87 protein-coding genes and 4 tRNA genes (1 of these 91 running past the window's edge) are annotated in these 115,343 nt (G+C 36.8%); 47 read left to right on the forward strand and 44 right to left on the reverse strand.

The window, feature by feature from the left end; translation table 11 throughout:
* The 3 genes from EO244_RS17035 to EO244_RS13100 form a co-directional block, all read right to left on the reverse strand.
* The coding region (locus EO244_RS17035; RefSeq protein ID WP_206734565.1) for a hypothetical protein at nt 1–200 on the reverse strand (200 nt) is incomplete at its 3' end.
* An 817-nt stretch (nt 201–1,017) separates the two neighbouring features.
* Complete coding sequence (locus tag EO244_RS13095) at nt 1,018–2,580, reverse strand: beta-N-acetylhexosaminidase (RefSeq protein ID WP_129255140.1); 1,563 nt, start codon at nt 2,578–2,580, stop codon at nt 1,018–1,020.
* Between the two features lie 189 nt (nt 2,581–2,769).
* A complete protein-coding gene (locus tag EO244_RS13100; RefSeq protein ID WP_129255141.1) occupies nt 2,770–4,233 on the reverse strand; it encodes a hypothetical protein in 1,464 nt (487 codons plus the stop codon).
* Nucleotides 4,234–4,731: 498 nt separating this feature from the next.
* Here EO244_RS13100 and EO244_RS13105 point away from each other — a divergent pair, with 498 nt between their 5' ends.
* Together EO244_RS13105 and EO244_RS13110 are read left to right on the forward strand one after the other, a co-directional pair.
* Nucleotides 4,732–5,175 (forward strand): Hsp20/alpha crystallin family protein, encoded by a 444-nt coding sequence (locus tag EO244_RS13105; protein ID WP_129255142.1) that lies wholly within the window; start codon nt 4,732–4,734, stop codon nt 5,173–5,175.
* Nucleotides 5,176–5,343: 168 nt separating this feature from the next.
* Entirely contained in the window at nt 5,344–6,858 is a 1,515-nt protein-coding gene (locus EO244_RS13110; protein ID WP_129255143.1) for a Do family serine endopeptidase, read from the forward strand.
* 94 nt (nt 6,859–6,952) lie between these two features.
* Here EO244_RS13110 and EO244_RS13115 read toward each other — a convergent pair whose 3' ends face one another.
* From EO244_RS13115 to EO244_RS13135, 5 genes are all read right to left on the reverse strand, one after another.
* Entirely contained in the window at nt 6,953–8,434 is a 1,482-nt protein-coding gene (locus tag EO244_RS13115) for a rhomboid family intramembrane serine protease (RefSeq protein ID WP_129255144.1), read from the reverse strand.
* A 291-nt stretch (nt 8,435–8,725) separates the two neighbouring features.
* On the reverse strand, nt 8,726–9,799 hold the full coding sequence (locus EO244_RS13120; protein WP_129255145.1) for an alkene reductase: 1,074 nt from the start codon (nt 9,797–9,799) through the stop codon (nt 8,726–8,728).
* Nucleotides 9,800–9,948: 149 nt separating this feature from the next.
* On the reverse strand, nt 9,949–10,587 hold the full coding sequence (locus tag EO244_RS13125; protein WP_129255146.1) for a class I SAM-dependent methyltransferase: 639 nt from the start codon (nt 10,585–10,587) through the stop codon (nt 9,949–9,951).
* 99 nt (nt 10,588–10,686) lie between these two features.
* On the reverse strand, nt 10,687–12,747 hold the full coding sequence (locus EO244_RS13130) for a hypothetical protein (RefSeq protein WP_206734566.1): 2,061 nt from the start codon (nt 12,745–12,747) through the stop codon (nt 10,687–10,689).
* A gap of 242 nt (nt 12,748–12,989) precedes the next feature.
* Complete coding sequence (locus tag EO244_RS13135; RefSeq protein ID WP_241687985.1) at nt 12,990–13,589, reverse strand: HD domain-containing protein; 600 nt, start codon at nt 13,587–13,589, stop codon at nt 12,990–12,992.
* Between the two features lie 160 nt (nt 13,590–13,749).
* Here EO244_RS13135 and EO244_RS13140 point away from each other — a divergent pair, with 160 nt between their 5' ends.
* Nucleotides 13,750–14,112, forward strand: a complete 363-nt coding sequence (locus EO244_RS13140) for a hypothetical protein (protein ID WP_129255147.1) — start codon at nt 13,750–13,752, stop codon at nt 14,110–14,112.
* Nucleotides 14,113–14,221: 109 nt separating this feature from the next.
* On the opposite strand, the gene EO244_RS13145 is transcribed toward EO244_RS13140, so the two are convergent.
* From EO244_RS13145 to EO244_RS13155, 3 genes are all read right to left on the reverse strand, one after another.
* The gene (locus EO244_RS13145) at nt 14,222–14,680 is read right to left on the reverse strand and encodes a ferritin family protein (protein ID WP_129255148.1); all 459 of its coding nucleotides are present in this window, start codon (nt 14,678–14,680) and stop codon (nt 14,222–14,224) included.
* 66 nt (nt 14,681–14,746) lie between these two features.
* Nucleotides 14,747–16,237, reverse strand: coding sequence for an NADPH-dependent glutamate synthase (gene gltA, locus EO244_RS13150; protein ID WP_129255149.1), 1,491 nt, complete (start codon nt 16,235–16,237; stop codon nt 14,747–14,749).
* A gap of 41 nt (nt 16,238–16,278) precedes the next feature.
* A complete protein-coding gene (locus tag EO244_RS13155; RefSeq protein ID WP_129255150.1) occupies nt 16,279–17,097 on the reverse strand; it encodes a sulfide/dihydroorotate dehydrogenase-like FAD/NAD-binding protein in 819 nt (272 codons plus the stop codon).
* Nucleotides 17,098–17,752: 655 nt separating this feature from the next.
* Here EO244_RS13155 and EO244_RS13160 point away from each other — a divergent pair.
* The 3 genes from EO244_RS13160 to EO244_RS13170 all read left to right on the forward strand — a co-directional run bounded on the left by EO244_RS13160 (nt 17,753) and on the right by EO244_RS13170 (nt 20,330).
* Nucleotides 17,753–18,091: a translation initiation factor gene (locus EO244_RS13160; protein ID WP_129255151.1), complete on the forward strand. Its 339-nt coding sequence runs from the start codon at nt 17,753–17,755 to the stop codon at nt 18,089–18,091.
* 590 nt (nt 18,092–18,681) lie between these two features.
* A complete protein-coding gene (locus tag EO244_RS13165; RefSeq protein WP_129255152.1) occupies nt 18,682–19,764 on the forward strand; it encodes a glycosyltransferase family 4 protein in 1,083 nt (360 codons plus the stop codon).
* 143 nt (nt 19,765–19,907) lie between these two features.
* On the forward strand, nt 19,908–20,330 hold the full coding sequence (locus tag EO244_RS13170; RefSeq protein ID WP_129255153.1) for a hypothetical protein: 423 nt from the start codon (nt 19,908–19,910) through the stop codon (nt 20,328–20,330).
* Between the two features lie 92 nt (nt 20,331–20,422).
* Here EO244_RS13170 and EO244_RS13175 read toward each other — a convergent pair whose 3' ends face one another.
* Together EO244_RS13175 and EO244_RS13180 are read right to left on the reverse strand one after the other, a co-directional pair.
* On the reverse strand, nt 20,423–21,007 hold the full coding sequence (locus EO244_RS13175) for an indolepyruvate oxidoreductase subunit beta (RefSeq protein ID WP_129255154.1): 585 nt from the start codon (nt 21,005–21,007) through the stop codon (nt 20,423–20,425).
* Between the two features lie 174 nt (nt 21,008–21,181).
* Nucleotides 21,182–22,807, reverse strand: coding sequence for a thiamine pyrophosphate-dependent enzyme (locus EO244_RS13180; RefSeq protein ID WP_129255155.1), 1,626 nt, complete (start codon nt 22,805–22,807; stop codon nt 21,182–21,184).
* A 567-nt stretch (nt 22,808–23,374) separates the two neighbouring features.
* Here EO244_RS13180 and prmA point away from each other — a divergent pair.
* The 4 genes from prmA (at nt 23,375) to EO244_RS13200 (ending at nt 31,467) form a co-directional block, all read left to right on the forward strand.
* Entirely contained in the window at nt 23,375–24,217 is an 843-nt protein-coding gene (gene prmA, locus EO244_RS13185) for a 50S ribosomal protein L11 methyltransferase (protein ID WP_129255156.1), read from the forward strand.
* A gap of 40 nt (nt 24,218–24,257) precedes the next feature.
* Entirely contained in the window at nt 24,258–28,742 is a 4,485-nt protein-coding gene (locus EO244_RS13190) for a hypothetical protein (protein ID WP_129255157.1), read from the forward strand.
* Nucleotides 28,743–28,851: 109 nt separating this feature from the next.
* A complete protein-coding gene (gene ppk1 / locus EO244_RS13195) occupies nt 28,852–30,933 on the forward strand; it encodes a polyphosphate kinase 1 (protein WP_129255158.1) in 2,082 nt (693 codons plus the stop codon).
* A gap of 33 nt (nt 30,934–30,966) precedes the next feature.
* Complete coding sequence (locus EO244_RS13200; protein WP_129255159.1) at nt 30,967–31,467, forward strand: SixA phosphatase family protein; 501 nt, start codon at nt 30,967–30,969, stop codon at nt 31,465–31,467.
* Nucleotides 31,468–31,505: 38 nt separating this feature from the next.
* On the opposite strand, the gene EO244_RS13205 is transcribed toward EO244_RS13200, so the two are convergent.
* From EO244_RS13205 to EO244_RS13220, 4 genes are all read right to left on the reverse strand, one after another.
* On the reverse strand, nt 31,506–33,860 hold the full coding sequence (locus EO244_RS13205; protein WP_129255160.1) for a type IA DNA topoisomerase: 2,355 nt from the start codon (nt 33,858–33,860) through the stop codon (nt 31,506–31,508).
* A 59-nt stretch (nt 33,861–33,919) separates the two neighbouring features.
* Complete coding sequence (locus EO244_RS13210; RefSeq protein ID WP_129255161.1) at nt 33,920–34,294, reverse strand: response regulator; 375 nt, start codon at nt 34,292–34,294, stop codon at nt 33,920–33,922.
* Between the two features lie 54 nt (nt 34,295–34,348).
* A complete protein-coding gene (locus EO244_RS13215; protein ID WP_129255162.1) occupies nt 34,349–37,960 on the reverse strand; it encodes a BamA/TamA family outer membrane protein in 3,612 nt (1,203 codons plus the stop codon).
* Nucleotides 37,961–38,021: 61 nt separating this feature from the next.
* Nucleotides 38,022–38,870 (reverse strand): SdiA-regulated domain-containing protein, encoded by an 849-nt coding sequence (locus tag EO244_RS13220; protein ID WP_164977501.1) that lies wholly within the window; start codon nt 38,868–38,870, stop codon nt 38,022–38,024.
* A gap of 322 nt (nt 38,871–39,192) precedes the next feature.
* On the opposite strand from EO244_RS13220, the gene EO244_RS13225 reads away from it, so the two are divergent.
* The 5 genes from EO244_RS13225 to EO244_RS13245 all read left to right on the forward strand — a co-directional run bounded on the left by EO244_RS13225 (nt 39,193) and on the right by EO244_RS13245 (nt 44,009).
* The gene (locus tag EO244_RS13225; RefSeq protein ID WP_129255164.1) at nt 39,193–40,386 is read left to right on the forward strand and encodes a Pycsar system effector family protein; all 1,194 of its coding nucleotides are present in this window, start codon (nt 39,193–39,195) and stop codon (nt 40,384–40,386) included.
* A gap of 83 nt (nt 40,387–40,469) precedes the next feature.
* Nucleotides 40,470–41,171, forward strand: coding sequence for a 16S rRNA (uracil(1498)-N(3))-methyltransferase (locus EO244_RS13230; protein WP_129255165.1), 702 nt, complete (start codon nt 40,470–40,472; stop codon nt 41,169–41,171).
* 54 nt (nt 41,172–41,225) lie between these two features.
* Nucleotides 41,226–41,882 carry a DUF4159 domain-containing protein gene (locus EO244_RS13235; RefSeq protein ID WP_129255166.1) on the forward strand — a complete coding sequence of 219 codons (657 nt, stop codon included), beginning with the start codon at nt 41,226–41,228 and terminating at the stop codon, nt 41,880–41,882.
* A gap of 96 nt (nt 41,883–41,978) precedes the next feature.
* On the forward strand, nt 41,979–43,181 hold the full coding sequence (locus EO244_RS13240) for a 6-phosphofructokinase (protein ID WP_129255167.1): 1,203 nt from the start codon (nt 41,979–41,981) through the stop codon (nt 43,179–43,181).
* A 195-nt stretch (nt 43,182–43,376) separates the two neighbouring features.
* Nucleotides 43,377–44,009 (forward strand): YgjV family protein, encoded by a 633-nt coding sequence (locus tag EO244_RS13245; protein WP_164977502.1) that lies wholly within the window; start codon nt 43,377–43,379, stop codon nt 44,007–44,009.
* A gap of 173 nt (nt 44,010–44,182) precedes the next feature.
* Here the strand turns inward: EO244_RS13245 and EO244_RS13250 are convergent, their stop codons facing one another.
* The 5 genes from EO244_RS13250 to EO244_RS13270 all read right to left on the reverse strand — a co-directional run bounded on the left by EO244_RS13250 (nt 44,183) and on the right by EO244_RS13270 (nt 50,119).
* Entirely contained in the window at nt 44,183–45,754 is a 1,572-nt protein-coding gene (locus tag EO244_RS13250; RefSeq protein WP_129255169.1) for an ArnT family glycosyltransferase, read from the reverse strand.
* Nucleotides 45,755–45,985: 231 nt separating this feature from the next.
* Nucleotides 45,986–46,939, reverse strand: coding sequence for an SDR family NAD(P)-dependent oxidoreductase (locus EO244_RS13255; RefSeq protein ID WP_129255170.1), 954 nt, complete (start codon nt 46,937–46,939; stop codon nt 45,986–45,988).
* A 135-nt stretch (nt 46,940–47,074) separates the two neighbouring features.
* A complete protein-coding gene (locus EO244_RS13260; RefSeq protein WP_129255171.1) occupies nt 47,075–48,715 on the reverse strand; it encodes an ArnT family glycosyltransferase in 1,641 nt (546 codons plus the stop codon).
* Between the two features lie 49 nt (nt 48,716–48,764).
* Nucleotides 48,765–49,403: a lipid-A-disaccharide synthase N-terminal domain-containing protein gene (locus tag EO244_RS13265; protein WP_129255172.1), complete on the reverse strand. Its 639-nt coding sequence runs from the start codon at nt 49,401–49,403 to the stop codon at nt 48,765–48,767.
* Entirely contained in the window at nt 49,403–50,119 is a 717-nt protein-coding gene (locus EO244_RS13270; protein ID WP_129255173.1) for a glycosyltransferase, read from the reverse strand. The genes EO244_RS13265 and EO244_RS13270 overlap by 1 nt, the downstream gene beginning before the upstream one ends.
* A 467-nt stretch (nt 50,120–50,586) precedes the next feature.
* Between EO244_RS13270 and EO244_RS13275 the strand changes: the two genes are divergently transcribed.
* Entirely contained in the window at nt 50,587–51,813 is a 1,227-nt protein-coding gene (locus EO244_RS13275) for a serpin family protein (RefSeq protein WP_129255174.1), read from the forward strand.
* A gap of 94 nt (nt 51,814–51,907) precedes the next feature.
* On the opposite strand, the gene EO244_RS13280 is transcribed toward EO244_RS13275, so the two are convergent.
* Complete coding sequence (locus EO244_RS13280; RefSeq protein ID WP_129255175.1) at nt 51,908–52,906, reverse strand: TIM barrel protein; 999 nt, start codon at nt 52,904–52,906, stop codon at nt 51,908–51,910.
* Nucleotides 52,907–53,176: 270 nt separating this feature from the next.
* On the opposite strand from EO244_RS13280, the gene EO244_RS13285 reads away from it, so the two are divergent.
* The 7 genes from EO244_RS13285 (at nt 53,177) to murB (ending at nt 61,613) form a co-directional block, all read left to right on the forward strand.
* Complete coding sequence (locus tag EO244_RS13285; protein ID WP_129255176.1) at nt 53,177–54,022, forward strand: CvfB family protein; 846 nt, start codon at nt 53,177–53,179, stop codon at nt 54,020–54,022.
* Nucleotides 54,023–54,101: 79 nt separating this feature from the next.
* Nucleotides 54,102–55,694 carry a dipeptidase gene (locus tag EO244_RS13290; protein WP_129255177.1) on the forward strand — a complete coding sequence of 531 codons (1,593 nt, stop codon included), beginning with the start codon at nt 54,102–54,104 and terminating at the stop codon, nt 55,692–55,694.
* Nucleotides 55,695–55,864: 170 nt separating this feature from the next.
* Nucleotides 55,865–56,341, forward strand: a complete 477-nt coding sequence (locus tag EO244_RS13295) for a nuclear transport factor 2 family protein (protein WP_129255178.1) — start codon at nt 55,865–55,867, stop codon at nt 56,339–56,341.
* Nucleotides 56,342–56,497: 156 nt separating this feature from the next.
* Entirely contained in the window at nt 56,498–56,881 is a 384-nt protein-coding gene (locus EO244_RS13300; protein ID WP_129255179.1) for a hypothetical protein, read from the forward strand.
* A gap of 117 nt (nt 56,882–56,998) precedes the next feature.
* Nucleotides 56,999–59,356 carry a TonB-dependent receptor gene (locus tag EO244_RS13305; protein WP_129255180.1) on the forward strand — a complete coding sequence of 786 codons (2,358 nt, stop codon included), beginning with the start codon at nt 56,999–57,001 and terminating at the stop codon, nt 59,354–59,356.
* Between the two features lie 187 nt (nt 59,357–59,543).
* On the forward strand, nt 59,544–60,572 hold the full coding sequence (locus EO244_RS13310) for a threonine aldolase family protein (RefSeq protein ID WP_129255181.1): 1,029 nt from the start codon (nt 59,544–59,546) through the stop codon (nt 60,570–60,572).
* 27 nt (nt 60,573–60,599) lie between these two features.
* Complete coding sequence (gene murB / locus EO244_RS13315; protein ID WP_129255182.1) at nt 60,600–61,613, forward strand: UDP-N-acetylmuramate dehydrogenase; 1,014 nt, start codon at nt 60,600–60,602, stop codon at nt 61,611–61,613.
* A 91-nt stretch (nt 61,614–61,704) separates the two neighbouring features.
* On the opposite strand, the gene mltG is transcribed toward murB, so the two are convergent.
* A complete protein-coding gene (gene mltG / locus EO244_RS13320) occupies nt 61,705–62,775 on the reverse strand; it encodes an endolytic transglycosylase MltG (protein ID WP_129255183.1) in 1,071 nt (356 codons plus the stop codon).
* Between the two features lie 183 nt (nt 62,776–62,958).
* On the opposite strand from mltG, the gene EO244_RS13325 reads away from it, so the two are divergent.
* Complete coding sequence (locus EO244_RS13325; RefSeq protein WP_129255184.1) at nt 62,959–64,086, forward strand: M14 family metallopeptidase; 1,128 nt, start codon at nt 62,959–62,961, stop codon at nt 64,084–64,086.
* A 129-nt stretch (nt 64,087–64,215) separates the two neighbouring features.
* Here EO244_RS13325 and EO244_RS13330 read toward each other — a convergent pair whose 3' ends face one another.
* Both EO244_RS13330 and EO244_RS13335 read right to left on the reverse strand, forming a co-directional pair.
* Nucleotides 64,216–65,565 (reverse strand): sensor histidine kinase, encoded by a 1,350-nt coding sequence (locus EO244_RS13330; protein WP_129255185.1) that lies wholly within the window; start codon nt 65,563–65,565, stop codon nt 64,216–64,218.
* Nucleotides 65,555–66,925, reverse strand: coding sequence for a sigma-54-dependent transcriptional regulator (locus tag EO244_RS13335; protein ID WP_129255186.1), 1,371 nt, complete (start codon nt 66,923–66,925; stop codon nt 65,555–65,557). Before EO244_RS13335 ends, EO244_RS13330 begins: the two co-directional genes overlap by 11 nt.
* A 175-nt stretch (nt 66,926–67,100) precedes the next feature.
* On the opposite strand from EO244_RS13335, the gene EO244_RS13340 reads away from it, so the two are divergent.
* The 5 genes from EO244_RS13340 (at nt 67,101) to EO244_RS13360 (ending at nt 73,718) form a co-directional block, all read left to right on the forward strand.
* Nucleotides 67,101–67,808 carry an ABC transporter ATP-binding protein gene (locus EO244_RS13340; protein ID WP_129255187.1) on the forward strand — a complete coding sequence of 236 codons (708 nt, stop codon included), beginning with the start codon at nt 67,101–67,103 and terminating at the stop codon, nt 67,806–67,808.
* Nucleotides 67,809–67,884: 76 nt separating this feature from the next.
* A complete protein-coding gene (locus tag EO244_RS13345; protein ID WP_129255188.1) occupies nt 67,885–69,117 on the forward strand; it encodes a Type 1 glutamine amidotransferase-like domain-containing protein in 1,233 nt (410 codons plus the stop codon).
* An 87-nt stretch (nt 69,118–69,204) separates the two neighbouring features.
* Nucleotides 69,205–71,574, forward strand: a complete 2,370-nt coding sequence (locus EO244_RS13350; protein ID WP_129255189.1) for an ABC transporter permease — start codon at nt 69,205–69,207, stop codon at nt 71,572–71,574.
* 200 nt (nt 71,575–71,774) lie between these two features.
* On the forward strand, nt 71,775–72,368 hold the full coding sequence (locus EO244_RS13355) for an SHOCT domain-containing protein (RefSeq protein WP_129255190.1): 594 nt from the start codon (nt 71,775–71,777) through the stop codon (nt 72,366–72,368).
* A 267-nt stretch (nt 72,369–72,635) separates the two neighbouring features.
* Nucleotides 72,636–73,718 carry a 3-oxoacyl-ACP synthase III family protein gene (locus EO244_RS13360; protein WP_129255191.1) on the forward strand — a complete coding sequence of 361 codons (1,083 nt, stop codon included), beginning with the start codon at nt 72,636–72,638 and terminating at the stop codon, nt 73,716–73,718.
* Nucleotides 73,719–73,809: 91 nt separating this feature from the next.
* Here the strand turns inward: EO244_RS13360 and EO244_RS13365 are convergent, their stop codons facing one another.
* On the reverse strand, nt 73,810–74,505 hold the full coding sequence (locus tag EO244_RS13365) for a Crp/Fnr family transcriptional regulator (protein WP_129255192.1): 696 nt from the start codon (nt 74,503–74,505) through the stop codon (nt 73,810–73,812).
* Nucleotides 74,506–74,806: 301 nt separating this feature from the next.
* Between EO244_RS13365 and EO244_RS13370 the strand changes: the two genes are divergently transcribed.
* The 7 genes from EO244_RS13370 (at nt 74,807) to nrfD (ending at nt 82,315) form a co-directional block, all read left to right on the forward strand.
* Entirely contained in the window at nt 74,807–75,343 is a 537-nt protein-coding gene (locus EO244_RS13370; RefSeq protein WP_129255193.1) for a rhodanese-like domain-containing protein, read from the forward strand.
* A 49-nt stretch (nt 75,344–75,392) separates the two neighbouring features.
* On the forward strand, nt 75,393–76,346 hold the full coding sequence (locus EO244_RS13375) for a rhodanese-like domain-containing protein (RefSeq protein WP_129255194.1): 954 nt from the start codon (nt 75,393–75,395) through the stop codon (nt 76,344–76,346).
* A gap of 154 nt (nt 76,347–76,500) precedes the next feature.
* Nucleotides 76,501–77,532, forward strand: coding sequence for a porin (locus tag EO244_RS13380; protein WP_129255195.1), 1,032 nt, complete (start codon nt 76,501–76,503; stop codon nt 77,530–77,532).
* Nucleotides 77,533–77,604: 72 nt separating this feature from the next.
* Nucleotides 77,605–78,447, forward strand: a complete 843-nt coding sequence (locus EO244_RS13385; protein WP_129255196.1) for a sulfurtransferase — start codon at nt 77,605–77,607, stop codon at nt 78,445–78,447.
* Nucleotides 78,448–78,525: 78 nt separating this feature from the next.
* Nucleotides 78,526–80,763 carry a molybdopterin-containing oxidoreductase family protein gene (locus EO244_RS13390; RefSeq protein ID WP_129255197.1) on the forward strand — a complete coding sequence of 746 codons (2,238 nt, stop codon included), beginning with the start codon at nt 78,526–78,528 and terminating at the stop codon, nt 80,761–80,763.
* A complete protein-coding gene (locus EO244_RS13395; protein ID WP_129255198.1) occupies nt 80,760–81,293 on the forward strand; it encodes a 4Fe-4S dicluster domain-containing protein in 534 nt (177 codons plus the stop codon). Before EO244_RS13390 ends, EO244_RS13395 begins: the two co-directional genes overlap by 4 nt.
* Nucleotides 81,294–81,373: 80 nt before the next feature.
* Nucleotides 81,374–82,315, forward strand: coding sequence for an NrfD/PsrC family molybdoenzyme membrane anchor subunit (nrfD, locus tag EO244_RS13400; RefSeq protein WP_129255199.1), 942 nt, complete (start codon nt 81,374–81,376; stop codon nt 82,313–82,315).
* 115 nt (nt 82,316–82,430) lie between these two features.
* On the opposite strand, the gene EO244_RS13405 is transcribed toward nrfD, so the two are convergent.
* The 6 genes from EO244_RS13405 to EO244_RS13430 all read right to left on the reverse strand — a co-directional run bounded on the left by EO244_RS13405 (nt 82,431) and on the right by EO244_RS13430 (nt 91,132).
* A complete protein-coding gene (locus tag EO244_RS13405; protein WP_129255200.1) occupies nt 82,431–83,393 on the reverse strand; it encodes a TRM11 family SAM-dependent methyltransferase in 963 nt (320 codons plus the stop codon).
* Nucleotides 83,394–83,540: 147 nt separating this feature from the next.
* Entirely contained in the window at nt 83,541–83,957 is a 417-nt protein-coding gene (locus EO244_RS13410; protein ID WP_129255201.1) for a hypothetical protein, read from the reverse strand.
* An 843-nt stretch (nt 83,958–84,800) separates the two neighbouring features.
* The gene (locus EO244_RS13415) at nt 84,801–85,847 is read right to left on the reverse strand and encodes a nucleoid-associated protein (RefSeq protein WP_129255202.1); all 1,047 of its coding nucleotides are present in this window, start codon (nt 85,845–85,847) and stop codon (nt 84,801–84,803) included.
* A 131-nt stretch (nt 85,848–85,978) separates the two neighbouring features.
* The gene (locus EO244_RS13420; protein ID WP_129255203.1) at nt 85,979–86,770 is read right to left on the reverse strand and encodes a toxin-antitoxin system YwqK family antitoxin; all 792 of its coding nucleotides are present in this window, start codon (nt 86,768–86,770) and stop codon (nt 85,979–85,981) included.
* Nucleotides 86,771–86,792: 22 nt separating this feature from the next.
* Complete coding sequence (locus EO244_RS13425) at nt 86,793–90,062, reverse strand: UvrD-helicase domain-containing protein (RefSeq protein WP_129255204.1); 3,270 nt, start codon at nt 90,060–90,062, stop codon at nt 86,793–86,795.
* 185 nt (nt 90,063–90,247) lie between these two features.
* Nucleotides 90,248–91,132: a DUF3078 domain-containing protein gene (locus EO244_RS13430; protein ID WP_129255205.1), complete on the reverse strand. Its 885-nt coding sequence runs from the start codon at nt 91,130–91,132 to the stop codon at nt 90,248–90,250.
* Between the two features lie 125 nt (nt 91,133–91,257).
* On the opposite strand from EO244_RS13430, the gene mnmA reads away from it, so the two are divergent.
* Nucleotides 91,258–92,466 (forward strand): tRNA 2-thiouridine(34) synthase MnmA, encoded by a 1,209-nt coding sequence (gene mnmA / locus EO244_RS13435; RefSeq protein ID WP_241687986.1) that lies wholly within the window; start codon nt 91,258–91,260, stop codon nt 92,464–92,466.
* A 69-nt stretch (nt 92,467–92,535) separates the two neighbouring features.
* Here mnmA and EO244_RS13440 read toward each other — a convergent pair whose 3' ends face one another.
* The 10 genes from EO244_RS13440 to rpsA form a co-directional block, all read right to left on the reverse strand.
* Nucleotides 92,536–92,919, reverse strand: a complete 384-nt coding sequence (locus tag EO244_RS13440) for a DUF1987 domain-containing protein (protein WP_129255206.1) — start codon at nt 92,917–92,919, stop codon at nt 92,536–92,538.
* Between the two features lie 23 nt (nt 92,920–92,942).
* Complete coding sequence (locus EO244_RS13445) at nt 92,943–93,479, reverse strand: SiaB family protein kinase (RefSeq protein ID WP_129255207.1); 537 nt, start codon at nt 93,477–93,479, stop codon at nt 92,943–92,945.
* 75 nt (nt 93,480–93,554) lie between these two features.
* Complete coding sequence (locus EO244_RS13450) at nt 93,555–94,733, reverse strand: THUMP domain-containing class I SAM-dependent RNA methyltransferase (protein ID WP_206734567.1); 1,179 nt, start codon at nt 94,731–94,733, stop codon at nt 93,555–93,557.
* Nucleotides 94,734–94,915: 182 nt separating this feature from the next.
* Complete coding sequence (locus tag EO244_RS13455) at nt 94,916–96,523, reverse strand: S41 family peptidase (RefSeq protein WP_129255208.1); 1,608 nt, start codon at nt 96,521–96,523, stop codon at nt 94,916–94,918.
* Nucleotides 96,524–96,704: 181 nt separating this feature from the next.
* Nucleotides 96,705–98,237: a glutamine-hydrolyzing GMP synthase gene (gene guaA / locus EO244_RS13460; protein ID WP_129255209.1), complete on the reverse strand. Its 1,533-nt coding sequence runs from the start codon at nt 98,235–98,237 to the stop codon at nt 96,705–96,707.
* Between the two features lie 201 nt (nt 98,238–98,438).
* Nucleotides 98,439–99,686: a C1 family peptidase gene (locus EO244_RS13465; RefSeq protein ID WP_206734568.1), complete on the reverse strand. Its 1,248-nt coding sequence runs from the start codon at nt 99,684–99,686 to the stop codon at nt 98,439–98,441.
* A gap of 226 nt (nt 99,687–99,912) precedes the next feature.
* Nucleotides 99,913–102,840, reverse strand: a complete 2,928-nt coding sequence (locus tag EO244_RS13470) for an endonuclease (protein WP_129255210.1) — start codon at nt 102,838–102,840, stop codon at nt 99,913–99,915.
* A gap of 566 nt (nt 102,841–103,406) precedes the next feature.
* Nucleotides 103,407–104,330, reverse strand: a complete 924-nt coding sequence (locus tag EO244_RS13475) for a ribonuclease Z (RefSeq protein WP_129255211.1) — start codon at nt 104,328–104,330, stop codon at nt 103,407–103,409.
* A 12-nt stretch (nt 104,331–104,342) separates the two neighbouring features.
* On the reverse strand, nt 104,343–104,699 hold the full coding sequence (locus EO244_RS13480) for an STAS domain-containing protein (RefSeq protein WP_129255212.1): 357 nt from the start codon (nt 104,697–104,699) through the stop codon (nt 104,343–104,345).
* 29 nt (nt 104,700–104,728) lie between these two features.
* On the reverse strand, nt 104,729–106,549 hold the full coding sequence (gene rpsA, locus EO244_RS13485; RefSeq protein WP_241687987.1) for a 30S ribosomal protein S1: 1,821 nt from the start codon (nt 106,547–106,549) through the stop codon (nt 104,729–104,731).
* A 318-nt stretch (nt 106,550–106,867) separates the two neighbouring features.
* Here rpsA and EO244_RS13490 point away from each other — a divergent pair, with 318 nt between their 5' ends.
* Together EO244_RS13490 and EO244_RS13495 are read left to right on the forward strand one after the other, a co-directional pair.
* Complete coding sequence (locus tag EO244_RS13490; protein ID WP_129255213.1) at nt 106,868–108,610, forward strand: phospho-sugar mutase; 1,743 nt, start codon at nt 106,868–106,870, stop codon at nt 108,608–108,610.
* 45 nt (nt 108,611–108,655) lie between these two features.
* Nucleotides 108,656–109,876: a response regulator gene (locus EO244_RS13495; protein WP_129255214.1), complete on the forward strand. Its 1,221-nt coding sequence runs from the start codon at nt 108,656–108,658 to the stop codon at nt 109,874–109,876.
* Here the strand turns inward: EO244_RS13495 and EO244_RS13500 are convergent.
* A complete protein-coding gene (locus tag EO244_RS13500) occupies nt 109,871–111,307 on the reverse strand; it encodes an ATP-dependent DNA helicase (protein WP_129255215.1) in 1,437 nt (478 codons plus the stop codon). The two genes, EO244_RS13495 and EO244_RS13500, sit on opposite strands and share 6 nt — an antisense overlap.
* A gap of 174 nt (nt 111,308–111,481) precedes the next feature.
* Here EO244_RS13500 and EO244_RS13505 point away from each other — a divergent pair, with 174 nt between their 5' ends.
* From EO244_RS13505 to EO244_RS13540, 8 genes are all read left to right on the forward strand, one after another.
* Nucleotides 111,482–112,129 carry a hypothetical protein gene (locus EO244_RS13505; protein WP_129255216.1) on the forward strand — a complete coding sequence of 216 codons (648 nt, stop codon included), beginning with the start codon at nt 111,482–111,484 and terminating at the stop codon, nt 112,127–112,129.
* A 15-nt stretch (nt 112,130–112,144) separates the two neighbouring features.
* Entirely contained in the window at nt 112,145–112,993 is an 849-nt protein-coding gene (locus EO244_RS13510; protein ID WP_129255217.1) for a DUF3822 family protein, read from the forward strand.
* Nucleotides 112,984–113,523: a 16S rRNA (guanine(966)-N(2))-methyltransferase RsmD gene (gene rsmD / locus EO244_RS13515; RefSeq protein ID WP_129255218.1), complete on the forward strand. Its 540-nt coding sequence runs from the start codon at nt 112,984–112,986 to the stop codon at nt 113,521–113,523. The genes EO244_RS13510 and rsmD overlap by 10 nt, the downstream gene beginning before the upstream one ends.
* Nucleotides 113,524–113,718: 195 nt before the next feature.
* Nucleotides 113,719–113,795 (forward strand) — tRNA-Asp (locus EO244_RS13520).
* Nucleotides 113,796–113,845: 50 nt separating this feature from the next.
* A tRNA-Asp gene (locus EO244_RS13525) sits at nt 113,846–113,922 on the forward strand.
* A gap of 49 nt (nt 113,923–113,971) precedes the next feature.
* Nucleotides 113,972–114,048 (forward strand) — tRNA-Asp (locus tag EO244_RS13530).
* Nucleotides 114,049–114,097: 49 nt separating this feature from the next.
* Nucleotides 114,098–114,174: transfer RNA gene (locus EO244_RS13535), tRNA-Asp, on the forward strand.
* 780 nt (nt 114,175–114,954) lie between these two features.
* On the forward strand, nt 114,955–115,343 hold the beginning of the coding sequence (locus EO244_RS13540) for an aminotransferase class I/II-fold pyridoxal phosphate-dependent enzyme (protein ID WP_129255219.1). The gene runs 832 nt beyond the window's last position; the window shows 389 of its 1,221 coding nt (coding positions 1–389); the start codon lies at nt 114,955–114,957; its stop codon lies off the right edge, out of view.

The raw sequence follows: 115,343 nt of genomic DNA on the forward strand, positions 1-115,343 counted from the left end.
ACCTGCGATGGATTTACCTGATGCCAATAACCCGAAGTGGCAGTCACTCCGTGACTTGACTTCGGGCTAATGGGATTCGAGCCCTTTGGGCTCATTGCTGTGCAATCTTCAAACCGTAATGGGACAAATGGAGCCGGTTCCGAATGACTGTGATAAATTTTGGATCCTTTTCTTTCAGGAAACGAGCTAAGCGAGTTCATGAACACCCGTTTTTTATAATAAGTGAATAAAAAAGGACAAGCTCAGCAGCTTGAGCGAAATAAAAGATTTTTAATCAATCGCATCCTAAGAGATGGCATACTCGCAAGTCCAATTTGATTACAGATTCCAATAGAAATATAAAACCACCAAATAGTTACTCTACAGAGTTGCTACATTTACATAGACAGTGAATTAAGGTTTAATTATTTTAATAATCTTCGCATTTTGATTCACACAAGCTCTTTCAAGAATACACTTTATCAAAGACTTCTTTCTAAAAGACAAAACGATATTCATTCCATCGCTAATGAACACAGCGCCCTGATTAACTGCTGTACCTGCGATGGATTTACCTGATGCCAATAGCCCGAAGTGGCAGTCACTCCGTGACTTGACTTCGGGCTAATGGGATTCGAGCCCTTTGGGCTCATTGCTGTGCAATCTTCAAACCGTAATGGGACAACTGGAGCCGGTTCCGAATGACTGTGATAAATTTTGGATCCTTTTCTTTCAGGAAACGAGCTAAGCAAATTCATGAACACCCGTTTTTTATAATAAGTGAATAAAAAAGGACAAGCTCAGCAGCTTGAGCGAAATAAAAGATTTTTAATCAATCGCGTCTTAAGAGATGGCATACTCGCAAATCCAATTTGATTACAGATTCCAATAGAAATATAAAACCACCAAATAGTTACGCTGTAGAGTTGCTACTTTTACATAGACAGTGAATCAAATTATTAATAATTAACAATTTACAATTCATCATTATCAATTAATTCATCATTTATAATTCATAACTCATCATCATCAATTAACTCAATCTTCCCAGGGGACTAAGGCTGAAGGGTAATAATTAATTCCCATAAACTCAAAACGAGACTTCTGTTTCCCCAATCGAATCTTATACTCCTCCCACGATTTATCCGGATGATTCGACCAGCCCAATTCGGCATAACCCGGCAGACGTGGAAAAACCATATATTCAATATCATCAATCGTTTCAACCGTTTCAGTCCAAAGCGGCGCTTCAATTCCCAATATCGATTCTTTACCAATCCCATCAACATTCGTTTCCAAAGTCCAGTCGTAAGCATCATCGACTTCGGTATAACCCGCCCAATGCAGACCTAGAGGGCAAAGCGAATCGTACTGAATATCCATATAGGCTCTCCTGGCTGGCGACATAATAATCTTCACATTCTGATTCACGGCATCCAAAGCCGTTTGCGTTTTGGTGTGCCAAAATTGTGCGATGGTATTTTCTTTGAGATTGGCTGCAGAAATATCCGCCCAGCCCATCATCTTTTTACCATGAGCATTCACAATTTCCTGAACCCGGTTTACAAACTTGATGTAATCATTTTTCTTGGTTGCATCCGATTCGTCCCCTCCAATATGAATGTATTCACCCGGCGTTATAGCCGCCAACTCACCAATCACATCATCAATAAATTTATAGGTAATCGCCTTGTTGGCATCCAATGTACTAAAACCCACATCGGTTCCCGTATACAGTTCTCTGGCTTTATTATCCGCATTCAGTTCGGCATAAGAGGCCAAAGCCGCATTGGTGTGTCCCGGCATATCAATTTCAGGAATCACAGTAATGTATCTCGCCCCGGCATACTTCACAATTTCGGCATAGTCAGATTGCGTATAGAATCCGCCTTTACCGCCATCTACCTGAGTGCTGCCACCATGTGCAGTTAAATTGGGCCACGATTTAATCTCAATTCGCCATCCCTGATCATCAGTCAGATGCAAATGCAAAACATTCATCTTATAGGCCGCTATCAAATCGATAAAACGTTTTACATCATCTACATCGAAGAAATGACGCACCACATCGAGCATAGCCCCACGGTAACCATATTCGGGTTTGTCTTCAATCCGACCACTTGCCAATTCCCAGGGACCTTCCTGCAGATCTTTTGATTCAATTCTGGCTGGTAACAGTTGGCGAATGGTTTGCACCCCTCTAAACAAACCTGCTAATTGATAAGCCTCCAATACCACACGTTTTTCAGTAATCTCCAGTTGATAGCCCTCATCACCCAAAGCCTTATTCGTTTCCGAAGTCAGCAAGATGATGCCTCGCTTCGAAAGCGGATCTTTAACAGCTTTCACTTCGGTTTGAAAACCTGTAGCCGGTGCAATCAAATCAGCCAAATATTGCGCAATATCCTGACTTTCCTGATAATCTGCCTGTACATAAATTTTTGTTTTATGTGTCCAGTCAAAAGAACTGCCCGTAGCAACAAGCTGACTGGGTTTGGGGATCAGATTTTCCTTTGAAAGATCCTTGGGACTTGGTGTTTTGCATGAAACAAGCATCGTCGCAATAAACAACACCTGTGCTAAATGGAATAATTTATTCATCCTTACGTCTAATTATATGTTTGTCAGTTTAAGTTTAAATTAAAAATAAAAACCTCGTGAAAGATAAGCATAATTATACTTTAAACTGAAAACAGATACTGAATACTATCCCTATTTTAATCCACCCCAAAACGAAAAAACGATTTCCCAATTAAGGGAAACCGTTTTCAAATATATATCAGTTTCAAATTAAACCTTCTCCACCTTTTTAATTCCACGGCGATTGAAGATAATTCGGTAACGGCGATAAGCCGTTTCATCGTCCAGTTTGAATCGGAGCACCATATTCATAAAATAAACCTTTTCACCGGATAGTTTCTCAAACTCATCATCATTCAAATAATAAAGAGGAATCTCAGGATTGTCCATTTTCTGAATAAAGCGAGACACATTAAAACGAATAATATCGACCACACCCGTAATATTGTAACTGCCGTAAGAATTATCCAAAGCCTTTTGATCCAATCGCAACAGCTTGCGATAAAAAATAATCTTTTCGCCCACACCCCGACTCTCAATATCGATAATCCGGGAGCGATTGCGATGCTTCATGACTCGAAGAGGAACCGAATCTTCGCTCACAAAGTCGAAACTCTCCTTACACCAACCAATTTTCTCATCCCCTTTTACACGAATGATTGTCTTATGATCGAAAAAACGCTTATTAATCTTCCCAACCAGATAATGACGACTCAAATCCTTAATTCTATCCTTAAGCATGTAAATAATAACCAAAGCAACATACAAGGGTATTGTGAAACCTCCCAGACTTTTTTGAAAAATAAAGGTCAGTGCAGCACCAATAATCATAGCCATTCCGGCTGCAATGCTATAGAGCAACTGCATCATAAAAAGACCTTCCTTTTTCTTACGGGAGGAGAGTAATAGCTGCCCTTCGAAATATTTATTGAACACCCCTTTGCGATGAACCAACCAGCGATTACGATCTGCAGAATCCTTCTCAACCACCAGATACCCCTTGGCACGTTTGTAAGCAATTTCGTCTTTTATTAAGTTCAGAATCTCGTCTTTACTTCGATCAAAATCGGCAGGATATCTCTTCCGCAATCCTCGGTATAAATAAGCACTATTCTGTTCGAACTGATTACTCATGAACTCGTCGCCAAACAAAAAATAATCGAACATTTCTTTCTGAATGGTAGGTACATTGACAATAGGACGCAAATCGCGATAATGCTGAGCAATCGTTCTCACATTTTCGATATAAGCATCAATCAAATAACGCCTGTCATCAGACATATCATTATTTAAAATATGCTGAATCTCTCTTCGAAGTGCCGACTTGAGAATAGAATGAAACATACGAATATGATACTCGTAATTCGCCTCATTCTTTGGGCCGGGATAGTTCGCCACCTTTTCAAAGGCTTCCTTCAAATAAGAAAAAACAGACTGATCGCCGTGAGCAATTTCCCTTAACAAATAAGGGGGCGTAATTAAACGAATGTTGGAATTAAAATCGTTGTAAAAGTCCTCTTTCTTATAAGTCGACGAATTAATATCCAGCTTACTTGGGATAAATAACCAGGTCTTAACCGAAAATTCATTCACCTTTCGATCTTTACGAGCTTCGTAGCCCATTTTAATCTCCACTGAAAACTTATCATGTACTTTTACAACTTCTTCTATCATTCGCTATTATTTTTAATTTGACTTAAGATTCTTTCGAAAATTAAAGATACTCAAATCCTTTTAATATGAATCATTGCAGACCACTTGATTTTAAAGGGATGAACACGTTAACGATTGCAGTTTTAAAAAAAACGAAAACAACGCATCCATTTTATTATTATCCTATAGAATTAAGCTTTATATGATTGAATGTGACATAAAATCCAATCCATTTTCAATGGCGCCACGAGAATAATGTCATTTTTACTGTTAGCCCCATCACAAGCCGTCAATCTGACAATATAAATGTCATTTTTTCATTTTAATTCCCATTAATTGCAACTACCCCATACCCCTTACAAAATACTGACAATCAGACATAGAACACCATCAATCTCATTCAAAAAAAACAGTTTGGCATTCAATTTGATCAAAAGGAAACGGATCGCGATTCCGATATTTTTAAATAGAACTGATGATTATTTAATGATCACAAAATTTAATTAAGGAGGATTTATCATGACACTAGTAAAGAGAAATTCAGACAATTTATTTCCATCCTTATTTGACAATCTCTTCTCACGAGACTGGATGGATTGGAGTAATTCAAACTTTTCGAACACAAACACAACTTTACCCGCTGTGAATGTTCTTGAAAACGATCATGAATTCACGATTGAGGTAGCTGCTCCGGGAATGAAAAAAAATGATTTCGATATTAATTTGGATAATAACCAATTAACCATTTCCTCTGAAATCAAAAATGAAACCGAAAGCAAAGAAGGTAAATATACCCGCAGAGAGTTCTCTTATCAATCGTTTAGCAGATCGTTTCGACTCCCCGTTGATTTGATTGATGGCGATAAAATTAAAGCCAAATACAATGAAGGTATTCTTTGCATTCATCTTCCAAAAAAAGAAGAAGCAAAACCCAAACCTTCACGGATGATATCAATTACATAAACTATAAGGGGGCAGGTCAAGAGCCTGCCCTAAACTCATTTTTATATCTAAAAAAAACAATTTAGGCATTGCTTTAGATTTTTGCACGTCAGTTTTTAGTCAGTAATTCGGTTCTACAATGAATTCGTTTACTGACCATTTAATATAAATCATTAAAAGTAAATAAAAATGAAAAAATTCAGTTTACTCCTTTTAGCTGCAATTATGGGAGGCGTCATAACATTAGGTGGCTATCTCTTTTTGAGCGAAAAGAAACAATCAATCAGAATTGAACACATTACCGAAACACCTGTGCACGGAGCAAGCTATAGTGTTTTAAAAAATGGTGAAAATACGCCACTGCAATTTACAGATGTCTCAAAAAAAGTTATGGATGCCGTTGTTCACATTAAATCAACACAAATCCAATCAGAACCGAATTCACGATCAGTTCCCTCTCCTTTTAGAGAATTCTTTAATGATGATCTTTTTAAAGACTTTTTTGGGCCATATTCACGTATACAACCACAGAATCCTGAACAACGAGGACCACAATCAAGAATAGCAAGCGGATCGGGTGTTATCATTAATGCCGATGGTTATATTGTAACCAATAACCATGTGATTGAAGGCGCCGATGATATCGAAATCAATCTGCACGACAACCGGGTTTACAAAGCCAAAGTGATTGGCACAGACCCAACAACCGACTTGGCTTTGCTTCAAATTAAAGAAAAAAACCTGGTTCATATTCCCTTTACCAATTCCGATGAAATTGAAGTGGGCGAATGGGTACTTGCCGTAGGAAATCCTTTCAATCTCAATTCAACTGTTACAGCAGGTATTGTCAGTGCCAAGAGTCGCAATATCAACATCCTGCGAAATCGAAGTGCAATTGAATCCTTCATTCAAACCGATGCCGCTATTAATCCCGGCAACAGTGGTGGAGCGCTGGTCGATTTAAAAGGAGGCCTGGTTGGAATTAACACAGCCATTGCCAGCCCAACAGGGGCCTATTCGGGTTATGGCTTTGCAATCCCATCAAATATTGTCAGTAAGGTGGTTGAAGATTTACTGAAATACGGCTTTGTACAACGTGGGTATTTGGGTATTCTAATACGTAATATTGATGGAAACTTTGCCAAGGAAAAAGACCTAAAAGTGACCGAAGGGGTTTATGTCGATAGTTTACCTGAAAACAGTGCAGCTTCAGATGTCGGCATTCAAAAAGGTGATGTGATTTTAAAAGTTAATGGTTCCAAAACAAAATCAACCTCCGAACTCATGGAGATTATAGCCAGACACCGACCAGGTGATAAATTAAACCTGGAAGTTGATCGCTTTGGAAAAAACAAAATCTTCAACATTACCTTAAGAAATGAAAAAGGAGACACTGGCCTGAACAAAAAAGAGAATGAACAAATCTTAACAAGACTGGGTATTGAACTAAAAGAGCTTGATAAAGATAAGCTTAGTAAACTTGAAATTTCAAATGGTTTACGTGTAGACAAAATCCACTCGGGACTAATCAAACACCAAACCAATATGAAAGAGGGGTTTATTATCACACGGGTTGATGGCAAAAAAATTAAATCTGTTGAAGAATTTAAAACCTATGTCGACAATAAAGAGGGCGGCATTATGCTCTCCGGCTTTTATGAAAATTACCCGGGCAATTATTATTACGCTTTTGGTCTTGATTAATATTTCTTGAATATTTACACAACAAGCCCTCATCAGAATAAACTGATGAGGGCTTATAAAATTGACTTATCATCCACAAATAAAATCAACAGCATTACTTTGTTGTGATAATAACAACGCCATTTTTCCCCTTAGAACCATACACAGCTTCCGCAGCCGCACCTTTCATCACATTCATTTCTTTAATATTCTTAGGATCGATATGCATCATATCTTCTGAAATTTCGCCATCAATAATATACAATGGAGATTGCGCGTTCACTGTGCTTTTAAAAAACTCTCTTCTTACAGGCTTATACTCTTCCGGGGCCTTATATCGCATTAGATTATCAGCAACAACCTCGCCTTTCAACTTTCTTATAATAAAACCAATAGCCTGATTATATGCTTCAACTTGACGAAAAAATATTGGATTTCGATCTTCTGAAGCTTTTGCAATCAATTTATAACTCTCAATCCGGTAATCACAATATCGTTTCAATAAAGCATTTCGTTGATACATCTCTTCAGAGAAACCTGACATCTCATCAAGCTTTAAAATAATGTCTTTACATTTTTGCCAGTTAGGAATACCATCTTTATTGATCGCATCCAGATTTACCTCAGTTATGTACTGAGGATAAACACTTAAAGCCCTTTGCTCAACCTCAACAAATTCAGACATATGCCTTTCGTATATAACGGATATTTTCGGTGATCTTAAAATGATCACACCACAACACAAAATGAAGATAAAAGTCAGCCCCGGAATAAGTAAGCCTTTCAATTTCGCTTCCTGATTTGAGAGACTGGGATAAAACGAAAAGCCCAAAAGTATACCCGAAAACAAACCACCAATATGTGCCGCATTATCGATACCGCCTTTTAAACCAAAAAGCAGATTGTATCCCACAAAAATGAGAATACTTACCAGAATTCCTTTCTTACTTTCCTTGTCAATCAAATTGGTTGTTAGCAAAGCAAGATACACCCCATACAAACCAAAGATAGCGCCCGATGCACCAGCACTCACAATCATATCGTGCCAGGCCAAACTAAGCAAACTACCCCCTATACCAGTTAGGATAAAAGCAAACCCCAGTTTCCATTTTCCAATAATGGGCTCCAACAACAAACCAATGTAAAGGAGCGCATACATATTAAACAAGAGGTGAATCAACCCAATGTGCAGAAAACAATTACTCAGCAAACGCCAATATTGTCCCTGAAAAGTTAAAGTGGTAAAGTTGGCACCCCAAGCCACCAGATTCTCGACACTTGGATCGATTAAATGCACTCCGGAAAGCACCATTGAAACAAATACCAAAACACAAAAGATGATGATAATGGGACTCATAAAAAAGCCTGGTTTGGGCGTCAGTAATTCGAAGAATTCAATAGTCTTCTCAACCAATAGTCCTTTCTTTTCTTTGGGTGCTTGATAAACGTACACCTCCTCATTATCACCTGTAAAATCAGGGCATTCTTCTTCAAAATCAGCCTTGGCATTTGTTAGTCCACACACAATACCTTGTTTCGTATCGAATTTAGACTTGTCACAAACCCTACAAAATTTAACACGTTCTTCTCTTGTCATTTAGTTTTGGGATTTTTGATTTAGGTTATTCAATGCTTAATAAAGGTCTTTCTATACTGATGGCGATCTCAAAAGGCATAGCTTTCCATACCACTTTAAAGTCAGGCAAGCAAAGACTCCTGTTTAATAACTCCCGAATTTAAACATTATCATACAAATTATCTTTATCCAAATTCAGCAATTATGATATTAATTTTAATTCCGGATTAATCACAATCTGAATAGCATCTACTAAAAAAGCGACTTGAATAAACATCCAAGTCGCTTTCAACGATTTAATTAAGTCTAAATTTAAAGGTAATCGGTATAACCTTTTTCACCCGGAGTATAAAAGGTCTCCATATCAGGAGCTACCAATTCCGCTTTGTTTTGTATTTTTTCAACAAAACTTGGATTCGAAATAAAAGATCGTCCTACGTAAACCAAATCTAAACCACTGTCTAAAATAGCCTGCGCTTTCTCTTCAGAATCGATATCACCACCTGAAATAACAGTTCCCTTAAAGTTTTTCTTAATTGTATTTTTAATGTCTGTTGCAAAATCAGGTGCACCAAAAGCAAGCCTATGATCGACAATATGAATATAAGTCAAATCCATTTTCGCTAACTCTTGTGATAAATAGATATAGGTTTGCTCCAAATCTGCATAATCGGATAACATATCGTTATACTCCCCATAAGGAGAAAAACGAATTCCAAGCTTATCAGCCCCAATGGCATCAACAAGCTTTTGTGCTGTTTCCAATACAAATCGAACCCTATTTTCAATCGATCCTCCATACCGATCATCTCTCAGATTCGATCTTGGATTGATAAACTGATCCAGTAAATAACCATTAGCTGCATGTAATTCAACACCATCGATACCAGCCTCATTAATCAGTCGCTTAGCAGAAAAAACAAACTCATTTTGAGTGCCTTCAATTTCATCCAGACTCATAGCCTTAGGCGTTTCATGAGGAAACATACCCGTCTCAGTAAACATCTCACCTGCCGCCTGAATACTTGATGGTGCAAGGGTTGTGCTACCTTCGGGCATATTTAGCTTAGCCGTTATACGTCCACAGTGCATCAGCTGCACAAAAATTTTACCACCCCTGGCATGAACTGCCTCGGCAATCTTTTTCCACCCTTCAATTTGGGCATCAGAGTAGGCTCCCGGAATTCTGGGGTACCCCAAACCATTAGGCGATGGTGAAGTACCTTCACTGATAATCAATCCTGCCCCTGCTCTTTGCTGATAATATTTTACCATCAACTCGTTGGGAATATTGTCTATCGCTCTGCATCGCGTTAAGGGTGCCATTACAAATCGGTTCTTTAATTCTGTGGTTGAACCTAAGTTAAAGCTTTCAAATAAACTCATATGATTCATTTTTTTGGTTAATCGTTTCTTATTTATAATAGACCAATTATCAACAAACCTAATCCTTTTTTATTTAAGACCCAAAGGTCCTTTATACAAAAAAGTAAGAAGCCAATTTTATATTTCTGACACAACACTGAATAATGAAACTACTTAAAAGCAATTCCTCTAATCTGCGGAATAATGGGGACGATAACAGAATACAAATTATAAGATTCGATTTCCAACCGATTGAAGCCAGCTGATTCGATAAATGGCTGAATATCCCGATTGGTATGGCAGCCCTCGAAACAATAGTGCCACGGCCTGTGAAGCAAATTTTGAATCATTGCCAGAACAGAATTATCTCTGGCTTTAACATGCTCAATAAAAACAAATTTACCCGAAGGTTTCAATATTCGTTTCACTTGTTTTAAGCATTGTTCCAAATCCTCAACCGTACAAAGAACAAGGGTACTCACCACAAATTCACAGGATTCATCATCCAAATCAATAGCCTCTCCGGTTAAGGAACGAATCTCCAGATTGATGCCATACTTTTGAGCTGTTTTTGTTAAGCCCGCATGCATATGCACATTGGGTTCGATAGCAATCAGATGCGTTCCTTTTCTCAGATATCGCATATTCTCACCTCTTCCCGGTCCAATCTCAACAACAGTACCTGGATGATCCTTAAACAAGACTCTTTTCATCTCACCAAACTTATAATGCATATAAGCCGATATGATTCTCAGTAACCAGGAGTTGATTGGTCCGCGTATGGCATTGTTCTTAAATTGATTCTCCATATAAAACGAGCTACTTTATTTTCCACTTCGATTCACTAAAAGTAAACAAAAAGGGCACCCCTTACGGAATGCCCTTAAAAAAACATTATATCAAACTGATTAGTTTGCTAATTTCTTTAACGATTCACTTGCGGCCTGAATCAAAGGTTGGGTTGACAATTTACTGCCAGTAGCCTCAAGCATCCACTGGTTAGGTGTTAAACGACCTTGCTTAAAAATACGATCAACCTCATTAGGGAAACTTTTTCCTTTAAGCTGTTGCTCAAGCTGGAACTCAATAACATTACCAAATGCATAATTCGATAAATATAATGGACTGTTTAGCATGTGCGAATATACAGCCAATATAGTCTGATCTTTCATTCCATAAACAGGTGCATAAAACTCATTCCAAATTTCTTTAGCAATACGCATGGTTGCGTCGCGAAGCTGAGCGGCACTTGCATCCGGATTAGCATACAACCATTTCCAAACACGAATATCCAATACTGAAACACCCATGATTTCGTAAGCACTCCAGAATAAATCCAGTTTCTTCAAAGCATCCTTTTCCGAAGATTCATCATTGATATCCAACAACATCATATCTCTCTTCTGGAAGATAAAAGCCAAAGCCTCAGTGAAAGCGGTATTAGGTACGCCATTCAGCATAAAATGATCAACATCATACAAGGAAATTGTTTGCTCAACATTGTGCCCAAATTCGTGAATGGCAATATTATAGCCTTTATAATCCATACCTTTTGCTCCAATTCGGGTACGCAGATGAGCTTTTTGCCCTTTCTTAGCTCCACCCCAGGCATGTCCCGAACCTCTTGCCGGATCAACAGCAATATGATCTGCTAAGAATTTCGCACGCTCCTTATCATAGCCTAATTTCATCAATAGGTTTCCAAGATCTGCTTCTAAAGCAGGAGCATTAGGATACAATTTTCGAGTCTGAGCATCAAGCTTTGACTCATCCATCCCGCTACGAGCTTTAAATCCATCGTACCAAATATCGAATGGCTGCAAATCACGTCCCAATCTCTTCTTAATAAGTTCACCAACTTTTTTAGTTTCTTCTGATCTTAAGAAATCAGTAAAGATTTTCTCGGTGTTTTCATGTGAAATTTCCTTGGCACCTGCATACTGTCTTTTAATAAAGGTATTCTGATCTGGATAGTATGGATCAATCGCCTTATTGGCATGGAAGTTATTTAAAATTTGCTGATATCTTTCATTTGGCTCAGGAGTTGCCTCAACGGTATTGCCATTCTGATAAACCACATTGGTATATGGATCCCACTCGTACTCTCCGCTATTAATCACCTTTTCTGGGATTTCCTGAGAAATAATGCGTTGCATCACCTGATAGATAATCTTTTGTTTCTCAAGTCCATCAACCGAATTTGCATAATTGGCTTTAATTTCGTCACGTAAATTCCAATGAGACAGAAGCACCTTATCCTCTGGGAAGAAACGCTTGTTATTAGCGTCAGTCAAATGCCCTACATAAATATTGTAATCGGCAATATAAACATCCGATTCAGCAGCAGCTTTACCCGCATTTTGCAACAACTCAGCAGGAACTCTCGCCGTAAAATAATCACCTAAACGCGCATAAGCCCATTCCAAACGTGACCATTTTCCAGCCATCGCTTCTTTTTCTTCCAAACTAAAAGGAGGAAAATTTAAAGCAATTGTAAATGCAATTTTATTTTTATAAAAATCATCTTGCCAGTGCGCATCAACGCTATATGCACCAAACTGGTTATCAATAGGATGTTGTTCAAACGTATTTAAATGAACAGGTTCCAGCAAGTCAAGCGTAATTTTATTAAAGTAACCGGTAATGATTTCGATATTTCGTGAAATCTTATTGAAAACCAGCTCACGTTCTTCTTTATCTGAAACATAATTTTCTTCACAGAAAGCTTTAAAAACTTCAGAAGAACCATCAGCTTCAGTCCAAAGGTTAGCAACATGCTTCACCCCTCTTATCAATAAACTTTCATCAGCCTTAGGAAATTTAGCTTTCAATGCACTAATTGTAGCATCAACTGTCGTTTTATCGATATTCGATTTTTCGACACTTACCGTTTTTTTCGTCGTTGTTTCGTTTGGTTGACAAGCTGTAAAAAACAGAGCTGTACACACAAACAGAAGTAGTTTTTTCATTGTATTTAGATTAGTCGCTCTCGTGAGCTGGTTGTTTCGATTATCCGCTAAAGATATATTTTTCCCTTGAGAAGAAATATGATAGAAAACAGAGATTTTTGAATTAAGAATTATAATTTATGAATGATGATTTATATGTATTGTAGTATGATTTCCACCTTGATCAAATATGATTTATTTTGATTCTTTAAAGTCTTTTCAAATCTGGATTTCATTTATAATTCATAACTCTTAATTTATCATTAATCAACTCCTTTCAGGCCTAATTCTTCAGCTATTCCCTGCATTGCTGTTAGTGTACCTTCAATCAGTTCCCCGCGTTCCAAACCTAACATCTCAGCTCCCTTTTCAATGGTTTCACGATGACAACCCGCAGCAAAATTCTTGGTTTTCCATGTGCGTTTAACAGATTTCACTTTCACGTCCATAATCGATTTTGACGGTCGCACCAAAGCGGTTGCTGTAATCAGACCAGTCAGTTCATCTATAGCATAAAGTGTTTTTTCTAAAAGAGACAGAGGTACAACTTCGGTACACGAACCGAAAGCATGGGATTCAACAGCCCGGATATAATCTTCCGGCCAATTGGCAGCTTCCAAAATCTCCCTTGTTTTTAGAGTATGCCTTTCCGGTTCGACTTCCCAATCTAAATCGTGAACCAAACCAATAACACCCCACTTCTCAACATCTTGCCCATGCAATTGGGCATAATAGCGCATCACCGCCTCTACAGCAAGAGCATGGTTGATTAAACTTTCTGTTTTAATATACTGTTTGACGAGCTCAAAAGCTTCAGATCGGGTTGGAATATGGTTCTGCATACACTTGATTATTATACTCATTTAACGAATGAATAAAAATATCAAAAGTTTTATTTATTCACCTATACCTCTAAATAAAACTGAGTTAAACCCCATTTTTAACAATCTATTTACATTAGGGATTTTCATAAATAAGTTCTTTTAGGTATATTCGGATCTTCAACTCTTATTAATGTCATTTATGAAAAAAGATAACAGACGAAATTTTATACAAAAACTAGGCGTAACTGTTGGTGCCACGGCACTACTCGACACTGAAAGTATTGCCTCAGTGGCTCGCATGCATTCGGGAAAAGATCTTGAAAGATCTGAATTCTTAAACAATTATGAAAATTGGATTAATCAATACATCGAAGTGGTTGAAAAAGAAAAATCTGATCAAAATAATCTGGCCAACAAACATCGCATTATGGAGTTATCAGATCAAGCCAAGAATTGGCAAGAAAAAATTGCGCTCTACCTAAATGACGATGCATTTAAAAAGCGTTACATTCAATTATCTATGCGTTTATCGGATAGTATTAATCGCGAACTGGAAGCCTAACCAGCACTTGTTCACACAATAAGGAGATAATCTTTTTAAAGATAATCAACCGACTAACTACAAAAAAAGCCCCGACACAATCGGGGCTTTTATCTAATCAATAGAAGATCTAGTTTTCTGTCAAAATATTCTCGTCGTATTCAACTTCGAATCTTAGTTTATGCTTTGCTTCTTCCTGAGCCAAGTTCAAAAATAATTTCTTTTCAGCTTCATCAGTAGTTGCAGCAGCCAAATCGCTATATAATCTAAAGGCAGCTTTCTCCTTTTTCATCGCAATTGTTAATGCTTCCTGATAGGTAATATTGGTTTTCTCTTCGTCAACATCAACCAAGTAGTCTGCAATTTTCATATCAGCAATCTTCACATCAGAAAACTTCTGCCCTTTACCATTTTTAATGGCTTCAAGCTTGGCGCGATGCCCCATTTCCTCGATAGCATATTGCTCAAATGTTTCTTTAATCTCCTTGTGCTTCATTTTTGCAGCAAGAGCTGTATAAAATTCAGCAGCCATTGCTTCCTCGTTAATGGCAAAATCAAGGATGTCATTTAATGATTTGAACTCTTTCATATTAAGAATTTTTAAAATCAATATTATTATAAGTGCTTGTATTTAAACTTACACTTTTTTTTCGAATTAGTTTGATAGGTATTTCTCTGTCAAATAGATGTCCATGTTCTTAGCCGCTTTTCTACCATCACCCATAGCAAGGATAACAGTTGCACCACCACGAACAATATCACCACCAGCAAACATTTCCGGAATAGATGATTGCATCTTATCTTTCACGACTTCAATAGTTCCCCATTTCGACACCTCTAACCCTTCAACTGAATTAGGAATCAATGGATTTGGTGATACACCAACAGCCACAACCACAACCTCACAGTCAAGAATGTATTCAGAACCTTCAACCGGAACTGGTCGTCTACGTCCTGAAGCATCAGGCTCGCCCAATTCCATTTTCTGAACTTTCATCTGGCACACACGACCGTTTTCGTCAGCAATGTATTCAATAGGATTAGTCAATGTCAAGAACTCAACACCTTCTTGTTTCGCATGGTGAACTTCTTCAACACGAGCAGGCATCTCTTCTTCCGAACGACGGTAAACGATCATAGCACGCTCTGCACCCAAACGCTTAGCTGTACGAACAGAGTCCATAGCGGTATTACCACCACCAACAACAACAACATTTTTACCTCTCAATACTGGCGTATCAGATTCTTCGCTGTCAGCACCCATCAGGTTCACACGAGTCAAGTATTCGTTTGAAGATAAAATACCATTGGCATTCTCACCTGGAATATTCATGAATCGAGGTAAACCAGCACCAGATCCTACATAGAATGCCTTGTAACCATCCGCTTTCAAATCGTCAAGGCTAGCAGTCTGTCCTACAATATAGTTCGTGATGAATTTCACACCCATGCGGCGTAAACTTTCAATCTCAACATCAACTACAGCATTTGGCAAACGGAATTCAGGAATACCATACTTTAATACTCCTCCAATTTCGTGAAGGGCTTCGAATACGGTCACATCGTAACCCAATTTAGCCATATCGCCAGCAAATGAAAGTCCGGAAGGACCTGAGCCAATCACAGCAACCTTAATACCATTTGAAGGACGTAATTCTGGTGTAGCAAGATGACCTGACTCTCTTTCGAAATCAGCAGCAAAACGTTCCAAATAACCAATTGCTACAGCAGGTTGATTTAATTTCTCAACATAGAAACATTTTTGCTCACACTGCAATTCTTGTGGACAAACACGACCACAAACTGCTGGCAAAGCCGATGTTTCTTTCAATACTGAAGCCGCTTCAAGAATTTCGCCGCGTTCGATATTCTTAATAAACTTAGGAATATTAATGCTAACCGGGCAACCTTCCATACAAGTTGGATTCACACAATCCATACAACGAGTTGCTTCAAGAATGGCTTGTTCCTGAGTTAAACCTGTATTTACTTCGATACGTTGCGATTTGATACGAAGCTCTGGCTCAGTTTCAGCCATAAGTGCTCGCTCAATCGACATACGATCTTTAGCTTTTGTCTTTTTCTGAAGAGCTACTCTCCAGTCTTGTTTTCTTTCGTTCTTGATATATTCTTCAGACCTTTCCATTGTCCTGTTATTTTTGTGTTGCTATTCGTATTTTGAATCCCTTATTTCTGAAATTGATCAAATTTATCAACTTCCTCTTTCTTATAACCACCAAGTCGAGACATCATCTCTTCAAAATCAATTTGGTGAGCATCGAACTCAGGACCATCTACACAAGTAAATTTGGTTTTTCCACCAACTGTAACACGACAAGCGCCACACATACCTGTACCATCAACCATGATACTATTTAAACTAGCAACAGTTGGAATTTCATACTTCTTAGTTAATAAAGAACAGAATTTCATCATGATTGCAGGACCTATAGTCACACACTCATTGATTTTTTCTCTCTTAATAACTTCTTCCATTCCTTCGGTTACTAAACCTTTTTTACCATAAGAACCATCATCTGTCATGATAATCAACTCGTCAGAATGCTTACGCATTTCATCCTCAAGAATGATTAGATCCTTGCTACGAGCCGCCAAAATAGTTACCACTCTGTTTCCTGCCTTTTTATAAGCTTCAACAATTGGTAATAGAGGCGCAACACCTACACCACCACCACAACAAAGGATTGTTCCTAAATTATGAATCTCAGTTGGCTTACCTAATGGACCTACTAAATCAGTGATATAATCACCAACTTCAAGATCACATACTTTGGTTGATGAGACACCCATTTTCTGCACAACTAAGGTTATAGTTCCTTTAGCAATATCAGCTCCAGCTATGGTTAATGGAATACGTTCTCCTTTTTCACCTACGCGTAGAATAACGAAATTTCCCGGCTTACGAGATTTTGCAATTAAAGGCGCTTCTACAACGATTTTTACGATTTTCTCTGAAAAATATTCTTTTTCAACTATCTTGTTCATCACTTTCTATGATAAAATAAATAAATTCTTAATCCGAAACTACATCAAAAAAGCTGGAATTCAAAACAATAACCTCCGCTCAACCAATGTTAATTCACTTTTCAAAAGTAAAGAGTTAGTGTTAATCACTCTACATTATACTGGTTTTTTTTTTCTGCCATAAAACATTTTAGTTTGAATCTAAATTATACCCTAATAAGGTTATATTTCTTTAATAAATATGACTTCTAAACAGAATTAAGTATCAAGTCAAAAAACAAATCGTCAAGAATATAACAGATATAAGCCCAATCAAAAAAAACGATGTTAAGCTTCATATTGAAGAAAAAATTATCAATTTAAATGAAAAGATTTCTTAACTGATTGATCTCACAAAACCAATTTTCATCAAATTCTTCAATTGAACGCATTAGCAAAATGTAGGCAATCAATTATAACAGGATTTATGAAACTCTCTTAAAACAGAAAAAGCTTACTTATTATACTAGAAACAGTCACTAAATCATATTGATACAGCAGCCTTTGAGAAATGGATTAAGTATGATCAAGAGATTCCATTGGGCAGAATCATATTACTCCCTTGGTGTAAAAAACACATGACATGTCCCAGTCACTAATTTTAGTACTTATATTTGTATGATCAAATATCGAAATCATGGCAAAAAACAACAAAAAAAATATCGTGTATTCTACAAACCCCAATTATGAATACGAATACGAGCAAGACGAAACAATAGAAACGCTCCCTCCTCAACAACAAAACTTAAAAGTAATGATTGATAAAAAACAGCGTAAAGGGAAAGCGGTTACACTCGTTACTGGTTTTGTGGGAAGTGAAGACGATTTAAAAGATCTTGGAAAGCTCCTAAAATCAAAATGTGGTGTTGGAGGCTCTGTCAAGGATGGTGAAATTCTGATACAAGGCGATCACAGAGAAAAAATCATTGACATTTTAAATAATGCGAATTACAAAACAAAAAGAGTTGGAGGTTAATCTCCAACTCTCTCTATTTAGAAAAAAAACTGAATTTGCCTTCATTATTATTTCCTCACATATAATCATCAAAAGCAGAACTTCCTCTAAAAGTAAATTCTTCGGATAATTCAGGGATAAAGAGTCCAATCCAATTCTACCCACAAAAGAATCAGTACAAAAGAACCTGATTTTCAAAATGTAAACATCAGCGTAAAATCTCAATTACAACAAAATATTACAATAAATATTAAAAAAAACATCATAAACAATATATTCATACGTATATTAAATTATAAATATCACCAGCATTTTCATCATTAATTATTATGATTTATTAACGGCATTAATTAGGATGATTTCCCAGATACTTATATTCTAAGGTATATTCTTTTCACATCAAAAAAATGGGTGATTATCTAAAAAAATCGTAAATTCATACACAATTCCTGTCAAGAAAATAAAAGTATGTATTGAATAAATCAACTATTATTTTCAATCATTAATGTGTCATTTTCATACTATTAAACAAACTTGACAGATTTGACAACTTGATTTACGGCATATAATTCATACATTTGTCAGTGAATTTTGAAATTGAAACTAAACTTATGTATCCTTTCACACACCACTTCTACATTATTGCTAGTTTTCTTTTCTCATTAATAGTATGTTACAAGATTATACCATCTGTAATACACCTAGCTAAAGAGAAAAAATTATATGATGAACCCAATCATCGTTCATCGCATACAACAATTGTTCCCTCATTGGGAGGTATAGCCATTTTCACGGGTTTTGCTTTATCTATTCTAATATTTAGCAATGGATTTTTAATTCATGAGTTGAAATATATTATTGCTGCAACACTAATTGTATTTGGCTTAGGTGTAAAAGATGATATCATGGTTATTTCCCCAAGAAAAAAATTATTGGGACAAATATTTGCAGCATTAGTTGTTATTATTCTTGGAGATATCCGTTTCACTAATTTCCATGGTATATTAGGTATTCACGAACTTAATTATTTTGTAAGTATTCTTTTCACCATTTTTGTTATTATAGTTGTAACTAATGGCTTCAACTTAATCGATGGAATTGATGGTTTAGCCTCGGGTATCAGTGGTATTTGCACTCTCACATTTGGGGTTTGGTTCTATATTACGGGACATTACGAATATGTTGTATTAGCTGGGAGCTTACTCGGAGCATTAATAGCCTTCTTTCGTTTCAATGTATTTGGTAAACAGAATAAGATATTCATGGGAGATACAGGTTCTCTTATTCTAGGCCTGTTAATCTCAATTCTAATGATTCACTTCAATGAATTAAATATTTACCCTGAATTTAAATATGCAGTAAAAGCTGCACCAGCTGTTTCTATTGGGATTCTTGCTGTGCCATTATTTGATACCCTTAGAGTGATGTTTATTCGTATCAAAAATAAAAGGTCACCTTTTGAACCTGATAAAAACCATGTACATCATCGCATGATCAGCCTTGGATACAAACATGTCCATGCTTCAATACGAATTATGGGAGTAAACATCTTATTTATCGCTATTGTATTTGCTTTAAGTGATATTGGAAACCCAAGCTTATTGGTAATTGTAGCATTACTCGGTGCATTCTTCTCATGGCTACCTTCTTATTTGCTTCACAGAAAAAAAGCCAGGGAACTCCAAACAGCCTAAAAAACAATATTAAATAACTAAGCGTCTCATACGAGGCGCTTTTTTTATACCCAAAAATCTATCATTAAATTTAATCTAAATAAACCCGATTATTAAAAAGAATAATCCTAAATTAGCTTTCCAAATTAAAAATAGCATTACATATGGATCCCATTTTACTTAAAGAATCTCTAAAAACAGAAGATATTGACTTGCTTATCAAACAAGGTTTAAACGATATGGAAATAAGCCTTAAGCAAAAAGAAAGCATCTACTCTGAAGCTGAAAAACTGGCTTTACCATTTGTGCAAGCTATAAACTACCACATCAAAAACCAAGAAGCTAAAGACGCTTCTTACACCTTCAACATTGCAATACTCTTTAATAACTTCACGGAAAAATTTCGTGAGATATTCGTTCCTAATTATAAAAAAGATGTGCTTGTTGGTTTTGGTATAAGTGCCATTTGGATGGGTATATTAAATGGTCTTGATGCTGAAAGTGGTATCATGCCCAATCATCCATTTAAAAGAGAAATTGCAACTTGCCTTAGAACTATTAGTGAGATATTAGACAACAAAGCATAGATAAATAAAGTGCAATAGAAAGCCCCGATGAATATACACCGAGGCTTTCTGTTCATCAACCATCGAAAAATGGTCAGTATTTTTTGATATATCTATTTGTTTTCTTCAGAGAATTTACGTCCTGCATGCAGAGCATCAATATTCATCTGGACTACATCCTCACCTTTTTTACCAAAAATCTTACGAATACCTTCCTCAAGATATTCAAAAGGCACATCGATAAACGGAGACGCAGCTCCTAACATCACAAAATTGAAAGCTCTTGTAGAACCTGTTACTTCCATAGCAATCTTGTCAGCATCAATCAATACATAGTTTGGTAAAGCTTCAATTGTCTTAACTAACTCATCCTCGTTAGGATAATCAGGAATGTTGATAAATGGAGATGAATTCGCAACCACATACCCCCCTTTTTTAAGGTAAGGCAGGTAACGCAAAGCCTCCATTGGCTCTACTGATAAAATAATATCAGCACCACCTTTAGGAATTAAATCCGAGTAAATTGGCTTATCAGAAATTCTCATGAATGACTGAACATCACCACCACGCTGACTCATACCATGAGTTTCAGCTTGTTTCATGTGTAAATTATTATCTAAAGCAGCAGATCCTAAAGCAGCAGCAATGGAAAGAATTCCTTGTCCGCCAACACCTGCAATAACCATATCTGTTTTCATCTGTTTATAATTTAAAATTTTGGTCAGATGGAAGTCGCCAATATGAATCCTTTTCCATTCTTGAAAAGTTCATCTTTGGCTCGTTTCATATGTATGCTATTTTATTCTCAAAAAGCAACCAAGATCACTTTCTGATACATTGAATTATTGATTTATTTTAGGCAAAAATTAAAATTAAGCTTTTGCAGCAGCTTTAGCTTTCATAGCTTTTTTAATCTTCTGATCACGAACATTCTTCTGAACGCAAATACGACGAGGAATAATTACTGATACACCCTGATAATCACATTCTTTACGAATAATATCTTTCACTTCTTCATGCTTCTTAGGAAGAGATGTGAAAACTTTAATATGCTCCGGATCAACCCCCAAACCTTCACAAATAGCTTCAAGTTTTCCTTTAGCAGAAGACTTCTGACCACCAGTCATCGAAATAGACTCATTATCAGAAATAATAACAGTGATCGGTGAATTCTCATTGATAGCATCCAATAAACCTGTCATTCCTGAGTGAGTGAAAGTAGAATCACCAATCATTGCAACAGCAGGAATAAGACCTGCATCTGCAGCACCTTTAGCCATAGTAATAGAAGCACCCATATCAACACACGTGTTAATAGCACGGTATGGAGGCAATGCACCTAAAGTATAACATCCGATATCAGAAAATACGCGACCTTCACCATATTCAGCAATGACTTCATTCAATGCTTTATAAACATCATGATGGCTACAACCAACACACAATGCTGGTGGACGGGCAGCAACCAAATCAGGAATAGCCATTCCTTCTTCAACTTCCATTCCTAAAGCTTTTGCAACCATATCAGGAGTCAACTCACCATCACGTGATAAAGTGCCATCCAAACGACCGATTACAGCTTCTTTTCCTAAATAACCTTTCAATAATTCTTCAACTACCGGATAACCTTCTTCAAGAACCATCACTTTATCACATTCCGAAGTGATCTTTTCCATCATCTTACGAGGAAGTGGGTATTGGCTAACTTTTAACACAGGGAATGGACAATCGCCATTAGGATAATTCTCCATCAAATAATTGTATCCCAAACCACAAGCGATTACACCAAGAGATTTATCTGAACCTTCGGTATATTGATTGAATTGAGAATCTTCAGAAGCCGCTTCGAATTTCTCTTGATTAGACAACAACAATTTATAGCGACGACGAGCAATACCTGGCAATAATACAAACTGTTGCTTATCTTCAGGCAAATGCATTTCATTCTCAGCTGCAATCTCAGCAACTGGCTCAACCCCAGCACGAGAGTGTGCCAAACGTGTTGTAATACGCATCATTACCGGCGTTCCAAAAGCCTCAGACAATTCAAAACCAAAGCGAGTCATATCGTAAGCTTCTTGCTGATTTGAAGGCTCAAGAATAGGAATCATTGCAAACTTACCATACACACGTGAATCTTGCTCATTCTGAGAAGAGTGCATTGATGGATCATCAGCAATTGTAACGATCATACCACCGTTAGCTCCGGTAATGGCAGCATTCATAAAACAGTCAGCAGCTACATTCAAGCCAACATGTTTCATACAAACCATGGTTCTTTTACCAGCATATGACATACCAAGAGCAGTTTCCATAGCTGTTTTTTCATTCGCTGACCATTCGCTATGAATCTTACGCTCATTAGCAATTTTTGAATGCTGAATGTACTCTGTAATTTCAGTAGAAGGTGTTCCTGGATAAGCGTAAACACCTGACATTCCAGCGTCAATCGCCCCTTGAGCAATAGCTTCAACACCTAACAATAGTGACTTTTGCATACTATTAGTATTTGTTTATTATTTAAATATTTTCAAGATATATTTTGGGTATCTATTTCTAGACTTATAGAAATACGGATTAACAATCGGTCAATCATGTCCAAAAAAAATGTACTCAGAGAGAAAATCAGATTTTAAAATCTGAAAAAAGGGAATATGGATTATAGGCCTCCGAAAATTTCAAAAAAGCTTACCAAATATGCAACAACGTAGAAATAAATTGCAAGAAAATCCATTTGTTTACTTGTAGATTGTAATTAAAACAAGATTTTATCCTATTAATTGATGCAATTATACCAATATTTGATTTAATGTCAATAAGAATAGAACTCCAAACAAGAAGTTTAGAACAATTTCAAATAACGAAAACGGTTGCACAAATACTATAACACTAACAGCCAGACTGTTATCGACTGGAGATTTAAAACTCAGATCTTATTATTTGCCAACACAAAAAATAGATATTGCTTTATTCTTAAATAAATGGAGACTTTTAAGCGAAGAAGATTATTTTTGTAAGTTACAACATAAAATCTGTAAAAAACTTTCAACTAAATATTACAACAAATGGATTACATTGAACTAAAATGTGAGATTACCCCTTATAACGAAGCCATTGCTCAGATTCTGATTTCAGAACTTGGAGAGCTTGGCTACGACAGCTTTACTGAAAATGAAGATTCTGTAGACGCCTATATCACTGAAGATCTTTTTGATATCGAAGCGGTTAAAGCAATTAGCCTGGATTACCTTCCTGAATCGAATTTCAAATTAAATTACACCTTTAAAACAGTTGTATCTCAAGATTGGAATGCCGTTTGGGAATCAAACTTCCAACCTGTTATCATCTCCGATAAAGTTGTTATTCGTGCCTCGTTTCATACCAATACACCAGAGGTTCCTTATGATATAGTTATCGACCCTAAAATGTCTTTTGGAACAGGGCATCACTCAACCACTTCGCTTATGGTTCAGAGTATTTTGGATAGCGACATCGAAAACAAAAGAGTACTTGATATGGGTTGTGGAACCAGTCTGCTTGCCATATTAGCCTCAAAACGAGGAGCAAGAATGGTTGACGCCATCGATATTGATGAATGGCCATATAAAAACTCGCTTGAAAACATTAAAAACAATAAGGCAGATAATGTTTCTGTTTACTTGGGTGATGCCAAGCTTCTTGAGGGAAAAGAATACGATATTGTTCTTGCGAATATCAATCGTAATATTCTTTTAAACGATATGAAATCATACATAGCTTGTTTACCTCAACATGGAAACCTAATTATGAGTGGTTTTTACACCGAAGATTTAAAGGCTATTCAGGAAGAAGCTGAAAAAAACGGTTTGACTTATATAAACCATAAAGTTGATAACAATTGGGTTGCCGTGCGTTTTGAAAAAAAATAAAAAGCAAGCATTTAATTTTAAGAATATAAAATAACCAACAATGTCAAAGTACCTATTCTCACTTATTTTTTTAGGATTTCTTATAGCCAATTTATCAACTAAGGCGAATACCTTCAATCAGGATTCTTTAACTAAAATAAGTGAGGTAGACGTGCTTATGAATCACCCCTCCTTAGATAATAAAGACAAAAAAATCTTTCAGGAAAAATTTCAAAATTTCTGGACCCAAGCACAGCTAAACACTGCACAAAGAGATTCTGTTCTTTCAATATGTGAACAATTCAGAAAAAAAAGAGCTCGTGTTGTCCCCGACTTCTACGACTATTTCAACAGTCTTATCCTGTTTAACGAAAAAGGGTTAAGTGAAACCGATTACACAAATTGGCAAAAGGGACTGCTTCACGAATTAAATACACCCAAAGCTAAACTTAAAAACATCAACGAGTTTATAAAACAAACGAATAATTTACTCCAAGACAGTCTGCTCTATAAATCGTTTTCAACAAAATGGAAAACAAAATCGGCAAATTATCATTTTGTCTATGACGATAAACTCAAAATTGTTTTTGATAAAACCGAGCTTGTTTGTTATTCACAAAAAGACAGCTGCACAATATACAATGCAAGTGGTATTTACTACCCTTTCGAAAAAGAATGGATTGGCTCAGAAGGAAAAATTGCATGGACAAGAGCTGGTAAATTATCCTCAGATGAATATGCCGAGTTTAAAAATTACCAGATTGATATTACCAAACCCAAAATTGAAGTAGATACAGTACAATACAGAAATAAACAGCTTTTTAAAAGCTGGATATCCGGCTCACTAACAGAACGAGTAAACGTGGTTAAAAACCCAAGCTTAGCCACGTATCCCCGTTTTAATTCCTTTGATCAAAACATCGCAATTGACAGCTTATTCGAAAACATCAGCTATAAAGGAGGAATCGCGATTCAAGGGGCAAAATTTATCGGGAAAGGAAATTCTGAGCTACCTGCAAGCATAAAACTAACACGAAACGACAGCTTATTTATTGAAGCCTCATCGGAATATTTTAGTTTTTCAAACAATAAAATTATAGGGAAAGATGCCGAAATCACCATTCATCTTGATACGTTTAAAATATATCATCCCAATCTTCATTTAAAAATCTTAATCAACGATAAGGAACTCATCTTAACGCGAGACGGAACCGGCATGTCCCAAAGCCCCTATTTCAACAACTATCACAATCTGCTAATGGATTTTGGAATTCTTCATTGGAAAATGGACGAAGACATCATTCATTTTCAAAAGATGAAAGGAGCTTCTCATCGTTTGGCAAAATTTGAATCCATAAATTATTTTACAAATAATCATTACTTAAAGCTTCAGGGGATGGATGATAAACATCCATTGGTTCTTCTAAATGCCTTTGCCGAGCATATGTATTCCAACAGCTTTACTACAGAAGAATATGCCAATTATATCAAAAAACCAATTAGTCAGGTTCGTCAACAGGTGATTGGCTTATCCTTTCAGGGTTTTGTAAATTACGATGCATCAAATGATGAAATCACAATCGAAAAACGCAGTGCCAATTACATCGCAGCTGCTATGGGCCAACAAGATTACGATGTTATCCATTTTACATCCAAAACTGAAAAACTTCAGGATGATGCGACACTTAATCTGAAAAATTTTCATCTCGAAATAAACGGCGTAGATCAGGTATCAGTCAGTAACTCTCAAAATGTAACATTTGTTCCCCGAGGCGGAAAATTATTGGTAAAACAAAATCGGGATTTTGAATTTAGTGGTTTGGTAAAAGCGGGACCTCTAAATATGTATGGTAAAAACTTCAATTTCTCCTACAATCACTTTAAAGTTGACATGGGACTTATCGATTCTTTAAAAGCCTATATTCCTTCGGATGATAAAGGTCAGTTTGCCAAACGAAACGCGATATTCCTTGAAAATATTGTGAAAAATGCTACGGCCAATCTTCTGATTGACGACCCTTCCAATAAATCAGGAAACAAATATCTGGAACAATATCCCATCTTCAATTCATATGACTCATCCTATCTGTACTACGATAAGACTTTTATACAGAATGGCGTTTACAAAAAGGATAAATTCTATGTAAAAGTAGACCCGTTTAGCATCGACAACATCAATAAACTATCTGATCAGGATTTACAATTTCAGGGCGAATTTAAATCCGGTGGAATCGTTCCTGGCTTCCGTGAAAATTTAATTGTCAACAACGACAACTCAATTGGTTTTGCGCATGCTATAGACAAGAATGGGGTTTTAGTTTATAATAAAGCGACTTTTACAGATTCACTTTTCCTAAACAATGATGGATTATGGGGTAAAGGGACTTTCACTGAACGAAATACTAAAATTGTCTCCGATCATTTTGTTTTCTTACCAGACAGAGCAAAGGGACAAGCTGAATCGTATACACTTATGGCTCAAACGACTCCTTACTCACATCCTGATATCAGTGGTAAAAACATTTGGGTTGAATGGCAGACAGCTAAAGATCAGTTCAGAATTCAAAGTCAAGGCAAAGGTTCTCCTCTGGGGATGTACGAAGGCTATGCATCATTAACGGGAATTATAAATATTACCAAGGATAAAATGGATGGTTCCGGAGAAATGATTTATGCCAATGGTTCATTTACCTCAGATCATTTCAATTATTCAGGACGTCGAATTACTGCTGATACCAGTAAATTTAAACTTCTGAGTCATAATGAAGCAGGTTACTCCTTTAAGGCAGCATCGTGTAATGCAGTGATCGATTTAAAAACTCAACGAACTGATTTCAAAAGCACTATAGATGGCAACTACAGTAGTTTTCCATCAAATAATTATATCTGTCAACTCAATAGTTTTAAGTGGAATATGACCAATGATCAAATTGAATTTGGAAGTGAAGAGTTGGCGAATTTGAATCAGCTGTGGGAAACCGGACAAATCAACAGTTTACCCAAAGAATCATTTAACACATTTATTTCAACTCATTTCGATCAGGACTCCTTAAGTTTTGAAACGCCATACGCCATTTACGACACAACTGATTATGCCATAGCTGCTAAATTTGTTGAAAAATTGAAGGTTGCCGATGCTAATATTTTGCCATTGCATGGAAATATCACGGTTAAAAATGATGGGTATCTTGAACCTTTAAGTAACTGTGAAATTTTGGTAGATACCCTCCTCCATTTTCATAAAATCACCGATGCGATGATTGAAGTGAAAGGAAAAAGAGAGTATACCGGAACCGGATTTTACACCTACAAAGATGAATTGGATGAAGAACAAGAAATCTATTTCAATGAGATCAGTGTAGACTCAACAGGACAAACCATCGCCTCAGGTGTTTTACCAGAAGCCAAATCCTTTACTCTAAGTCCGGATTTTGATTTTAAAGGTCAGGTTCATCTGGCAGCCAGAGATAAACATTTACGTTTTGATGGAGAGACTCAAATTCATAATAAATGCGACAACATCAAACATAGATGGCTGTCTTTTAATGCACCAATTGATCCCCAAAATATACTGATCCCAATTGACACCATTGGTCGCGATAAAGAAAATGTAAAGATTTTCAACTCATTGTATCTAACCAATGATTCGATCCATATCTACCCTGCATTTTTGTCAACAAGAAAATTCTATACCGATAATCCTCTTCTTACGATTGCTGGTTATCTAACCTACAACAAGAATCAAAACCTTTATCAAATTGCAAGCGAGGAAAAACTTCACAATCCCGATCTTCCGGGCGATATGATTTCTTACAATATGACTAATTGTGATCTGAATGGTGAAGGTCTAATCAACTTCGGCGTAAAGCTTGGGCATGTAAAGACCACAGCTGCAGGAACTCTTAATTACGATTCAGATAAAAGCAAGCTTACAATCAATACCTGTTTGGGCTTTGATTTTTATTTCTCAGAACATTTATTAAAAATGATGAGTAAATATATTTCAAACTCGGTGCAAAGACCCAGCAACCTAAACAATGAACATTTCCTTAGAACTTTCCCTTTGATATTCCCTAATGGAGAATCGGATAAAATTATCAAAGAGATTAAGGAAAAAAGCACCTATCATGCCCTACCCGATACCATTAAACAAACCCTGTTTTTTAATCAGGTTAAGCTAACATGGGATGCTCAAAACAAAGCCTATTACTCACTTGGTGAGCTCGAACTTGGAAGTGTCTTAAATACAGGATTCAACTGTATCGTAAAAGGTAAAATTGAAATTCGAAAAAACAGGCGAGGTAACCGTATGTATCTGTACATGGAGCTCGAAGATGGGACTTGGTTCTATTTCGAATATCAAAATCAGGTCATGTTTATGAGATCATCGGCTTCAGAAATTAATATTGCCATGGAAGAAGTTAAGGAAGATGAGAGACGTTTCAGGGATCCTGTGAGCAGACTAAACTACCTTTACTTATTAGCTCCCATGTCTAAAGTAACGCGCTTTAAGAAATTGCACGAATTGGATGCAGGCAATCAATAAGCAATTACATAGGTTAAGTAAAACACAAAATTAATTTGATTAAAGAACGTGTAATGCCTATGTAAAATTTTCTTATTTTGTTAGAACACATTTTGAATCTATCAGTTATATGTCGAAATATCAGTTTTTCAATCGCGATTTAAGTTGGTTATCCTTCAATAATAGAGTTTTGGATGAAGCTCGAAATAAAGATTTACCCCTGTATGAAAGAATTAAGTTTCTAGCAATTTATTCTTCCAATCTGGATGAATTTTACCGAATTCGGGTAGCATCATACCAACGATTTACAGAGCTCCCTATTGAAGACAAACTACAATTAAGAGAAAATCCTGATCATACGCTAAAAAAAATCAAACAGCAAGTTCATAAGCAACAAGTGGAATTTGGTAAGATTTTCACCAACGAAATCGTACCTGAACTGCTTAAAAATAATATTGTTCTCTTGCAAGGGGAACCAATTTGCGAAGAGCACTATGAGTTTACGAAAGAATTTTTCCTTGATAACCTATTGCCATATATGCAGCCTATGCTGCTTTTGAGAAAACAGATTCAACCCTTTTTACAAAATAATGCCATTTATCTGGCGGTAAAACTGTATAAAAAAACAAGCAAGAAAGATAATCCCGACAAGCCTAAGAGAGCTAAATACGCCATCGTTAAAATTCCCAGTAATCGCTTCGACCGTTTTATTGAACTGCCTGCAATCAACGAAAAACACCACATCATGTTCATCGACGACATCGTGAAACTTCACATGAAAGTTGTGTTCCCTGGCTTCAAAATCGATTCGGCATACAGCTTTAAAATGAGTCGTGATGCCGATATTTTAATTGAAGATGAATATTCGGGAAATATCATGAGTATGATTGAACGAAATCTGAAAAAACGTGAAACCGGGGTTCCATCACGTTTCTTATATGACGAAAATATTCCTCGTGATTTTTTAAACTTATTGAAGCTTGCATTTAATCTGACCAATAACGAACTGGTTAAAGGAGCACGATATCACAACTTTCATGATTTTTTCAAGTTCCCTAACCCCGCAAATGCAGAGTTGGAAGACTCTGCATTGTCTGCACTTAAGGTAAAGGAGCTCGGGCAGAGTAAATCGATGTTTAAAGCGATTCATAAAAAAGATATTTTACTTCATTATCCATATCAATCTTACGAGTATGTTATTCGTTTTTTGAATGAAGCTGCCCTTGATCCCAAGGTGGAAGAGATTAAGGCGACTCAGTACCGTGTTGCTGAAAACTCAGCCGTTGTCAACGCTTTGATTAATGCAGCTCTAAACGGAAAAAAAGTAACCGTTTTGGTAGAACTTAAAGCCAGATTTGATGAAGAAGCCAATATGAATTCAGCTAGAGCAATGACCAAGGCAGGTGTTAAAATTATATATAGCCTACCAGGACTTAAGGTTCATGCTAAAATCGCTTTGGTGATCAGAAAAACTGATAAAGAGGATTATGCCTACCTCAGCACGGGTAATTTTAATGAAAAAACAGCCCGAATTTATGCCGATCATGGGTTTTTCACCTCCGATGAAACAACCATATCCGAACTAAAACTCCTGTTCAGATATCTTGAGAATCAAAAAACAGAATGTAAATTCAATAAACTTCTCATCGGGAAATTCAATATGATGGATGAATTCATAAAAATGATAGACCGCGAGATTAGCCATGTGGAAAAAGGTGAAAAAGGACATCTCATTTTAAAGATGAATGGTTTACAAGAACGTGAAATGATAACAAAACTTTACGAAGCCAGCAGCAAAGGCGTTAAAATCGATTTGATTATAAGAGGTATTTGTTGCTTAATTCCGAATAAACCTTATTCCAGGAATATCAGAATTATTCGTATTGTAGATCAGTATTTGGAGCATGCCCGCGTTTTTTATTTTTACAATAATGGTGCTGAAGATGTATATCTTTCGTCAGCAGACTGGATGGCACGTAACCTACACCGACGGATTGAATGTGCTTTTCCAATAGAAAAACCTAAACTAAAGAAAGAGCTCATTGATATTCTAAACATTCAACTAAACGACAACACAAATGCCCGATTAATTAATGAAAAAATGGATAATATTAAGCTAAAAAATGAGCCAACGGGAATAAAAAAACGTGCACAAAAAGACATTTACACTTACCTTGAAGAAATCGAATTATCCAAGCATTTAAAAAAATAAAGACAGAATATTCTACCGATTAAAATTAAACAGATGAAACAACTTATTTTATCTCGACATGCCAAAACAGAAGTCATTCGTTACGACATCAGTGATTTTGAACGCAATTTAACCAGTAGAGGAATCAACGATTCAGCTTTAGTTTCAGATTATTTATTCAAAAAAGGAATTCATACCGATCTGATCATATCCAGCCCTGCCAACAGGGCTATCGCAACTGCCAGACTTTTTGCAAATCGCTTCAATATTCAACTGGATAAAATCGTTCAGGTAGAACATCTTTACCACGGCTTTAGTACTCAGGAGTTTCTAGAAATGCTAGAAGATAAAGCCGGGCAATTTGACCATGTATGGGTTTTTGGTCATAATCCGGATATTGCTTCATGGGCCTATAAACTACTGGATAAATCTTATCTACATGTGCCAACAGGTACAACAATAGGAATAGAGTTCGATGTTGAAAACTGGTCTAATATCCATGCCCGATCAGGCAAATTAATTCATTACACAACACCAAAAATGCTAAAAGAATAAGCTCAGATTAAGACTGAGCTTTTCATTTACAAATAGGCTTATTGCTTTCCAAAAACAATCTTCCCCATATTATCAACAATCAACTTTCCATCTACTTTCTCCTGTGTTTCAGGATGGGTAAAACCTTTAATCAACTTGGTTTTTCTATCTGTAACCAAAGATTTTATCTGAGATTCTGAAAGACTCTTGCCCATAAATTCAAAAGGAATAATAAAACGACAGCCTTGCTTATAATTTGAACAGCCGTAAGCAGCGTTTCCTTTCATCATTGTACCATCCTTACACAAAGGACAATGCCACACTTCAGCTTCTTCAGGAACGAAACTCAATTCAAAAGAAGGATCCAAAATCAAGATACCATTCTGCTTTTCCCCGTCAATCTCAAATCCTTTTATTTTGGGTGTTTTCTGTTTTAATATTAAAGCTTCTATTTGTTTATCAGTCAGTTTTTTATTCTGAAATTCAAATGGCAAACGGATATCGCAACCATTCTTCCAATTGCTACATCCCCAGGAACTATTCCCTTTTAGAATTTCACCCGCCTGGCATTTAGGACAAGTTAGTTCTACTGCTTTAGCAGGTGCTTTCTTTTGAGATTTCTCTTTTTCCTTCTCCTCTTCCACAGCAGCAATCTTCTGAATATGCGTTCTCGATTTCACATCCTTAACGATATTAAAAACCATCTGCTTTAGTTCTAGCATAAACTGATCAACTTCGTAGTTTCCTTGTTCGATATCTCTCAGTTTTTTCTCCCAAAGTCCCGTCAATTCTGCTGATTTCAAAAGTTCGTTTTCGATAGTATCAATCAACTGAATACCGGCAACCGTTGCCACTAAACGTTTTTTCTCTTTTTTAATATACTTTCGTCGAAAAAGTGTTTCAATAATATTTGCCCGGGTAGAAGGACGCCCAATCCCATTTTCTTTCATCAACTCCCTCAACTCATCATCATCAACCTGCTTTCCGGCAGTTTCCATAGCTCTCAAAAGAGTCGCTTCAGAATAATATTTAGGTGCTTGCGTTTGTTTCTCTGCTAAATCGGGAATATGCTCCCCACTTTCACCTTTCTCAAACACAGGTAAAATTGTTCCCTCACCCACATTGCTGTCTTTTGAAAAAAGAACACGCCAACCGGGTTCAATAATCTGCTTTCCGGTTGCTTTAAAATCGATATTAGTCACTTGTCCCATCACCGTTGTATTACTCACCTTACAATCAGGGTAGAAAACAGCAATAAAGCGTCGCGTTACTAAATCGTAAACCTGCTTTTCTTCATAACGCAACCCTCCGGGTTGAACACCAGTTGGAATAATCGCATGGTGATCGGTCACCTTTTTATTATCAAATACCTTTTTCGATTTACGTATTTTTTCTCCAAGCAACACTTCTGTAAACTCCTTATAAGGCGTTAATTTCTTAAGAATCTCGGGTATTTTTTTATAAATATCATCGGTTAAATAGGTGGTATCTACTCTCGGGTATGTCGTTAATTTCTTCTCATACAAACTTTGGATTATTCGCAAGGTCTCTTCAGCAGACAAATTCAGCTTTCTATTGCAATCAACCTGCAGAGAAGTCAAGTCGTACAACTGGGGTGGCAATTCCTTTCCTGCTTTTCGCTCAAAAGAAACCACTTCAAAAGGCTCTGACTTAATCTTACTTAAGAATTCAACACCTTCTTCTTTTTTATCAAAACGTCCGCGAGTTGCTGAAAATGTAACCTCACGATAAACCGTTTTTAGTTCCCAATAAGTTTGGGGAATAAAATTATCGATCTCTTTCTGACGATTCACAATCAGTGCCAAAGTTGGTGTCTGTACACGACCAATGGAAAGCACATTTTTACCACTTCCATATTTAAGCGTAAACAAACGTGTGGCATTCATTCCCAAAAGCCAGTCTCCAATAGCTCGTGATGAACCTGCCGCATATAAGCGATCAAATTCTTTCCCATCTCTTAAGTTCTCAAATCCTTCACGAATCGCCTCTTCTGTAAGAGATGAAATCCACAAGCGCTTAATTGGCACATTGCATTTTGCTTTATGAAGGACCCAGCGCTGTATCACCTCTCCTTCCTGGCCGGCATCACCACAGTTGATCACTTCTTCTGCATTTTCAATTAATTTTGCCAAGATGTCAAACTGCTTTTGAACGCCAGTATCATCAATCACTTTAATTGCAAAACGTCCTGGAATCATGGGCAAATCATTCAAATGCCAATATTTCCAATTCAAATTGTAATCACCTGGTTCTTTAAGTGTACACAGATGTCCAAAAGTCCAGGAAATTTGATAGCCATTACCTTCATAATAACCATTTTTCTGACTCTTAGCCCCCAAAATCATCGCAATTTCACGCGCAACACTTGGTTTCTCTGCAATACAAACTTTCATCCGCAATAATTTAAATTTTCAGTACGTTATACACGCAAATAAGTAGATCAAAAACAGATCTATAAATATTTATCAAGCATCTCAAAAAGAACCGTTTTTGTTACAGGTTTTGAGATATGATCATTCATTCCAGCTTCTTTCGACTTTATATATTCATCACTATACGCATTTGCCGTCATGCATATAATAGGAATCTTAATACCTATCTCTCTCAAATTGACGCTAACCTCGTAACCATTGATAATAGGCATCTGAATATCCATAATGACCAAATCATATTTTTCTGAGTTGGGGATTAAAACCTCCAATGCTTCTTTCCCATTATTAACCCACTCGACACTATAATTGGCTTTTTCAAGCAGGGTTTTGACAATCTTTCCATTTATGAAATCATCCTCCACCAACAGGATTTTATAACTTGCTTTCTCTACCATATTAACATTAAATTCTACTCCTCAATGCAACAAAATCGATTTTCCCAGGCTCTACTAAAACATATACCTAAATTCCAATGAAAAAAGATTATCTTCCTTAGAACAACTATAATTAGCTGTAATTATCATCAATTTAAAAGGCGAAAGCCATAAACCACCACCATATCCATGGTGCAGGCTTTCTGAACGTTCTCCCGAAATCCAAACTCGTCCAATATCATTAAAAGCTAAAAGGCCAAATTCCCCCGCTAATAAATAGGTTCTAAACTGTGATAGCCTGAACCGAATATCTGTATTTTGATAAAATACGCCATCTCCTGCGAATCGATCCAATGGAAATCCTCTTAAATTTGATTTCAGCCCCAATCTATTCGCATGAACTAAGGAATAACCATCAGAATTGTACGCTCCACCCACTCGAAAAGCAAAAACTGTTCTTGCTGGTGGGCTGAAACTAAAATACAAGCGCATGTCAGACGAAACCCGATTAAAATCCCGATCGTTCCGCCCTAATCCCCTGAAAACTTGACAATCCGACTGCCAATAGATACCGCGCGAAGGAAGTACCTCTGAGTTTCTGGAATCCCAAATATAATCAATATTTATTCCTAAATATTTCCTTGTCGAAAAATCCTTTTCGGGATCCAAATCATTAATCGGATTCGAATAATCCGTCACAAACCGATTACCAGTCCTTTGCAGTCTTGATTGGTCGAAAAAAACACCTGCTTTTATTTGATGTTTGGCATTAAAATTAAATCTCAATTGCGGATTTATACTCAATCTTTCAAAACGCAGCCTGTTATACTTGTTATCCTCTGTATGAATATTCTCACTATCATTTCCCATTCCGTAATAATAACCCTGGAAATTTGGTGAATTATAATTCACACGTCCTTCAAAATCAATATTTCTAAAAACAGAATTTATTTCTGCCAAATATTTAATCTGATAGGAAGGGTAACTAAATGCATAATTAACCAAGAGTTTTTGTTTGGATGCAAAAGGTTCTTTCTTAAAGGCATGTGCTGTATAATTCACTCCTGCACCTAAAATCAAACCATCATCACTAACAAAATTAGCATTAACCATTGGACTAACTATATCATATTTAAAGGCTTTTCTATTGTAAACATTTACCTCAGCACTGTTTGAGGTTTTATTCCTATAAACAGCATCCTTATTAATATGAATTTTTGTTTTATCATAAACACTCACTTGACTTTTTCGAGTATTTTCCAAATTGAATTTATCTTTGCCTTTACCTCCAATAAGTTTAAGCCTAACCCCCTTCCCTGAGGGTTTCCCTTCAATTTTGAACTGATTTTTACCTTTTAAACCAAACAATCGCACATCTTTGGTTTCATTGGGATAAAATGTCCTAGTATAAATCAGATCTTCCTTCTTATGCTTTTTTGATAAACGATATACTTTTACATTCAAACTCCCATCCTCATTCCAATTGGCTTTATAAAGCTCGCTTTCGTTAGTTCCTACAACATCAACTCCTTTGGCTAAAAAGGAATAAAAATCCGTCGCCATTTGAGGCAAAAGATCCCGACGGGCTTTTAGTTTTGAAATCAAAACATCACCGGATATCGCAAAAACTTCGGGAGGTAAGTCTGAGACTGCTGCCTCAATAACCTCATCACTCAATTTAGTTTTCAAATCATTAGCCATATACTCCCATTCCGCTTTCGTTTTTGACGATAAAAAGCTACGATCAAAATAACGGGAATTGAAACCCAATCCTGAAACATTCTCAACGATGGAATCGAATACCTGAAATTTCGGTATCAGCCACTTTCGACGCATCAACCATGGAAGTTTCCCATCCGTATAGAAAAAAACCTGGTCCCTATCCCGAGGAATAGGCCGAACAATCGTTTTGCCATCTTCTTCAAAACTTGCCCATCGCCACTGATCATCGTGCCTGTCCCAATCGTTTAGAAAAATATCAAAAAGCCGGGCTCTTAAAACAGCATCCTCATCAACAACAATATTGGAATTTTTATAGCGTTTTTTCAAAAGTTTATCCGTACTTAAGATCTCTTTGGTTCCACCAAACAAACGAGAATCCGACCAGTCCCCTGAAGCTCTCTCCTCAAATAAAAAAAGTTCATTCTTAAAACCATCCTGATAAATCCCCAAACGAGTATCATCGGGCACATATACAATTTTAGGTTGGGTATGGTAAACGCCTGCAGCCTCAGCCATTTTGGGCACAGCAAGAGCAGCATAAGGATATGACTCTGAAATACCATCCTGTACAATATGAGCCGCTAGTGTCTTTTTCAGGCTCTGAGGAATCGCTTTCTCTGTATATTTTTCAACAGAACGCAAGACATATTGATGCCCATCCTTAGCCTCAAGTCGCAATGATCTTGTTTGTTGACCACCTCCACGCTTTAAAATTTTCAGGCCTCCTTTTTCCTTACCAATATCAAAAACAGGTACCTGAATGGGCGTTGCCCACTCCTCACGGTAATTATGACCGAGGTAATTTAATTTAAATTGACTGGTCGTATTATAAATCTGGCTCGCAGCAATTCTTATTGTACTATCTGAAAAATCAATTGCTTGATCTCGCTTTAATATTTCATCATCAGAAAGAGGGACGTATTTATAAAGGTATTTTGTAAAAGCCAAATGAGGTGCTGTTTCCCCCTCTTTACCCACAGTCCAAAATTCAAGAAACACACGACCATCATCATAGAAATTCAATTTGGAAAAACCCACTTCTCGCAAAGCAAAATCCATTTTTTTTTCATTCACATAAGTTGCCAGACTTGCTGAACCCGAAACCACCTGATATGAGTCTCCAATCTGTTTAAACTGCAAGCTATTATCATGAGCAGCAACAGAAATTAACCGAGTTGATTTACCAAGCAACTGTTTAGCCATATAACGCATTTGCTTATAATATGGTGAGGCAAAATCCTGGGATGTTCCCAGCAATTTCCGATACAATTCAACGGGGCCCGGAAAAGAGAAATGTCCTGCATGATTCCCACCACTATATAGGGGATGGTGACTTGCCAGAATTAACTTTTTATTTTCATTTCGTTTAAAGGCATCACTCAATTGAATTAAAAAGTCTGCCGTATTCTCAAACCCACATTCAGCTTCCGGTTTTTCACCCAAATGCAACCACCATTGCGAATCAATAACCAAAAGAACAATATCATCGCTCAAGTCAATCTCAATCGGACCAGGACAACCTCCCGATGGTAAAAATACATCTCCTTTATTTAAATAATCCTCAACGTAATTCTCAAAATCCATCAATGATTCCCAACCATTCTTTTTATTTAAAGTCCATTCCTGATCACCGGGAGTAAAGACTACTTTTCCTTTAAAGTCTTTTACTAAATCAAGGAAATCATTCAAATCTTTACTTTCAAATTCATCGTCTTCTCTATCACGGCACAAATATTCCTTCGAAATGGTATTCCCTAAAACAACCAAAGTGCCTTTTGTTCCGGATTCTAACAATTGCCCTCTTAGCATCTCCATATTAGCTTTAACCAATGGCCCTTCTCCAATATCGCCCACAAAATAAACGCTATGCTTTAGTTGAGTGCTATCCGAAACAGAAAACTCTGAATTTCCGAAAACGCTAAAAGAAAATAAAGAAAAAAACAGATATAGGATATATTTAGTCATCGCTGTTTTTGAAATAATCGATTATAAAATAAAGCAATTAAAATTTGAATTAACTTTTAAATCAATTCTTCGTGTTAGGCTTATAATCAAACTGATAAATCTTGCCTGACATCATTTTTCCTTCTGTCGAAATAAAAAGAGTCCCGTCCGGAGTAAAACAAATGCCTTCAGGTTGAGGAAAAATTTTATGTTTAAGTCTATTCACAGCCAATAGTTCACCCTGAGGACTCAGCACCAAAAGTAATTTCCCGACCGAGCCTAACACATAGATATTTCTGCTAATGGGATGAATGGCTAAAGCTGATGGTTGAAAAGTCAAATTACCCTTAGAAGGATTGCCCCCCTTCAATAACTTATTTGAGAATTTAGTGTAGGGATCCAAATTTAAAATCGTCTCTAATTCTCCCTGATCAATTAGAATATCGGGATACTGGCTCAAACTACTATCCTTAATCGAATAACGATAAATTGCTCTCTTATCCATATAAGCCGAATCGTTATGAGCAAGCCCTTTACAAGCTATTAGTAAAGTATGATTGGAAACGTCATAAGCTAACCCCTCGGTATCATTTTTATCCCCGAGCCCTGTTTTCACCTTGATACTTTCGCTTTTTGAATGAGATAAATCCTCAATAAAATACAGCTTACCATCACTACGTAAAGCCACAGCCTTGTCTCCCACCAACTCAACAGCTTCAAAATCACCTTTTTTTGCGAACTTAATACGTTGAGTTATTTTTCTGTTCTGTGTATCATACTCAAAAATAGAACCCTGTTCATCATTAACACAAAGCAATTTGTGATCTCCTTTATAGGTTAAACCAGAAATCTCCCTTAATTCCACACTTAAAACATAGGTCCTGCTTGGTTGATTAATACGATAAGGAAAGTGAGTATATTTTTCTGACAAGAAGCATGTTTGTTTGTTTTTTTTATTCTGTGAACACGCAATGAAAACCACAATAAAAAGCAACAATAGTAACAGCTTAACTTTCTTTAAACAAGGCATAGCTAAAATTTATTTTTCCCGATAAAAATAAACAAAACCCAAGCATTATCCCAATTATATAAACAAAAACAAATTGCATATACTAAACAATAAAGCCTCATAAGCTGGAAATTGGCAAACCCGATTAAGCCAATTCTACGGGCAACAGCTCACTCTCCTGAATAAATCAAGATTATTGCTATCTTTAATCATCCATATTTTATTGATTTCAACAATTTATCTTATGTCTATTTTAGATCAAGCAAAGGCTTTTGTTATTGATTTTTTTGAAAAAAATCACACCCCCATATACACGTATCATAATCTGGAACATACCGAAAATGTGGTAAAACAGGCGAGTAAAATTGGAAGCATACTGAATTTTTCAGAAGAAGATCTGGAAATTCTTATACTTGCCGCATGGTTTCATGATACCGGATATTTCAACGGCTTTATCAATCATGAAACGACCAGTAGTAAAATTGCTGAAGAATTTTTAAAAGAAAAGAATTACCCCAGTGAAAAAATTGAACGAGTTTCACGTGCAATTCTTAATACCAAACTGCCCTATAAAGCGTGCGAATGTAATATTTCAAAGGCGCTGTGTGATGCCGATTTACAACATTTATCTTCGAAAAATTTCATGAAATCATCAGATAAACTGCGTGAAGAAAGATCTGCCTTAATCGAGCACGAAATTTCAACAAAAACCTACTGGGAAGAAACGCTAAACTTCTTAAAAAAACACAACTACTGTACCGAATATGGTAAAAAGGTAATGGCAAAAAAGAAGGAACTCAACATTCAAAAAGTAACTGAGAAGGTTAATTCCTATCAGAATAAAGAGATTCAAAAACTCAATGAGAAAGTAATTAAACTTGAAAACCAAAACCTAAAATTAAAGATGCCTCAACGTGGTATAGAAACCATGTTTAAGGTCACTTCCCGTAATCAGATCAACCTGAGTTCTATTGCTGATAAAAAAGCCAATTTGATGATATCAGTAAATTCCATCATCATCTCTGCGATCTTTTTCATTTTTAAAAATATCATGGAAGTCCCTCACTTTATCATTCCCTGCCTTATCCTTTTATGTGTCAGTTTAGTAACGATTATCTATTCCGTTTTGGCAACCAGACCCAACGTGACATCCGGAACATTTTCTCAGCAAGATGTTAAGGAAAAAAAGGTAAACCTTCTTTTCTTTGGCAATTTTCATCGCATGCATGTAGATGATTATTCTAAAGCCCTGAAGGGACTAATGGTAAACTACGACGATTTGTACGACAGTTTAATTAAAGACCAATATTATTTGGGAGTTGTATTAGGGAAAAAGTACAATTTACTGCGTAGAGCCTATACTATTTTCATGTTTGGTTTAATTATATCGGTACTTAGTTTTATTTTTGCAGCCATCTATCAACCCGTTTTCTTTTAAATGTAAGGTTATGAATTAGGATTGAAGATTTAAACATGTGAATTGATAACAAACAACATCAGGCACAAATATAAAATAACATAATGAACTTGTTTTACACCCCCGATATAGAAGATAAATTTTATCAGTTAAACGAAGAAGAATCGAAGCATTGCGTCCGTGTCCTTCGCCTGAAAGAAAACGATCAAATTCATTTGATTGATGGCAAAGGCAACTTGTTTACAGCTAAAATTATTGATGCACATCCTAAAAGATGTACCGTTGAATGCATCGAGACACAAGCTGAATTTGAAAAACTAAATTACAAACTGCACATCGCTGCAGCGCCGACCAAGAACATTGAGCGAACAGAGTGGTATATGGAAAAATGTACCGAAATCGGAATTGATGAATTCACCCCTCTTCTTTGTCAGTTTTCAGAACGAAAAGTCGTTAAAATTGATCGCCTTTTTAAAGTCATTACATCAGCAGTCAAACAATCCTTAAAAGCTTACCATCCAAAATTAAACGAGCTTACAAAATTCAACGATTTAGTAAAAGCACCATTCAATGGGGAAAAATATATTGCACATTGCTACGAGGGCGAAAAAACACACTTAAAAAACCTATACTCGGCTAATCAGAATGCCTTAATCCTTATTGGTCCTGAAGGTGATTTTAGCCCTCAGGAAGTCGAATTGGCAAGAGCGAATGGCTTCAAAGAAATAACACTAGGGAACAGTCGATTAAGAGCTGAAACAGCAGGTGTTGTCGCTTGTAATATTATCAGCCTGGCTAATCAGTAATTATTATCCAGCACATCAGATTCTCACAACATGCCTACAAACAAAATTCAAACGATGTTCAGATTCTTATCCCTTATTTTGTTTTTAGCTCTAAGTTTGAACTTATCCGCTCAAAAAAGTGGCGTGCGCATTGCGCTGCTCAAATACAATGGCGGAGGCGATTGGTATGCTAATCCCAGTTCATTGCCCAATCTGATTGAATATTGTAATGCCAATAAAATTGCGAACATACAAGCCGAACCTGCTACTGTTGAAGTGGGTAGCAACGAACTTTTCGCCTACCCTTTTGTTCACCTTACAGGTCATGGCAATATCGTTTTCAATAATCAAGAGGCTCAAAACCTACGCCTCTATCTCGAAGCTGGCGGTTTCCTGCATGTAGATGACAATTATGGTTTGAATGCCTATTTTCGAAGAGAGATCAAAAAAATATTCCCTAAAGAAGAACTTATAGAACTTCCCTTTTCGCATCCCATTTACCATCAGGTTTACGATTTTAAAACGGGCCTTCCTAAGATTCACGAACACGATGGAAAAGCACCTCAGGGATTCGGTTTATTTTACAAAGGACGTCTTGTTTGTTTTTATACCTACGAATGTGATCTGGGAGATGGTTGGGAAGATCCATCGGTACATAACGACACTGAAGAAAAACATAAAAAAGCACTTATGATGGGCGCTAACATTGTCGCCTACGTTTTTTCACATTAAATCCCAAACGCCATAATTCTACCCACAAAAGCTATCCTCTTTAAACGAAAAAATCATTACCTTATAACTAAGAATTAATGATAAAAGAGGATCGCTATGAAAATACCAAAGAATACAAAAGGAGTCATAGGCATTTTAACCGGAGGTGGTGATGTTCCCGGTCTGAATCCAGCCATTCGTGCTGTAACCATCAGAGCAATACGTGAAGGCTACACTGTTGTAGGCATCCGCAAAGGCTGGAAAGGATTGATAGATATTATAAGAGATGAAAAAGCTGATAATAGTGACAATTGTTCCCTCTTAACTGAAGAAATGGTCAACAGAGTCGGACGAACCGGCGGAACCTTTTTGCATAGCTCACGCATCAATCCATCAAAAACATCAAAGTCCCGAGTCCCAATACACTTGCAGGATAAATACAATGCTGATGTTAACGATCTGACTGAAGAAGTTCTGGCCAACCTGGCCTTTCTTAATATCGATTACCTAATTCCTATTGGTGGCGACGATACCCTAAGTTATGCAGTACGTTTAGACATGGAAGGTGTTAAAATTGTTGCCATTCCCAAAACCATGGATAATGACGTACCCGGAACGGATTATTGCATCGGGTTCAGCACCTGTATTACCCGAACCATATCTTTAACACACAGTTTAAGAACCTCTGCAGGCTCTCATGAACGCTTTTTGGTACTTGAGGTATTTGGACGTTATGCCGGATTCACTTCTATTTTGCCCACACTGGCAGGTGCAGCCAACCGTTGTGTTATCCCTGAATACAAATTCGACATCCATCAACTCACCCAACTCATGCTTGAGGATCGATACAAAAACCCTAGCCGCTATTCAGTTGTACTGATTTCCGAAGGGGCTGCTTTTAAAGGTGAAGATATGATTTTTCAGGATAGTGTGATGGACGACTATGGACACAAAAAACTGGGGGGTATTGGCGAACGCGTCTCCGACCAAATGAAACATTTATCACTTGAATACAATAAGGGAATCCCCGTTAATGTGATTAATCAGAAACTTGGCTATTTAGTTCGCTGCGGCGATCCAGATGCCATCGATTCAATTGTCCCAATGGCATTTGGAAACCTGGCGCTCGATCTGATTATAAAAGGCATACATGGGCGTTTAATTACTCTTAGAAATGGACGCTACGACAATGCGCCAATCGAAATTATCACCAGTTCAAAAAAAATCGTGAATATCGAACGTTATTACAATACAGAACGTCTGCGTCCAAAATACAATAGTTTTGAACTACAACCTCTCTTTTTAATGACAAGTCTTTGATTCGAAGTATTGCATTAGTGGCTACCCAATTGTGTAGTCACTGATGTTTTATTAAACCAAATTCATATTTTATCCTTTCAATTAATTTATCTATTTTAGCATCGCCTTCCATGGGCATCCTACTATTTCAACCATCCCATTATTATTTTTTTTATTAACCAGCTGAATTTAAATCAGCGAAACAACCTATTTAGTATGTTAGAATTTTTAGGCATTTCTTATTTGGAATGGTTAGGTTATGCAGCGTCAATAATCGTATTTGTATCATTATCGATGACATCAATCGTAAAATTACGTTGGTATAATATGTTAGGCGCCGCCCTGTTTTCAACTTATGGTTTCTTTATTGGCTCTTACCCCGTAGCTTTCATGAATTTTCTGATTGTTTGCACCAACATTTATTATTTGGTAAAAATGTATCAGCACAAAGAGAATTTTAAGGTAATCGAAATTAAAGGAAACGACGAAATTCTGAACTACTATCTGGAATCATACAAAAAAGATATTGCTAAATTCTTCCCTGACTTCACAAGTGCTGAAGGCAAGTTAAATGTCTTCGTATTGCGTGACATGTCGGTTGCAGGCATCTTTATAGGTGAGGTTAAAGATGATATCTTTAAAATTGATGTGGACTATGCCCTGCCCCAGTTCCGCGACTTTAAGGTTGCCAACTATTTGTATCAAAAACTTAGCGACATCCTGTCTCAACATGATGTCAAATGTATTGTTTGCGATTCAGATATTGAAGACAACTTGAAATACATCAAAAAGATGGGCTTCGAAACCTGCACCCGTGAAGGCAAAGAAGTGATGTGTAAAAGCTTATAGCTACTAATTTCGATTCAAACTCAACATAAAAATTCCCGGAGCCAAAGCTTTGGGAATTTTTGTTTACTCTAAATTTTACAAACCTCTTTTTATTGCCCGTTTAAGTCGACATCAAGCCATTTTTTTTTCATTCATATCCGATTTTGAAAATCAATCCCCATTTCAAAAAGCTTCTAATAGTGACTATTTCTTTCATCGAATCCCTTGAAATCTTTTAAAACATAGATTTTAAAATTATACGTTTCTGCTCCCCGGTGAAGAATCCTTCGTGTGGTAAAAGAATTTAACTCCTCAAAACTCAATTTTAGTTCGTCACCTATTGGCGCCGTACTAATATAAATTCCATAATAATCTTTATTGGCAAACTGTTCCACCCCTGGCCAAAGACTAAATTGATTCATTCGATTATTACAATTTAAAACATAAGTTGTTGGTTGTTTATCAAGATAAAACTGCAATTCGGAACTAATGTGATAGCTATTGGAGAAAACGAAATAGCGGGTATCGGGCATATTCGCTTTTAAAGAATCTACGTGTTGGGCAAGGCTTTGCCAACCTGTCAATTTTTTAGTAGGATCTAATTCTGCAGGTATAATTTTCTGAATCCCCACTCTATCAAAAACCCATAGATTAGAAATAATCAAAAGCAGCATAAAGCTCGTACCAGCCATCAACGCCAACCCGCCAGTTTTCTTTTTAACCACAGCCCAGTGGGCCAAAACAACCGGAATTGCCCCGTATGCAAACATGGGCCAGTTCACATTAACACCAGATTTGCGGGTGAATGCAACCGGTAAAAATGCAATAAAAACCAAAATTCCCGGAAGAATAAGATACAAGACTTCATCCGAAAGCTGTTTCCGAATCCACGATTTTAGAATCTTGAAATAAAACACGGCAAAGAATGGAGACAAAACAGCTATTTGGCCCAAAATATACTCCGACAGATTAAAAATTATCTTTTTAATTGGAACTGATACATCATTAGCTCCGGAAAGATGTTGAACATGACGGAAGCTTACAAAGTCGTTTTTTATATTCCAGACAAGAACTGGTAAAAGAAATAAAAGACCTATCTCAATTCCCATATAAAACTTTCTATTTCGAAAAATATGCGAATGATTAAGCAATATAAATGCACAAAGACCTGGAATTAAAAAGAGGATTGTATACTTGGAAATGATACCAAGGCCAAAGCTAATACCAAACAAAATCCAATGCTTCACAGAATCCGTTTTCAAAGCTTTCCAAAAGAAAAGCAGAGACATAAGCCAAAATAACAAAAGAAGACTATCAGTTGTAAAAAACAGTGAAGGCACCCAAATAAAAGGCATAGCATAAGTTAGAAACGATGCAATAACAGCAGTTTTCCAATCCTGAAAAAGTTCCAACGCAAGATAATAGCAAATCACAGCAACACCCAAGCCTATGAGAATGGCATTGACTCTAATACCGATAAGTGTATCTCCAAAAATAGAAGTCGAAACCCAGTTAAAATAGGCAATTAAGGGGGGTTTGGAATAGTAGGATAGCTGAAGGTGCCGAGACCAGATCCAATATTGCGCCTCTTCTGAATCTATTTCCAAAGGACCATGCTGCACGTATAGAACCCTCAGAATAGTAATCAAAAAGTGTAAGGCAATAAATACAATAAAAATGGAATACCTTGATGAAAAGAAAAATGAAAATTTTTCCTCAATGAGCTTAAATAAACAACGAATATATAGTCGTATACGTTTAATCATAAACTAAGAAGATATGAGTCTAAATGCTTAGCTGGAGCTTTATTAAGCATCCAGCATCACTCCTTAATTTACATTTTTTTTATATTCGTGTTTTAATATTACACTCCAATTTCCACCAAAGCAACTGTAGAGACCATGAATTGCATATAATGCTTTTGAAAAAAAATACAACAATGACTTTCGCCACAATTTCATAAAAGAAAAAGTGACCGGTTCAGTGTAAATATTTGCCTAATTACAATCAAACCACTCTACAAATCGTTTGATGCCTTCAGCAAAACTTACTTTCGGCTTGTAGCCAATTAATTTTTCCGCTCTGGAAATATCGGCATAAGTCTGTTGAACATCACCAGCTTGCATGGGCAATCTGTCTATCAATGTTTCAACTCTGGCTTCTTTCCCTAGAACCTCAATAAGTTCACTCAAAAGTACCGGAAAGCAATTTCCTAAATTTATCGTCTCATATACAGACTGATGTGTATCCAAATAAAGACAAGCTTGAAGAATGCCACTTACTGTATCTTCAATATAGGTGTAATCTCTAGCGGTGGTTCCATCTCCAAAAACAGGAATCGATTTGCCTTCCCGCATTAAGCGCAAAAATTTGTGAATGGCTAAATCCGGGCGTTGTCTGGGACCAAAAACTGTGAAAAAACGAAGATTTATAATATCAAAACCATATAAATGATGATAGGTGTGGTTTAATAATTCACAACTCTTTTTGGTAAAGGCATAAGGCGAAATGGGCTCATCCAACTTAAAATCTTCCTGAAATGGAACACTTTCAGTATTACCATATACGGATGACGAAGATGCAAATGCCATTTTCTTGATCGACTTCTCACGCATATAAGCCAAAATATTTTGAGTTGCCGTGATATTGCTTTCAATATAACTTTGCGGATCATCAATTGAAGGTCTGACTCCTGCCTTACCAGCCAAGTGAATAACCAAATCAACTTTCTGCACAATCTGATTAACTGGAATTTCTTTTCTCAAATCAATTTCATAAAAACTGAAATTTGTATGAGTTCTAAAACCCTCCATATTTCGCTCTTTAATAGCTTTGGGATAAAAAGGATCAAAATTATCAAGTCCAACAACCTGATAGCCTTGTTCCAAAAGCCTTTCACATACGTGGGAACCTATAAATCCAGCACAACCCGTTACCATAATTGATTTCATGTGATCATCTTTTAAATTTCACCATATGAAAGTTATCCCTCAGTATCTTATTGTAGGTCAAAAACTTGAGACAGGACTCTTTTCATACCTCGAAGGTTTTTTAATAAACTTTAATACGATGCTTGTAAAATATCTTTACTCCAAGCTTTTCGGTTTAATAATTGACAGATACTTTCGAAATCTGGCGTCAGTCCCTCTACGGTTATTATCAAAATGTTCCAAAACTTCAATATCGACCTGATCTTTAATTTCTGTTGGCAATATGTCTTCCGGTAATTGACTGGAAAACACAACAAAAGCCTTATTCTCCGGCAATTCAGTATTTTTTTCAAAATCCCAAGGAGTTACATTTCGACCAACTTCCCAGACCAGCTCAATTCGGAAACCATCCTCACCTATACTATAAAAATTAAGAGACTTAACCGATTCTATTTGACAAACTTCTTTAATATCTCTAAAATTAGGATTCTTATTTATAAATTGTCCAATATGTGGCATAATGAGGCCTTGAAATGTGAAAGTCAAAAGACCAATCGCAACCAAAAGTTTAATAACATCTTTTCTTTTCCATGCCCCAAGCAGCAACATACAAATCGCTTCGAACACAACAGTCAACAACATAAAAATAACTAATGAGATATAACCCGGCTGATAAAAGAAAAAGAATAAAGCAACCGGAATTACAAAACTGACCAAGGCAATTATAAAGACATTAACACCAAACAAAATTTTATCCCATTTATCCGCCTTGTTTTCCTTAAATATAATCAATAAATAGTTAAGATAATAGGCAACAATAAAAGCTGAAGGAATTAACACTGGAAGAAGGTAACGATCTTTCTTTTCAGGTAGTAATGAAAGCAATAAAACAGATGCTAAAGTCCATATAAGAGCCAACTTGTACCCCTTATGTTCACGAAACCGCTTTAAACCATAAGGGAATAATAAACTTGTAGTTATAAATAAAGTCCAGATGCCCGACTGAATTGGGAAATTCCAGTAGTACCAGAATGGTCTGACATGTCTGTTCATCCACGAACCTGATTCGAGTTTAGCAACCGCTGCCAGCGCTTCGGGATGCATAAAATAAATATAGATTGGCCACCAAAAGCTAATAATTAAGAAAATGAAAATACTAAGCAATAAAGGGCGCCACTTATTTACAACTGGCTTGCTACCGTATAAAGTAATGTATATCACCAAAAAGGGGAAAAGTACACTGTAAAAAGCCACGGGCCCCTTACTTAGGAATGATAAACCAAGCATCAGACCAGCCCCAATGAAGGTCATCCAATTTGGTCCCTCTTTTTGCCAGGCTTTTACCAAAAGCCAAAGGGCACCCACCATAAAGCTGTGGCAATAAATATCCCAGGTTCCGGTCCTTCCCATATGAAAGACGTAAAAAGTCGTGGCCAAAACAAAACCCACAATCAAAGCCAGCGTTCTGTTTTTATGCAATTCGAAGGATAAAGAATAACCGAATAACACGAGTAAACTTCCCATAATTCCTGCAGGAAAACGAAGCATACTGATATTATCAATACCAAACCAGCCTCCAAAAATCGCAGTAATCCAAGTAGGGAAAGGTGGCTTTGCCAAACGCAACTCCCCATTCATATTAGGAACAAGCCAACTTCCGTGTTCGAGCATATCACGGGCGGTAACAAAATTACGTGCCTCCATGATATTCACAAACAAACTGCCATTATTCAGGAAGAATGCAAACAAACAAACCACACTAAGTATAGTGAAATGCAACAATCGTTTATTCTGCATGCGTTTATTTTTAGAAAAATTTTCAATTTAAATAGTAAAGCCGATTAATTCAATCTGAATCTTCCTGGCTCTTATTCTTCCTTATTAAATGTATATTTCGAGCATATATAACAACACCTAAACCCTGTCCCATCATTAAAACAGGATCTTTACGATAAATGGCATACGATAAAATCATCGCTGCACCAAGTAAGCTTATAAGCCAAAAACCAATAGGCAGTAATGACTCACCTTTCTTTTCGGAATAAAGCCATTGGTAAATAAAACGAAAGGTAAAAATAATTTGTCCCATACTACCCCAAATCAGAAGCCAAAGTGGAATATCCTGATTGTAAAAGAGAAGATGTAATTTGCTTTCGTAATTAATAGCCATGTAAACAAAAGCGATCAGGGGACTCACTAAACAAACAAATCTGGAAATTAAGGGTAACTCTTTCCAATTCCCTTTCAATTGCAAGTTCCGAATATAGATGAAGTAAGTAATAACTTGTCCCAGAATAATTGCAAAATCATCTCTTAATACACCATAGACAAATAAGAGCCATGCCGCTAAAATACTAAGCTGCCAGAAAATAGTTGGGGAAAGTGATTTTTTTGCATTCTCTGATTTGATCCATTGAACAATTAAACGGGCAGCAAATAAACCCTGCGCCAAAAATCCGACGCCAAAGATAAAGTAATTGCTCATTATCCCTGTTTTGAAATTTCATAATCGATATATCGTTTCTTCATCCATCGATAGGCAAAACAATCGAGAAAAGGTCCTGTCAATCGGTTAAACAAATGATACTTCGCCTCCCCGGCAATTCGTGGAAAATGACGAACGGGGATTTGTTTTACTTTTCCATTTAGCATTAATGTCAGTGCTGGAATAAAACGGTGCATTCCCTTAAAAAAAGGCATTTTTTTTGCGTAAGACGTCTCAATAACTTTTAATGGACATCCTGTATCCTCAGCATCATCCTTAGTCATAAATCGTCTAAAATTATTAGCGATTTTCGAACTCATTTTCTTCACAAAACTATCCTTCCTGTTTTGTCTCATACCCGTTACAAGCGCAAAATCCTTGCGATATTCCAATAACAAGTTAAAATCCTCCGGACTAGTTTGAAGATCTGAATCGATATAACCAACATAAGGACTGTGACAATGATCAATCCCCGCTTTAATAGCAGCACTCAAACCACAATTTTTTAAAAGTGAAATGTAAGAAAACGCCTCATTTCGCTGACAAATCTGTTCAATTATTTCCTGTCCCTTATCGGTAGATCCATCATTCACGAATAAAACCTTGGAAGGTACTAAAGCAATTTGAAGAAAGGCTGAAAGTTCACTTTCAAGTCGAAGCAGGTTCTCTTCCTCATTAAAAACAGGAACAATAATTGTAAACTCAATTTCTTCCATTTCGATAACTCAATTAATAGGTTGTATTTGTATAGATACAAAGATCAACATCGTTAAATACACATAAAAAATGATAGGTAAGTTATAAAAAACAAGTTTGAGCTCAAACTAATACACCAGCTTTTTAAGACTTCCTAAAGAAGTACATAATCAACTATGCTATAGCATACAACAACATACAAATGTAAAAACATCCTGAAAAACAAGAATTATTGATTACATCAAATGCATGTTTTATACTTAAAAAGACATTTAATCATATCAAAATAACATTCTCATCAGAACTTTTTATCATTAGATAACAACAAATATGACGCTTCCAGAACCTCACTAATAAAAATCATAAATACACATGAAAAAGACTGCTTAATAAAGCAACCTTTTATGTTTTCCTACATCTTAGAATCAAAACCCAACCATTAATCCTATACTTAATTAAATCAATTCATTATTAAAACCTCTAACTAATGAAACGTATTTTATTTTTCACATTTATGTCATCAATAATTCTTATATCCTGTAATCTTTTCAACTCGGGCGGAAAGAAACCAGCTCCCCAACCTTTTCCCGAAGATATGGAATTGGAAGCCAAATCAGTTGTTGCATCCAATAATGAATTTGGATTTGATTTGTTCAAAAAATTGTATCAGGATAATTCAGCCGAAAACATGATGATATCACCCACAAGTATCTCTCTTGCCTTGGCCATGACCTACAATGGCGCTGAAGGCGAAACCCAAACGGCATTTGAAAACACCCTACATCTGACTGATCTCTCACGCGATCAAATTAATACTATCTATAAAAATCTTCAGAACTACTTAAAAAGAACTGATCCAAAAATTAGACTGAACATTGCCAATTCGGTATGGAGCAAGCAGGGAACAAATGTTGAAGAAGAATTCAAAAAAAACATCCGTGAATTTTATAATGCAGAATTTCACATCAAGAATTTTTCTGACCCATCAACTCTGAATACTATAAATAATTGGGTGGAAGATAATACCGAAGGTAAAATTCAAAATATTTTGAATAAAATTGACTCCGATGCATTCATGTATCTGATCAATGCTATTTATTTTAAGGGAGAATGGACAAATCCTTTCGACGTTAAAAACACCTATAGTGGAATATTTACCAACGAAGAAGGTGTGACTTCAACAGCTAACTACATGACTACCAGCATGCAAGCTAACCACCTGAATAATGATATTTTTACAGCCCTTGAATTGCCTTATGGAAACAAAGACTACAGCATGGTTATTCTCTTGCCGAATGAAAACAAAAAAATAGCCGATATTGTTGATCAGCTTAACGACTCCAATTGGAATCAATGGATGAGTTCATTTTCCAGACCTGAATTAAATGTGCATCTCCCCAAATTCAAATTTAAATACAAACAAGAGTTAAATGATGTTCTCATTCAATTGGGTTTGGAAAATCCGTTTTCTGATGCTGCAAATTTTTCAGGAATAAGTAAAGATTCACCTTTAAAAGTCTCACGTGTCATCCACCAATCCTTTATCGAAGTAAATGAAGAAGGAACTGAAGCTGCAGCAGCTACAGTTGTTCAGGTAGGTGTTACCTCAGCAGGACCACCAAATGTTATAAAACTTAACAAACCTTTCTTTTTTGCCATAAAAGAAAAACAAACCAATTCTATTGTGTTTATGGGAACTTTAAGAAAGCCGTAAAGGTTAACTTCAATTCATATGAATGAATAGAACATTAGAACAAAAAACCTCGTAAGAACAATGATCTTACGAGGTTTCTATCATTCAATTATAACTAAACCAATACACCCATTTGCTCTTCCAAATAGTCGTTGTAAATCGCCATGGTTGGTGTGATAAATTCATGAATCACGGTGTGCGGTTGTATCAAATCAACAATCTCTTTCACACGTTGTGTCTGAAAAGGCAGATGCTGATCGATTTTCAAAACATGTTTTCTGGCTGAGCTGTATTTCTCCCCATGAGTAAGACTCGCCCAATCGGCGGGTAAGCCCTTACGAATTTGCTGCAACTGATAGTCTCCTGATAAACTCAAATTCAGATGCAGAGATTGAATCCGTTTTCTGATATCAGCTGATAGTTGAGATAAGGTCTCCAAAACAAAATCAACCGCCTCATCCTCACAACGCAGTTTCGGATTGGTATTCATTAAATGGCCGGTATCCAAAACCAAATTCCATTTATCAAAATTCAGTGAAGCCGCAAAATCATCCGTTTGAGAAGAATCCTTGAAATTTAAACCCGGCCACCAAAGATTCTCAATCCCAATCACACAAGGGGGTTCTCCATCGGAAAATTCCTGTGCTGTTCGATTTAGAAGTTCCGCAAAATTCTGTAAAACTTCCGTATCGGTATAAGTAAACTTGCGGGTAAAAGCATGTTCCAACTCCACATGAGCCGCATGCATTACCGCTTGTTTAGGCTGGTATTCTGCCGCAAGCTCCCACAATTTCTTTTGTGTGGCTATCATCTCTCGCTGATTCCTCCCTCCGCAGCAATACTGAATATGATCATTTGGCATGGGTGGAAAATAAGCTTTCAAGCCCTGCTCCCCTTTTCGCCAAACATCAAGCCAGGTAATCCAAAAAGGCAAATGAATACTTTTCACCAATTCCTTTGGAATTTCATCAGATGCTCGCTCATAGCCAATCAGCAATTCAAGTCCATCTGCCTGGCTGGCTTCAATATATTTTTTCAGACCATTCCAGCCACCCTCCAAAAGGTCTAAATCTGAAGGATGCACTGAAAAGTCTACTAAATTCAAATAGTTCATAATACTTACTTTAATCAGCTCAAAAATAGAATATATTTCAAAGCCAGCCCGTCATCTATTCAAAAACTTAGACGAATTGTACAAGAACAAATCCCTCCGCATCAAAGTCTGATTCTAAAAAAGAGATTAAGCAAAAAATGTCACAAAAGATGCGTACTTTTGATCTCTGATTCCCCATTACCAATGGTGAATCATTTCAATATAATAATGACTAAGCCTTGGTTTCAACCTCGATACTGAGGCCCGTACCACATACTAAAACAAAAAAACGTGAGTTTAATTGGAAAATATGCCGAACTAAAAGTTGCCAAATTGGTTGACTTTGGCGTTTACTTAACAGGAGAAGACGAAACCGAAATTCTGCTGCCAACCCGATATGTACCTGAAAAAACCCAATTGGATGATACCATCAAGGTTTTTATCTACCGCGACTCAGAAGATCGTGTAATTGCGACAACTGAAAAACCTTATGCTATTGTAGGTGAATTTGCATGGTTAAGAGCTAAAGCGGTCACCCAGGTAGGTGCCTTTCTCGATTGGGGATTGATGAAAGATTTACTTTGCCCTTTCCGTGAGCAAAAAATGAAAATGGAAGAAGGGCGTAGCTATTTGGTTTATATCTATGTTGATGAAAAAACAGGACGTATTGCAGCCACAGCTAAACTTGAACAAATTGTAAAAGATCTAAACGCTGAGTTTACCGAAGGTCAGGAAGTCAGCATTATGATTGGACATCAATCTGATTTGGGATACTCTGCCATTATCGACAACAAAGGCATGGGCATCCTTTACAACAACGAGATTTTTGGTGCCATTCGCGAGGGTGATGTTTACAAGGCCTGGATTAAAAAAGTTCGTCCTGATGGAAAAATTGACCTTAGCCTTCAACAGCAAGGTTATCACCTGGAAGTACCACGAGTAGGTGAAGAACTGTATGAAATTCTGAAGAAAGAAAACGGATTTCTACCTTTAAACGATAAAAGTTCACCGGAAGAAATCTACGACAACTTGCAAATGAGTAAGAAAAACTTTAAAAAAGTTATTGGCTTACTTTACAAGCAACGTCTGATTACCATCGAAAAAGATGGTATACATCTGGTTAAAACCGAAAAATAAAAAAACTGAAAGAGACAATAGCAAGATTAAACCCTTTCATTGTCTCTTTTTTTTTAATACACAACCAACTAACACAATCATGATTCTTAGAAAATTTAAATCATTGCTTTTTATCGGTCTTTGCTTTGCCTCAGCAACAAGCATAGCGCAGGATAAATCCGATTGGCAAAATGGTGTACCCGAAGGCTGCACCACCATTACTGTAGGAAAATCAGCAACATTTGACGGATCGGTTATCACATCGCATACCGACGATAGTCACCGCACACGTGGCTGGATGTCTGTTGTTCCTGCAAAAACACATGATAAAGACAGCAAATTCGAGCTTTTCGAACGTTCGGCCTACGATAGTTTGTGCATGCCAACCTATCAGCATAAAAAAATTGGTGAAATCAATCAGGTTTCCAAAACCTATCAGTTTCTGAACACCGCCTACCCTTGTATTAACGAAAAACAATTGGCTATTGGCGAATCAACCTTCGGCGGACACGAAGAATTATTCTCAGACAAATGTTTAATCGATTGCCAAAGACTCGAACAGTTGATGCTTGAAAGATGCTCGACTGCTCGCGAAGCGATTAAAATGGCTGATGATTTGTTAAAAAAATACGGGTGGAGAGACTATGGCGAATGTTTAACCATTGCTGACAAACAAGAAGTTTGGCATTTTGAAGTGGTCGGTCCGGGTAAAGGCAAAGTTGGTGCCGTTTGGGTGGCACAGCGTGTACCCGATGACCATATTGCTGTCAATGCCAATGCCTCAACCATCAAAGAAATCGATTTGAAGAATAGCAATTACTTTATGGCTTCTGACAACATCTATCAGGTAGCTCAGGAGAATGGCTGGTACAATCCTGAAAAGGAAACCTTCAAGTGGAATTACGCCTATGCTCCAGAGAGTCGCCGTTCAATGGCATCGCGACGTAGAGAATGGCGTGTGCTTTCAATGGCTGCTCCTTCTTTAGATTTGGATCCAACAGCTAAAGATTTTCCTTTCTCAGTAAAACCTGACGAAAAGGTGACTATGAATAAGCTGGTTGAAATTTTCAAAGACTATTATGAAGGTACGCCTTTCAATTTTGTAAAAAATATCAAACAGGCCGATAAGGATGGCAAAGAAGCTATTTCTCCATTTGCCAACCCGTTTATGCCATATGGCATGAACAAACTTTTTAAAGTTAACGGTGGTTGGGGCGAACTGGGTGAACGTACAATTGCACGTTGGTACACCATGTATGCAACCATCATTCAATGCCGCAGCTGGTTACCGGACGATATCGGTGGGATTGTGTGGTTGGCTCAGGATAATGTAGCCACTTCAATCTACATTCCTGTTTACGCCGGAACAACCGATTTGGCGCCATCTTACAAAGTTAAAGCCCGTCAATTGGGATATACCCGAACTTCAGCCTGGTGGGCATTCAACCGTCTGAGCACATTAACGGCACAACGCTGGGGCGATATGCGTCACGATGTGGATAAAGTATTTGTTCCATTGCAAAAGCGATATTTCGAAGAGCAAGCTAAAGTTGATGAACAATATTTATCACTTAGCAAGCGTAAACGACGTACTTTCTTAACCAATAGAAGTATTGAACTTGGAAATGAAGTGGTGGCAAAGGCCTGGGAAATTGGCGATGGTCTTTGGACAAAATACGATGAGAAATTTTAATTCTCTTCCCTTACAATAGGATATAAAATAAAGCAGCTTTCGGGCTGCTTTTTCTTTATACCCACTATAACTACCATCCAGCTTGCATCTGTAAGATTTTATTTATCAACATGTTTAGTTAAATTAGTAATCTTCAAAATCAGAAAATATTAATCAAAACCTACAAAACGATGAAAAAACTTATTCTAGCTGCTATCTGTTTAATATCCGCATGCTCTGTTTCCTTCGCTCAGGATGATGTCCAAAAGGAAAAAGAGCTCATAAAATCTGTGATACAATCTGCATATGTAGATGGTCTCTGTAATAATGCTGATCAAGAAGCTGTCAATAAAGGCTTCCACCCTGGTTTTAATCTTATGGGTGCAGGCAAAGGAAATACAATGTGGAAATATCCAATTTACAACTGGATTGAGAACGCAAAAGAAAGTAAAGAAAAACACAAGTATGCTTTCCAGGATGAATTTACAACCATAAAGTTCTTATTTGTTGATGTTGCAGGAAACGTCTCAACTGCAAAAATAGAATTCTACGAAGGAGGTAAGAAAAAGTACATCGACTATCTATCCTTGATCAAATTTGAAGACGGATGGAAAATTGTAAGCAAAATTTTCTATGCCATTCCCAAAGAGAAAAAGGGAGAAGCTTAAATATTAATTTCGAATAAAAATGAGCAGAGTCTTACTTGTATGTGAGACTCTGCTCATTTTTTTTTACTAAAACATACTGTCAAAAATGTGAAATATTAGCAAAAATGCTCCTTGTTAATTTTATTTAGTCTTAATTTAAACTATTTTTGTAGATGGATGGAGAAAATTAAACACAATATAAAAATACTAGCCTATATAGGACTTGGTGTAATGGGTCTACTAATCATTAATAGTATTCTATTTACGCACAGTCAAATTTTACTTGATGGCTCCGTTGTAACTCATGCTCACCCCTACAATAAAACAAATAATCCTCCACAGAATCACCATCACGATAAAGATGAATTGCTTATACTAGCAAATATTGCCCTACTCTTCTTTATCAGTGCTGTAATCTATCATTTCAACAAATCACTTGCCAATTCTGATAAAAATGAATTTCTACAAATAAGATATATTGCTATCTTATCCTTAAGAAAATCAGGCAGGGCACCTCCCCAAAAACTGTCCCAAATTATTCCACAGCCTTTTTATATTTAAAAGACAAAACCTAATTATTAGTATCCTCAAACACTACTAAGCAGGATAATTACATCCAAAATCAAAAGAAATCACTTTATTCCTCAACAATAAAACATGAGGAACGAATACTGTTATATGAAAAATATCATTATCAGCTTAGCATTTCTAATGCTGGCACAATTTAGTTTCAGTCAGAAAAAAGACAACGATGCCATTATTGTAGGACACGTTGTTTGCAATGGGAAACATATCCCATTCCTAAATATAATTGTTAAAGGAACAACCATTGGTGTTTCTACAGACGCTACAGGTCATTACAGATTAATCGATCTTCCATTGGGTAAACTAACTATTGTAGCATCAGGTATGGGATACAAGAGTCTGGAAAAAACCACTGAAATAAAAGCCAATGAAACCATCGAACTTAATTTTGATATTATGGAAGATGCATTGGGTATTGACGAAGTAGTTGTAACCGGAGATAAAGGTGCAAGTAAAAGAACAGAAGCACCTGTTATAGTAAGCTCCTTATCCCCCAAATTATTCTCAGTCAGTCAATCTGTTGTTTTAAGTGAAAGCTTAAACTTCAGTCCAGGTTTACGCATGGAAACCAACTGCCAAAACTGTGGTTTCAACCAAGTGCGTATGAATGGCATGGAAGGACCTTACTCTCAAATATTAATCAATAGCAGACCAATATTTAGTGGTTTGGCTGGTGTTTATGGATTGGAGTTAATTCCGACCAATATGATTGAAAAAGTAGAAATTGTTCGTGGTGGAGGTTCGGCCCTCTACGGGAGTAATGCCATTGCGGGCACTATTAATATGATCCTAAAAGATCCGCTTAACAATGCCTTCGAAATAGGTAGCAGTTCTAGTTTAATAGGTGTAGGCGTGGATGGTGCAGATAGTCCTGCATTGGATTATAATGTCAATTTTAATGCTTCTGTCGTTTCTGATGATTACAAAACTGGTCTTTCAGTTTATGGATTCTACAGAGATAAAGAAGCCTTTGATGCCAACAATGACGGCTTTTCTGAGTTGACACAATTAGATAATACAACAGTAGGTTCCCGCTTTTTCCACCGATTTGGATTTAGAGGTAAATTAGCCGTTGATTTTTTTCATATTAACGAAGAACGTCGTGGTGGAAATAAATTCAACTATTTACCACACGAAGCAGATATTGCTGAACAATTGGAACACAAGCTAACAACCACAGCCATTTCGTACGATCAGTTTTTCAGGGATGAAGATAAACTATCAATTTACCTATCAGGGCAAAAAGTTGACCGCGCGTCCTATTATGGCGTTGAGCAATCTCTTGCCGATTATGGGCAAACCGATGACTTCACCTACAATATGGGCGTACAGTATAATGGTAAATTAAAGAATTCATCCTTTGTTTTAGGTCTTGAAAATACGAGATCTTCGTTAAAAGATAAAAAGTTGGGATATTTCGACTACGTCAACAATATTCATACTGACAACACCATAGTTGCTAATCAAACAAGTAGCACAACGGGACTATTCGGTCAATACTCCCATAAATTAAACAGCTTAAGCATTTCATTGGGAGGTCGATTCGACTATTATGAAATTAAAGATAAATCCAATGATAGTGAAGGTCAAAACATTAACAAATCGGGTCGTGTTTTCAGTCCAAGAGTAAATATTCTGTATGATATTCTTCCTGAATTACAATTCCGTTTAAGCTACTCTCAGGGCTATAGAGCACCACAAATTTTCGATGAAGACTTACATATTGTTTCATCTACAACCCAAAGAATCATCCATAAAAACAGCCCTGGGCTGAAAAAAGAAACCAGTCACTCCTATATGACATCTTTGGACTATAATACAAAAATTGGTTCCACTAAAGTTGGCTTCTTAATTGAAGGCTTTCATACCAAATTGAATGATGCCTTTGTAAATGTAGCTTCAGAGCCTGATGCAAATAAAATCGTTTATTACACCAGAACAAACGCTGAAAATGGAGCCGTGGTCTATGGCATAAATACAGAATTGAATATTATTCCATCAAATACCTTCTCATTAACAGCTGGTTTTACGTCGCAAAAAAGCAGGTATAAAAAAGCTCAGGATATTTCATTTGGGAAAAAAGAATTTATGCGAACACCTAATAATTATGGTTTCATAACTATAGATTGGGACTTTTCAGAGAAATGGTGCTTATCAACCTCAGGGAATTATACTGGTAAAATGTACCTACCCTACTACGGTAACACAATTCCAAACCCTATAGAGGGAGAGTTAAGAGAGAGTTCATCCTTTATGGACCTTGGAACCAAAATAGAATACACAACTAAGATTAATAAAGCAGACGTTCAGTTTTGGGCTGGTATTAAAAATATTTTCAATGCCTATCAAAATGATTTTGACATCAATATAGATCGAGACCCAAACTATGTTTATGGTCCTGGAACCCCCAGGACTGTAAGTTTTGGTATTAAACTGGGCAACTTACTGTAAATCTACTCTCATATAAATATAAAGGTCGTAACAAACTGGATTTGTTGCGGCCTTTTTCTTTATCAGCCTATCATTTTTTCAACCTGTTTTTGTTCCTGATTAAAAACACCCAATCCATCCATAGCATTTACAGAATAAAAGCTATTTTTAGCTTTTCTAAAAAGCTAATCATTTAAACACAATAAACATGAACAAACGAGGATTTGCCAGCGACAATTTTTCAGGTGTTTTGCCTGAGGTAATGGAAGCCATTCAAAAGGTTAATTACGGTCACTCTATGGCCTATGGAGGTGATCCTTATACCGCTGCAGCAATAGATAAATTCAAAGAGCTGTTTGGTCATGATATCGATGTTTATTTTGTTTTTAACGGGACTGGTGCCAATGTAATTGGTTTATCAACCCTAACTCAATCGTGGAATTCAGTCATTTGTCCTTCAACGGCTCACATACAAGTTGACGAATGTGGCGCCCCCGATAAGCTTACTGGCTGCAAATTTATCCCTATTGAAGTAAAAGATGGTAAACTGACACCCGAATTGATTAAAACACAACTTCACGGTTTTGGCTTTGAACACCATTCGCAACCTAAGGTAATTTCAATCACCCAATGTACGGAGTTAGGAACGGTTTATACCCCTGAGGAAATTAAAGCCATTTGCGATTTGGCCCACAAGCACGATATGTATGTGCACATGGATGGGGCACGCCTGGCTAATGCTGTAGCGAGTTTAGATGTTGACGTGAGAGAAATCACCAACAAAGCCGGTGTTGATGTTTTAAGTTTCGGCGGAACAAAAAATGGCATGATGCTTGGCGAAGCCGTGATTTTCTTCAATCCTGAACTTTCAAAAAATGCCAAATACGTTCGTAAACAAAGCATGCAGCTTTGCTCAAAAATGAAATACATTGCCTGTCAGTTCGAAGCTCTGTTAACAGATGACCTTTGGTTAAAAACCGCTCGTCATGCCAATAAAATGGCGAAGCTTTTAGAACGTGAAGTTCGAAAAATTGATACCATTCAAATCACTCAAAAGGTTCAATCCAATGGTATTTGGGCAATCATTCCAAAAGATAAAATTGAAAAACTTCAAAACGAATACTTCTTCTGGATTTGGGACGAACATAAAGGTGAAGTCAGATGGCTGTGTTCTTTTGACACCACCGAAGATGATATTAATGGCTTTGTTGCTTTACTCAAAAAAGAACTTTGCTAAACATTTAAGATTAATTAAAAACGATACATGGCTATCCTACACAAAAACTACTCTTTAAAAGCTTATAATACCTTTGGTATTGATGCCAAAGCCAATTACTTTTTTCAATTCGATACCGTTGACGAAATTCAGTCTTTTTTAAATGACAACACACTTGAAAACGTCAATTACCTGATTCTTGGCGGAGGTAGCAACCTCCTGTTTACAGATGATTATGACGGTTTAGTTCTGCACCCGAATATCAAGGGCATCAAAATTATCGAAGAAAATGATGATTCGGTTTTAGTTAAAGCAGGTGCCAACGAAGATTGGGACGAATTTGTAGCCTGGGCAGTTGAAAACAATTATGGTGGAATCGAAAACTTATCGAATATTCCCGGGGTTGTTGGTGCAGTACCCGTTCAAAACATTGGTGCTTACGGCGTAGAAGCTTGCCATGTAGTTGAAAAATTGGATGCCATATCGATAGAAAGTAAAAAACAAGTTGAATTTCAAAACTTTCATTGTGAATTCGACTATCGCGACTCTATATTTAAAAAGGAATACAAGAACCTTTTCATCATCACCCATGTCTATTTCCGATTAACTAAAAAGCCAGAGTTTAATTTAGAATATGGGGCTATTAAAAAGGAGCTGGAGAACTACAATGAGGTCAATCTTAAAAATATACGGGAAGTCATCATCAAAATCAGAGAATCGAAATTACCCGATCCTGAAGTGATTGGTAACGCAGGTTCATTTTTCAAGAATCCAATTGTTGAAACTCGATTTGCAGAGAAATTGTTAGCTAAATATCCTAATTGCCCAAATTACGAAGTGGATAACAAAAACACCAAGCTTGCTGCAGGCTGGTTAATTGAACAATGCGGCTGGAAAGGCAAACAAGTTGGACAGGCAGGTGTGCACAAAGATCAGGCTCTTGTTCTGGTAAACCTGGGCAATGCTAAAGGCTACGAAGTTCTTCGACTTGCCAACGACATCAAGAAATCAGTTTTGATCAAATTTGGTGTTAAATTAGAGATGGAAGTCAACGCAATTTAAGTTGATTAATAAAAGACAAAAAAAGAGTGATTATTACAAATCACTCTTTTTTTTGCCCTTAGGCTCTTTTGACTTTTTAGACTTTCAAACCTTATCTGAAAATTCTCTCCTTATTCAAGGCGCGTTGGTATTTCTCAGCATTCTTATTATGCTCTCTCAGACTACGGGCAAAAACATGGTAACCATTAAACTCCGGACTGGCGCAAAAATAAATATACTTGTGTTTTTCAAAATTTAAAACAGCCTCAATGCCCGCAATAGAAGCCTGTCGAATGGGCCCTGGAGGCAAACCTGCATACTTGTATGTATTGTAAGGTGACTTAATCGCCTTATGCTTATTAAGCACACGACGCATACTAAAATCACCCCAGGCAAACTTAAGAGTCGGATCGGCATCCAATTTTATACCTCTTTTCAATCGATTCAAATACACTCCGGCAACCCGTGCTTTCTCATCATTTTTTGTGGTTTCTTCATCAACAATAGAAGCCAGTGTACTGATTTGTATTGGGTTCAAATTCAGATCCGAGGCCTTTTTCATACGATCTACATTCCAAAACTTCACATATTCCTGATACATCCGTTCTGTAAACGACTTGGCCGTCATATTCCAATAAACCTGGTACGAATTTGGTATGAAAAGCCCAATAACCGTTTCCGGCTTAAAACCATAAGGCTTAATATTAGCCTCATCCTTCAGAAAATTCAAAATACTCAACGAATCGGCTTCGATCTGTTTCCCGATTTTCCCGGCAAACTCTTCCAAAGTTCTCGTATTATTAAACGTTAAGTTAACAGGTGCTTGATGTCCTGATCGTAAAAGATTAACCAAATCATTATTACTAATTCTGTTTTCAATTCGATATCTTCCAGCTTTCACAGATTCGCCGTAATGCTTCTTTTCCATCACCCACTTCAATGATGCCAGATTAACAACACTCTTGCTCTCTTCAAAGATATGAATCACCGTTTCCATATCTGCCCCCGATGGTATATGAATAAACAGTTCCGTTTTCTCCCCCAAATCAATATTAGATGAAAAAATATTACGGTAGTATTTTATTAAAACAGTTCCAGCAACAACGAATAAAATAAAAATCGCATAAAGTGCATATTTTAGCTTTTTCGACTGAAGCTCCTCAAGTCTAAATAGATTGATCATATTTTTTTGTTTACAGGTCCTCTCTTTACCCACAAATTTATACAAATAATTAAGTTTATCAACACCTCTGTCGATTTCTGCAAGACAGATTCCCTGTAGAAATAAAGACAAACAATAGGTCAGAGTTTTCAAATAAATTATCTTTGGTTACCGATATAAAAACGACAACAAAAAACACATAATATGAAAATCAACTCCAATTTTGATAGTGGTAATATCAAGGTGATCGATTGCAGTAAGGCTACAGATATTCAACTCGAAATCAATAAAGATACCCATTCCGATTTCTTCCAGTGGTTTCATTTCCGTTTGCAAGGCGCACAAAATCAAACCTGTAAAATGCGAATCATAAACGCTTCTGAAGCTTCATATCCTGAAGGCTACGAGGGCTATTATGCAGCAGCATCGTACGATAAAGAAACTTGGTTTAGAGTACCCAGTACCTATGATGGCAAAGAATTGGTAATTGAACACACACCCGAGTTCAACTCTGTGTTTTACGCCTACTTTGCTCCATATAGCTACGAACAGCATCTTAATTTGGTTCACAATGCACAACTATCACCTGAGTGCGAACTCGTCTCAATAGGCGAAACCATTCAAGGTCGCGATATCGACATGCTGATTGTTGGTGAAGATGCACCCGAAAAGAAAAAAATCTGGGTGATCGCACGTCAGCATCCTGGTGAATCAATGGCCGAATGGTTTATGGAGGGTATGATTGGAAAGCTGCTTGACGAAGACGACGCTGTTTCGAGAACCCTATTAAGCAAAGCGGTGTTCTACATTGTTCCGAATATGAATATCGATGGTAGTATTCTGGGTAATTTAAGATCGAATGCTGCGGGTGCCAACCTAAATCGTGAATGGGCCGAGCCAAAATTGGATTTCAGTCCTGAAGTTTATCATGTGCGTAACATGATGGACCAATACGGTTGTGATTTAAATATCGATGTTCATGGTGACGAGGCACTACCTTACAACTTTATTTCAAGTATAGAAGGGATCCCATCTTTCGACGAAAGACTAAAAAATCTTTTAGAAAAATTCACGCAGTCGTGGATGGCCTCATGTCCTGATTTCCAAGACACTCACGGGTACCCAAAGAACGAGCCAGGGCAAGCCAACTTAGCAATCTGTTCAAAACATATTGGGGAACGATTTAAATGCTTATCTTTGACCATCGAAATGCCATTTAAGGATAATAATGATCTTCCTGATCCTGAATTTGGATGGTCTCCTGAGCGAAGTCTTTTGTTTGGAGAATCAGTTTTACATCCAATCCTACAGGTTGTTGATCAACTAAGATAATAAAGACATATACACTCTGTATATTACTCAGAAAAGGCCTCATCTACGCTTCCTGGATGTGGCCTTTTCGCTTTTTATGATTTATTCGATACCCCTATTTTCTCTAAGATCAACCCAAGCCTTTAAACACTAAAACTGTAAAATAAATTCAGTCTTGTTCTGGGGTTTTGAAGTGACCGAAATACTTCCATCGTGTAATCTCATGATTTGCCGAGCCAGATTCAAACCAATACCTGACCCTTTTTCTTTTGTCGTAAAAAATGGTGTAAATATATTGTTCATTATATCATCGGGTATGCCTACTCCATTATCCATAATCTTGATACAACTCACCGGATTCGATTCATCAACAGATAATTTGATCTGTTTGAATGCCATCCCTTCAAGAGCATGAATTGAATTTCGAACCAAATTAATAAGTACTTGTGTTATCAACTTCTCATCTGCAATCAGTTCTTGTGCCTCGTCATTCACAGACACTGTAAACTCAATACCTTCCAATTGACATTCCTCACGAAACAACATTTCGATATGCTCGAACAATTTAACAACAGAAAACAATTCAAAACGAGCATTAGGCAACTGAGTTAAGTTTTTATATTCATCAACAAAAGAAATGAGTCCCTTACTGCGTTTTCGAATTGTTTTTAAACCCAATAAACTATTCGAGATGACTTCTTCACTCATTGAAGATTGAGAATCTCGCACATCATTTCGTTCATACAAATCAATTAAGCTGCTAGAAAGTAAAGAAATCGGGCTTACCGAGTTTATAATTTCATGTGTGAAAACACGAATTAATTTATTCATGGCTTCCATTTCGCCTTTATCAATTTCGCTTTTGATATCCTGAAAAGAAATTAATTTCATTGATTCGTTTTCCAATCGAAAATCAACGGCTTTTATGGCCAATTTTAAAAGCCTATTTTCTATCAAATAGTTTTGTAAATTCTGTTTTTCTGTCTTCAGTTGAACTAAAAAGTCAGGGAAGCCATTCTCCAGACAAGATAGCTCCGAAATATTCTGAAAATCATCAAGTCTAAAAAGATCTTTGAAAGCCTTATTACACAAGCGAACATTTCCCATACCATCGAAGGCCAACAAACCAATACCAACCAATTGTATGGTATGCTGAAAAAAAACAAAATCCTTTTCTTTTTCTATTTTAACCTTTCCAAATGCATGAATGATTTGATTGAAGCTTTTATGTATGTTTCTAAAAGCCTTATCCTCTTTTTGCTGATTAAATACCAGCGTTGAATCCTGATATTGAAAGGCATTGAAGAACTTTGATAAATCGCGATTGGTTTTATTTATATAATAAATCAGGTAAATAATTTGTATAATCCATAAAGCTACAAGACTGTAAGTTGTAACGAGCATATACATCTTGGAACGTACGTATAAAAACAGCAAAGGCGTGATTGATAACAAAATAACTTGAATAATAATCGATATGTAGAATCTTTTATAAATCATATTTTTTTATTTTGTCATATAAGGTAGATCGGTTGATTCCAAGTTCCTTTGCAGCCAAACTCATATTGCCTCCTGTATGCTTAATTGCCTGTTCTATCAAAAGCTTCTCATTCTCTGTTAAGTTGAAACTGTCTGTTTTTCGCTTTGTACTCATAGCTCCCTCTCCTAGTAAAATATCAGAAGCTGTTAATTTCTCAGTATTAGACAGAATCACCGATTTCTCAATAATGTGTTGAAATTCCCTAATGTTTCCTGGCCAGGTATATTGTGTCAATTTCTTTATTGCTGATTTCTCAAAATGCACGATCTTCTTTTTGTATAAGTCAGCATACTTTTGAAGAAAAAAATCTGCCAATTCAGGAATATCCTCTATCCTTTCACGCAAAGGCGGCAAGGTTATCGCAATGGTATTCAAACGATAGAGTAAATCTTCGCGAAAAGTACCTTTAGCAACCATTTCAAATAAATCACTATTAGTTGCAGCAACAATACGCACATCAACATCGACAGATGAATTCCCGCCAAGTGGCACAATTTGTTTATTTTGAATGGCGGTTAACAACTTTGTTTGCAAATGCATAGGCACATTACCAATTTCATCTAAAAATAAAGTTCCACCAGATGCCAATTCAAATCGTCCCATACGATCTTCTTTTGCATCGGTAAAAGCACCTTTTTTATAACCAAATAATTCACTTTCGAACAGACTCTCGCTTAGAGCACCCAAATCCAGATGCACAAACACCTGATCTGATCGATCAGACAGCAAATGAATTTCCCGGGCAATCAATTCTTTTCCCGTTCCATTTTCGCCCACAAGTAAAATATTTGCTTCGGTTTTTGCCACCTTATCAAGGGTTCTAAACACCTCTTTCATAGCATCTGACTTCCCTCTAACAAACTGACTATTTTTATTTATATGATGATTAATTTGTTTTTGTTTTTCCTTTAAACCCCTTATTTCGAGTTTAGATATTCGCAATTTATAAGCAGCTAAAAGAGTCGATAAAATCTTATTTTCATCCCATGATTTTTGAACAAAGTCAACAGCTCCTTCTTTCATTGCTTTTACTGCCAACTCAACATCCCCATAAGCTGTAATCAGAACAACACAGGCATTCGAATCGAACTCCATAATTCGTTTCAACCAATACAGCCCCTCATTGCCCGAATTTACACCAGCTTTAAAATTCATATCCAGCATGTAAACATCATACACCTCACCCTCTAGCTTCGATAACATCTGATTGGGATTCCTTATAGTATCAATTTTCGAAAAGTGTCTATTGAGATACAACTTAAATGCAAAAAGAAGCTCCTCGTTATCATCTATTATTAAAAGTTTTCCTTTTCCAGACATCAATAATCAATTAAAATTCTGTGGAAAAGTAATCATATTGTTGTAATTACCGACAGCTTGTGTTGGATATTCCAACACTAAAACATAAAACAAAATCATAACAAACTGTTCTACAAACTACTTAACACTATGGCATAGAATCTGCTTAAACTATAGAAACATAAAAAAAACTAAAATGATAGTTATAAAAGATCTAAGCAAAGTATTCAGAACTGAACAACTTGAGACCTCAGCCTTAAACAAAGTGAATATCCACATAAAAAAAGGTGAATTTGTTACCATAATGGGACCTTCAGGCTGTGGTAAATCCACCCTATTAAATTTGATTGGTTTGCTGGATAAGCCCACTGAAGGGAAATACATTTTCAACGGTATCGACATTTCTAAAGAAAATGAGAAAAACCTCACACAATACAGGAAAGGTAATATTGGTTTTATATTTCAAAGCTTTAACCTGATAGATGAACTAAATGTCTTTGAAAACGTAGAACTGCCCTTGGTGTATATGGGGATTTCGGCTTCAAAAAGAAAAATTGAAGTCGATAAAGTACTCAACCGAATGAATATCTCACATAGGGCAAAGCACTATCCGCAACAACTTTCGGGAGGACAGCAACAAAGAGTTGCCATAGCAAGAGCTGTTGTTTCTCAACCCAAACTCATTCTGGCCGATGAACCCACCGGAAATCTGGATTCGAAAAACGGAGCTGAAGTCATGCAACTGCTCTATGAGTTGAATATGGAAGGGACCACCATTTTAATGGTAACGCACTCGCTAAAAGACTCGGAATATGCAGAGCGAATCATTCAATTATACGATGGCAAAATTGTATCTGAAAACAATAAAATATCGCAAAATAGAGAGGCTATAGCCCTCAACTAGTAAAATATCTAGCAATCTTATTACATTTATTTGCCCAAACTCTATTGGGCAAAGAACTCAATTAGAGATTTAACAAATGAAGAAAACACTATTCTTTTTTATACTGGCAAGTATTTGTCAAATTACCTTTTCACAAAATAATACTAATTCCAAAATAGCAGAACAGACCATCTTTGTTTATGGCGGGAATAAAAACCTAAAATTCACACAATATATTGCTGATTTAACCCAAAAGTCAAACCCTAAAATTTGCTTTTTGCCTACTGCTAGTGCAGATAATGAAAGCAATATTAAAAGCTGGAATCACTACTGTAAAAAACTGGGTTTAAAATCTTATGTCCTGAGAGTTTGGGTAGCATCGAATAAAGACAATAAATCTTTTGAAGATATCTTGCTCAATATGGATGCAATTGTTGTTGGCGGGGGAAACACGTTGAATATGCTGGGTATTTGGAGAGCTCAAGGTATCGATACACTCTTACAGAAAGCACTTAATAAAGGAATAATCCTATCGGGTGGTAGTGCCGGATCACTTTGTTGGTTTGATTCAGGAATTAGCGATTCTCGTCCCGTAAACTTATCTGTAATAAACGGCATGTCATTTCTTCCCTTTAGTCATTGTCCTCATTATTCTGACAAGCGAAAAAAAGAAATTTATAACGAACAAATAAAAAACAAGACCATAGGTGCCGGTTATGCTTGCGATGATAAATCAGGTATTCTGTTTAGAAATGGAAAGTATATCGAAACAGTCAGTCTGAATGACATTAACCATTCGTATTACGTTTCTTTAAACAAGAATATTGTGCAGTCATCGAAACTGCCAAGTAGAATATTGGTAAATAAGGATGCATTATCAGTAAAAGACTATCAAACAATAGATATTAACAAAAAGGTGAAAGAATATGCCGAAATCAATAATCAAGATAGTCCTTTAAATGCGTTTATTTCCTTCAGATATATTAAAGCCAATGGACAGCAATCAAAATATAAAGCATTGACGTGTTCATTTCTACAAAAAAGTTCTAAAGATGCTATACCTGATATAGAAGTAGATGTAAAGACTCGAGACAAAGAAATGAATACTATTGTGAATAAAGTATTTATTTATAATGATTTGATTGCAGGGGTTGTAAGTCAAATGTCAGATCGTGATTATTATTTATGGTTTTTTTACAAAGAAGATGGTAAATGGTTGAATGCCGGCGAATATCTTGGTGGAGCAACAAAATTAGAATCTGAAATTACTTTTAGAGAAGAAGTTAAGATGCATTTAAAACGAATTAAAAAAACAACCCCAAACCGCTAACACTAGTTAAATTATCATGGGCGGTTTGATAAGGTAATTCTTTGAAATCGCGTAAAAAAAACTTCACAAAACAAATAAAACAACACTATGTTTCTATACAAACTCAAACTCTCCTTTCGAAGTCTGGCAAAGGACAAACTCAATTCCATCATCAATATCTTTGGGCTTGCTGTTGGTATGGCCGCAGTAATACTCATTTCCATATACGTTCAGCACGAACTAAGCTACGATAAGTTTAATACAAAGCATGAACGAATTTATCATCTTATATCACTACTTAGCGATGCGGGTGATGACTTGCAACCCCTTGAAATTTGTAAACGTTTAACTCCTGAAAATTTTGCTAACGCAATACCCGAAATTGAAGAGATTACGCAACTCTATAGAGGATATACACAAAATGTAACAATAGGAGATCAACATTTCACAGGAATCCGCTGTCATTATGTCGACACAAACTTCCACAAGATATTTACACTGGAACCTATTGCCGGAGAATCAATCAACTTATTTTCGAACCCCAATGGTGTTGTGATGAATGCCACAACTGCAAAAAAACTCTTTGGAACCATTAATGCGGGTGGTAAAGAATTCAAAATGTTTGGCAGATTATTAAACGTAAATACAGTTGTAAAAGACCTTCCTCTCACTTCTCATTACGATTTTGATATTCTTTTACCTTTTTCTGGTTTTTCAGGTCATGCAAATTTCAAAAGTATAGAATATCACACGTACGTTTTACTTAAACAAGGAGTTGATGAGCCTGCAATAATTAAAAAGATTGAGAATAGTTATTCCCAACTGCTTGATGATGCTTATGGACAATATGGAGAAAAAACCGGATCTTACTTACAAAAATTAACTGATATTCATTTAAAGTCAGACTATAGTCCTAGTCTGAAACCTGCTGGTGATATAAAGGCAATTTATGTCCATATTCTACTAGCTCTATTGATATTAGCCATAGCCATTGTTAATTTTGTCAACATAACCACTGCCCGTTATGATGATAAACTAAACCAAATAGGCATTAAAAAAGCCATTGGTGCTGAGCGAAGCGATTTGATTAGAGACTTTTTAGGGCGCACCCTATTAATGTCAATAATAGCACTCTTATTTGGTGTTATTATAGCCGAAATATTGCTCTCTTCCTTCGGAGATTTAATGAACCGAACATTAAGTATTGAATATTTATCAAACCCAATACTCTACTACGGACTTCCATCTATGACACTTATTGTGGGTTTACTTTCAGGCTTGTACCCTGCCCTTACCATTACTCGATACAATCCAGCTACCATTATTAAAGGCAATCTGCAAACTGGTAAAGGCAAAAATTTACTGTCTCGAATCCTGTTAATTTTTCAATTTTCGACTTCTATTGTTTTGATTTCTGTTGTCATTATCACACAGCAACAAATCAACTATATGAAAAAAACAGATTTAGGCTTCGAACCTGAACATGTTATTGCAATAAATAACCTTAGTGGCTCACAAAAACAAGGCTATTCCACCATTAAACAAGAACTCTTAAAACTACCTGAAATAAGCTCGGTTAGTGCAAGTCATCACCTTCCCGGAGGTGGTGCAAGTGGCCAAATATTTCGCCTTTACGGTAGCGATGCTAAAACCACGAAAAAATTTGATGAATATCGTGTCAAACCCGATTATTTTAAAACTTTGAAGATACAAATCATAGAAGGGAAAGCATTTGATGAAAGTCAAGTTGAAAATTGCAGAGGAATCATCTTAAACGAAACTGCCGTAAAAAATCTTGAAATTGATAATCCTTTAGGCAAATTAGTTTGGTTTCATGAAGCAAAATATGAAATTCAAGCAGTTGTTAAAGATTTCCATTATGCCTCCTTACACGAAAAAATTTCCCCATTAATGTTCACTTGCTTCAAACACAATGGAAATATCAACTTTGTATTACTTAAGGTAAAAACCAATGATATAAACGGTATATTATCGAAAGTAAAAGAGATTTTCAAAAATATTGATCCTTCAAGAACAAATTACCACCTATTTATCGATGATATCTGTCGTGATCGCTATCAGCTGGAAGAAAGGTCACAAGCACTCACAAGCTACTCGTCTGTGCTCTCCATTTTATTAGCACTACTTGGCCTATATGCTCTGACACTATTTATCGTGCAAAAACGTACCAAAGAGATTGGTATTCGAAAAGTCAGCGGTGCAAGTGCATTACGAATAACAACATTATTCTTCGCTACTTTTGCAAAATGGCTAGCACTTGCCTTTGTTATATCCATCCCAATATCGTGGTATATAATGAATCGATGGCTGGAACAATTTGCTTACAAAACACAAATCGGTGTCTTTCCTTTTCTATTTTCAGGCCTACTAATCGCACTGTTTGCTTTACTCGTTGTTGGTGTACAAACCTGGAAGGCTGCCAACCAGAATCCTGTAGATTCGTTGCGAAGTGAGTAATTATACCAATACTTTAAATTTATATTTAAATAAAAACCTTAGAAATTTATCTAAGGTTTTTACTTCCTGGATGTGGCCTTTTCGCTTTCTATCCCTTCCTATTCCATTCTGCCACTTAAATATTATAAAACATAAAATCACTCATCGATTTTTCTTATGTTTGAATTTATTTTAATCAAACACCATTTAAAGTAAGCATAATGATCAGCACTTTACTCAAATTAAAAACAAAGCTCGGTTTCTTATTTATCTCGAGTATTCTCTTATCCAGCTGCGGCGTTATCATTGGGGGTAGCAAATATTACGCGCACGTAACCGTTGAAAACCATCCTAAAGCCGTTATTTCATACGATGGTAAAACAAAAGGAGTTGGTGAAGCAGACTTTTTAGCTCCCAGAAGCTATGCGGATTCGTTTTCCATTTCAGTAAAAGAACCCGGCTGTGATGAACAAATTTTCGATTTTACTAAAAAAAGTTTTCGTGGATGGGCTCTAGCCGGAACTCTGGTAACCTGGACAGGAACAATAAGTGGTATACCTGTTCCTTGGGGTTTAATTGTAGATACTGCATCAGGCTCATTATGGAAACCCAACGTTCTCGAAGATGGAGTATCGAAAATCGATTATAAAAACTTTCACTACAGCCTCAACTACACAGGTTGCCCAGATGATTACAATGGACCTATTATAAAAACAAAAGCAGAAAGACTAACTGAACTAAAAAGACTACTGGATGAAGGCATTTTAACTCTAGAAGAATTTAATGCCGAGAAAAAGAAAATTCTATCCGAATAAGATGTTTTTGATGTTTTTTGAACCATTATCTCAGTTGCAATGTCAACTGGGATAATGTTCAAAACAAATGAACATTCCTACCTCTAAATCATTAATTCCATCCAATTCAAACAAATCTCTTTTTCACAGTCTAAAAATTCAATTTATTCATTATTATAATTAAAAAGATTTCGCTAATATTAAGGTATTAAACTGGACTTAAAAAGCTTGTGCATCTCACATACACCTTCCTAGGTCAAGTCGTTTACCCCCTAAAAAAATTAAAATATGATTAGCAAAATCTACACGATTATTAAAGGAACAGGAAAATACATTCCCCACCTTCGAGTAAAAAATGAAGATTTCCTCAACAATACGTTTTATGATACTTACGGAAAAAAAGGTGAGAAATCGAATCAGGAAATAACCGAGAAGTTTGAAGAGATTACCACCATTACTGAGAGACGACATGTTTCGAAAGATTTAGTCACTTCTGATATTGCTTTTTTTGCTGCTGAAGATGCCATAATCAGTTCGAAAATTGATAAAGAAAAATTGGATTATATTATCGTCGCTCACAACTTTGGTGACGTGAAACACGATAACAGAAAGTCTGACCTTGTTCCCAGTTTGGCTGCACGTGTCAAGCATAAACTAAAAATTCAAAACCCAAACTGCATTGCTTACGATTTACCTTTTGGCTGTCCGGGCTGGTTACAAGCGACCATTCAGGCTGATTATTACATTAAATCAGGCGATGCCAAACAAATACTGGTCATAGGGGCCGATGTTTTATCTCGTATTTCCGATCCACACGATAGAGACAGCATGCTATATGCCGATGGTGCAGGCGCTGTTATTTTAGAAGGAAAGGAAAGTGATACACCTATTGGTATATTAGCTCATACGACTCGATCAGATACCTATCAGTTTTCAGAAATGTTGTATATGGATACCTCCTTCAATCCCGATAGTGAGCATAAGGATGCCTTATTTTTAAAAATGAATGGGCGTAAATTATACCAATACGCATTGACAACTGTTCCCCAGGCTATTCAAGCCTGTCTTGAGAAAAGCAAAACGCCGCTAAGTGAAATCAAAAAAGTCTTAATTCATCAAGCCAATGGAAAAATGGATGATGCCATCTTAAAACGCTTATACGCCCTTTATGATATAAAGGAATTACCCAAAGACATCATGCCCATGACCATATCGTGGTTGGGGAACTCTTCGGTTGCAACGGTGCCAACCCTGCTGGATTTGATATTAAAAGATGAGCTGAAACCTCACAAAATTAATGCAGGCGACAGTATTGTTTTTGCATCAGTGGGTGCTGGAATGAATATCAATGCCATGGTTTATAAAATGTAATTTGCTCTATTATCAATATAAAATGGCGGCTTATTACCTTAATTAGGTTATAAGCCGCCATTTTTATTTATAAGTCGTTTAAAATCTCAATCTAGCCATTCTCACAAATCATTTCCAGTCTTTTCCGATCTGATATTTCTATTGTTTTTCCATCCACAATAATCAATTTGTCTTCCTTAAATTCTTTAATCACACGAGACAAACTCTCAACCGACAAAACAGTCAATTCGGCCAGATCTTTTCTAGATAAAGCTAAGTTAAAGCGAGGACTCTCATATATTCTATTGGATAGACAAAGTAGTATTTCTGCTAACCTTCCACTAGATTGCTTTTGAGTTAAACAAAATAGGCGACTGTAAGACCGAATTGTATTCTCGTTCAAACGAGCTATCAATTTAGCCGCAAAGCTCGCATTAAGCTCTAACAAATTACTCAAAGCTGTCATATCGAACAAACAAACGGTTGTTTCCTCGTAGGCTACTGCTGTATAGTGGAATATATTTTTTCCAAATAAAGACTGTAATCCGATAAGATATCCATCCTTTTCAATGGTCAAAATAATGTTCTTCCCATTGTTGCCTTCTATATAGAGTTTTACAAATCCACTCCTAATATAGATCACATGTGAGGCTAACATTCCCTGCTTGCAGATGACTTCCCCCTTATTAAATGTCACCTCGAGGCGTCCTTCTTCAATCATTTCCAACTGAGAATCGTTCAACTCCTTAAAACATTCTGATTTGGTTAAACAATTCTTACAAGTGACTGATTTTTCTGGGATAGGCATAATATTCCGGGTTTATATTTTAGATATAGAAATCTAAATATATACAAATCTATCAAAATGAAACATGTTTTATATCAATTTTCAGCATGTAATAGATCAAGTTTTCTTACCAATTATCTCAAGTTTTTTATTGCATATTCCAAAAATCAACTTGAGCTATTCCATTACAAATCACAAGTATATCTACCAATAAAGCTCTAATATTACATTAAAGAAATTAATCGTTATTCAGCAGCTGATTTTAAAGACAAATTTATTAAGCGCATTTTCCATAAGAACTAACCCAAAACCTCAAAAGCATATGAAGACAATAAAAGTCCTTCTGTCCATCACCCTAATGACATTGATATGGGGATGCAGTATGAAGAGTATACCAGAAGAAAAAGTTTATAAAAATGTTGATGAAATGATCGCAGAAGCACGATCCTTAACATCAGATATGAGCGTTGATGACTTTCATGCATTAATGAACAGCGACTCAGCTTATATTCTTATAGATGTTCGCTTACCCGAAGAGCACAAAAAAGGTTTCATTCCGGGTTCAATTTCAATTCCACGTGGCGTAATCGAGTTTCGTATTGCCAGCGAAAAAGTTTGGGATGAAGAAGGTATGTATGTTCCTGAGAAAAACGAGATGCTTGTTTTGTATTGTAAGAAATCGAAACGAGGTGCTTTAGCTGCCCTTGCTCTTAAACAACTTGGCTATATCAATGTGAAAAATATTAATGGAGGCTGGACAGATTGGCATGCCAAATACCCGGAAATAAAAGAAGATAAAATTGAAGCTGGTGCCCAAGTCAGTGCTGCTGCTGAAGAAGAAGAATCAGGAGGCTGCTAATAACTAAAAAATACAAAACCCAAATAATAAAAACCTAAATCCTTTTACAATGAAAAAATTCACAAAATTTCTTATCATTCTGGCTTTATTGCCAATATTATTCCTTTCCTCATGTAAAGAAGATGATGCTGCAACAGGTGTTGATAATCCAGCTTTTGAAGCACTTCAAACTTACCTGGTTGATAACCAAATGGATTTAAACCAGATTATCTCAACAACTGAGAATGGTAAGTTTGCTACAACTGCAAAAGATGGCAAATATATCATCGACATTCGAAGTGCTGAAGATTTTGGTAAAGGTCATTTAGATGGTGCCGTTAACTCAAGCTTAGTAAATATTTTAGAAACAGCTAAAGCAGCAGATAAAGAGATTCTTGTTGTTTGTTATACAGGACAAACTGCAGCTAGAGCGGTTGTTGCTTTACGTTTGAGTGGTTACCCAAATGCTAAACTTCTTAAATGGGGAATGAGTAATCAAGGCAACTCAGGTCCATGGGATAGCAACATTGGTGATGCTGCTAAAGGTCATGCAAACTGGACAAATGATGCTCCTGTTAATCCATCAACTTATCCTGCTCCTGTTCTTTACACAACGGCTACTGAAGGAGCTGATATTCTTAAAGAAAGAGTTCAAGCGATGTTAGAAAATACAGCTTGGTCTATTAAAAATACCGATGTATTAGCAACTCCTTCAAACTACCAGATCAATAATTATTTCTCAGAAGGCGACTGGAATGCTTTTGGGCACTTTAAAGGCGCTCACCGTTTAAATCCTTTGACTTTAAATGGAAGCCAGGTTTTCAATCTTGATCCAAATCAAACTATCGTGACCTACTGCTACACAGGACAAACCTCAAGTATAATTACCGCTTACTTACACGTATTGGGATACGATAAAGCAAAGAGTTTATTGTACGGAATGAATGGACTACAAAACACACATAGCCAGTGGACTGATAACACAGCGATTACTGGAAACCAGTGGACTCAAGGAGGTCACTAATCTTAAAACATTTGGGAGTGATGATCACTCCCAAATGCTTTTTACTCATGATAAATCGCAGACTAATTAAAGGACTTTTTCACCTCCATCGAATATTCAACTAAGTATAGAGCTCTGAACGAATCCTCAAACTTAACTATCAATAATTGCAAACATGAAAAATATACTACTCGCTGTAATGGTCATCATGATGTTGCCAGTTGTAGCAAATGCACAAGGTTGCGAAGAACCTTCGGGTGAAGGTGTAAACGTATTCGGATTCTTCCAACCCAAGTTTGAATACAACCAAAATGAAGGAGTTGATGACAGTAATACATTTAACTTTAACAGGGCTCGTATAGGAGCTATGGGTAATATCCCTTATGATTTTAGCTACTATATGGTTCTTGAGACCAGTCCTTCAAAAAATGGTGGAACGCCTTATTTACTTGATGCTTTCGTGACCTATTCTCGTTACGATTTTGCAAGACTCTCTTTTGGTTCATTCAAATCGCCAATTTCTTTGGAATTGAATACCCCCTGTCATAAGCTTCATACCATTAACCGCTCCAGAGTTGTAGAGCAGTTAGCAACACCTGATCGCGATCGTGGTTTTATGCTTTTAGGTGGAGCAGACACAACCCTATTTCAATATAGCCTTGCTATTACAAACGGTACAGGTTTATTCCAAAATGATGACAATAAAAGAAAAGATTACGCAGCTCGTTTAGTTGCTAACCCTCATAAGAATCTAAAAATTGGTGCCAGCTATAAGTTTGGTAAAGCAACGGCTGCTGTTGACGGTATGCCTGAAGATGAAAGAACCCGATATGGAGCTGATCTTCAATACAAAAAAGGTGCTTTCATGCTACAAGCTGAATATTTGTATGCTAAGGATGTGGGATCTTATACCACTGGCGGTGGTTGCGGTGAGCCGATTGAGATACATCAAGGTGATATTAAGAGAGATGGTATGTTCGTTATGGCTATGTACCAGTTCCAAAACAAGCTTCAACCTGTTGTAAAATTTGAATTCTTCGATTCAAATAAAGACGTGGATGGTAACACAGAATACTGCACAACTTACGGTCTAAACTATTTCTTTAACGACTGGACAAAAGTTCAGGCTAACTACGTATACAGAGCCGAAAAGGAAAAAGAAATTGATAACGATATTTTCATGTTGCAAGTAACGGTTAAGTTTTAAAAACGGGATGATTGGGAGCCGAAAAGGCTCCCTTTACTTGTACTTTGTTAATCAAATTAAAAATAGATAGATATGAAAAAAGTGATATTAATGGTATTTGTTTGCTTTCTGGGCATTCAAATGTCTTTCGGACAAGATATTATTTCAGTAAAGGATTATTTAAAGATTCAAAAAGACCCTAATGTTGTTCTGATTAGTGCCAGAAAGCCTGTTGACTATGCTAAAGTTCATATTGCGGGTGCTGTCAATATAGATCATAAATCCTTATACAAAACCACTCCAAAAAGCACACTAAAATCAAGTGCTGAAATTGCAAAGATTCTTGGAGAGAAAGGGATTAGTAATACCAATACAATTGTCATTTACGATAATGGATCTGGAAAATATTCAGGTCGTATCTATTGGATCTTAAAATATTTAGGAGCCAAAGATGTCAAACTATTAGATGGGCATATGAAAGCCTGGAGAATGGCACGTAAGCCTGTAACCAAGAATCCTGCCAACAGAAAAGCAACAACATTTGCTGTAAACCTAAACAAAGCGGCAATTGCAAGTATCGATCAGGTAAAAAAAGCATCTAACAATCCTGCTTCTGTTATTATTGATGTTCGTGCAGCTGACGAATTCAGTGGTGTAAAAGAATCAAAATTACCAAAAGGTCATATTCCTTCTGCCATCAACCTTGAATTTAAAAATGTAATGAACTCTAAGTCTCAACTTAAGTCGAAAGAAGAATTACAAGCTCTTTTCACTAAAGCTGGTATCACAAAAGAAAAAGAAGTGATTCTTTACTGCGAATCAAGTGTACGTGCAGGTATTGTATATCTAGCCTTAACATCAGCTTTAAATTACCCCAATGTGAAAGTTTATGATGGTGCTTTGTTCGAATGGACAGCAAGCGAGAAAATGCAATAATAGACTTCAAATTTTAATAAATCTGTTATCCTCTAAACCATCCTGAGGATAACAGATTGAAATAAAACTATCGATCTGATGAGCAAGTCAAGAAGAGATTTTATAAAGATATCCGCATTGGGGTTCGGGGGCTTGGTTTTAGCAAATCCAATTCTGAACACCATGATTGGGCAGGTACAAGCCGGTGAGCCTATGGATGCTTCCCAATTTAAACGCGTACCTACCTATTGCGAGGTGTGTTTCTGGAAATGTGCTGGCTGGGTACATACCGATGAGAAAGGTGAACTTTGGAAAATAGAAGGTAATGAAGATGATCCGCATTGCAAGGGGCGTTTCTGCCCAAGAGGTACAGGTGGTATTGGCATGTACAATGATGAAGATCGATTGAAATCACCATTGATGCGTGTAGAAATTGATGGCAAACAAACATTCAAAGAAGTTAGCTGGGATAAGGCATTCCGCTTTATTGCTGACAAGATGAACCAGATTTCCGAAGAACATGGCCCCGAGAGTATGGCCTTATTCAAACACGGTTCCGGTGGTGCACACTTTGGAAAATTATTCAAGGCTTTTGGTTCCCGAAATATTACAGCCCCCTCCTATGCCCAATGCCGTGGTCCTCGGGAAGTTGGTTTTCATGCGACTTTTGGTGCCAACATTAACTCACCTGAGCCTGTCGATTTGGAAAACACAAAATGTCTGGTTCTGATTGGGAACCATATAGGTGAGAACATGCACAATTCTCATGTTCAGGAAATGTCTAAAGCCATTGATAAGGGCTTAAAAATAATTACGGTTGATCCTCGATTGTCAACTGCAGCCAGTAAATCGAAACATTGGCTACCCATTAAACCTGCAACCGACATCGCCCTGCTATTGGCTTGGATGCATGTTTTAATCACAGAGAAATTATACGATAAAGCTTATATCGATCAGTATGCTTACGGCTTTGAAGATCTTGAAGCTCATGTTGCTGACAAAACCCCTGAGTGGGCCGAAAAAATTACAACAATCAAGGCCGATGTGATTAGAGAAACGGCCAGAGAGATGGCTTTTAACGCACCAGCAACACTGATTCATCCTGGTCGTCATGTGACTTGGTATGGTGACGATACTCAACGCTTACGCGCGATGGCCATATTGAATGCACTTCTTGGATCCTGGGGCCGCAAAGGTGGTTTCTATTTCCCAGAGACAGCCAAAGTCCCTTCCTTCCCCCATCCAGCTTTCCCATCCGTTTCGTGGACATGGAAAGACTATCTTGATGGTAAATATGCTTTGGCAGGTTCATCAATTGCCAATGTATTCGTAGATGCAACTCATCCTGACAATACCACAGATAAGAAAATTAAAGGCTGGTTTGTTGTGGGTACAAATCTGATATCTACCATTCCTGACACCAAACGGACTTTGGAGGCAATTGACAACTTAGACCTATTTGTGGTGGTAGATACCATGCCTATGGAAATTACGGGTTATGCTGATATCATTCTTCCGGAATGTACTTATTTAGAACGTTACGATGATATTCGTGTATCGCCTAATCGAGAACCAAACATTGCTGTACGAATGCCTGCTGCCAAGCCTAAGTACTTAACCAAACCATCTGATTGGATTGTTCGTAAGTTGGCCGATAAATTAAAATTGAGTTCTTATTTCAACTATAAGTCTTATTCCGAAGTTTTGGATTGGCAGTTGAAACAGATGGGGCATTCATTGGCCGAAATGCAAGAGAAAGGAGTTATCAAATTCGAGCGCAAGCACGAGAACCTTTATCTTGAAGAGGGTGAAGAATACGAATTCGGAACGCCTACGGGAATGATTGAGCTCTATTCTACCGATTTAGAAATGGAAGGCTTCGATCCTCTTCCAAACTATACCCCACATCCTGAACCACCAGCAGGTTATTTTAGACTCAATTACGGACGTGCACCTATGCACACCTTTGGCCGTACGGCTAACAATCCAAATCTGAATGAGCTGATGAGCGAAAACAAGCTTTGGGTGAACCCTAAAATCGCTATGGCAGCTGGTATCGTAAATGATCAGGAAATCTGGCTTGAAAACCAGGATGGCATCAAATCAGAATTTCCTATCAAGGTAAGAGTTACCGAACGTATTGGCATGGATAACGTGTATATGGTTCATGGCTTTGGGAAATCGAATAAAAAACTACAGCGTTCAAATGGACGTGGTATTAGTGACTCCCAGCTCGTAACCAACGTGATGGTCGATCCGGTAATGGGTGGAACCGGTATGCGTGGGAATTTTGTGAAATTTATAATTGACAAGCCAGAAAGGGAGGAGATCTCATGAGATATGCAATGCTAATTGATACAAAAAAATGTGTGGGCTGTAGCGACTGTGTTGTGGCCTGCCAAAATGAAAATCGTGTGCCTATTGGTTATTGTCGCGATTGGGTGATCGAACATGCCAAGGGAACTTTCCCCAATGTGAGCATCGAATTGCGATCAGAACGCTGTAACCATTGTGAAAACTCACCTTGCGTGCGTTGCTGCCCTACCGGGGCCAGTCATTACGAAGAGGGTGGTCTGGTTATGGTTGATAGAGGTGCCTGTATTGGTTGTGGAGCCTGTGTTCAATCTTGTCCATACAATGCCCGATACTCTCATCCCGATGGATTCGTAGATAAATGTAGTTTCTGTAATCATCGCCTAGAGGAAGGCAAAAACCCTTCATGCGTATCCGTTTGTCCAACAAGCTGCATGTATTTTGGTGATATCGACGATGAACAATCTCAGCTTAGTCAACTTCTTAAAAACCGAACATGGAAAGTTCTTGCTCCTGAAGTGGGAACAAAACCACAGATTTATTATTTGACCTGAGCCATTAGAAACAATAAGCTTAATTGATTTTCACAAATCCTTGAGTTCAGTAAGGGACTTAAGGACTAAAAAATAGTCTTATGAACGAAGAAATATTAATTAGTGGAAGAATGAATCCCCACATAGACCCAACTTTGGGCATTTGGGGTTGGGAAATTCCTCTTTACTTATTCCTTGGAGGTTTGGCCGCTGGAATCCTATTCTTTGCTGCTCTATATTCACTATTGGGTAAAGAAAAAGAGCTTCCAACTGCAGTGAGAAAAGCGACATTCCTGGTCCCTGTTATTTTAATGGTAGGCTTAGGCGCTCTCTTTCTCGACTTGAAAAACAAGCTTTATTTCTGGCAACTCTACACCACCATTCGAATTGAATCGCCTATGTCGTGGGGTGCATGGATTCTGATGCTGATCACACCACTTTCTATGGCTTGGTGCCTGAGCTATTGGCGCGACCTGATTCCTAACTGGACCTGGCAAGTTAAATACCTCGAATGGATAGAAGAATTTGTACAAAAGTACCGTAAAGCCTTCGCCTGGACCATGATTATCTCATCTGTGATTCTGGGTATTTACACGGGTATTCTTTTATCCGCATTCAATGCGCGTCCACTTTGGAACACCTCAATTTTAGGCCCTTTATTCCTGGTTTCAGGGTTATCGACTGGTGCCGCCACCATCATGTGGCTATCCAAAGAAAAATTGGAACGCAGCCTGTTTAGCAAAATCGATTTGCTCTTGATTGGTATCGAAGTCTTCTTTATCATTCATCTGTTTATGGGATTCATGGCCAGTAATGCCGCTCAAATCGAAGCTGCTCAGTTATTTCTGGGTGGTGCTTACACCCTGCCTTTCTGGGGTGGAGTGGTTCTATTGGGTTTGGTTGTTCCTGCAATTCTCGAAGTGATGGAACTTAGAGGCAAACATATTCCTGTTGCTTTTCCAGCAATACTTATTCTTGTTGGAGGCCTGGTTTTCCGATTCATCATGGTTGAAGCCGGGCAAATCAGTCAGTACCTCTATTAGTGGTTTAGGTTAACTTCAGAGAAAAAGTCTGAAGTTTTATTGCAAATCAACCGTCTTCTTTGGTTTTACCCTGAGGAGGCGGTTTTTTTAACCATCCCCCTTAAATTCCGAATCGTTAATTCGTTACAAGCAATTCCTTCTTTTCACAAAGCCATATTTTTCTTGCGAAATTTGCCTTTCCCTTTTTACTAACGCTGCAATAATCAGACAATTTAAGCCCTGCCTTATTGATTAAGTTTGCTATATCAGAGATAGATACAATAACAAGTCGATCGGTAATTTCAGCTGCCGACTCGATAATGTGTGAAATCGTATTATCATCTGCACAGCTAAACAAATTGTATGGCAAATCGATAATACTGGCATCATACCTGTTGTCAATGTCTTTTATATCGGAGCGATACACATTGGTTGTATAGTTGAAATGAGAAAGGTTTTCTCGTGCTTGCCTGCATACCTTCCAGTTGATATCGCAGCCCTCAATCTTATTTCCGGCAAAGCAGGCTTCCAACATGATGGTACCCACCCCACAACAGGCATCAAGCAGCTTATTCTCTTTGTTTGACTTTGCTGCAATATTCACAAGGGCTTTGGCAATATTTATATTTATTGAATTGCTGTACGAATAGGTTTTTTTATTGTGTTTTTCCCAGGCAAAATCATTTTTAAGCAAAGTGCCAAAAAACCAAGTCCCTTTATAATAACACAATGCGTAAGTTATAATTGGCTTATAATAATCCGGATTGCCATCAATGCTATAGCCAATATCTCTTAACTTTTCGAGTCTCGAAGCATAGGCCGTTGTATCTCCATGCAAAACCAAATATTCAACTTTGAAACCCTCAACACATAACTTTTCCTTTTTTATTTGACTGATTAGCGAAGCATAATCCTCAGACACTAACTTAACATCCAGTCTTTTTCTAATAAAAGCACTGCTTGAAGGCTCTACCTTTACATCGGAAAAAAGCAGTTTATTCTTTTCTTCTTTATTAAAAAGACATCTCGACTCAAGCTTGCATAACTCACTTTCGGTATTGTCATAAATAAAGGCATATATATAATTGTTTGTCTGCATTTTTTCTCTTGAGATTCTTTTATTCGTTATGTTGTAACAATGAATGGCATGGTATCAATTTTTAGTAAGAGATAATCAACCTTATTTTCTTTCAGAAATAAACTGGGAAAGCGAAGCTAATCGCTTACCGGGAAGAGAAATCTTCACTCATTCTTTGTTTTTTATTCTATTAATCAACAGGCTCACAAAATATACAATAAAAAGATAAGGTATAAATATCACGAATCCGAACATGGCTTTTAAAGGCCATCCTATACCCAATGAACGACGTTGAAGACTTTTAACCCTTTCCATATTTTCCTGAGCCACATGCCTAAATCGTTCCACATCCGACATGGCATCATGATCAAAACCATAGTGCGATAAGAGAATCATCTGCGATTGATCAGCCCACCAGGCAATGAGAAACATTAAAATTCCCAAGAACAATAAACTAAGAAGGATATAGCTCAATAAATAAGCTTTATTGCCTACTCTTAGTCTTAAGGCCTTTAATAATGGAAAAGGGAAAGCAATTAACAGTCCAAGCAGTAAAAATTTCGATAGTGTCAGTAGCGTTTCCAAATCTATTATTTTTTTATAAAATATCTGCAATGAATAACTCTCTTTTGAGGGTCTCACTTATTTTGTGAGGCTCTCAATATTTTCTCATGCTTGAGTCATAGCCTGACATTTACAGCTCGCCTATAGTCAGAGCATGACAGATAATAAGATGCCACCACACGATTTTATCATGTGACTTTTAATACTTCATGAAGGAACGCGATGCAAACGCTATTATTTTTTTTACAAAATATCTGCAATGAATAACTCTCTTTTGAGGGTCTCACTTATTTTGTGAGGCTCTCAATATTTTCTCATGTTTGAGACATCCCCTGACATTCACAGCTCGCCTATAGTCAGAGCATGACAGCTAATAAGATGCCACCGCATGATTTTATCATGTGACTTTTAATACTTCATGAAGGAACGCGATGCAAACGCTATTATTTTTTTATAAAATATCTGCAATGAATAACTCTCTTTGAGGGTCTCACTTATTTTGTGAGGCTCTCAATATTTTCTCATGTTTGAGTCATACCCTGACATTTACAGCTCGCCTATAGTCAGAGCATGACAGATAATAAGATGCCACCACAAGATTTTATCATGTGACTTTTAAGTCTTCATGAAGGAACGCGATATAACCGACCGAAGGGAGCTCACAACCTGAGTGAGTGACATAGCTAATCACTCATAAAAGGATACAATTCCCATTCACGCTTTAATTAGCCATAAAATTAATTATTCCCCACAAACATCTAATCTTATTTATACAATAGTTTTTAAAATCCTTTCCAATAATTAAAAATATAAAAAAGCCAACAAAATTGCTTCTGTTGGCTTCATATAGACTGTACTTAAATTCTAGTTTTCTTCTCTAAAAAACAGCTTGTAGAAACTCATATCGCGAGCGGCGTCATAACCTTTCTCAAGAAACTTACGCTGGCCGTGAATGTAAACGTGAAAGTTTTTATCCAATTTCAAAACTTGCTTGAAGAAACGCTGCTCACCTTTTACCGCATCTTTATTGATATTAAATTCAGAATTAATATCATTATCGTGCTCACTTTGGTAGTAGCTTTTATATTCGTCAAAAGCATTCATAACTTCAGGTTGTTCAATCACTTCACGCTTAAACAAATCCTCATTAAACTCTTTTTTATCTTTAAAAAAGTTAATCGACTTATTCATCAAATCAATTTGATCGGCTTTAGCGACTTCGTTCTCATCGTTGTAAACTTCGCCAATAAATCCCTTACACATTTCAAGATAATTCTGAGTGTGATAGAAATCATCTTCACGAAGCTTCAAATTTAAAAAGTCCTCTTTCCAATAAATGGCTTCGCCATTCTTGTTGGTTTTATCAACAATACAAACCTTATAGCCATTCTCTTTTTCGGTATTGAAAATCAAACATCCTTTATCCAGCTTTTTGATATTAATACCACTCTCGCAGCCTAATTCGAAGTTTTCCTGGTTCTGATAAACCTTTAGGAAAGTATCCTTATTCTCTGATTTAAAAATCCCCAACGCATCGCAAACCTCCCCATCGACAATACAGCCCGAAAATGCTACCAAATAAAACTCACCCCCCTTAATATTGGGATGATTCGATTTATCGTAAAGGTGCATGGCAATATTCACCGATTGATCGTAAAAACTATCGTTATCTTCAAAAAATTCGGTAGCAAAGCAATACACTTCATTCATGCTCAATCCGGCTTCGTGCTGAAAATTGTAGAACTCCTCTTTGTTGAAAGCCGATAAGAAATATTTCAATAGAATATCTCTAACATCATCATCTTCCAACTGAATGCCTTGCTTTGATAGCTTCAGGGTTTCTTCGTGATGTTTGTTACCTACGTTATGAACCACAATTCGGTCCAGATTTATATCATCGAAATTAAACATGCTTATTCTTTTATTTATTCTTATTTGATTTTTTCCCGATTCTAATCATCGAAACGGGCATAAAGATACTGACTTTTATGACTGAAAAACACGCTCTATGCTTTGGTATCTAAAAAAAACGAACAGAAATTCTAGTTGGGATTTCTCACACTAACATTCGCTTTGGTTTTCAATATATAATAATTTTGATACGAAGTCTTAACAACTGCAACAATAGGAATCTCACGATTTATACTCCCTCCCTTGGGAATACTAAATTTAAAAACAGCCTTAGCTTTTTTCGTTTCCAATTCACTCATATACGAATTTACTTTTACAGGAAGAGATTTACCATTGATCAGGCTGCCAATATAAAACTGAACGTCGCTAAACTTTTTATCCAGACTCAACTCGAGGTGAAACATGCTCGATTCTCTAAGACGATTGACATGCTTAACTTGTATTTGAGGCTCTGTTTTTTGCTTCCCGGTATTGGTAAATTCTTTTAAACCCATACACATCATATCGTTTTCAAAATCCATTTCAGATTTTATCTTACCGTTTTCCCAATATTTTTTTTGAGGTCCCTGTTTCACCCCATTATCATAAGTGGTTGATCGATACAAGCGCCCACTTTTATAAAACCACTTAACTTCCCCGTGTTTTTTCCCATCCACATAAGGAATTTCATATTGTTTTTCGCCTGATTCATAAAAGGTCATGCTAATACCAACCTTCTTATTATCCTTATAATTGACAATGGATTTCAGTTTTCCACTGGGGTATTTATACCTCACTTCTCCGTTTATGTTTTTTGAATCCGTCGAACTGGAATCCACCGTAAAAGATTGCTCAACGGTATCATCTTTTTTGGAAAATTTCTCAAGGATAAAATCACATGATGATAAAATAAAAATTGATAATACAAGTAATGTTAATTTCATTTTTAGGGGCTTATATTTTGTTTTACACTTCTACAATTTCATCCAATTTCCCATAAAGAATAAAGGCACTTACCTTTTTATAATTCATCTGCTGAAGCAGTTTTTTATAAGCACTAACCTGACGAATATGCGCCTTTTCTTTATTCTTCCCAAACTTATAATCAATCACAATAGCTTCATCACCTTTCACAATTACCCTATCGGGTCGCAGAGTATTGCCTTCTCCCAATAAAATATCCCGCTCATTTATCACACGCCAGTCTTTGGAAAACCAGGATGCAATTTGGGGCTTACTAAACAGATCCTGAACCATTAGTCTGACCTCATTTGCCTGCAATTCGTCCAACTTTCCTTCAAATTTCAATTGCGTCAATGCAACATCAAGATCTTCAGCGTAACGAATATTCTGAAACAAGATATGCAAAATATTTCCTCTATTTATGGGTGCGAAACTATCAATAGACGCCGCCTCTGAAAAGTCGAAGTAATCCGCAGCATGTGATCTCAGTTTCAATCTGTCATCCAGCATAGACGCCGGATATTCAAGCAATCGGGGCACCTCTTCGTAGCTTTCCTCAACACGCTCTTTAGTCGGCAAAACACCTAATTCAAAACATTTCTGCTCATCGTTCCAATACGAATTGATATCGATGATTTTCTTCGCTCCAAATTCGTCAGAGTATTTATGGGCATTCTCAAAAATATGATATAACAAATGACTCACCTTCGAAAAATTATCTCCAGCGGGTAATGGCGAATAACAAACTAAAACCTCCTCCGCCCGGGTTGTTGCAACGTACAAGAGGTTTAAATTATCGATATAAGCCTGAAGTTTTTCGGTAAAATATTCTTTATAATAAATGGTCTTCTTTAAGTCAGAACCGTAACGAATGGGCAAAACATCTACTCTATTGAACCCCTCCAATTCGGGTTGGCACCAAAGAATTTTTGTGTGCTTCACATCATCCAAATCCCAATCGCAAAATGGCAATAAAACCGCCTTAAATTCCAAGCCTTTCGATTTGTGAATGGTCAGTATCCGAATGGCATCCTGATGATCAGATACCGATATTACTTCCTTGTCTTTTCTCTCTTCCCAATAATCGATAAAGGAATTCAGGTCAGGTGAATCGCTGCGTGAGAAGCTCAGAACCAAATCCTGAAAAGCCTCCAGGTAAGGAAAGTCTGAAGCACGCTTGTTCAAAGCAAAAATATCAATCAATTGCTCTACCAAATCGAAAAGTGCCTGACGTTTCAGGAATGAAATATTCCCAACAAATTCCTTAGGGAATAAACCTTTAAATACATCTTCCGCGTCTTCGCTTTGCGCAAAAATATCATCCAGATTATCAGGTGCCTCATCGTTTAAGTACAGGCAATATTCCTGAAGCAAATAAGCCAGATTGATTTGATCTTCGGGGTAAATAAAGTACCTCAACAAATGCGTTAAAAAGCTAATAACCGAAGCATTCTTAAGATAAAGCGACTCATTCGAAATGACATTGTAATTAACTCCCTCTTTGGCTGAATCTGAGTTTCGATAAGTCATAAGGGTGTTTGCAATCTGTGCACCTTCGCGCCCGTTCCGAACCAGAATGGCCATATCACCCGCCCTGTAACCTTGAGCTTGTATCTCTTCAATCTGAGCGGGCAATTGTTCCAATACTTTTTCAGTCCACTTCTCCCCATTTTCAACCTCAATCATATTGGCTTTCACATAGCCCGGGCATTTATCCTTTCCCCCTGGGAAATCCTGATAAACATCAGAATAAGCATTCAGTATACGCGCACGTTCCACACTCAAGCTTTCTTCCAAGGCCGGGGGAATATCATTATTATAATCGTTCTGTAAGGCCTGAGAAGCGATAGCATACAGAGCATTATTAAAATTGATCACATTCTTCGAACTCCGCCAGTTTTGATTCAAAGTCAGGCCATTCACGCCCTGACTTTTAAAGTCAACATCCAATTGTTCGGCCAGTAGTTTCCAGTCGCCGTTACGCCAACGATAAATCGATTGTTTAACATCGCCTACAACCAGAGAACGATTGTCCTCTGCCAATGAATTGCCGACCAATGGACGGAAATTATCCCATTGCATTGAGGACGTATCCTGAAACTCATCAATCATAAAATGCTTGTACACATTCCCGATTTTCTCATACACAAAAGGGGTGTCATTGGTTCCAATAATACTGCGAAGCAAACGAGAAGCATCTGACAATAGAAAAAGATTTTCATCCTCGGTAAAGGATTTTATTTTTTTAGAGATATCCGTTAGAATCCCCAGAGTATAAATGTATTTGAGTGTTTTATCGGTTGAGAAATAGAGCTGGCATTCGTTATCAAAAAACTCAACTGCATTTTTCAATAAATCACCCAAACCAGATGAATAAACCGTGGAAACAGCCGCTTTAATATCGGCACTTGCTTTAGCTGGTGTCCATTTATCCGGATTGTCAATAGCGGCTAAAACGCGGGCGCCTGGTTCAACCATTTCACCCGCTTGCAGCTTGTAAAAATAGTTGGCAAAACCCGATTTCCCGAAAGAAAAATCAGTCAAACTCAGGCCCTGACTCTCAATCAGATTAACTGCCCTCGTTCCAATTTCTTTTAAAGTGTCTTCAAACTCGTCCTTAATTTGTTTTAATCCTTTTCGATAGGCATTTAAAAAATTCTTGTCCGATAATTTTTCAATCAGAACCTGATCGAAGTTCATATAATCTTCTTTGAAGACCTCGGTTCCAACTTCAAGAATATCATTCTTAAAATTCCAGGTCTTGCCTTCCTTTATTTTCGATTCGGCAAAATCAGACAACCAGGATCGCAATTGAGCATCTTCGTCAACATCGAGAAACAAAAGATCGACCACTTCATTTAAAACCTTACGCTGATCGAGCTCAATATTAAAGCCCATCTGCAATCCTATTTCCCGGGTAAATGAGCGCACAACTTTTTGAAAAAAGCTATCGATAGTCGTGACCGAAAAACGGCTGTAGTCGTGTAATAAACGATTAAGGATTTCTTTTGCTTTAATCTGAAGGGCAGCTTTATCAAGCTGATTGATTGTCATCAATTCTTCAGCATAGGGCGACTTCTCTCCTTTTGAAAGAATATAGATCTCCTTTAGAATTCGGGATTTCATCTCATCAGTCGCCTTATTGGTAAAGGTTACTGCCAGGATACTTCGATAATTTATGGCTTCCTCAAAAACCAGCTTCAAATATTCGCGGGTTAAGGTATAGGTTTTTCCTGATCCGGCTGAAGCCCGGTATATATTTAATGATGACATAGTAGATCTAATTTATCCCGAAAATACAATTTTTAAGCTAGCTTAACAGTAAGACTAAAGATGTTTTTTTATTTAGTTTGTGTCAGTATCCAAACAAGAATAACAATCAAACCTCCCCGAAAGAAATAAAAAAATGCCTCCCGAGTCGAAACACAGGAGGCACAAATTAATTTGGCTGAAGTTGTCTAAAACTTATAGGCTAAGCCAATGCCCAAAACTTCTTTAAATTGAATTCGAACACCTCTGTTTACACCTTCTTTATCCACATATTGCACGTCATCATCATAAACCAGAGTTGTGTTGATCGAAGCGGTTAAGAACTGATTCACTTTCATATCAATCTTCAAATCCCAGTTTACATCAATATTTCCGAAAGATTCCGAATAGGCTGTAAATAAATCCAAAGTACTTTTTAAATCTACATTTTTAGCCACGGTCTTTTTCAAGGTCAGTTTTGCCAGAGCACCAAACTCGTATCTTATTTTATCACCCGGATCAACGCCAAAAGCACCTGCATCAGATAAATCTTCATCATTTACAAAGGTTGTTTTTCCTGTTATGGGCGAAAGGTAAGCTGAAAATGTATCATTAGGCTTATAGTCCATCCCCAAAGAAAGTAACAAGTAAGCAGGAGCCATAAAATTTGATACTTTCTGATCCGGATCACCTTCATTTTTGCCATAATTATACCCTTTAGCAAACTGAGTTTTAAAATCTAACAAAGCCGAATAATACCATTTCTTACTCGCCTGATGTCCGTATTTGGTTACAAAATCGATTTTATCAATACTTTTGCGAGTCCCCTCATCACCTTGTTTTAAAAGACCATATTCCAGATTCAATGTGTTATCCCAGGCATTTTTAGCTTTGGTGTAATTGGCAAATAAATTCAGTCGCGCATTGGTCGATATGGCATTATCTCCCCCACCGGACCAGCTGCTTAAAGAAGTCTGAGAAAATGATAATGAAGCCATCCCTCCTTTTTTCCAATAACTGGTATCCTGAATCTCTTGTGCACTGGCATTTACACAGATAAGTGCCATAAATACAAAAAGTAATTTTCTAATCATTGTATTTCGTTTTTAAGTTAATAGTCTTCCTTAATTAACATACTAAATTAATTTATTTTGTTTAAAAATAAGCACTGCTCACATCAAAAAGTCAATATTGCGCTTCATAATTTAAATCTGTACATTTGCAGATTCAAAATGAAGGAGAAAAAGAAATGACAAAAAAAGTTGTAATAGGATTGTCCGGGGGCGTTGATTCAAGTGTTGCTGCCTATTTACTCAAAGAACAAGGCTACGAAGTAGAGGCATTGTTCATGCAAAACTGGAACGATACGGTTGGTTTAAAATCTGAAGAATGCCCTTTTGACGAGGATATCCTGTTTGCACAAATGGTAGCTAAAAAATTAGACATTCCATTCCATTTTGTTGATTTAAGTAAGGAATATCGTGCTCAGGTCATCGATTATATGTTCTCAGAGTATGAGCAAGGTCGCACACCAAACCCTGATGTACTTTGCAATCGCGAGATCAAATTCGATGTCTTCCTTAAAAAAGCCCTTGAACTGGGAGCTGACTATGTGGCCACAGGACATTATTGCAGAAAAGAGACCAAAATAATTGATGGAAAAGAAGTTTACAGCCTGTTAGCGGGTGTTGACAACAATAAGGATCAGAGTTATTTCCTTTGTCAACTTTCGCAGGAACAACTCTCAAAAGCCATGTTCCCAATTGGAGAAATTGAAAAACCTGAAGTTCGAGAAATAGCCCGAAAAGCAAAATTAGCATCAGCTGAAAAGAAAGATTCCCAGGGGATTTGTTTTGTTGGTAAAGTTGATTTGCCCATTTTCCTGCAACAGAAACTTAAAGCAAAACCAGGTGTTATTGTTGAAGTTCTTGCCGAAAATGCACACAAGCTCTTACCTAAGTCAGAGGATTTAGTTGAGTTAGCAAAACCTTACAAATTCAGAAGACATCATGGGAAAAAAGTGGGTGAACACAATGGAGCTCATTTCTTTACTGTCGGCCAAAGAAAAGGTTTGAATGTGGGAGGAAAAGCCGAACCGCTTTTTGTTATCGGAACTGACGTAAAAGAGAATATTGTTTATACAGGTATGGGACACTCCCATCCCCTGTTGATGCGCAAAGCTCTCTTTATCTCAAAAGAAGAAACACACTGGATTCGTCCCGATTTAATGCCAACTGAAGAATGTGAACGACGCTACGACATTAGAATTCGTTATCGTCAACCTCTTCAAAAAGGAACCATCTATTTTAAGAAAGAAGGCTTGTATATTCTTTTCGATGAACCCCAACGCGCTGTTGTAGCAGGACAATTTGCTGCATGGTACGATGGAGATGAACTCATTGGTTCCGGTCCTATTGATGGAGAATAATTAAAAATATAAAAAACAAAAAACGGGCTACTCTAATGAAATAGCCCGTTTTTTTATATCGATAATCAATTAAACTTCTTCTTGCTCAACCATGACAAAAGGCAAGCCTACAATTGCTTCGTAGTCTTCTCCCGCTTCCAACATATCCTCATCATCCTCTTCGTAATACCATTTGACAGAAATCTTATTACCTCGTTTGGAAATTGTTTCGAGCTTTCTGAAAAAGTCCAAGATACACTTTGAAGAACTGGTATTAAAATACTCCAATTTCATATGAACAATGGTATCTGTGTTTACTTCCTGAGAATAATCATCCAACCATTCCATCAAAGGAATATAAAATTCCAATGAGTTTTCAGGAATTGAACGTCCCTCTAGTAATAAGTCGCCTTTATCGGCATCGAATACTACCTTTGGTGTTTTAGAACTGCCTTCTATTATTAAAGTATCCATAAAAGAATATCGTTATTTTTTGACTAAATTTTTACAGTTAAAACCAAGAAGAAATTCTCTCCTTCTGTTCTTTTTGAGCAATATTTAAGCTTATTCCCGCTTTTTCTTATCATATTGATAATACCTAAGCCGCCCCCGCCTTTTTCAGAAAAACGTCTGTTAGACAATACTTTCCTATACAAATATTTAAGCTCTCCGGCACCCATAGAGTTTGTATGATCGATATAATCGGTAAAGACTTTGAGTTTTTCAATCTTAATGAAATTCGCAGATATGATTTCCACACCATCGTCTTCATTATTGAAAATTATACACCCGTAACTCTTAAACGTATTATCAATCTCATACCTCTCTCCATGATGGTAAAGATTTTGAACTAACTCAATAAAAACATTAAGGATTTTTTTTCTCTCTCTTAAAGGAAATTTCTTTTCATCCATAATGATTTCAATCTTATCCAATATCTCAGTAACCCGCTCTGAGCCAACACTCCCCTTATAATAAAAAAGGGTGTTTTCGCTCACTTTATCGGCAAACCACTGGTTAAGATTAAAACTCATTAAAATATTTTTATATTAAACTATCTTTTCTCAGCAAATATAACAAAATAGAAAAAAAGAATAATGTCCTATGGCTTATCTTTCCGATTCTTTTCTGTTTTTATAACTATCCTTTTTGCTTCCCGCAAACATAGAATATTTTTGAAACTTACACTCCAAAGGACCATTAAACAAAGTCACTTTTCGTGATGGACGTAAGCCAATACTGTCAAAACATTCCTTACCATAACTTAAGATCCATGCATCATAACCTGCGAATTGGTGCTTTAATCTCTCACCAATCATTGAATAAAGACCTTCTAAATCTTTAACCTTCAAACGCTCTCCGTAAGGTGGGTTGGTGATTAAAATACCTTTTTCTACAGGAGGTATGAATTGTTGGAAAGGCATTACTGTCAATTTGATTTTGCGTCTTAAACCTGCATTACGGATATTTTCTTCAGCAATCTCCATAGCCTTATCCGAAATATCACATCCGATAATCTTAGCATCGAAATCAACTTCAGTTTCTTCATTATAAATATCGTCCCAAAGATCCTGATCGAAATCAGCCCACTTTTGAAAACCAAATTCTTTACGATACAAACCGGCAGGAATATTGTAAGCAATCAAAGCTGCCTCAATCAATAAGGTACCGGAACCACACATCGGATCAATAAAGTTGCTTTTCTTGTCCCATTCAGACATCAAAATCATCCCCGCTGCCATAACTTCATTCAATGGCGCTGCAGTTTCTGCAACTCGATAACCTCTTTTGTGTAATGATTCTCCGGAACTATCTAAGGAAACTGTACAGGTATTTTTATCGATATGTACATTAATTCTTAAAGTTGGATTTACAACACGAACTGATGGTCGTTCGCCTGTTTTTTCGTAGAATTGATCGACAATGGCATCCTTAACCCGATATGTTACAAATTTTGAATGCTTGAAATCTTCTGAACTAATCGTGCTATCAATTGCAATGGTATCTTTTAATCCCAGATATTCATTCCAGTCGATTTCCTGTATGCCTTTGTACAACTCATCGGTATCTGATGCAGTGAACTTGTAAATCGGCTTAATAACACGAGTCGCAGTTCTTAAGTGTAAGTTCGTTTTATACATTAATGCCTTGTCACCGACGAAACTTACTGCGCGTTTTAATACTCTAATCTCCTCAGCACCTAACTGTTCTAATTCCTTAACCAATACCTCCTCTAAACCATGAAAGGTTTTTGCAATCAATCTAAACTTTCCCGAATCTGTTTTCAAAACTAATGTTATTAATTATACCCTTTTGAATAGCCAATTTATCTATATGTATATATCAAATATAGACCATCTCTAATTTACGCTACAAAAATAGTCTTTAGCTTATAAAATCAGCCATTTTCAGGTCTTTTTAAATAAAAAAAGTCGGATTAATATCCGACTCCTCTTTATATATCTGAATTTTACTTTAAAATCTTATCATATTCCTTAGGATTATCAAGTAATTCCAATGCTTTATCAAGAATCTCGTTTTTCTGATTTACAATTTTATAATACTCAGCACCGTCCCACAAATCTCTTGCAATAAGGGCTTTTATATGAACTTTTAGATGGTCTTTCACTGCAAGGTACTCTTCTGTAGTATGCTCAACTCCGGCTTTATCTCCCTCTGCAACTAAATCTTTAAGCATCTGATCCGTTATAACAAAAGTCTTATTGAAACTCTCGAAATCAGGGTATTTCGTTTTTAAATTATTTCTGTTATTATCCATATAGGTCAAAACAAAAGGATAAAGCACATTCTTTCTGGCTAAAAGATTAAAATATTTGAAATTAGCCGTGGTATCAATCGGTACAAATACATCGGGCATAATAGCACCGCCACCATAAACCAAACGCTGGTTTACCAATGTTTTATATTTTAACGAATCGGCTAAATGAATACTATCCTGACTGATCATCTCTCCGGATTTATATCTGTTGAAGATATCCATTCTATAATCCATCAAACCATTGTCATAAGGCTTTTGGATACAACGTCCAGTAGGTGTGTAATAATGAGCAGTTGTCAATCGAATCATTGATCCATCTGATAAAGGAAACTGACGCTGTACCAAACCTTTTCCAAAAGATCGGCGGCCTACAATTAAACCTCTATCCCAATCCTGAATGGCACCCGAAACAATCTCTGAAGCTGAAGCTGATCCTTCGTCAATAAGAACAATCACACGGCCTTCTTTAAAAGCCCCTGTTTCTGTAGAGAGATTATCGTGACGCTTCGATTTTAAACCATCGGTAAAAACAATCAACTGATCTTTATGAAACATCTGATCGACAATATTAATAGCTGCAGTCATATAACCGCCACCATTTCCACGCAAATCAAGAATAAGATCTTTCATCTTCTGCTCTTTCAATTTCAAAAGAGCTTCCAAAAACTCATCTGCAGTTTTAGCTGCAAAACGATTTAACTTGATGTACCCAACATGCTTATTAAGCATATAAGAAGCATCAAGGCTGTAGATTGGAATATCATCACGGATAATTAGAAAATCAAGCAATTCTTTTTCGCCCTTACGTTGAATAACCAGATTGACTTTGGTGCCTTTATCGCCTCGTAATTTTTTGAATACATCTGTATTTTTCATCCCCACACCAGCAACCATTTCATTATCAATCTTAATAATTCGGTCACTGGCTCTTAAACCTGCTTTTTCAGAAGGCCCGCCAGGTATGGTTGCTACAACCATTAAGGTATCTCTCAAGATATTGAATTGAATTCCAACTCCGCTAAAACTCCCCTGCAAAGGTTCATTCATAGCTTTCACTTCATCCTTACTGATATAAACTGAGTGCGGATCCAGTTCAGCAAGAACTTTAACAATCGCATCTTCAGTCAACTTTTCAAGACTTACACTATCGACATAGAAAGCATCAACTAAAGCAATTAAGTTTTGATATTTTATAGTTTGATCTCTAACCTCTTGTGCCTGAACCTGTGAAAAACTTAAAACAAGAAAAAGTAAAAAAGTAAATGCAGATTTACTAATGGTAAAATTCAATAATCTCATATATATTTTTGTTTATTTAGACTTTACGTTAAGCAAAACGAAAGATACAATCTTTTTGTAAACATCACTTAGACCATATATTGAAATAATGGGCTTTTAGAGAAAAATAACATTTTTGCACGCAGACACTGCTATAGTAGCAAAAAAAAGAGCTACCCAAAAAAGGATAGCTCTTGAAATATTATTCCCACTCAATAGTTGCCGGTGGTTTCGAACTGATGTCGTACACCACTCGATTAACCCCTTTAACACCATTGATGATCTTATTAGACACTTTTGCCAAAAACTCATAGGGTAAATGCGACCAGTCAGCTGTCATTCCATCGGTTGAACTTACCGCACGAAGAGCAACAACACTCTCGTAGGTTCTTTCATCCCCCATTACACCAACTGATTGTACAGGCAACAACATCGCTCCCGCTTGCCAAACTTCATCATACAAACCATCTTCCAATAAGCCTGAAATATAGATATGATCAACTTCCTGCAGAATACGAACTTTCTCAGCTGTGATATCGCCTAAGATACGAATTCCCAAACCAGGACCCGGGAAAGGATGACGACTAATAAACTTATTTTCAAGTCCCATGCTTCGACCAACACGACGCACCTCATCTTTAAATAACAACTTCAATGGCTCAACCACTTTCAGTTTCATATAATCAGGCAATCCACCAACATTGTGATGCGATTTAATGGTTTGAGAAGGACCTCCGGTTACTGAAACAGATTCAATAACATCAGGATAAATTGTCCCTTGTCCTAACCATTTTGCATTCTCAATCTTATGTGATTCTTCGTCGAAAACCTCAATAAAAGCATTTCCAATAATCTTACGTTTAGCTTCAGGTTCAGTTACGCCAGCCAAGGCTGAAATAAATTTCTCCCCAGCATCAACTCCAATTACATTTAAGCCTAAAGTTTCGTATTTTTTCAACACCTCCGTAAACTCATTCTTACGCAATAAGCCATTATCAACGAAAATACAGTATAGGTTTTTACCAATTGCCTTATGCAACAACAGGGCTGCAACAGTTGAATCAACACCGCCTGATAAACCTAAAATAACTCTATCATCACCCAACTTCTCTTTCAACTCGGCAACTGTTGTTTCCACAAAAGCATCCGGAGTCCAGTCTTGCTTACAACCACAAATATCAACGATGTAATTTTTCAACAAAATTGTTCCTTCAGTACTGTGATAAACCTCAGGATGAAATTGAATACCGTAAGACATTTCACCTTCAATAGCAAAAGCTGCATTCTCAACATCAGCCGTACTCGCAATCACCTTGTAGTTATCCGGCATGCGCTCAATGGTATCACCATGTGACATCCATACTTGCGAATTCATACTGATACCTTTCAACAACTCGTTGGTATTATCAACAGAAGTCAGGTTTGCACGACCATATTCTCTCTTGTTTGATGCCATAACTTCCCCACCAAAACAGTGAGCCAAATGCTGAGCACCATAACAAACACCAAGTAATGGTAACTTGCCTTTAATTTCTGATAATTCTGGAATTGGAGCATTTTCTTCGCGAACCGAGAATGGACTTCCCGAAAGGATCACCCCTTTAATACTATCATCCAATTTTGGAGGATGGTTGTAAGGATGAATTTCGCAATAAACATTTAATTCGCGAACACGTCGAGCAATCAGCTGAGTGTACTGCGAGCCAAAGTCAAGAATCAAAATCTTTTCTTGCATAATCTTTAAATATATGAGGTTGTTTAGCTTCTCTATTTGGCGTACAAAGATATACAATTCATCAGCATTAAATAATTATTATTTCCGATTGTTATCACAATTTTTAATTTAATGTGATTTCATCAATACTCCCCAAAGTTTTTCCCAACAAAAAACCCCTTTACATGATATGCAAAGGGGCCTAATGTCGTTTAAAGGAGTTTATTTAAACTTCTTCAATAATTTATTTACAGCATCTTTATGAATGGTAATGCCCATCATTTTAAGCTTCACGTAATCTTCGTGGAAGAAATAATAACCGAATTCAGCAGAATTTTCATCGATATTACGAGACCCTGAACTAGAATCTTTAATCAAATACCAATCCTTACCATCTTTGTCAACATAGTAACCAATCAGGTGCATACCATGATCGTCAGTAGTTGTACCGTTTGAAAAACGGAACTGACGCGCATCTTCAGTAATATATTCAGATGGAATATCAAATGAAGGAATCATAGCACAATTGGTTGTACGCAAGAAACCTGCCTCAGAAACATCACCTCCAATGCTCATGGTATAACCTTCGCGAACAGCAGATTTAATCGCTTCCATATAAACATCAAGAGGTACATTGTAGTACTCTTTTGAATGCCACCAGTTATCGGCTACCTTATATTCAACTTGCTGCCAGTATGGCTCTTGCTTATACGAAAGCAATTCGATATAATCGTCCGGATTTAACTGTAAGTAGTCTTTCAAATAAGTTTGAGGTGTATATTCTTTACCTTCCACTGTAAATTTAGTTGGAGGTACCCCAATATAATGATTCATGATAGACTTAATAGTGGCAATAGCCTCTTCCTCATTCCATGCATTGCTTTTCTTTAAGAACTTTAAATAAGCCAACATTTCTTCATACATTTTTGCATGCGTATGAAACTTACGTCCATCCTTCAATCCAGTATACTCAGATTGTGGCACAACACCATAAGTTTTCCACATACGAGCAACAGCATTCCCTTCTGATCCTTCTCCAAATTCTGAGTCACCTCTTTCTTTCACAAAACGACGAGCTTTCTCAACATACTCCCAATAAACTGTATACAGCTCGGAAATATCAACTTTCTTTTTGTGAAGACGATATACTTCTGACTCATAAAAGGAAGTGGTTGAAAAACACCAGCAAGTACCTGTATTTCCCTGAGAAATAGTTGGCAATGCCCATTGTGTATTATTCTTGTATAAGCTGATATCATTAGGAAGATCATAAGATGACTGATCCATGAAGAAACGCTTATCTACTTCTTTATTTTCCAATTTAGCATCAACGTTTCTGATATCCTTAAGGATAGAGTTTTGGTAATAACCTGGCTCGTACTCTTTAAAAATCGATTTGTCTTTTTTTTGCTGAGCAAAAGCACTAACGCAAACCGTCATAGTCAGTGCTGTTAATAAAATTCTTTTCATTTTTAATGTGTTGATTAAATTTTCTGAAAGCCTAAAGGTAGAAAAAATATAATCTGTGATTCCTGACAAATAAAAATTCACTCACAAGACCTGATCTGTTATATGAAGATGAGTCCATTTTTTTTTGTATTCAGACTTATCGAAATCAAAAATCCTATCACGTCAATTATAAAAAATGCACAGCTCAAAACGAACTGTGCATCTTTAAACTCGGTTTTATTAATTCTTATTTTACGATCAATCGTTTTGATAAATTGATATTTTCACCCTTAACGACAACCAAATACATACCTGATCCCAAACCTGAAATGTTCATGCGTTTGGTATAGTCACCCACACAATTCAATTCTTTAGTTGAAGATACCAGACGACCATTTAAATCGTAAATATCAATATCCAAATCAACTTCCTTTTCAAGAATAAGCGCAAGATCGAAATAATCAGTTGCCGGATTTGGATAGATACTCGCTTCCTCTTCAGTATTTTTCTCTAATCCTGCCTTTACAAATACAGATGAAACAGTATGCGTAAAATCAGACTTTGTTCCAGTATTCGAAGCTGTAATTGTCACAAGATCGATGTAAATATCATCGCTATTTGAGCTGGCATCACACTGAAAACGAAACTTCGCATCTGAAGCGAAATTATACTGTGACGCATCAAAACTTAAAGTTGCCACGTAATAATTATTGTTATCGAAATCAACACCACTTACAAAGCTTGCCACAGTATTCCACGACGAACCATCGAAGTATTTTACAAAGAAATCTTCATTGGTTTCCATACTGTACGAATAGTAATAAAACTCTATATCAATCTGATTGTAAGCAGTGATATTAAATGATGGCGATGTCATTGCTGAACCTTCTCCAGAATCATCCTGCAAATCAACAGAATATAAGCCCTGATATGATCTGTTACCAGAATACAAGTAAGCATCACTACCACCACTTATCCAGTTATCCCATCCCGATTCAAAATCACTTGCAATAAGCACTTTAGAACTCGGAGCAGACTGAGTAGAAATACTCAATTGTGTTGCAGCCGATTTATTCCCGGCTTCATCTTTAGCCAATACCTTTACAATATAAGTCGTGCCTGCACTCAATGTCGTAAATCCATAATTTGTAGCAGTTTGTGTTGCTACAAGAATATTATCAAGATACACTTCATATGCTGTTACAGCCACATTATCAGTTGAGGCTGACCATGAAATATCAAAACTTGTTTGACTTACATTGGCCACAGCCAAATTAGCAGGTACAGTTGGTGCCTGAGTATCCGGAGCAATTGTCTGAACATTAATATTGCTGGCTATTGATAAATTACCCGCAGCATCTTTTGCAATCACCTTCACTGCATAAGTCGTTCCTGCATTTAAAGAACTAAAACTGTAGGTTTGTGAAATTTGAGTTGCTACAAGGACATCATTAAGATATACGTCATAATTTGTTACAGCTACATTATCAGTTGAAGCCGACCACGAAATATCAAAGCCATTCTCAGTAATGTTGGATGATGCTAAATTTCCTGGAGAGCTTGGAGCCTCTACATCCGGAACTACTACTCCACCATCAAATACATGCGAACCTAACCCATCAAAACTATCCTTCAGCAACACATCCCACTCCGATAGAGTATAAATTGTATTAGGGCCTGAAATACTGGATTTACGACGCAAGGTTTGATCCTGAGCAAAATTTGCCGAACCACCATCAAAATTACCTATGACATCGATCAAAACATCATTTTTAAATAGGCCTAGCGCATCGTTCCCATTAAAAGTCATCTCTCCAACACCTCCGGTATAATCTGCCTGACTTGTAATCTCTGGTACTGCTGAAGAATTAGCAGCAACATAAACGTCTTGATTCGCCAGCGTACCACTCAAAACCAAACCACTTGACCATAAACCGGCACCATTGGTCTGTTTCTTAATTGTGTAGGCTGACAAATCTACTGTAGAACCCGTAAAATTAGCTACTTCGAGAGCTTTATTATTTGATGAACCTTCAATATATTCTGAAAAGAACAGATCACTGGCTGCACCACCAACATTTTCTCCTGCAACTGTAATTTGAAAATCCTGAATTGCAGAGACCTGTCCATCACTCACTGAAATACGTATTGAATTAACACCCACATTAGCAAGCAAAGGAGTTCCGCTCAATACGGCTGAACCATTACCATTATCAACTAAATTCAGCCATGAAGGCAAACCACTTGCTGAAAAGCTTAATTTATCATTATCAACATCAGTAGCAGTAATAGTATAGGTATAAGCGATATTTTCAGTAGCATCAACAGGTGCTGACGATGAAAACAGAGGCGCTGAATTGGTCGGTTGTGTTCCTCCACAATCAAAAATCTCACAAACAAATTCAGGATGATCGATAAATGGATTACGATTGTGCTGATATGAATAAACCACATTGTTTCTTCTACGTTCCTCGTCATCAACAGGATCGTTTAAATGCCACTGAATAAGAGTCGACAAGCGTGCCTGTCCAGGTGCCTTACTTGATGCATCAAGATAATCTTCCTGCAATTCCAAATCGGGTTCGCCATCAAAACCTTCATAACGAACAGTCATATACATCAACATTCGGGCTACATCACCTTTTACATCTGCAGGTGGCTCCCAAACCCAATCCACATCGCTAGTATAAGCAGGAGTCGGTCCGTTATTGCTTCCTCCATTATCGACATAAGGTGTTGATGCTTCATCGAAGTTACGGTTATTTCGAGCCGAATTCGTAGACACATCTGCCGCACGAATATGATGCAAATCGGTTCCCGGTCCCATTGTTGTTCCAAAGTCCCCTCTTGATTTTGCCCAAACGTGCTCTTTATTCCATCCATCACCATTATTATACTCAGCAGCAGCATTAATGGAGAATTTTGAGTAAATACACAACACATTATCCGGATTGTTGGGATCACGGTCAGCTTCCTTCAAAATATCCCAAACATCAGTTGAAGTTGAACTATAAGGGTATTCAGTATGCCCCTTAATAATATTATTAAGAGCGCTTTTTAAGGCATCACCGCTTAAGCCTGAAGCCGAATCGTAATACCCTTGGGGAATTTGTGCCATTAGTGCTGACGAAATCAGCAACATCATAGCAAAGAAAGAGAGTAAATTTCTTTTCATATTAGATTTTTTAGTTAGTAAGTAGAGAGTGGATTATATAAAATATAGTTTAGTCAGCTTGTGGAGATATAATGATTATTACTCTTACACTCAATAACAAAAACGCCTGGCAAACACCAATAGGTTTCTAATAATTTGCACAGCTGCACATCATTTATATTTCGTTTGTAATTACACGAAAAATAAACCCGTAAGAAACATCTAAGATAATGTTTGAAGAAAAATATGAGATTTGGGAAACAGGATATAGTATATTCACTAATCCTAAATCTACTGAGGTTGTTTAGTTTTCTTTGCCCATCGATGATTGAAACCCCTGAAACACTTCATCTTTAAAAATGAAATATTGTTACAGCCAGACTATCAAGTGACTTGAGCAAAAATAAATGCCAATTATTAATTCAAAATTATGTCGTCTCATCAATCAGATTACACAATTCATGAATAAGAATCGTTCGTTCGTAAAACTAAAATATTTTTGGGAAATTCTACACCGATTTAGAATTTTTATTTCCTGACTAAACTGTTTAGCATCGGTCTCAATAAACAATCCGGGAATCCCCGAATTAAGTATTTAAAATTGTAAAAACCTTTCCATCTTCGGCTAATTCAGTATTGGGAAAAACTTCTCTGGCTTCGTTTAAATGGCTTGACAAATCATGAAATCGTGCAGAAAAATGACCAATTAATAATTGTCCCACTTCAGCCTCTTTAGCAATTAATGCCGCTTGTTTTGTAGTGGAATGGTAGGTCGATTTAGCTCGCTTCTCATCATCTTTCAGAAAAGTAGCTTCATGATACAACAAATCAACCTGTTTTATTACAGGTACTATTCTTGGGAAATAAGCTGTATCTGTGCAAAATGCATATGAACGAGGAGGCGTTGCTGCAAAAGTTAACTTCTCATTGGCAATCAACTCACCTTCTTCTGTCAAATAATCATCTCCTAATTTTATACCATGCCTGGCTCTGATTGGAATCTCATAAAAATCCAACATCTCTTTTCGGAGGTGAAGGGGGCGCTGTTTTTCTTTAAATAAAAAACCCACACATGGCATAACCCCATGTTTCAAAGGAAAAGATTGCACTGTAAGGGCATCATCTTCAAAAAGAGTTTGAATCTCCTTGCCAAATATATTATGAAAGATCAACTTATAACTTAATCTTGAATCCAGAATATCAAGCTGAAAACGGACGATTTTCTCAAGTTTTGAATGTGCATAAATATGCAGATCGTTGGTTCTTCCTTGCAAGGAAAAACTGGAAATCAAACCTATCAGTCCAAAAAAATGATCGCCATGCAGATGCGATATAAAAACATGATTGATTCGAGACATAGGGACTCGAAATTTCTTTAATTGCATTTGCGTGCCTTCGCCACAATCAATTAAAAAAAACCGCTCAAGTACATTGAGCACTTGAGCGGTTGGGAATCTTTTTGAGGTTGGCAATGCAGAATTGCTACCTAAGATTGTTAATTCAAATTTCACTTACGATCAATATTAATTTTCAATCTCACTATTATTCATAAAGGATTTAGCAACGTTCAAGTCGTCTGAAACGTTAAGAACGGTATCCAACTGAGAAATAATGATCAGTTTTTCAACTGCAGGTTGTAAGCCATATAAAACAAATGTTCCATTGGCATTCTTACATAACCTATTGGCAACAAGAATGGCACTCAAGCCGGATGAATCACAATAAGTACAAGCATCCAGATTTAAAAGAACACTCTTTTCTCCTTCTGAAAAAATCAAAACCAATTTTGATTTTAGCTCAGGAGCAATATGAGTATCTAATCTTTCATTTAAAACCTGAACTAAAGTGTATCCGTCTTTTTTGTCAATCTTAAAGTCCATTTGTAACCTCTTTAAGGATTATTTAAAGCTTATTCTTCTCCTTTTTCAAGTTGAGATTTCAAAGCTGCTAACTCAGAAATATCTCCTAAGGTAGTTTTTTCTAACGAATCTTTCACCTTCTTAACACCTTTTTTAGTGTTAGCTGACTCAGATTTTTTCTTTTCAGAAACTTCTGCACGCTTCACATCTTCAAAAGTTCTTGAGTGAGAAAGAATAATACGCTTAGCAGCCTTAGAGAATTCAATTACTTTAAAAGAAAGTTTTTCTTCTACTTTAGCTTGAGATCCATCTTCTTTTACAAGGTGACGTGGAGTAGCGAATCCTTCAACACCGTAAGGAAGAGCAACAACAGCACCTTTTTCGAAAATTTCTACGATAGTACCTTCGTGAGTTGAGTCAGTCGCAAAAATGGTTTCGAATACATCCCATGGATTCTCTTCCAATTGCTTGTGACCTAAGCTCAATCTTCTGTTTTCTTTGTCTATTTCTAAAACAACAACTTCGATTTCAGCACCAATTTGAGTGAATTCAGCTGGATGCTTCACTTTCTTAGTCCAAGAAAGGTCAGAAATGTGAATCAAACCATCAACACCTTCTTCAATCTCAACAAATACACCGAAGTTTGTGAAGTTACGAACCTTAGCAGAGTGCTTAGAGTTCACTGCATACTTAGCTTCAACACCTTCCCAAGGATCTTGCTTCAATTGCTTAAGACCTAGAGACATTTTTCTTTCCTCACGGTCTAAAGTAATAATCTGAGCTTGTACTTCATCACCAACTTTCATGAAATCCTGAGCAGATCTCAAGTGCTGTGACCATGACATTTCAGATACGTGGATAAGACCTTCAACACCTGGAGCGATCTCAACGAATGCACCATAGTCAGCCATAACAACCACCTTACCAGTAACTCTGTCGCCAACTTTCATTTCAGCGTCAAGAGCATCCCATGGATGAGGAGTCAATTGTTTAAGACCTAGAGCGATACGTTTCTTATCATCATCAAAATCAAGAATTACAACGTTCAATTTCTGATCTAATTCAACAATTTCACTTGGGTGAGATACTCTACCCCATGAAAGGTCAGTAATGTGGATCAAACCATCTACGCCGCCCAAGTCGATAAATACACCGTAAGAAGTGATGTTTTTAACTGTTCCTTCAAGAACCTGACCTTTTTCAAGCTTAGCGATAATTTCTTTCTTCTGTTGTTCCAACTCAGCCTCAATAAGAGCTTTGTGAGATACAACAACGTTTTTAAATTCGTGGTTGATTTTAACAACCTTAAATTCCATAGTTTTTCCTACGTAAATATCGTAGTCACGGATAGGCTTCACATCAATTTGAGAACCTGGCAAGAAAGCTTCAATACCAAATACGTCAACGATCATACCACCTTTGGTACGACACTTGATGTAACCTTTAATAATTTCGTCGTTTTCAAGTGCAGAGTTAACACGATCCCAAGAACGTAGAGCACGTGCTTTTTTGTGTGAAAGAACCAATTGTCCTTTTTTATCTTCCTGACTTTCTACGTAAACTTCAACTGTATCACCAACAGTTAATTCTGGATTGTAACGGAATTCATTCAAACTCACGATACCATCAGATTTGTAACCAATGTTGATTACAACTTCTCTTTTGTTCATTGAGATAACGATACCATCGATAACCTCTTTTTCAGCAACAGTAGATAAAGTTTTATCGTACTGAGCTTCTAATTCTGCTCTACTGGCAGTAAAACCTGCATCTTCATTTTCAAATGCATCCCAATCAAATTCTGCTTCAACAGCAGCATTTTTGTTCTCTTCAACCATACTAAATAGTTTGTTTACTAGTAAATTAGACATTATATTACTTAAATCGCTGCAAAAGTACTCATTTATATCCCGATTAGCAACCCTATCTATACTATTTTTCACCACAAACAATAAATATTTCATTTTACTTGCCAAACGCCTAAGTGTCCAAGCTATAAAACACCACTACGTTCCGCTAACTAACAGACTCAAAGAGATTTCTCTTAGCTCCCCAAAATAAGGTAAACAACAAAACCTCCTATATTTAAACAGGAGTCAGATTATATCAAATAAAAGCTTTGATTAATCCAAAAAATTAAGATATTTTTGAGTTCCAAATTTGAGAATAAACACCTTCAATATTAAGCGATGAATCAAAAAGATATACTTAACCTAGTCAGCTCAAAAGCAGAAGATTGGCTTTCGCAAAACTACGACAAAGACACCCAAAATGCTGTTTCAGAACTAATGGCTAAAGAAGACAAAACCGATCTAATTGATTCTTTTTACAAAGACCTTGAGTTTGGTACTGGTGGTTTGCGTGGTAAAATGGGACCCGGTACAAATCGCATGAACATATATACTGTTGGTGCCGCAACACAAGGGCTTGCCAACTATTTAAATGAATGTTTTGCCGGTGAAGACATTTCGATCTGCATCGGATATGATTGCAGAAACAATAGCAAGTTATTCTCCGATACGGTTGCCAACATTTTCTCTGCCAATGGAATTAAAGCGTATATTTTCGACGATTTAAGACCAACACCTGAAATGTCATTTGCCATTCGTCAATTGGGTTGCAAATCGGGCGTTATCATTACCGCATCTCACAATCCTAAAGAATATAATGGTTACAAAGCCTATTGGGAAGATGGCTCTCAAATTGTAACACCCCACGATAAAAACATTATCGAAGCTGTAAAATCGGTAAAAGTTGAAGATATTAAATTTGAAGGGAATCCTGACTTAATTGAAACCCTTGGGGCTGAGATGGACAAACTCTATCTGGATACAGTTAAAACCTTGAGTTTATCTCCCGAGTCAATTCAAAATCAGAAAGATTTAAAAATCGTATTCACCCCACTTCATGGTACTACAGTTAAATTAGTACCGGCTTCATTAAAGAATTACGGTTTCGAAAACATCATCCACATTCCGGAACAGGATATCGTTGATGGCAACTTCCCTACTGTATGGTCAGCAAATCCTGAAGAGCCTGAAGCTTTAAAAATGGCTGTCGATAAAGCCAAAGAAGTCGGTGCCGATTTGGTTATGGCTTGTGATCCCGATGGTGACCGTCTGGGTATTGCTGTTACAAATGATAAAGGCGAATGGGAGATTATTAACGGAAATCAAACGGCCTTAATATTTACATATTACCTAATCACCCGAAGAAGAGAACTGGGCTTACTTACAGGAAACGACTATGTTGTCAAAACAATCGTAACCACCGAGCTGTTTAAAGATGTTGCTGTCAAGAATAATGTCGAATGTTTTGACGCCTACACGGGTTTCAAATGGATTGCAGATGTAATACGTAAAAATCCTGAGAAGAATTACATTGGTGGCGGAGAAGAATCATTTGGGTACATGCCTGGCGATTTCACTCGCGATAAAGATGCGGTATCGTCATGTAGTATTATGGCAGAAATTGCGGCCTGGGCAAAAGATCAAGGAAAGAATTTATTTGACATCCTGAAAGAAATCTATGTTGAGTATGGATTTTCACGTGAAAAAATGATCTACATTGTAAGAGAAGGTCTTAGCGGCGCTCAGGAAATTGAACAAATGATGCACAATTTCCGATTCAATCGTCCAGCAATGATTAATGACTCACCAATTGTACTGGTTAAAGATTACAGCATACGCAAAGCAATTAATCCAATAAACGGTAACGAAACAGATCTTGATTTTGAAACAACTGCTGATGTTTTACAATTCTTTTTAGAAGACGGATCAAAGATCTCTGTTCGTCCATCCGGAACCGAACCCAAAATCAAATTTTATTTTGAAGTTCGTGAAGAACTAAGTTCTATTGAAGATTTTTATAAGGCTGAGGCTCTTGCAGATAAAAAAATTGAAGGAATTATTCTTTCATTAAAATTAAACTAATAAATTTAGGGTAGTTTAACTCAAGCTACCCTATATCTCTTTTACATGGATAATAAACGTACTATACTATCTATTGACGACTCCCCAATTAACAATAAATTAATTGAGGCATATTTTAGAAAAGATTACAATATTGTATCTAAAGATGGTGGACAAGAGGCATTAAATTGGCTTGAGGAAAATCTTCCTGATGCTATTTTGCTTGATGTTATGATGCCGGTTATGGATGGGATGGATGTCCTTGAAAAATTAAAAGAGAACGAACGGCTCAGAGAGATTCCTGTCATTATGGTAACTGCAAAAACGGAGATGGAAACCATCAAAGCAGCTTTAACCAAGGGGGCTCTCGATTACGTAAAAAAACCAATTGACTTTACTGAACTGCAATCAAAAATCATGATTGCATTCCAAATCAATCAGCAAAAGCAAGAAATAACGAAATACAAATCCTATTTCGATATCCATCAGGGAATGATTCATGCACAAAGAATTCAGCGTTCTATTTTACCGGACACTGAACATTTCAAGCGCATGTTCCCAAAATCTTTTATCATCAACCTTCCAAAGCACGTCGTAAGTGGAGATTTTTATTGGATCAACCAAAATTTCCACCAAAAGAATATAGGGGTTTTTGATTGTACTGGACATGGTGTACCAGCAGCAATGTTAACAATGATGGGTCAAATGGAACTTCACACCATTTTTGAAAATGGCAACAATATCCAATCAGGACAAATATTCTCTATGTTGAGCCAGAAATTTAGTCGTCTATTGAACACCTCAGGCGATACCTTCACACAATATGATGGAATGGATGGCGCTTTTCTTTCAATAACATCACAAGAAAACAAAATTGAGTATGTTGGAGCCAAAAGACCTCTTATACTTATTCGTAAGGGATCTAATCATTTGGATGTGAATCAGGAATCACTTGAGGCTAAAGTCACCAATGAGAGTTTTTCTCTTTTCGAAATCAGTGCGGACCGCTTTTCAATAGGTAAAGAAAGTGAATTCTCTGAATTTCAAACCAAAACAATAACAACAAAACCCGGCGACAGACTCTTTATCTATTCTGATGGAATTACTGACCAATTGGGAGGCAGTCAAACCAAACGTCTGAAGAAAAAAGAATTCTACACCAAGCTTCTCAATCTGCAATCCAAATCAATCAATCTGCAAAAATCAGATTTATTCAACTGGTTGGATGAGTGGAAAGAAAATAATGAACAAACAGATGATATCTTAATGGTGGGAATTGAATTATAAATCAATTTCCTCATTGGGAAAAAACTCTTTTTTAAAATTCACCAAATACAATTTTTCAGTTGCTCGGGTCAATGCCGTATACAGCCAGCGGTAATATTCCCGATTCAGCATATCTTCGTTTATAAAGCCCTGATCAACAAAAACAGCACGCCACTGTCCACCTTGAGCCTTATGGCAAGTTATCGCATAAGCAAACTTGACTTGCAAAGCATTAAAAAACTTATTATTGCGCACTTTCTCAAATCGTTTTTTCTTTGAGTGGATGTCTGCATAATCTTCTGAAATTGTAAAAAAAAGTTTCTTGTTATCTTCAGAAGTTAATGAAGCCGATTCGATATTTAAAGTATCGAGCATAATCAGAGTATCCAGCTCCAGATCTTTATAATCGGGAAAACGCACACTCACCTCAACATATCTAAAACCGTAAAGCTCTACATACTTCCCGATCCTGACAATTTCAACAATATCACCATTTGCAATAAAATCAATCTCTTTCACATCAGCAGTCCAGAAATAGTTGTTTTTCACAACCATTAAGTAGTCACCAACAGTAATCTCGTCTTCACGATATAAAATACTGTTGCGAATACCTTGATTGTACTGATTGGCTCGTTTATTGGAACGACTAAGCACCATCGTTTCTTCCAAACCATACTTATAATGCGCCGAAGAAATTTCTTCAATTAACTCTGCCCCACTGATTCTTACAATATCAGGAAACCGTTGGGTTTCAAGTTTTGGGTATCCCGATTCATTTTCATCCAGCATACGTCGCAACTCGGTAGCATTCTTGAGAATACCTGATTCTTCTGCCTGACGAAGAACCTGAGTTAAAACGACCTCTTTAACCGTTAAGTTATAACAGGATTCAAGTTCTTTAGGATCAAGAGCCGGACTCACATCAATACCAATAGGTGGTAACTGCGCAACATCACCTATAAGAATCAGGCGACAATTGACCCCGGCAGAAACATAGTCGATAAGATCATCCAACAGACAACCCGAACCAAAAGCTGAGGCTTCATTCGAATAGTTTGATATCATCGATGCCTCATCCACCAAGAAGATGGTATCGCGAGATAGATTCCGATCCAAATTAAAGATCCCAAAACCATCGGTTAGGGATTTTTGACGGTAAATCTTTTTATGAATTGTATGCGCATTATGGCCGCAATAATGAGAAAGCACCTTAGCCGCCCGACCGGTTGGAGCCAAAAGAACTGTCTTTATTTCCATTTTAGAAAGACTGGCAACCAAAGCACTGACTAAAGTCGTTTTACCTGTACCGGCATATCCCTTCAATAAAAAAAGACTATCGTTCTGACTACTGGTCAGAAAATCAGACAATTCATCTATCGCATGCTTCTGATCAGCAGTAGGTTCAAACTTTAATTCCTGACAAATACTTAAGCTAATATGCTTTTTTAACATTTCCACTCAAAATTAGTGGTTATAAAAATAACCAAACAGATTTTTTTTTTAAATTTGCAAACAAACTTACACAAACTAATAAACTATTTGTATGTTACGAGCATAAGAATATACATTAATTAATGGCTATTTTTTGCTACTACCGTATAACTAAATTAACACAAATTATAAACTATGAAATTAAAACCAGTCCTTCAAATTTTACTTGCTTTTGCAATTGTTGCGTTTGGATACTTAAGCTATCAAAGCATTATGAAGCCAATCAATTTTGGTAAAATTCAAAAACAACGCTACGAAAAGATTGTCAATCAATTGCAAGATATTCGTAAAGCAGAAAATGCTTACAAAGAAGTAAATAAAAAATATACTGGCAGCTTTGATACTCTAATTTCATTTATCAAAACTGATTCTATGCCTATGGTTAAATCAATTGGTTCACTTACTGATGAGCAAATTGAAGCTGGTATGACTGAAAAAGAAGCGGTAGCTAAAGGATTTATCACTCGTGATACAATTATGGTATCTGCTTTAGAAACTATCTTTAGCAAAGATTACAACATTGATAATCTAAGATACGTTCCTTTTACTCAGCAGCAAAGCGAATTTAAATTGGCTGCAGGAGTTGTTGTAACTGGTTCTAATGTAAAAGTTCAGGTTTTCGAAGCTAAAGTTTCAAATATGGTTATCTTCGCTGACCTTCGTGACGAGTATTTAGACGAGTTGAAAGAAGAAAACGGTAACCGTATTCGTATTAACAAATATCCTGGCCTTAAAGTTGGTTCTCTTGAAGAAGCTAACAACGGAGCAGGAAACTGGGAATAATCCTCAAAGAAAATTATGGACGAATTATTATTTGTTGACTCAACATTTGAAAAGGATAATACGTCAAGATATAAACTATCCATCCAGCTCTGTCTGGATGGATTTTCTTTTTCTATCCTTAACTCAAACAATAAATGTTTAGTTCTGTACCAATCCAAAAGCTTGAATTCAGATACAGACAATACTTCAATTGATCTATTAAAAGATAGCATCCGAAACTGCGACTATCTCAATCTTTCATACAAGCAGGTTGCTGTCATTTGGCTAACGCAAAAAACCTGTCTGATACCTTCTGATCTCTTCTCCGAAGAGCTGGCCACAGATTGCCTTCAACTCTGTCATCCTGTATCAAAAGATGAAGTCGTACTTTGGCACGAAATAAGTGAAATGAATGCCCATCTCGCATATGCATTACCTTCGGCCTTACCCGTGTTTATAAAAACACATTTTGCAGATGCAGAGATCTCAAATCAAAGCTATCGATTTTATAAAAAGATATTTAAACAAGCCATCGATATCAAACATCCTAAAATTTTTGTACAGGTTTACGATCATTTTTTCGATGCCTTTATTCCTGATATCGAACAAAAACACTTTGCCAATAGTTTCTCCTTTAAAAATGAAACTGACATGGTCTATTTTATTCTAAATATCTATAAACAACAAAAATTAAATACTGAATACAGCCATTTACATCTCTCAGGAAAAATAGATGAATCTGGTCAGGCTTTTCAAACTCTGAAACGTTATATCAAGGATATTCATATCGAAAATGTTCCTCATGAAATTCCACAAAAGAAGCATATCTCGAATTCAGAATACAATCAATTTACCAAACTTTTAAATACAAGTCAGTGCGAATAATTAGTGGTACCCATAAAGGAAGAAGAATCAATCCTGATAAGAGCTTTAAAGCTCGTCCAACAACCGATTTTGCGAAAGAGAACCTTTTTAATGTTCTTAACAACACAATCGATTTTGAAGATTTAAACGTACTCGATTTATTTGGCGGTACAGGAAGCATTAGTTACGAATTTGCATCCAGAGGTGCCGAGCTGGTTGTTTGTGTTGAATTAAACTTCAAGCACTGTGCTTTTATTAAGAAAACCATCAACGAATTGGGATTTGAACAAATTCATGCCCTACGAGCTGATATTTTTAAATATTTAAAAGGCTGCAACAAAAAATTCGATCTGATTTTTGCCGATCCACCATTCAACTTGGATACAATTGATACAATTCCCGATGCCGTTCTTAAACAAAACATTCTAAATGAGGATGGTATTCTTATTGTTGAGCATTCCTCAAGAAACGATTTTTCGCAACACCCTTCTTTTTATGATATGAGAAGCTATGGTAGCGTAAATTTCAGTTTCTTTAAGTTAAAAGATTAATTGAAAAAAAAACGTATTTTTCGAGTGTTCGTAACATCCTCAAAACGGCATGCTTAGTAGCTTTCTTTAATTTTTTATTAGAAAAAAAGCAGATGCTCTATTGCAAGTAAAAAAACTTGCATTATCTTTGCATCGCAATCAGGGAAAGGTCAGGCTAACGAGCCGGCTGATAAAAATAATTTCTGTAGCAATTTTGGTTTGGTAGTTCAGTTGGTTAGAATACATGCCTGTCACGCATGGGGTCGCGAGTTCGAGTCTCGTCCAGACCGCCAAAATAGAGTTTTTGATTTTTTACTCTTTAAACAAATGAATCACACATTTTGGTCTGGTAGTTCAGTTGGTTAGAATACATGCCTGTCACGCATGGGGTCGCGAGTTCGAGTCTCGTCCAGACCGCCAAAATAGAGTTTTGATTTTTTACTCTTTAAACAAATAAATCGCACATTTTGGTTTGGTAGTTCAGTTGGTTAGAATACATGCCTGTCACGCATGGGGTCGCGAGTTCGAGTCTCGTCCAGACCGCCAAAATAGAGTTTTGATTTTTTACTCTTTAAACAAATAAATCGCACATTTTGGTTTGGTAGTTCAGTTGGTTAGAATACATGCCTGTCACGCATGGGGTCGCGAGTTCGAGTCTCGTCCAGACCGCCAAAATATTAGCCTTCGATTCATTTGAGTCGGAGGCTTTTTTTATTCCCACCCCCTTCGTCTCCGTCACACGAGACTTCATTGGATCATTGGATCATAGGTAAAAGTTGGGTCAAAGTGATTAAATATATTTTAGGATTATCTTTTAAATTTTTCGCTCAAGCCGCTAGGCTTCTACTTTTACTCATATAATAATATCACATTAAGGAATTCATGATTTTCAATTCTCCTTAGATGAGAAAAGTAGACAAAAGAATCAAGTCAGCCTGATCCTTGTTATCTCTAAGTGGAAAAAAAATTAGCACGCCTCACGGCAGGCTGACAAGGCCCGCCCAAAACATTTTCATAAAAAATGATTGAAATTGTGAGCCGTTTTTTTCTGGCCTTGGCAACGCAAGTGGGGACCCATAGGTGAAAAAGGCGTTAAAAACAGAATGCTGTTTGAGTGAGGTACGAACGAGTTCAGTCTGTTTAGACTTTGAACCGTGATGGGTCACTGAGTGCCAAAGCCATTGATTTTTGTTACTTTTCATCAAGGAAAAGTAAATAAAGAGAAAAAGTGGTTCGTATCACGGATCTAAGATTTTTCCTGTTTGTGCTCCCCAAAAATTAATGCTTGAAATTAGGAAGCCCTACTTTTACCAGTGACCCGGAATAAAAAAAGTACAGACATGCTATAATTTAATTATAGTAACTCGAATATTTTCAGATCCAATAGTCTTTTATTGAGATTTTTTTCCCATTTTTAATAGGAAATAATTAAATACTAAGACCTTAAACACGATGAAAGATTTTAAATCAGCAGATCGTATACAGGATTTGCAATTCTTTGGCGAGTTTGGTGGCGTTAACCCTTCAATAACCGACTCATCAACCTTCACCTTTCTGCAAGCCCAAACCATGTCCGATGTATTTGAAGGGAAAAAAGAAGGGTGTTACCTATACGCCCGACATTGGAATCCCAGCAATCATTACCTTTCGAAAGCCCTTGCACAAATGGAAGATACCGAAAGTGCTTTGGTTACCTCTTCGGGTATGGCGGCCATCAGTTCCACAATCATGCAAATATGCCAGGCTGGTGACGAAATTGTTTCAAGCAGAACCATCTATGGAGGCAGCTACGCCCTGTTGAAAAACTTCCTACCTAAATTCGGCATCACAACAAAATTTGT

The organism is Ancylomarina salipaludis (genome assembly GCF_004122035.1).
GTDB lineage: Bacteria > Bacteroidota > Bacteroidia > Bacteroidales > Marinifilaceae > Ancylomarina > Ancylomarina salipaludis.

What these genes read in the sequence shown, in the direction of transcription:
- EO244_RS13495 (WP_129255214.1), top strand. Translation starts at nt 108,656, where the DNA reads ATGGATAATAAACGTACTATACTATCTATTGACGACTCCCCAATTAAC.
- EO244_RS13360 (WP_129255191.1), top strand. Translation starts at nt 72,636, where the DNA reads ATGATTAGCAAAATCTACACGATTATTAAAGGAACAGGAAAATACATT.
- EO244_RS13210 (WP_129255161.1), bottom strand. Translation starts at nt 34,294, where the DNA reads ATGGTAGAGAAAGCAAGTTATAAAATCCTGTTGGTGGAGGATGATTTC.
- EO244_RS13415 (WP_129255202.1), bottom strand. Translation starts at nt 85,847, where the DNA reads ATGTTTAATTTCGATGATATAAATCTGGACCGAATTGTGGTTCATAAC.
- EO244_RS13385 (WP_129255196.1), top strand. Translation starts at nt 77,605, where the DNA reads ATGAAAAAAGTGATATTAATGGTATTTGTTTGCTTTCTGGGCATTCAA.
- EO244_RS13205 (WP_129255160.1), bottom strand. Translation starts at nt 33,860, where the DNA reads ATGAAAGTTTGTATTGCAGAGAAACCAAGTGTTGCGCGTGAAATTGCG.
- EO244_RS13310 (WP_129255181.1), top strand. Translation starts at nt 59,544, where the DNA reads ATGAACAAACGAGGATTTGCCAGCGACAATTTTTCAGGTGTTTTGCCT.
- EO244_RS13325 (WP_129255184.1), top strand. Translation starts at nt 62,959, where the DNA reads ATGAAAATCAACTCCAATTTTGATAGTGGTAATATCAAGGTGATCGAT.
- EO244_RS13275 (WP_129255174.1), top strand. Translation starts at nt 50,587, where the DNA reads ATGAAACGTATTTTATTTTTCACATTTATGTCATCAATAATTCTTATA.
- EO244_RS13190 (WP_129255157.1), top strand. Translation starts at nt 24,258, where the DNA reads ATGTCAAAGTACCTATTCTCACTTATTTTTTTAGGATTTCTTATAGCC.
- EO244_RS13335 (WP_129255186.1), bottom strand. Translation starts at nt 66,925, where the DNA reads ATGTCTGGAAAAGGAAAACTTTTAATAATAGATGATAACGAGGAGCTT.
- EO244_RS13300 (WP_129255179.1), top strand. Translation starts at nt 56,498, where the DNA reads ATGGAGAAAATTAAACACAATATAAAAATACTAGCCTATATAGGACTT.
- EO244_RS13165 (WP_129255152.1), top strand. Translation starts at nt 18,682, where the DNA reads ATGTATCCTTTCACACACCACTTCTACATTATTGCTAGTTTTCTTTTC.
- EO244_RS13225 (WP_129255164.1), top strand. Translation starts at nt 39,193, where the DNA reads ATGTCTATTTTAGATCAAGCAAAGGCTTTTGTTATTGATTTTTTTGAA.
- EO244_RS13095 (WP_129255140.1), bottom strand. Translation starts at nt 2,580, where the DNA reads ATGAATAAATTATTCCATTTAGCACAGGTGTTGTTTATTGCGACGATG.
- EO244_RS13420 (WP_129255203.1), bottom strand. Translation starts at nt 86,770, where the DNA reads ATGAAATTAACATTACTTGTATTATCAATTTTTATTTTATCATCATGT.
- EO244_RS13120 (WP_129255145.1), bottom strand. Translation starts at nt 9,799, where the DNA reads ATGAGTTTATTTGAAAGCTTTAACTTAGGTTCAACCACAGAATTAAAG.
- EO244_RS13215 (WP_129255162.1), bottom strand. Translation starts at nt 37,960, where the DNA reads ATGACTAAATATATCCTATATCTGTTTTTTTCTTTATTTTCTTTTAGC.
- EO244_RS13260 (WP_129255171.1), bottom strand. Translation starts at nt 48,715, where the DNA reads ATGCAGAATAAACGATTGTTGCATTTCACTATACTTAGTGTGGTTTGT.
- EO244_RS13180 (WP_129255155.1), bottom strand. Translation starts at nt 22,807, where the DNA reads ATGCAAAAGTCACTATTGTTAGGTGTTGAAGCTATTGCTCAAGGGGCG.
- EO244_RS13145 (WP_129255148.1), bottom strand. Translation starts at nt 14,680, where the DNA reads ATGAAAGAGTTCAAATCATTAAATGACATCCTTGATTTTGCCATTAAC.
- gltA (WP_129255149.1), bottom strand. Translation starts at nt 16,237, where the DNA reads ATGGAAAGGTCTGAAGAATATATCAAGAACGAAAGAAAACAAGACTGG.
- EO244_RS13355 (WP_129255190.1), top strand. Translation starts at nt 71,775, where the DNA reads ATGATCAGCACTTTACTCAAATTAAAAACAAAGCTCGGTTTCTTATTT.
- EO244_RS13125 (WP_129255146.1), bottom strand. Translation starts at nt 10,587, where the DNA reads ATGGAGAATCAATTTAAGAACAATGCCATACGCGGACCAATCAACTCC.
- EO244_RS13130 (WP_206734566.1), bottom strand. Translation starts at nt 12,747, where the DNA reads ATGAAAAAACTACTTCTGTTTGTGTGTACAGCTCTGTTTTTTACAGCT.
- EO244_RS13505 (WP_129255216.1), top strand. Translation starts at nt 111,482, where the DNA reads ATGAAATTAAAACCAGTCCTTCAAATTTTACTTGCTTTTGCAATTGTT.
- guaA (WP_129255209.1), bottom strand. Translation starts at nt 98,237, where the DNA reads ATGCAAGAAAAGATTTTGATTCTTGACTTTGGCTCGCAGTACACTCAG.
- EO244_RS13345 (WP_129255188.1), top strand. Translation starts at nt 67,885, where the DNA reads ATGAAGAAAACACTATTCTTTTTTATACTGGCAAGTATTTGTCAAATT.
- prmA (WP_129255156.1), top strand. Translation starts at nt 23,375, where the DNA reads ATGGATTACATTGAACTAAAATGTGAGATTACCCCTTATAACGAAGCC.
- EO244_RS13480 (WP_129255212.1), bottom strand. Translation starts at nt 104,699, where the DNA reads ATGGACTTTAAGATTGACAAAAAAGACGGATACACTTTAGTTCAGGTT.
- rpsA (WP_241687987.1), bottom strand. Translation starts at nt 106,549, where the DNA reads ATGTCTAATTTACTAGTAAACAAACTATTTAGTATGGTTGAAGAGAAC.
- EO244_RS13380 (WP_129255195.1), top strand. Translation starts at nt 76,501, where the DNA reads ATGAAAAATATACTACTCGCTGTAATGGTCATCATGATGTTGCCAGTT.
- EO244_RS13105 (WP_129255142.1), top strand. Translation starts at nt 4,732, where the DNA reads ATGACACTAGTAAAGAGAAATTCAGACAATTTATTTCCATCCTTATTT.
- EO244_RS13270 (WP_129255173.1), bottom strand. Translation starts at nt 50,119, where the DNA reads ATGGAAGAAATTGAGTTTACAATTATTGTTCCTGTTTTTAATGAGGAA.
- EO244_RS13440 (WP_129255206.1), bottom strand. Translation starts at nt 92,919, where the DNA reads ATGGATACTTTAATAATAGAAGGCAGTTCTAAAACACCAAAGGTAGTA.
- EO244_RS13455 (WP_129255208.1), bottom strand. Translation starts at nt 96,523, where the DNA reads ATGAGATTATTGAATTTTACCATTAGTAAATCTGCATTTACTTTTTTA.
- EO244_RS13140 (WP_129255147.1), top strand. Translation starts at nt 13,750, where the DNA reads ATGAAAAAAGATAACAGACGAAATTTTATACAAAAACTAGGCGTAACT.
- EO244_RS13425 (WP_129255204.1), bottom strand. Translation starts at nt 90,062, where the DNA reads ATGTCATCATTAAATATATACCGGGCTTCAGCCGGATCAGGAAAAACC.
- EO244_RS13155 (WP_129255150.1), bottom strand. Translation starts at nt 17,097, where the DNA reads ATGAACAAGATAGTTGAAAAAGAATATTTTTCAGAGAAAATCGTAAAA.
- EO244_RS13350 (WP_129255189.1), top strand. Translation starts at nt 69,205, where the DNA reads ATGTTTCTATACAAACTCAAACTCTCCTTTCGAAGTCTGGCAAAGGAC.
- EO244_RS13510 (WP_129255217.1), top strand. Translation starts at nt 112,145, where the DNA reads ATGGACGAATTATTATTTGTTGACTCAACATTTGAAAAGGATAATACG.
- EO244_RS13110 (WP_129255143.1), top strand. Translation starts at nt 5,344, where the DNA reads ATGAAAAAATTCAGTTTACTCCTTTTAGCTGCAATTATGGGAGGCGTC.
- EO244_RS13170 (WP_129255153.1), top strand. Translation starts at nt 19,908, where the DNA reads ATGGATCCCATTTTACTTAAAGAATCTCTAAAAACAGAAGATATTGAC.
- murB (WP_129255182.1), top strand. Translation starts at nt 60,600, where the DNA reads ATGGCTATCCTACACAAAAACTACTCTTTAAAAGCTTATAATACCTTT.
- EO244_RS13265 (WP_129255172.1), bottom strand. Translation starts at nt 49,403, where the DNA reads ATGAGCAATTACTTTATCTTTGGCGTCGGATTTTTGGCGCAGGGTTTA.
- EO244_RS13250 (WP_129255169.1), bottom strand. Translation starts at nt 45,754, where the DNA reads ATGATTAAACGTATACGACTATATATTCGTTGTTTATTTAAGCTCATT.
- EO244_RS13370 (WP_129255193.1), top strand. Translation starts at nt 74,807, where the DNA reads ATGAAGACAATAAAAGTCCTTCTGTCCATCACCCTAATGACATTGATA.
- EO244_RS13365 (WP_129255192.1), bottom strand. Translation starts at nt 74,505, where the DNA reads ATGCCTATCCCAGAAAAATCAGTCACTTGTAAGAATTGTTTAACCAAA.
- EO244_RS13305 (WP_129255180.1), top strand. Translation starts at nt 56,999, where the DNA reads ATGAAAAATATCATTATCAGCTTAGCATTTCTAATGCTGGCACAATTT.
- EO244_RS13375 (WP_129255194.1), top strand. Translation starts at nt 75,393, where the DNA reads ATGAAAAAATTCACAAAATTTCTTATCATTCTGGCTTTATTGCCAATA.
- EO244_RS13330 (WP_129255185.1), bottom strand. Translation starts at nt 65,565, where the DNA reads ATGATTTATAAAAGATTCTACATATCGATTATTATTCAAGTTATTTTG.
- EO244_RS13465 (WP_206734568.1), bottom strand. Translation starts at nt 99,686, where the DNA reads ATGAAAAGAATTTTATTAACAGCACTGACTATGACGGTTTGCGTTAGT.
- EO244_RS13290 (WP_129255177.1), top strand. Translation starts at nt 54,102, where the DNA reads ATGATTCTTAGAAAATTTAAATCATTGCTTTTTATCGGTCTTTGCTTT.
- EO244_RS13160 (WP_129255151.1), top strand. Translation starts at nt 17,753, where the DNA reads ATGGCAAAAAACAACAAAAAAAATATCGTGTATTCTACAAACCCCAAT.
- EO244_RS13395 (WP_129255198.1), top strand. Translation starts at nt 80,760, where the DNA reads ATGAGATATGCAATGCTAATTGATACAAAAAAATGTGTGGGCTGTAGC.
- EO244_RS13280 (WP_129255175.1), bottom strand. Translation starts at nt 52,906, where the DNA reads ATGAACTATTTGAATTTAGTAGACTTTTCAGTGCATCCTTCAGATTTA.
- EO244_RS13490 (WP_129255213.1), top strand. Translation starts at nt 106,868, where the DNA reads ATGAATCAAAAAGATATACTTAACCTAGTCAGCTCAAAAGCAGAAGAT.
- EO244_RS13500 (WP_129255215.1), bottom strand. Translation starts at nt 111,307, where the DNA reads ATGTTAAAAAAGCATATTAGCTTAAGTATTTGTCAGGAATTAAAGTTT.
- EO244_RS13100 (WP_129255141.1), bottom strand. Translation starts at nt 4,233, where the DNA reads ATGATAGAAGAAGTTGTAAAAGTACATGATAAGTTTTCAGTGGAGATT.
- mltG (WP_129255183.1), bottom strand. Translation starts at nt 62,775, where the DNA reads ATGATCAATCTATTTAGACTTGAGGAGCTTCAGTCGAAAAAGCTAAAA.
- EO244_RS13115 (WP_129255144.1), bottom strand. Translation starts at nt 8,434, where the DNA reads ATGACAAGAGAAGAACGTGTTAAATTTTGTAGGGTTTGTGACAAGTCT.
- EO244_RS13405 (WP_129255200.1), bottom strand. Translation starts at nt 83,393, where the DNA reads ATGCAGACAAACAATTATATATATGCCTTTATTTATGACAATACCGAA.
- EO244_RS13430 (WP_129255205.1), bottom strand. Translation starts at nt 91,132, where the DNA reads ATGATTAGAAAATTACTTTTTGTATTTATGGCACTTATCTGTGTAAAT.
- EO244_RS13200 (WP_129255159.1), top strand. Translation starts at nt 30,967, where the DNA reads ATGAAACAACTTATTTTATCTCGACATGCCAAAACAGAAGTCATTCGT.
- EO244_RS13240 (WP_129255167.1), top strand. Translation starts at nt 41,979, where the DNA reads ATGAAAATACCAAAGAATACAAAAGGAGTCATAGGCATTTTAACCGGA.
- EO244_RS13175 (WP_129255154.1), bottom strand. Translation starts at nt 21,007, where the DNA reads ATGAAAACAGATATGGTTATTGCAGGTGTTGGCGGACAAGGAATTCTT.
- EO244_RS13445 (WP_129255207.1), bottom strand. Translation starts at nt 93,479, where the DNA reads ATGAGTTTTAATCTTAACCAGTGGTTTGCCGATAAAGTGAGCGAAAAC.
- EO244_RS13255 (WP_129255170.1), bottom strand. Translation starts at nt 46,939, where the DNA reads ATGAAATCAATTATGGTAACGGGTTGTGCTGGATTTATAGGTTCCCAC.
- EO244_RS13245 (WP_164977502.1), top strand. Translation starts at nt 43,377, where the DNA reads ATGTTAGAATTTTTAGGCATTTCTTATTTGGAATGGTTAGGTTATGCA.
- EO244_RS13470 (WP_129255210.1), bottom strand. Translation starts at nt 102,840, where the DNA reads ATGAAAAGAAATTTACTCTCTTTCTTTGCTATGATGTTGCTGATTTCG.
- EO244_RS13295 (WP_129255178.1), top strand. Translation starts at nt 55,865, where the DNA reads ATGAAAAAACTTATTCTAGCTGCTATCTGTTTAATATCCGCATGCTCT.
- nrfD (WP_129255199.1), top strand. Translation starts at nt 81,374, where the DNA reads ATGAACGAAGAAATATTAATTAGTGGAAGAATGAATCCCCACATAGAC.
- EO244_RS13235 (WP_129255166.1), top strand. Translation starts at nt 41,226, where the DNA reads ATGTTCAGATTCTTATCCCTTATTTTGTTTTTAGCTCTAAGTTTGAAC.
- EO244_RS13135 (WP_241687985.1), bottom strand. Translation starts at nt 13,589, where the DNA reads ATGAGTATAATAATCAAGTGTATGCAGAACCATATTCCAACCCGATCT.
- ppk1 (WP_129255158.1), top strand. Translation starts at nt 28,852, where the DNA reads ATGTCGAAATATCAGTTTTTCAATCGCGATTTAAGTTGGTTATCCTTC.
- EO244_RS13230 (WP_129255165.1), top strand. Translation starts at nt 40,470, where the DNA reads ATGAACTTGTTTTACACCCCCGATATAGAAGATAAATTTTATCAGTTA.
- EO244_RS13390 (WP_129255197.1), top strand. Translation starts at nt 78,526, where the DNA reads ATGAGCAAGTCAAGAAGAGATTTTATAAAGATATCCGCATTGGGGTTC.
- EO244_RS13340 (WP_129255187.1), top strand. Translation starts at nt 67,101, where the DNA reads ATGATAGTTATAAAAGATCTAAGCAAAGTATTCAGAACTGAACAACTT.